At 31.1% G+C, this 115,343-nt stretch carries 102 protein-coding genes, 2 tRNA genes and 1 riboswitch; of the genes, 63 read left to right on the plus strand and 41 right to left on the minus strand.

Translation table 11 applies throughout. The annotated features are described in order from the left end of the window. Positions 1 to 70 precede the first annotated feature (70 nt). The 6 genes from V9L04_RS02785 (at position 71) to V9L04_RS02810 (ending at position 6,068) form a co-directional block, all read left to right on the plus strand. Positions 71 to 955 carry a hypothetical protein gene (locus V9L04_RS02785; protein WP_338792546.1) on the plus strand — a complete coding sequence of 295 codons (885 nt, stop codon included), beginning with the start codon at positions 71 to 73 and terminating at the stop codon, positions 953 to 955. Between the two features lie 67 nt (positions 956 to 1,022). Then, positions 1,023 to 1,826, plus strand: a complete 804-nt coding sequence (locus V9L04_RS02790) for a hypothetical protein (protein WP_338792547.1) — start codon at positions 1,023 to 1,025, stop codon at positions 1,824 to 1,826. Positions 1,827 to 1,841: 15 nt separating this feature from the next. Then, positions 1,842 to 2,801, plus strand: coding sequence for a hypothetical protein (locus tag V9L04_RS02795; RefSeq protein WP_338792548.1), 960 nt, complete (start codon positions 1,842 to 1,844; stop codon positions 2,799 to 2,801). Between the two features lie 7 nt (positions 2,802 to 2,808). Next, positions 2,809 to 3,687: a hypothetical protein gene (locus V9L04_RS02800; RefSeq protein WP_338792549.1), complete on the plus strand. Its 879-nt coding sequence runs from the start codon at positions 2,809 to 2,811 to the stop codon at positions 3,685 to 3,687. Positions 3,688 to 3,804: 117 nt separating this feature from the next. After that, entirely contained in the window at positions 3,805 to 4,893 is a 1,089-nt protein-coding gene (locus tag V9L04_RS02805) for an IS4 family transposase (protein ID WP_338792550.1), read from the plus strand. A 110-nt stretch (positions 4,894 to 5,003) separates the two neighbouring features. Further along, positions 5,004 to 6,068: a DUF5074 domain-containing protein gene (locus V9L04_RS02810; RefSeq protein ID WP_338792551.1), complete on the plus strand. Its 1,065-nt coding sequence runs from the start codon at positions 5,004 to 5,006 to the stop codon at positions 6,066 to 6,068. Between the two features lie 99 nt (positions 6,069 to 6,167). On the opposite strand, the gene V9L04_RS02815 is transcribed toward V9L04_RS02810, so the two are convergent. The 4 genes from V9L04_RS02815 to V9L04_RS02830 all read right to left on the minus strand — a co-directional run bounded on the left by V9L04_RS02815 (position 6,168) and on the right by V9L04_RS02830 (position 7,479). Beyond that, the gene (locus V9L04_RS02815) at positions 6,168 to 6,455 is read right to left on the minus strand and encodes a hypothetical protein (protein WP_338792553.1); all 288 of its coding nucleotides are present in this window, start codon (positions 6,453 to 6,455) and stop codon (positions 6,168 to 6,170) included. Positions 6,456 to 6,598: 143 nt separating this feature from the next. Beyond that, positions 6,599 to 6,934, minus strand: coding sequence for a hypothetical protein (locus V9L04_RS02820; protein WP_338792554.1), 336 nt, complete (start codon positions 6,932 to 6,934; stop codon positions 6,599 to 6,601). Between the two features lie 304 nt (positions 6,935 to 7,238). After that, a tRNA-Gln gene (locus tag V9L04_RS02825) sits at positions 7,239 to 7,310 on the minus strand. A 97-nt stretch (positions 7,311 to 7,407) separates the two neighbouring features. Continuing rightward, positions 7,408 to 7,479, minus strand: a tRNA-Gln gene (locus V9L04_RS02830). A gap of 291 nt (positions 7,480 to 7,770) precedes the next feature. Between V9L04_RS02830 and V9L04_RS02835 the strand changes: the two genes are divergently transcribed. The 5 genes from V9L04_RS02835 to V9L04_RS02855 all read left to right on the plus strand — a co-directional run bounded on the left by V9L04_RS02835 (position 7,771) and on the right by V9L04_RS02855 (position 16,121). After that, positions 7,771 to 8,208 (plus strand): hypothetical protein, encoded by a 438-nt coding sequence (locus tag V9L04_RS02835; protein ID WP_338792555.1) that lies wholly within the window; start codon positions 7,771 to 7,773, stop codon positions 8,206 to 8,208. A 53-nt stretch (positions 8,209 to 8,261) separates the two neighbouring features. Further along, on the plus strand, positions 8,262 to 9,257 hold the full coding sequence (gene hemB / locus V9L04_RS02840; RefSeq protein ID WP_338792556.1) for a porphobilinogen synthase: 996 nt from the start codon (positions 8,262 to 8,264) through the stop codon (positions 9,255 to 9,257). Positions 9,258 to 9,310: 53 nt separating this feature from the next. Then, positions 9,311 to 9,931, plus strand: coding sequence for a sigma-70 family RNA polymerase sigma factor (locus V9L04_RS02845; RefSeq protein ID WP_338792557.1), 621 nt, complete (start codon positions 9,311 to 9,313; stop codon positions 9,929 to 9,931). Positions 9,932 to 10,127: 196 nt separating this feature from the next. After that, positions 10,128 to 13,934: a SpoIIE family protein phosphatase gene (locus V9L04_RS02850; RefSeq protein ID WP_338792558.1), complete on the plus strand. Its 3,807-nt coding sequence runs from the start codon at positions 10,128 to 10,130 to the stop codon at positions 13,932 to 13,934. 222 nt (positions 13,935 to 14,156) lie between these two features. Further along, a complete protein-coding gene (locus V9L04_RS02855; RefSeq protein ID WP_338792559.1) occupies positions 14,157 to 16,121 on the plus strand; it encodes a PAS domain-containing protein in 1,965 nt (654 codons plus the stop codon). 73 nt (positions 16,122 to 16,194) lie between these two features. Here V9L04_RS02855 and V9L04_RS02860 read toward each other — a convergent pair whose 3' ends face one another. The 3 genes from V9L04_RS02860 to ftsZ all read right to left on the minus strand — a co-directional run bounded on the left by V9L04_RS02860 (position 16,195) and on the right by ftsZ (position 19,642). Next, on the minus strand, positions 16,195 to 16,905 hold the full coding sequence (locus V9L04_RS02860) for a response regulator transcription factor (protein ID WP_338792560.1): 711 nt from the start codon (positions 16,903 to 16,905) through the stop codon (positions 16,195 to 16,197). Between the two features lie 192 nt (positions 16,906 to 17,097). Further along, the gene (locus V9L04_RS02865; protein WP_338792561.1) at positions 17,098 to 17,898 is read right to left on the minus strand and encodes a hypothetical protein; all 801 of its coding nucleotides are present in this window, start codon (positions 17,896 to 17,898) and stop codon (positions 17,098 to 17,100) included. Positions 17,899 to 17,983: 85 nt separating this feature from the next. Then, entirely contained in the window at positions 17,984 to 19,642 is a 1,659-nt protein-coding gene (ftsZ, locus tag V9L04_RS02870) for a cell division protein FtsZ (protein ID WP_338792562.1), read from the minus strand. A 527-nt stretch (positions 19,643 to 20,169) separates the two neighbouring features. On the opposite strand from ftsZ, the gene V9L04_RS02875 reads away from it, so the two are divergent. Both V9L04_RS02875 and V9L04_RS02880 read left to right on the plus strand, forming a co-directional pair. Beyond that, positions 20,170 to 21,027, plus strand: a complete 858-nt coding sequence (locus V9L04_RS02875; protein WP_338792563.1) for a hypothetical protein — start codon at positions 20,170 to 20,172, stop codon at positions 21,025 to 21,027. Between the two features lie 90 nt (positions 21,028 to 21,117). Next, the gene (locus tag V9L04_RS02880) at positions 21,118 to 21,588 is read left to right on the plus strand and encodes a hypothetical protein (protein WP_338792564.1); all 471 of its coding nucleotides are present in this window, start codon (positions 21,118 to 21,120) and stop codon (positions 21,586 to 21,588) included. Positions 21,589 to 21,838: 250 nt separating this feature from the next. Here V9L04_RS02880 and V9L04_RS02885 read toward each other — a convergent pair whose 3' ends face one another. Further along, complete coding sequence (locus V9L04_RS02885) at positions 21,839 to 23,671, minus strand: DEAD/DEAH box helicase (protein WP_338792565.1); 1,833 nt, start codon at positions 23,669 to 23,671, stop codon at positions 21,839 to 21,841. Positions 23,672 to 24,564: 893 nt separating this feature from the next. Between V9L04_RS02885 and rlmD the strand changes: the two genes are divergently transcribed. Next, the gene (gene rlmD / locus V9L04_RS02890) at positions 24,565 to 25,980 is read left to right on the plus strand and encodes a 23S rRNA (uracil(1939)-C(5))-methyltransferase RlmD (protein WP_338792566.1); all 1,416 of its coding nucleotides are present in this window, start codon (positions 24,565 to 24,567) and stop codon (positions 25,978 to 25,980) included. A 194-nt stretch (positions 25,981 to 26,174) separates the two neighbouring features. Here rlmD and V9L04_RS02895 read toward each other — a convergent pair whose 3' ends face one another. Both V9L04_RS02895 and V9L04_RS02900 read right to left on the minus strand, forming a co-directional pair. Further along, a complete protein-coding gene (locus V9L04_RS02895) occupies positions 26,175 to 26,771 on the minus strand; it encodes a GNAT family protein (RefSeq protein WP_338792567.1) in 597 nt (198 codons plus the stop codon). Between the two features lie 39 nt (positions 26,772 to 26,810). Next, positions 26,811 to 27,878, minus strand: coding sequence for a hypothetical protein (locus tag V9L04_RS02900; protein WP_338792568.1), 1,068 nt, complete (start codon positions 27,876 to 27,878; stop codon positions 26,811 to 26,813). A gap of 84 nt (positions 27,879 to 27,962) precedes the next feature. Between V9L04_RS02900 and V9L04_RS02905 the strand changes: the two genes are divergently transcribed. Then, positions 27,963 to 28,649, plus strand: coding sequence for an ABC transporter ATP-binding protein (locus V9L04_RS02905; protein WP_338792569.1), 687 nt, complete (start codon positions 27,963 to 27,965; stop codon positions 28,647 to 28,649). A gap of 54 nt (positions 28,650 to 28,703) precedes the next feature. Here the strand turns inward: V9L04_RS02905 and V9L04_RS02910 are convergent, their stop codons facing one another. Continuing rightward, entirely contained in the window at positions 28,704 to 29,258 is a 555-nt protein-coding gene (locus V9L04_RS02910; RefSeq protein ID WP_338792570.1) for a DUF4199 domain-containing protein, read from the minus strand. A 173-nt stretch (positions 29,259 to 29,431) separates the two neighbouring features. Here V9L04_RS02910 and V9L04_RS02915 point away from each other — a divergent pair, with 173 nt between their 5' ends. The 8 genes from V9L04_RS02915 (at position 29,432) to V9L04_RS02950 (ending at position 35,981) form a co-directional block, all read left to right on the plus strand. Next, positions 29,432 to 30,415, plus strand: coding sequence for a 2-oxoglutarate and iron-dependent oxygenase domain-containing protein (locus V9L04_RS02915; RefSeq protein WP_338792571.1), 984 nt, complete (start codon positions 29,432 to 29,434; stop codon positions 30,413 to 30,415). A 163-nt stretch (positions 30,416 to 30,578) separates the two neighbouring features. Then, positions 30,579 to 31,550 (plus strand): hypothetical protein, encoded by a 972-nt coding sequence (locus V9L04_RS02920; protein WP_338792572.1) that lies wholly within the window; start codon positions 30,579 to 30,581, stop codon positions 31,548 to 31,550. Then, a complete protein-coding gene (locus V9L04_RS02925; protein ID WP_338792573.1) occupies positions 31,543 to 32,358 on the plus strand; it encodes a site-specific integrase in 816 nt (271 codons plus the stop codon). The genes V9L04_RS02920 and V9L04_RS02925 overlap by 8 nt, the downstream gene beginning before the upstream one ends. A gap of 17 nt (positions 32,359 to 32,375) precedes the next feature. Then, positions 32,376 to 32,774 carry a single-stranded DNA-binding protein gene (gene ssb, locus V9L04_RS02930; protein ID WP_338792574.1) on the plus strand — a complete coding sequence of 133 codons (399 nt, stop codon included), beginning with the start codon at positions 32,376 to 32,378 and terminating at the stop codon, positions 32,772 to 32,774. 61 nt (positions 32,775 to 32,835) lie between these two features. Next, complete coding sequence (locus tag V9L04_RS02935) at positions 32,836 to 33,159, plus strand: hypothetical protein (RefSeq protein WP_338792575.1); 324 nt, start codon at positions 32,836 to 32,838, stop codon at positions 33,157 to 33,159. Between the two features lie 145 nt (positions 33,160 to 33,304). Then, a complete protein-coding gene (locus V9L04_RS02940; protein WP_338792576.1) occupies positions 33,305 to 33,808 on the plus strand; it encodes a hypothetical protein in 504 nt (167 codons plus the stop codon). Positions 33,809 to 33,962: 154 nt separating this feature from the next. After that, on the plus strand, positions 33,963 to 34,772 hold the full coding sequence (locus V9L04_RS02945) for a tetratricopeptide repeat protein (protein ID WP_338792577.1): 810 nt from the start codon (positions 33,963 to 33,965) through the stop codon (positions 34,770 to 34,772). Positions 34,773 to 35,216: 444 nt separating this feature from the next. After that, complete coding sequence (locus V9L04_RS02950; RefSeq protein ID WP_338792578.1) at positions 35,217 to 35,981, plus strand: hypothetical protein; 765 nt, start codon at positions 35,217 to 35,219, stop codon at positions 35,979 to 35,981. A 105-nt stretch (positions 35,982 to 36,086) separates the two neighbouring features. Here the strand turns inward: V9L04_RS02950 and V9L04_RS02955 are convergent, their stop codons facing one another. Next, positions 36,087 to 36,230 (minus strand): hypothetical protein, encoded by a 144-nt coding sequence (locus V9L04_RS02955; RefSeq protein WP_338792579.1) that lies wholly within the window; start codon positions 36,228 to 36,230, stop codon positions 36,087 to 36,089. A gap of 65 nt (positions 36,231 to 36,295) precedes the next feature. Between V9L04_RS02955 and V9L04_RS02960 the strand changes: the two genes are divergently transcribed. The 8 genes from V9L04_RS02960 (at position 36,296) to V9L04_RS02995 (ending at position 44,599) form a co-directional block, all read left to right on the plus strand. Then, positions 36,296 to 37,129, plus strand: coding sequence for an AraC family transcriptional regulator (locus V9L04_RS02960; RefSeq protein WP_338792580.1), 834 nt, complete (start codon positions 36,296 to 36,298; stop codon positions 37,127 to 37,129). Positions 37,130 to 37,288: 159 nt separating this feature from the next. Next, complete coding sequence (locus V9L04_RS02965; RefSeq protein WP_338792581.1) at positions 37,289 to 38,356, plus strand: NAD-dependent epimerase/dehydratase family protein; 1,068 nt, start codon at positions 37,289 to 37,291, stop codon at positions 38,354 to 38,356. Positions 38,357 to 38,466: 110 nt separating this feature from the next. Beyond that, entirely contained in the window at positions 38,467 to 39,408 is a 942-nt protein-coding gene (locus tag V9L04_RS02970) for an alpha/beta hydrolase (RefSeq protein WP_338792582.1), read from the plus strand. A 558-nt stretch (positions 39,409 to 39,966) separates the two neighbouring features. Further along, entirely contained in the window at positions 39,967 to 40,770 is an 804-nt protein-coding gene (locus tag V9L04_RS02975; protein ID WP_338792583.1) for a hypothetical protein, read from the plus strand. A gap of 216 nt (positions 40,771 to 40,986) precedes the next feature. Beyond that, on the plus strand, positions 40,987 to 42,264 hold the full coding sequence (locus tag V9L04_RS02980) for a hypothetical protein (RefSeq protein ID WP_338791902.1): 1,278 nt from the start codon (positions 40,987 to 40,989) through the stop codon (positions 42,262 to 42,264). A gap of 320 nt (positions 42,265 to 42,584) precedes the next feature. Then, positions 42,585 to 43,052, plus strand: a complete 468-nt coding sequence (locus V9L04_RS02985; protein WP_338792584.1) for a RidA family protein — start codon at positions 42,585 to 42,587, stop codon at positions 43,050 to 43,052. A gap of 7 nt (positions 43,053 to 43,059) precedes the next feature. After that, positions 43,060 to 43,869 carry a PhzF family phenazine biosynthesis isomerase gene (locus V9L04_RS02990; protein ID WP_338792585.1) on the plus strand — a complete coding sequence of 270 codons (810 nt, stop codon included), beginning with the start codon at positions 43,060 to 43,062 and terminating at the stop codon, positions 43,867 to 43,869. A gap of 175 nt (positions 43,870 to 44,044) precedes the next feature. Continuing rightward, positions 44,045 to 44,599, plus strand: a complete 555-nt coding sequence (locus V9L04_RS02995) for an SMI1/KNR4 family protein (RefSeq protein ID WP_338792586.1) — start codon at positions 44,045 to 44,047, stop codon at positions 44,597 to 44,599. A 475-nt stretch (positions 44,600 to 45,074) separates the two neighbouring features. On the opposite strand, the gene V9L04_RS03000 is transcribed toward V9L04_RS02995, so the two are convergent. Continuing rightward, positions 45,075 to 45,713 (minus strand): TetR family transcriptional regulator C-terminal domain-containing protein, encoded by a 639-nt coding sequence (locus V9L04_RS03000; protein WP_338792587.1) that lies wholly within the window; start codon positions 45,711 to 45,713, stop codon positions 45,075 to 45,077. A gap of 100 nt (positions 45,714 to 45,813) precedes the next feature. Further along, positions 45,814 to 46,818, minus strand: a complete 1,005-nt coding sequence (locus V9L04_RS03005) for a hypothetical protein (protein ID WP_338792588.1) — start codon at positions 46,816 to 46,818, stop codon at positions 45,814 to 45,816. A gap of 475 nt (positions 46,819 to 47,293) precedes the next feature. Here V9L04_RS03005 and V9L04_RS03010 point away from each other — a divergent pair, with 475 nt between their 5' ends. Beyond that, positions 47,294 to 48,232, plus strand: coding sequence for an FkbM family methyltransferase (locus V9L04_RS03010; protein WP_338792589.1), 939 nt, complete (start codon positions 47,294 to 47,296; stop codon positions 48,230 to 48,232). Between the two features lie 8 nt (positions 48,233 to 48,240). Here V9L04_RS03010 and V9L04_RS03015 read toward each other — a convergent pair whose 3' ends face one another. Then, complete coding sequence (locus V9L04_RS03015; protein ID WP_338792590.1) at positions 48,241 to 49,407, minus strand: glycosyltransferase; 1,167 nt, start codon at positions 49,405 to 49,407, stop codon at positions 48,241 to 48,243. Between the two features lie 314 nt (positions 49,408 to 49,721). Here V9L04_RS03015 and V9L04_RS03020 point away from each other — a divergent pair, with 314 nt between their 5' ends. From V9L04_RS03020 to V9L04_RS03085, 14 genes are all read left to right on the plus strand, one after another. After that, a complete protein-coding gene (locus tag V9L04_RS03020; protein WP_338792591.1) occupies positions 49,722 to 50,078 on the plus strand; it encodes a hypothetical protein in 357 nt (118 codons plus the stop codon). A gap of 72 nt (positions 50,079 to 50,150) precedes the next feature. Beyond that, positions 50,151 to 51,080, plus strand: coding sequence for an ion transporter (locus tag V9L04_RS03025; protein ID WP_338792592.1), 930 nt, complete (start codon positions 50,151 to 50,153; stop codon positions 51,078 to 51,080). Positions 51,081 to 51,518: 438 nt separating this feature from the next. Then, on the plus strand, positions 51,519 to 52,355 hold the full coding sequence (locus V9L04_RS03030; protein ID WP_338792593.1) for a protein-glutamate O-methyltransferase CheR: 837 nt from the start codon (positions 51,519 to 51,521) through the stop codon (positions 52,353 to 52,355). 108 nt (positions 52,356 to 52,463) lie between these two features. After that, positions 52,464 to 53,063 (plus strand): chemotaxis protein CheB, encoded by a 600-nt coding sequence (locus V9L04_RS03035; RefSeq protein WP_338792594.1) that lies wholly within the window; start codon positions 52,464 to 52,466, stop codon positions 53,061 to 53,063. A 60-nt stretch (positions 53,064 to 53,123) separates the two neighbouring features. Next, positions 53,124 to 53,912, plus strand: coding sequence for a GAF domain-containing protein (locus V9L04_RS03040; protein ID WP_338792595.1), 789 nt, complete (start codon positions 53,124 to 53,126; stop codon positions 53,910 to 53,912). 68 nt (positions 53,913 to 53,980) lie between these two features. After that, positions 53,981 to 57,448: a PAS domain S-box protein gene (locus tag V9L04_RS03045; protein ID WP_338792596.1), complete on the plus strand. Its 3,468-nt coding sequence runs from the start codon at positions 53,981 to 53,983 to the stop codon at positions 57,446 to 57,448. 364 nt (positions 57,449 to 57,812) lie between these two features. Then, positions 57,813 to 58,394 carry a SiaB family protein kinase gene (locus V9L04_RS03050; protein WP_338792597.1) on the plus strand — a complete coding sequence of 194 codons (582 nt, stop codon included), beginning with the start codon at positions 57,813 to 57,815 and terminating at the stop codon, positions 58,392 to 58,394. Positions 58,395 to 58,509: 115 nt separating this feature from the next. Beyond that, positions 58,510 to 58,872 carry a DUF1987 domain-containing protein gene (locus V9L04_RS03055; RefSeq protein ID WP_014798847.1) on the plus strand — a complete coding sequence of 121 codons (363 nt, stop codon included), beginning with the start codon at positions 58,510 to 58,512 and terminating at the stop codon, positions 58,870 to 58,872. A 385-nt stretch (positions 58,873 to 59,257) separates the two neighbouring features. Continuing rightward, the gene (locus V9L04_RS03060; protein ID WP_338792598.1) at positions 59,258 to 62,566 is read left to right on the plus strand and encodes an ATP-binding cassette domain-containing protein; all 3,309 of its coding nucleotides are present in this window, start codon (positions 59,258 to 59,260) and stop codon (positions 62,564 to 62,566) included. A 167-nt stretch (positions 62,567 to 62,733) separates the two neighbouring features. Further along, on the plus strand, positions 62,734 to 63,717 hold the full coding sequence (locus V9L04_RS03065; RefSeq protein ID WP_338792599.1) for a hypothetical protein: 984 nt from the start codon (positions 62,734 to 62,736) through the stop codon (positions 63,715 to 63,717). Between the two features lie 413 nt (positions 63,718 to 64,130). Continuing rightward, positions 64,131 to 64,562 carry a hypothetical protein gene (locus V9L04_RS03070; RefSeq protein WP_338768239.1) on the plus strand — a complete coding sequence of 144 codons (432 nt, stop codon included), beginning with the start codon at positions 64,131 to 64,133 and terminating at the stop codon, positions 64,560 to 64,562. A 110-nt stretch (positions 64,563 to 64,672) separates the two neighbouring features. After that, positions 64,673 to 65,344: an alpha/beta hydrolase gene (locus tag V9L04_RS03075; RefSeq protein WP_338792600.1), complete on the plus strand. Its 672-nt coding sequence runs from the start codon at positions 64,673 to 64,675 to the stop codon at positions 65,342 to 65,344. 59 nt (positions 65,345 to 65,403) lie between these two features. Beyond that, positions 65,404 to 65,922 carry a YkvA family protein gene (locus V9L04_RS03080; RefSeq protein WP_338792601.1) on the plus strand — a complete coding sequence of 173 codons (519 nt, stop codon included), beginning with the start codon at positions 65,404 to 65,406 and terminating at the stop codon, positions 65,920 to 65,922. 493 nt (positions 65,923 to 66,415) lie between these two features. After that, positions 66,416 to 67,231 carry a leucine-rich repeat domain-containing protein gene (locus V9L04_RS03085; protein ID WP_338792602.1) on the plus strand — a complete coding sequence of 272 codons (816 nt, stop codon included), beginning with the start codon at positions 66,416 to 66,418 and terminating at the stop codon, positions 67,229 to 67,231. Between the two features lie 116 nt (positions 67,232 to 67,347). Here the strand turns inward: V9L04_RS03085 and V9L04_RS03090 are convergent, their stop codons facing one another. Next, entirely contained in the window at positions 67,348 to 67,608 is a 261-nt protein-coding gene (locus tag V9L04_RS03090) for a thiamine-binding protein (protein ID WP_338792603.1), read from the minus strand. Between the two features lie 52 nt (positions 67,609 to 67,660). Continuing rightward, positions 67,661 to 67,948, minus strand: a complete 288-nt coding sequence (locus V9L04_RS03095) for a hypothetical protein (RefSeq protein ID WP_338792604.1) — start codon at positions 67,946 to 67,948, stop codon at positions 67,661 to 67,663. Positions 67,949 to 68,654: 706 nt separating this feature from the next. Between V9L04_RS03095 and V9L04_RS03100 the strand changes: the two genes are divergently transcribed. Beyond that, positions 68,655 to 70,001, plus strand: coding sequence for a serine hydrolase (locus tag V9L04_RS03100; protein WP_338792605.1), 1,347 nt, complete (start codon positions 68,655 to 68,657; stop codon positions 69,999 to 70,001). A 98-nt stretch (positions 70,002 to 70,099) separates the two neighbouring features. Here V9L04_RS03100 and V9L04_RS03105 read toward each other — a convergent pair whose 3' ends face one another. The 8 genes from V9L04_RS03105 to V9L04_RS03140 all read right to left on the minus strand — a co-directional run bounded on the left by V9L04_RS03105 (position 70,100) and on the right by V9L04_RS03140 (position 77,172). Then, positions 70,100 to 70,561, minus strand: coding sequence for a PA2169 family four-helix-bundle protein (locus V9L04_RS03105; protein ID WP_338792606.1), 462 nt, complete (start codon positions 70,559 to 70,561; stop codon positions 70,100 to 70,102). Positions 70,562 to 70,784: 223 nt separating this feature from the next. Further along, a complete protein-coding gene (locus V9L04_RS03110) occupies positions 70,785 to 71,234 on the minus strand; it encodes a CHRD domain-containing protein (RefSeq protein ID WP_338792607.1) in 450 nt (149 codons plus the stop codon). A 524-nt stretch (positions 71,235 to 71,758) separates the two neighbouring features. Beyond that, positions 71,759 to 73,216, minus strand: coding sequence for a Fe-S cluster assembly protein SufB (gene sufB, locus V9L04_RS03115; RefSeq protein ID WP_338792608.1), 1,458 nt, complete (start codon positions 73,214 to 73,216; stop codon positions 71,759 to 71,761). A 525-nt stretch (positions 73,217 to 73,741) separates the two neighbouring features. Further along, positions 73,742 to 74,092 carry a DUF721 domain-containing protein gene (locus V9L04_RS03120; protein ID WP_338792609.1) on the minus strand — a complete coding sequence of 117 codons (351 nt, stop codon included), beginning with the start codon at positions 74,090 to 74,092 and terminating at the stop codon, positions 73,742 to 73,744. A gap of 114 nt (positions 74,093 to 74,206) precedes the next feature. Next, a complete protein-coding gene (locus tag V9L04_RS03125; protein WP_338792610.1) occupies positions 74,207 to 75,379 on the minus strand; it encodes a formimidoylglutamase in 1,173 nt (390 codons plus the stop codon). 91 nt (positions 75,380 to 75,470) lie between these two features. Further along, positions 75,471 to 76,379 (minus strand): pirin family protein, encoded by a 909-nt coding sequence (locus tag V9L04_RS03130; protein WP_338792611.1) that lies wholly within the window; start codon positions 76,377 to 76,379, stop codon positions 75,471 to 75,473. 7 nt (positions 76,380 to 76,386) lie between these two features. After that, positions 76,387 to 76,602: a (4Fe-4S)-binding protein gene (locus V9L04_RS03135; protein WP_338792612.1), complete on the minus strand. Its 216-nt coding sequence runs from the start codon at positions 76,600 to 76,602 to the stop codon at positions 76,387 to 76,389. A 102-nt stretch (positions 76,603 to 76,704) separates the two neighbouring features. Then, positions 76,705 to 77,172 (minus strand): CBS domain-containing protein, encoded by a 468-nt coding sequence (locus V9L04_RS03140; protein ID WP_338792613.1) that lies wholly within the window; start codon positions 77,170 to 77,172, stop codon positions 76,705 to 76,707. A 470-nt stretch (positions 77,173 to 77,642) separates the two neighbouring features. Between V9L04_RS03140 and V9L04_RS03145 the strand changes: the two genes are divergently transcribed. The 5 genes from V9L04_RS03145 (at position 77,643) to V9L04_RS03165 (ending at position 88,541) form a co-directional block, all read left to right on the plus strand. Continuing rightward, the gene (locus V9L04_RS03145) at positions 77,643 to 79,037 is read left to right on the plus strand and encodes an HlyD family efflux transporter periplasmic adaptor subunit (RefSeq protein WP_338792614.1); all 1,395 of its coding nucleotides are present in this window, start codon (positions 77,643 to 77,645) and stop codon (positions 79,035 to 79,037) included. 301 nt (positions 79,038 to 79,338) lie between these two features. Next, entirely contained in the window at positions 79,339 to 80,496 is a 1,158-nt protein-coding gene (locus tag V9L04_RS03150; RefSeq protein WP_338792615.1) for an acyl-CoA dehydrogenase family protein, read from the plus strand. 158 nt (positions 80,497 to 80,654) lie between these two features. Then, positions 80,655 to 81,503, plus strand: a complete 849-nt coding sequence (locus V9L04_RS03155; RefSeq protein ID WP_338792616.1) for a DUF5694 domain-containing protein — start codon at positions 80,655 to 80,657, stop codon at positions 81,501 to 81,503. Positions 81,504 to 81,969: 466 nt separating this feature from the next. Next, positions 81,970 to 82,128, plus strand: a riboswitch (SAM riboswitch). 434 nt (positions 82,129 to 82,562) lie between these two features. Then, positions 82,563 to 85,475 (plus strand): PA14 domain-containing protein, encoded by a 2,913-nt coding sequence (locus V9L04_RS03160; RefSeq protein ID WP_338792617.1) that lies wholly within the window; start codon positions 82,563 to 82,565, stop codon positions 85,473 to 85,475. A gap of 102 nt (positions 85,476 to 85,577) precedes the next feature. Then, positions 85,578 to 88,541, plus strand: coding sequence for a PA14 domain-containing protein (locus V9L04_RS03165; RefSeq protein WP_338792618.1), 2,964 nt, complete (start codon positions 85,578 to 85,580; stop codon positions 88,539 to 88,541). Between the two features lie 174 nt (positions 88,542 to 88,715). Here the strand turns inward: V9L04_RS03165 and V9L04_RS03170 are convergent, their stop codons facing one another. Beyond that, positions 88,716 to 89,624, minus strand: a complete 909-nt coding sequence (locus V9L04_RS03170) for an NAD(P)/FAD-dependent oxidoreductase (protein ID WP_338792619.1) — start codon at positions 89,622 to 89,624, stop codon at positions 88,716 to 88,718. Positions 89,625 to 89,867: 243 nt separating this feature from the next. Between V9L04_RS03170 and ruvA the strand changes: the two genes are divergently transcribed. The 4 genes from ruvA (at position 89,868) to V9L04_RS03190 (ending at position 95,300) form a co-directional block, all read left to right on the plus strand. Then, positions 89,868 to 90,452 carry a Holliday junction branch migration protein RuvA gene (gene ruvA / locus V9L04_RS03175; RefSeq protein WP_338792620.1) on the plus strand — a complete coding sequence of 195 codons (585 nt, stop codon included), beginning with the start codon at positions 89,868 to 89,870 and terminating at the stop codon, positions 90,450 to 90,452. A gap of 159 nt (positions 90,453 to 90,611) precedes the next feature. Then, positions 90,612 to 91,601 carry a LysM peptidoglycan-binding domain-containing protein gene (locus V9L04_RS03180; protein WP_338792621.1) on the plus strand — a complete coding sequence of 330 codons (990 nt, stop codon included), beginning with the start codon at positions 90,612 to 90,614 and terminating at the stop codon, positions 91,599 to 91,601. A gap of 139 nt (positions 91,602 to 91,740) precedes the next feature. After that, positions 91,741 to 93,081 carry a pitrilysin family protein gene (locus V9L04_RS03185; RefSeq protein ID WP_338792622.1) on the plus strand — a complete coding sequence of 447 codons (1,341 nt, stop codon included), beginning with the start codon at positions 91,741 to 91,743 and terminating at the stop codon, positions 93,079 to 93,081. 146 nt (positions 93,082 to 93,227) lie between these two features. Then, entirely contained in the window at positions 93,228 to 95,300 is a 2,073-nt protein-coding gene (locus V9L04_RS03190) for an insulinase family protein (protein ID WP_338792623.1), read from the plus strand. Positions 95,301 to 95,384: 84 nt separating this feature from the next. Here V9L04_RS03190 and V9L04_RS03195 read toward each other — a convergent pair whose 3' ends face one another. After that, entirely contained in the window at positions 95,385 to 96,491 is a 1,107-nt protein-coding gene (locus V9L04_RS03195) for a chorismate mutase (RefSeq protein ID WP_338792624.1), read from the minus strand. Between the two features lie 130 nt (positions 96,492 to 96,621). After that, complete coding sequence (locus V9L04_RS03200; protein WP_338792625.1) at positions 96,622 to 96,984, minus strand: hypothetical protein; 363 nt, start codon at positions 96,982 to 96,984, stop codon at positions 96,622 to 96,624. 141 nt (positions 96,985 to 97,125) lie between these two features. Between V9L04_RS03200 and V9L04_RS03205 the strand changes: the two genes are divergently transcribed. The 4 genes from V9L04_RS03205 (at position 97,126) to V9L04_RS03220 (ending at position 99,553) form a co-directional block, all read left to right on the plus strand. Next, a complete protein-coding gene (locus V9L04_RS03205) occupies positions 97,126 to 97,308 on the plus strand; it encodes a hypothetical protein (RefSeq protein WP_338792626.1) in 183 nt (60 codons plus the stop codon). 208 nt (positions 97,309 to 97,516) lie between these two features. Continuing rightward, on the plus strand, positions 97,517 to 98,326 hold the full coding sequence (locus tag V9L04_RS03210) for an SGNH/GDSL hydrolase family protein (protein WP_338792627.1): 810 nt from the start codon (positions 97,517 to 97,519) through the stop codon (positions 98,324 to 98,326). A gap of 23 nt (positions 98,327 to 98,349) precedes the next feature. Then, entirely contained in the window at positions 98,350 to 98,952 is a 603-nt protein-coding gene (locus tag V9L04_RS03215; RefSeq protein ID WP_338792628.1) for a hypothetical protein, read from the plus strand. Beyond that, positions 98,921 to 99,553 carry a hypothetical protein gene (locus V9L04_RS03220; protein WP_338792630.1) on the plus strand — a complete coding sequence of 211 codons (633 nt, stop codon included), beginning with the start codon at positions 98,921 to 98,923 and terminating at the stop codon, positions 99,551 to 99,553. Before V9L04_RS03215 ends, V9L04_RS03220 begins: the two co-directional genes overlap by 32 nt. 54 nt (positions 99,554 to 99,607) lie before the next feature. On the opposite strand, the gene V9L04_RS03225 is transcribed toward V9L04_RS03220, so the two are convergent. The 4 genes from V9L04_RS03225 to V9L04_RS03240 all read right to left on the minus strand — a co-directional run bounded on the left by V9L04_RS03225 (position 99,608) and on the right by V9L04_RS03240 (position 103,230). Beyond that, positions 99,608 to 100,189: a tRNA-(ms[2]io[6]A)-hydroxylase gene (locus V9L04_RS03225; protein ID WP_338792632.1), complete on the minus strand. Its 582-nt coding sequence runs from the start codon at positions 100,187 to 100,189 to the stop codon at positions 99,608 to 99,610. A gap of 98 nt (positions 100,190 to 100,287) precedes the next feature. Beyond that, positions 100,288 to 100,740 carry a hypothetical protein gene (locus tag V9L04_RS03230; protein WP_338792633.1) on the minus strand — a complete coding sequence of 151 codons (453 nt, stop codon included), beginning with the start codon at positions 100,738 to 100,740 and terminating at the stop codon, positions 100,288 to 100,290. A gap of 81 nt (positions 100,741 to 100,821) precedes the next feature. Beyond that, the gene (locus tag V9L04_RS03235; RefSeq protein ID WP_338792634.1) at positions 100,822 to 101,388 is read right to left on the minus strand and encodes a Crp/Fnr family transcriptional regulator; all 567 of its coding nucleotides are present in this window, start codon (positions 101,386 to 101,388) and stop codon (positions 100,822 to 100,824) included. Between the two features lie 12 nt (positions 101,389 to 101,400). Beyond that, the gene (locus V9L04_RS03240; protein ID WP_338792635.1) at positions 101,401 to 103,230 is read right to left on the minus strand and encodes a tetratricopeptide repeat protein; all 1,830 of its coding nucleotides are present in this window, start codon (positions 103,228 to 103,230) and stop codon (positions 101,401 to 101,403) included. A gap of 308 nt (positions 103,231 to 103,538) precedes the next feature. Here V9L04_RS03240 and V9L04_RS03245 point away from each other — a divergent pair, with 308 nt between their 5' ends. Further along, a complete protein-coding gene (locus tag V9L04_RS03245; RefSeq protein ID WP_338792636.1) occupies positions 103,539 to 104,084 on the plus strand; it encodes an acyl-CoA thioesterase in 546 nt (181 codons plus the stop codon). A 20-nt stretch (positions 104,085 to 104,104) separates the two neighbouring features. On the opposite strand, the gene V9L04_RS03250 is transcribed toward V9L04_RS03245, so the two are convergent. The 5 genes from V9L04_RS03250 to V9L04_RS03270 form a co-directional block, all read right to left on the minus strand. Beyond that, a complete protein-coding gene (locus V9L04_RS03250; RefSeq protein ID WP_338792637.1) occupies positions 104,105 to 104,623 on the minus strand; it encodes a hypothetical protein in 519 nt (172 codons plus the stop codon). A 264-nt stretch (positions 104,624 to 104,887) separates the two neighbouring features. After that, the gene (locus tag V9L04_RS03255) at positions 104,888 to 105,658 is read right to left on the minus strand and encodes a succinate dehydrogenase/fumarate reductase iron-sulfur subunit (RefSeq protein ID WP_338792638.1); all 771 of its coding nucleotides are present in this window, start codon (positions 105,656 to 105,658) and stop codon (positions 104,888 to 104,890) included. 86 nt (positions 105,659 to 105,744) lie between these two features. Then, on the minus strand, positions 105,745 to 107,679 hold the full coding sequence (locus tag V9L04_RS03260; protein WP_338792639.1) for a fumarate reductase/succinate dehydrogenase flavoprotein subunit: 1,935 nt from the start codon (positions 107,677 to 107,679) through the stop codon (positions 105,745 to 105,747). Between the two features lie 212 nt (positions 107,680 to 107,891). Then, entirely contained in the window at positions 107,892 to 108,725 is an 834-nt protein-coding gene (locus tag V9L04_RS03265; RefSeq protein ID WP_338792640.1) for a succinate dehydrogenase cytochrome b subunit, read from the minus strand. Between the two features lie 370 nt (positions 108,726 to 109,095). Continuing rightward, positions 109,096 to 109,680, minus strand: a complete 585-nt coding sequence (locus V9L04_RS03270; protein ID WP_338792641.1) for a GNAT family N-acetyltransferase — start codon at positions 109,678 to 109,680, stop codon at positions 109,096 to 109,098. A gap of 257 nt (positions 109,681 to 109,937) precedes the next feature. On the opposite strand from V9L04_RS03270, the gene V9L04_RS03275 reads away from it, so the two are divergent. Beyond that, positions 109,938 to 110,261 (plus strand): hypothetical protein, encoded by a 324-nt coding sequence (locus V9L04_RS03275; protein ID WP_338792642.1) that lies wholly within the window; start codon positions 109,938 to 109,940, stop codon positions 110,259 to 110,261. A 115-nt stretch (positions 110,262 to 110,376) separates the two neighbouring features. Here V9L04_RS03275 and V9L04_RS03280 read toward each other — a convergent pair whose 3' ends face one another. Then, on the minus strand, positions 110,377 to 110,946 hold the full coding sequence (locus tag V9L04_RS03280; RefSeq protein WP_338792643.1) for a hypothetical protein: 570 nt from the start codon (positions 110,944 to 110,946) through the stop codon (positions 110,377 to 110,379). A gap of 248 nt (positions 110,947 to 111,194) precedes the next feature. Between V9L04_RS03280 and V9L04_RS03285 the strand changes: the two genes are divergently transcribed. Next, positions 111,195 to 112,229 (plus strand): hypothetical protein, encoded by a 1,035-nt coding sequence (locus V9L04_RS03285; RefSeq protein WP_338792644.1) that lies wholly within the window; start codon positions 111,195 to 111,197, stop codon positions 112,227 to 112,229. Between the two features lie 139 nt (positions 112,230 to 112,368). Here V9L04_RS03285 and V9L04_RS03290 read toward each other — a convergent pair whose 3' ends face one another. The 3 genes from V9L04_RS03290 to V9L04_RS03300 form a co-directional block, all read right to left on the minus strand. Next, positions 112,369 to 113,079, minus strand: coding sequence for a hypothetical protein (locus V9L04_RS03290; protein ID WP_338792645.1), 711 nt, complete (start codon positions 113,077 to 113,079; stop codon positions 112,369 to 112,371). A gap of 1 nt (position 113,080) precedes the next feature. After that, the gene (locus V9L04_RS03295; RefSeq protein WP_338792646.1) at positions 113,081 to 114,853 is read right to left on the minus strand and encodes a sodium:solute symporter; all 1,773 of its coding nucleotides are present in this window, start codon (positions 114,851 to 114,853) and stop codon (positions 113,081 to 113,083) included. 168 nt (positions 114,854 to 115,021) lie between these two features. After that, entirely contained in the window at positions 115,022 to 115,183 is a 162-nt protein-coding gene (locus V9L04_RS03300) for a hypothetical protein (RefSeq protein WP_338792647.1), read from the minus strand. Between the last annotated feature and the right edge of the window lie 160 nt (positions 115,184 to 115,343).

Below are 115,343 nucleotides of genomic sequence, written 5' to 3' on the forward strand. Positions count from 1 at the left end.
AGCCTTCAAACCTATAAGGTTTTCAGAAACCTTATAGGTTTTTTTGATGATAATTATAAACTTTTAGTCTATGAAAAAACCAACTGTAAATAAATCTACCCTGCTTTTGGCTGTTTTAGCTGTGGCTTTTTGGTGTTTTTATTTTTGGCAAGAGAAGGAAAATCAAGAGTTTTTGATAAATACTCAAGGGTTTATATCCAATGCAACAAATGAAATTTTACAATTCAGACAAAAAGAAAATTACAAATTCATACGAAAAGCTACTTATAGTTTAAAAGATAAGAATCAAGATACTAGTGACTATAATAACAATATTCGCAATAAAATAGAAAAGAAATTATATAATTTCATTCCAAAATCTCTTCAAGATTATTTTAGTCTTGTGGGTAGCTTTGAAAAGCAATTTATTCTTCAAAAATACTATGACAAAGAATACGTTTTAGATGAGAAAAGACTAAATTCATTAAAAAACTACACAGATTCTGTACACAAGGTTTTAGGAGTTAAAAAATCAACTATTCATTCAATAAATTGGCAACAAAATGATACTAAAATATGGCTAGATTTGGTAAAGCAACGCCAACAAATTATTGATTTGACAGATTCTATTTTAAGAAAAAACAAAAAACAGTTTCCAAGCTCTTACGTCTCCAATAATTTTGAAGGTTATTCAATGCTTGTTCCAGACTATCAAAAAGAAATAATGTTAGTCAAATCATTTATATTTTTTACAGATACAAAATACGGTACAGAATACTACACTTCTAAGAAAAAGTATGAACCTAGAATAGATATTGATTCACTATTCTTAGACTCTGATTTCAATAACAAAACCTTTTATTCCTTTCAAAAACAAGGAGATACAGTTTTATATCCAGTTATAAATAAAGATAAATCACAGAAATCTTCTGTGTCAATAAAAGTAATTTCTAAAAAAACTGACTATGCAAACTAAAATCATAAATGGTAGTTTGTTGTTAATTCTACTCACCTCTTTCTACTTTATATTTCAAAATTACTCTTTGCGAAAAGAAATAGAACCTTTAAATGAAGAATATTGCAAGAAATATATTGCCAATCAACTCAAAATTTCAGAAAAACGCAATAACTATTTTAAAGAAAGTATAATCGGTTATGCAGATCTCAACTCTCAAAACCCTTTCTTAGAACCTGTAAATGGAGATTATGCAAAAACAGAGAAAAAACAGTATGAAGTAATCAAAATTCTTTCTGTAATTGATTCTATTTACAGGGGTGATACATTAGGAAAAAATTGGAAATCACATAAATATAAAATTGCAGATGCTTTTGAAAAAGCTAGAGAGAAATATACTTTTCTAAAGTGGGGTAAACAGGTTTCTTATACTACTTTTGATTCTCTCTTTAAAAAAGAAAAGCTAGATTATAATGAGTGGACAGAAATTATTTCCGTATCAAATAGATTTAAAGATAAAGTTAGAAGCAGTACATCAGGAGGAACTATCTATTTTGCATATTATGATATGATAGGCATTCCTTCAAAAAGTATTGTTCGTGTTGGAGATACAATTTCTGTTGATTGGGTAAATTTTTATTCAAATACTTCTCTAATTCCAGCCACTTATTCAAGAAAATCAAATTACGAGAGCTGCCTCACTCTTAGAAGTTATTATAAAATTGGCTTTGGAATTTTGGGAGGTAAAGACAATGAAACCATTCTCTTAGAAGAATATCAAATCCCATTCTCAGAAATAGAAAAGAACAAAAAATGGCGAAGTGTATTTTATTTTAGAAATGATAAATTAGAACAAGATTCTGTTGTTTTGGAAAGAGAATTGGAGTTTTAAGCAAAAAATAAAATTATGAAAAAACCAACTGTAAATAAATCTACCCTGCTTTTGGCTGTGGCTTGTTGGTGTTTTTATTTTTGGAAAAAAGATAGAGATATAGAAACTATTGCTTTTCATCAGAATATTATCAACGAAGCTCTCTATTACGAAACTGACCAAAAAAATAACCTTTTTTTAGAAGAAGTAAAAGACAGTTGGTATAATCACATAATGTATTTTGATGATAAAAAAAAGCCTAAAACAGAAGATTTTGAGGCTAAACTCTACAAATCTGCTCCAGATGTTTATGGACGTTATTTGTCTAGTTTAGAAAATGTTAGTAATGAGTTATTGTATTACAATAAATTTTATACAGATGAAAAATTAGATTTTACCACTATTTATCTAAACGAGTTTAAAGGTTTATTCAATTCTGATAAAAAAGAAGAACGAAAAAAAGATTTGGCACTAATAAGTGAAAGATTAAATTATGTACAGCGACAATCTCCTCTATTTGAAAAAGCAAATTTTCATAAAATAGATTGGAACGAAAGTAATGACCTTAATTTGTGGCTGGATATAATTAAACATAAAAAAGAAGTCATTGAACTTACTAATTCTATATTCAAAGAGAATAAAAAGAGCTTTCCTACTTCTTTTGAATCTAATCATTTTGAAGGTTATTCGACACTTATTCCAGATTATGAAAACCAAAAAATGATAGTAAAAGTATTTTATTTTCAATCTGACACGAAATATGGGACAGATTTTCAAAAGAGAAGAGAAAAATATGGTCATTCTACTCCTGATAATGCTTTTAGATTAGGAGATTCTACCTTTTACTCTATGCAAAGCCCTAGAACATATCATATTTTTGAAAAAGTAGGAGATACAACATTACAGTTTTATTTTTTAGATAAAGAAACAAGAGAATATTTTGCTCAATATTCACCACTTTATGATATTTCTTTTAAAGTAATTCCTAAAAAATAAAAAATTTATGAAAACTAAGATTATTAATTTACTGCTTTCTCTAACTATTATTATAGCTCTTTGCTTTATTGGAAAAGATTATTTTCTGTTGCAAAAACTTGAAAGTATTACAGAAGAACACAAGCCAAAACAGATTAGTTTTTTATTAGAAAGTTCTAAAAGAACAGATAGAAAATTAGATGCTTTACTTACAAAGGAAAATGGACTTAATACATTTGGTTCATTTATAAATACAAATTCTATTAGTTCAGACAGTTATATACACCCAAGAGATTTAGAAGTATTCAAAACTTACAAACTTATAAAACCAATAGATTCGATTATTTCAACCGACTTAATAGGAAGTAAATGGGAAGATAATAAAGCAAAATTTCAAGAAATTTTATTAACAATAGCTCAAAAAGATGATACACTACGAGTAGAAATAGACAAGTACAATAAACAAGAAATATATTATGCTAGTTCGTTTAATGAGTATCTATATCTTACTTACTTGGTTATAAATCTAAAAGAAAACTTACGTAGCAGAATGGGGCAGTTTTGCATGTGCTTCTATCCTAAACACGAGTTTAAAGGTATTCCTTCAAAAAAAATAGTTCAAGTTGGAGATACTGTTTTTGTGGATTGGGTAAATTATTATGGTGGACATACTTTTATAGACCAAACTTATCAAGTACAATCAAACTATGATAAATTTCACATCTTAGAAACAACTTATGACCCTTGTAAACAATGTGATGAAGCAGCAGAAACTATTTTATTAGAAGAATATCAAATCCCTTTCTCAGAAATAAAAAAGGATAAAAAATGGAGAAGTGTATTTTATTTTAGAAATGATAAATTAGAACAAGATTCAGTTGTTTTGGAAAGAGAATTGGAGTTTTGAAGTTGTGATGAGTTCTTCTTTCCTAATCTCAGTCCTCTGACAAAAGATTTTGAAACGAGATAAAAAAAAGCCATAATTGAGTTTCTTACAAAATTTTCTCACAAATTTTTCTCAATTATGGCAAAAGCAAAGTATGCTTCTAGTGGCAAAGTTACAAAATTAGTTACTGTTTTATCTTCTCATTTAACAGAGTTTCATTTTGCACGAGTTCAATTTATAGGTCTTTTTGTAATAGCTGTTATAAAAGTAGGCTTAGGAGGATTGATTCAAATTGCTACAGCTTTTGAACGGAATGTAGAGTGCAGCTCCTCTTTACGTCGTATTGAACGCTTTTTAAATCACTATAACCTTGATTTTAAGGCAATTACTCGTTTAATTGTTTCTTTACAAGGTATTGATAAGTGGAAGGATATTGTTTTATGTCTTGACCGTTCCAATTGGAAAGTGGGGAAAAAAAATATAAATATTTTGTTACTTTCAGCAGCTTATAAGAATGTTTCAGTGCCTCTTATTTGGTCTGTTTTTCCAAAAAAAGGAAACTCTTCTACTGAAGAACGCATCGAATTAATAGAACGTTTTTTATCTATTTTTCCTAACCTATCTATTTCTTCTATTGTAGCAGATAGAGAGTTTGTAGGTCAAAAATGGTTTACTTATTTATCAGGAAAAAACTTTGATTTTGTAATGCGACTAAAGTCTAATTTTAAAGCGACTAGAAAAGGTAAAACAAAGTCAATTGCAGCATGGTGTAGAGGACTGGCTATTTCAGAAACGTATCATTTAGAGGGTGTTTTTATAGTCAATGGTGTAGAAGTATATTTATCTGTAAGTAGAACACAAAAAGGATATATTTATCTGGCTTCACCTGTTTTTTTAGAAAACGCTTTTGAAATTTATAAACAACGTTGGGAAATAGAGACGCTGTTTAAAGCACTAAAAACACAAGGTTTTAAGCTAGAAAATACAAAATTGACAGAACCAGAGAAAATAGCTAAATTACTTGCTCTTTGTTCTATTGCATTTGTTTGGTGTTACAAAGTAGGGGAGTGGAAACATAAAAAAATGAAAATAAGAGTCTGTTCAAATGGATATAATGAATACTCTTTTTTCCGATATGGATTACTAGAAATCAAAAAAATACTCAATAATCCAATAAGTAAAGAAACTAAATTCAATCAGAAAATTAAAGTTTTGTCAATGGAGTGAGTTTCCTAATTTATATAGTTTCAAAAAACTATTTTTATTTTCTACGGCAAGTTTTTTGTTTTTGTAGATTTGTGTTTTATTTTTCTTAAACAAATCCAAATTCTATTCTAATGAAAAATTTATTTTACTTATTCTGTCTTTCTTGTTTTTTTATACTTTCATCATGTGAAATTGATGGACAATCGCCCATTGGTATAGATGAAGGCGAACCTTCAAGAGATTACCAAAACGGCTTTTTTGTAGTCAATGAAGGAAATTATGATTGGGGGAAAGCGACTCTTACTTTTATTCATCAAGACGGAATAGACAAGGGAAGAGTGGAAAATAATATTTTTGAAAGAGTAAATAATGAGCCTTTAGGAAATGTAGGACAATCAATGACTATTCATAATGGAAAAGGATATATTGTAGTCAATAATTCTCAAAAAGTAGAAGTCGTAAATCCCACAACTTTAGATAGAATAGCAACTATAAAAAATCTTCATTCGCCTCGTCATTTTATTGGAATAAATGATTCAAAAGCGTATGTAAGCACTATTTATAGAGATTTGATTTATGTCATTAATTTACAAACTAATGAAATAACAAAAGAAATTCGTACTACAGAATGGACAGAAAAGATGGCAAAACTAGGCGATTATATTTGGGTTACTTCTCACGATGCTGATAAAGTTTGGGTGATTGATTCAAGAAACGATGAAATTATTCATACCATTGCTACACCAGCAGGTTCGAAAAGTATAGTTGCTGATGAAGCACAAAATAGAATTTGGATTTTGGCAACAGGTTCGGATACGGAGCGAGCTAGATTGATTACTTCTTCACTTTCAGATGTACGTAGTAGCGAAAGTAGAGTATTTGAAGAAGAAGAAAAACCTCAGTTTTTGAATATCTATAATAATGATTTGTACTGGATTTCTGATACTAATTTGTATCAATTATCTAGTTTTCAGATAGACTCTCGTCTTCCTCAAACTGCTTTTATTGAAGGATTAGGAACAGTAAATACACTGATTTATAATGCTGTTGTTTCTCCTAAAAATGGACGTTTACTTTTTGCTGATGCTTTAGATTACCAACAAGAAGGCTATATTTTTGAATATGATTTGCAGAGCAAAAGAGAAGTAGAACGCTATAAAGTGGGTGTTATTCCGAATGATATTTGTTTTAAGTAGTTTCATTTAAAAAGTCAAATCTATAAAAAAACTCTTCATACGAATTTTATATAATTCTAAATGAAGAGTTTTTTGTGTTTTAAAATTTTCTGTGTTATTCTAGTTTTTTCTAATTTTTTCTTTTTCGCTTTCTGTGCTTTTGTTAGCTGCCATTTCTTCGTGCAGTTTGCCTTGTATGAGTTCTTGTAAGTTGAATGGTGCAGGTTGTCTTTCTATGCTTTTTTTGATGAGCGTATGAAGTTGTTTTTCATTTTCAAAGTATTCTCGGTGCCATGTTGAGGTAGCTATAAATTTCATAAATTCAGCTTCTTCTTTATGTGAAGTTTCACCGTCTAATATTAAGTATACTGTTTCTTTGAATACTGGAAGTTTATTTAGGTTGCTCATAATAAATGTGGGATAAATGGGTTTTAAAAAATACTAATTAGTGCCTTTTTGAGAGAAATTTTTAGAAATTATTTTTTCAATCGTTGGCAAATAAAAAACCTCAACAGCTAACTCTAAAAGTTTGCTCTCAAGGCTACGAAATATCATATATAAATTTTAAAATTTCTTGGAAACAGAAAATCATCAGAACTATCTGTAAGCTGAGCAGGAAATATATTTTCTACTGCATCACTTTGTCTGTCTGTCCCACTCTTTGGGCTATTTTGTTCTTGTAGTTGTTCTTTTCCTTGAAAATTGTAAAATTGAGTTTGAAGAGTCTCTATCGAAAACAATACAAATAAAGTAGTAAATACACAATTAAATAAAAATATGCCAATCTGAAAAGCAGAATTAATAGAAGCTGAATTTGTAAAGTTTACTCTACGATTCAACTCATTATTTAATCTAAAATTCAACTTGTATATTTTATAATCAATCATATTATTAATAATCTATATTTATATAAATCAATTTGTGAAGGTTTTGTTTAGAGAGTAGTGTTTTTGAAATGTTTTTTTGATAGTTTTGGCTAAGATAACTCTTTCAAATTCAACTACTCAACCTATCTTTTTCAAAAATAATTCCTTATTTCTCAAAAATAAAGAATACTTTTTTCAAAACCTTTACTTTAACCAATAACTTGCTAAAATTTGAGTTTAAATTGTAAAAATATTTTTTACAAAAAAAAACCTTCATTTCAAGTAAATGAAATAAAGGTTATTTTTGTTGTTAACAAAATAAAAGTTGCCCCGCAAGGACTCGAACCTCAACTAACGGCACCAAAAACCGCTGTTCTGCCAATTAAACTACAGGGCAAGCTAGAAACGAAAGCTCAAATTAACTGTGATACAAAAGTATCATAAACTAAATTCTAAAACAACTATTTTTTAAAAAAAATAGTAAAAAATAAAAGTTGCCCCGCAAGGACTCGAACCTCAACTAACGGCACCAAAAACCGCTGTTCTGCCAATTAAACTACAGGGCAAGCTGAAAACTTATAACTCTTCAAAACTAAGAAGAACAAAATAAATTAAATACTTTAACTCATCTCCGTTTCAAATCGGTTACAAAAGTACGATTTTTATTTTAATATCCAAATACAAAATCATTTTTTTTCAAAAAAAATAAATAAAAACCTTATCTTCTAAAAAACTATTGTCACTTTTTGAAATTTAGAGTAGTATTTGCTTACATATCTACTCAACACCTACCCAATTAAATTAGTTTGCTTACAAAAAATATATCCTCACTGATATATCAATACTAAACCATAAACATGAATACTCTACTAGAAAAGGAATATGGAAAATTAGAATATAACGCAGAAAATCATTTTATAAAACTCACTTTGATTGGCAACATTTCTGATGAAGATTACAAATATATTTGGAATTTGAGTTTAGAAGAAGCACAAAAAGTAAATTGTGGAAACGTTCTTATTGACCAACGAAAAATTGGTTTTGTAAAAATGATGTCAAGAGCTTGGCTTATTCTCAAATGGATGCCCAAATCTAAACAGACAGCAAAAGATATAGAACAAAAACTAGCTGTTTTACCTTCCACACATATTGCATATCGAACAGGATTAACTTATTTATTAGATTCTGTTAAAAAAGTTTTGGGAAATGGCTTTAAGTTTTTTGAAAATGAAGAGGACGCAATTTCATGGCTTTCTCTAGTTAAAAAAGAACAAGAAGTTGAAAATAACGTTTAGAATGAATTAAATTAGCTTTTTATTATTGATAATTCATTTTTAATCAAAAAAATATGTCTTTCGATTTTCAATCTATGCGTTCTCGTCCTCGTCGTAATCGTCAATCTGCTGCTTTGCGTGCCATGGTAGAAGAAACTTCTCTTTCTGTTGCTGATTTTATCTTTCCTATTTTTGTCATTGAGGGAACAAACAAAAAAGAACCTATTGCTTCCATGCCTAATATTTTTCGTTATTCTTTAGACACCCTCTTAGAAGAAATTGAAGAATGTTATAATTTAGGAATTCGTGCTTTTGCTCCTTTCCCAAGTCTGACAGATGAACATAAAGATTCTTTGGCAACTTCTAGTCATAACCCTGAAAATATTTATTTGAAAACTATAACAGCCATAAAAGAGAAATTTCCAGATGTTTTTGTGATGACTGATGTAGCAATGGATCCTTACAGTAGCGACGGACACGATGGAGTTTATAAAGATGGAAAAATAATAAATGATGAAACATTAGAGATATTGGGTAAAATGGCTGTTGCACAAGCTCGTGCAGGTGCTGATTATGTTGCTCCTTCAGATATGATGGATGGACGAGTAGGATATTTGAGACACGCTTTAGATAAAGAGGGTTTTCAAGATGTGGGAATAATTGCTTATACAGCTAAGTATGCAAGTGCTTTTTATGGTCCTTTCAGAGATGCTTTAGATTCTGCACCTCGTTTTGGAGATAAAAAAACATATCAAATGAATCCTGCTAATATCCGTGAAGCTCTTTTAGAAGCTAAATTAGACATTGAAGAAGGAGCTGATATGATTATGGTTAAGCCTGCACTTTCTTATCTTGATGTTATTAGTAGAGTAAATCAAAATTCACATGTTCCAATTGTAGCTTATAATGTAAGTGGCGAATATGCGATGATAAAAGCAGGAGCTGAAAAAGGTTGGATAGATGGAGAAAAAGTTATGCTTGAAGTTTTGTTAAGTATAAAAAGAGCAGGTGCAAAGGTTATTTTGTCTTATTTTGCGAAAGAAGTTGCCCAAATTTTGTCTAAAAAGTGATTTATGAAAATCTCAACGACGATGAAACCTCGTTGATGGTTGGTAAACAAATTATGAAAAGAACTAAAAAACAGCTTGTTTATTACGACGAACAAAAACAATTATTGACAGAGTTTTGTGAAGGAAATGAAAAAGCCTTTTCAAAACTCTATCAGTATTATTATGGCTTTGTAGAAAATTATGTTTGCAAAAACAAAGGCACAACAGAAGATGCTCAAGATATTTTTCAAGAAACATTGATTGTATTTTTAGAGAAACTCAAAAAGGAAGATTTTTACCTTACAGCTTCTCTAAAAACATATATTATTGCAATTAGTAAAAATTTATGGCTCAATGTTTTACGAAAAAACAAAAAAACGACTGTTTATTCTCTTGCTAATTCTGATGAAGACGAAAGTGAGTTTAATCAAAAAGCAATAGAGACTATTTTATCAAATAGTTTTGATATAGAATTAGAAAACGAAAAGCCAATGATAGATAAACTTGGAGATTATTTTTCTCGCTTGACTTCGCATTGTCAGAATTTACTTTCCACTATCATAGAAGAAGAAAAAAGTACAGAGGAAATTCAAAAAGAATTTGGTTATACTACTCGTCATAATCTTCGCAACCAAAAACACAAATGTGTCAATCAGCTAAAAAAAGTAAAGGCTTTAGCAGAATCTAAAACCTAATTTTCAAATAAAAATGCTTATACGCAATTCTGAAACAAAAAGTTTTGAATCAAAATCATTTTTTTTTAGAAAAATGGATTCTTTCGCTTAGTTTTTGTTATCTGATTGTTTTAAAACTTATCTTGCCAAACAATTCGGAATTTTCTGTTTATTGTTATTTCAATAATTATTTCATTCTAGTTGCATCTTTAGCACAATGAATTCTAAAAATTACTTTTCTTATCTTTCTGCTCAATTTTTCACATCTCTTCGTAATTCTTTTACGCTTTTTATGTGTGCGCTTTTAGTTGTAATATCTTTAGGTTTTTGTTCTAAAGTAGAAGCACAAGCCATTCCAACAGCCGAACATTATACTATTTATGATTATCATGCACATCCTCAGAACTGGTCTGTGGTGCAAGATGACATTGGTAGAATCTATGTTGCCAATACAAAAGGAGTTTTAGAATACGATGGAAATACGTGGAGACTAATAGAGTTACCTAATTTGGCAAGTGTAACAGCTCTCACAAAAGGAGAAGATGGGAAAGTTTATATAGGAGCAACATCAGAAATAGGTTATTTAGATTCAGATTCATTAGGAAATAAAATTTATATTTCTTTGCTAGATAAAATGAATGAGCAAGACAAAAAGTTTTCTACAATATGGAAAGCCTTTTCTACCTCAGATGGAATTGTATTTCAATCTTTTGAAAAAATATTTTGGTATAAAAATGGAAAATTCAAAACGATTGCTCCTAATTCAGCTTTTCATTTAGCTTTTCAGATTAAAGAAAAAGAGAATAAAGACAGCAAATTATTTGTCAGAGAATGGGGGAAAGGGTTACATCATCTTACCTCAAAAGGATTAGAATTTATTGCAGGAAGCGAAATTTTTGCAGATGAAAAAATTTATTCTATTCTATCCAAAAAGACAGACACCTATTTTATCGTAACTGAGCAAAAAGGAATTTATACCTACACCGAGAACATAGGATTTTCATCCTTTCCAACAAAATCAGACTCTTTATTCAAAAAAAGTCAAGTATATTGTGGAATTGCTCTAGCTGATGGAAATTATGCCATCGGAACACGTTTAGCAGGAATTTTAGTCTTTGATTCCAACTTTCAATTTCTTTATAAAATCTCTTCCAAAAATGGTCTAAAAGATGATAGAGTGGCTTATCTTTACGAAGATTCAAATAAACAAGTATGGGCTGCACTCAGTAATGGTATTTCTTATATTGATGTTGCTTCTTCTTTTCGTTATTTTGATAAAAATACAGACATCAACAGAAATATTTTGAGTATTTCGCCTCCTTATAATCAAAGTCTTTATATAGGAACAGTTCAAGGAATCTTTAAGTCAAATACTGATAAAGCAGAAACAATAAAAGAATTTACTCTTTTGCCTTATTCAGAGCGAGAAACATGGAAATTAGATGTCTATAAAAATATTCTTTTAGGGGCGCAAAACCCAGGTATTGCGTGGATAGAAAAAAGAGGTGTAGAAGAACTTTTGGCAGCAAGTAATCCATTTATTCAAGATTTTGCTTTAGTAAAAAATGACACTTCACATTTAATTGCAGCTTCTGTTGAAGGTCTTTTACTTTTAAGATGGCAAAACAATCATTGGGTTTTTGTCAATAAAATTGAAGGATTTACAGGTGCAGCCACCAAAATCATTCAAGATGATAAAAATGATTTTTGGGTAAGTGATTATAATAGAGGAGTTTTCAGACTTCAATTAGATGCAGATTTTTTAACTGTTACACATTCTGAATTTTTTGGAAAACTTAATGGGCTTCCTAAAAATCAGGGAAATCACGTTTTTGAGTTAGATGGAAAAGCTATATTTGGCACACTAGAGGGAATTTATGATTTTAATGAAAATACATTTGCCGCTCATCCTGTTTTTGAAAAGCTAATAGAAAAAAAGGCAATTACTATTTTTGAAAAAGATAAAAATGATAATTTATGGATAGTAACACAAAATGAACAAAATAAATTTAGTAGTTCACAAACATTGCTGGTTCAACTAAAGAAAACAGATTCTTCTTATCAACGTTATGATGCTCCTTTTTATAAAATAAAACAAATTGTTCAGGCTGTCCGTCCAATTGATGAAAATTTGGTTTTGATTGGTACAAATGAAGGTCTAATTTCTTACGACCCTCTTAATACTATCGCAGACAAACAACCTTTTTCTGCTTTTATTACACAGATAGAACATAGTGGTTCAAAGGATTCGCTACTTTTTGCAACTGATTTTATACTTAATCAAAAAAGTAATGAGCAGAATAATTTATCAGAAACGAAAAGTATAAATTTACCTTATGAACTTAATTCCCTTCGTTTTAGCTTTGGAAGCTCATTTTTTGAGCAGCGAAGTGAAGTGTATTATCAAACAAAATTAGAGCCTCTAGATAAAAACTGGTCTGCTTGGACTACCAAAACACAAGACAAATTTACTAACCTTTCAGAAGGAGATTATATATTTCATCTTAAAGCAAAAAACTTATATGGTGTAGAAAGTGAAGAGGTAACTTTCAAGTTTACTATCAAAACACCTTGGTTTAGACATCCTTTGTTTTATCTTTTTATTGTCCTTGTAATTGGATTTTTAGTTCAGTATGGAATAAAGATTTATACAAAACGACTAAAATCTGAAAAGAATTTATTAGAAAATACGGTTAGAGAACGCACAGAAGATATGCGTCAAGCCTATTTTAATACTCGTGTATTAAGTAAATTAGGTCAAGAAATTACTTCTACCCGTTCGATTGATGAAATTACAGATATGGTTTATCAGCATGTCAGCAAACTGATGGACGCTTCTGTTTTTGCTATCGGTATTCATAACGAAGAAGATGGAACATTAGAGTTTCCTGTAGCAATAGAAAATGGAGAAAAATTACCTTTTCATTTTGAAGATTTAGATGATACAGGACGTTTTGCTGTGTGGTGTTTCCTAAATGAACAAGACCTTTTCATAAATGATAGTGAAGTAGATTATGAATTGTATATGTCGCATCGCCCCAAAACAACTGTTGGAAGGGTTGCTCCTTCTCTTATTTATCTTCCTCTCAAAATAAAGAAAAAGGTAATTGGAGTAATTACAGTACAGAGCTTTGAAAAAAATGCGTATAATGATTATCATTTAAACCTACTTCGTAGCTTAGCTGTCTATACAGGAATTGCCATTGAAAATGCAAATTCATATCATCAAATCAACGAGCAAAAAGATATTATTCAAGATAAAAACAAACAACTTATTGCTAGTATCAATTATGCAAAACGTATTCAAAATGCAATTCTTCCACCTTTAGATGCAATTCAAGAAGAATTTGAAGACACTTTTGTTTTGTTTTCACCTCGTGATATTGTGAGTGGTGATTTTTACTATTTTAATAAAATAAATGGCAAATCTATAATTAGTGCCATCGATTGTACGGGTCATGGCGTACCAGGTGCATTTATGTCAATGATAGGTTATGAACTATTAAATGAAATTATTTTAGCAAAGCATATCACAAACCCAGGTAAAATATTAGACGCTCTACATGAAGGAATTTCGAAAGGACTTAGACAAGAACAGACCTTTACACAAGATGGCATGGATATGACACTCTGCACTTGGGATAAACAAACAAATATATTGGAAATTGCTGCTGCAAGAAATCAAATGTATTTGTTCAATTCGGAAGACAAAGAAAGAGTGTTTGAAATAGAAGCTGACAGACAATCTATAGGTGGAAAAATGGATGGAGATTTTGAATTCAAATCACAACAGATTCAGATTCAGAAACACGATACTGTCTATTTACTTACTGATGGTTTCCAAGACCAGTTTGGAGGACTGCAAGATAGAAAATATTTACGTCGTCGTTTGAGAGAATTTTTGCAAAACCATCAACATCTTTCTATGACTCAGCAGCGAAGAGCATTACAGCGAGAACTTACAGAATGGAAAGGAGACAGAGATCAAGTAGATGATATTTTGATTATTGGGATACGTTTTTAGATTGATTAGTTATTTTTTTCTTACGTTGTTTGCTTTTCTAATTAATTTACTGTACTTAGTAATACACAAAATTGTAAATTTGTCTAAGTATAGATACACAAATATTTTCCTGCACTATGTCGTTGGTGGGACACTAACAACGGCAGGTTATAGCCCTTGTCAGTGTCCACACCGACGAGCATTTATTCAGAGAAAAGGAAATTAGAACTCAATGGAATAATAATGAGTAAAGCAAATAAAATAATTGATTTATTAGATTTAAAAGAGCATATATTTATAAAAATAAATAGAGAATCAGTTATTCAAAACATATTTTCTGATGAAGGAAGAATATCTTCATTTTCCAAAACTGATTTTAAGAAATTTGAGGAGTTAGGAGGTACAAAATTAGTTGATTATTTCCCCTCTGAGTTAGAACCTTATATTAATGAGTTAGTTTTCAAGACTTTTCATTCTCATATTATTTCTTCGCTTACTTTCAACCAAATTTTACATACCGAGTTGCCTTTTTCTATTAAAATGCAGGCTATGCCTTTAGAAAATTTGCAGGTAGGTATTTGGATTTCTGTTTATAAAGAAGATTATATTTCTACAGATTTTTATGAGCGACTCCCTGTGATGTTACTTTATTTGAATGATGAGGATGAAGTAATTTGGGCAAATCAGCAATTTTATAGAAAATCTAAATTTGAAGCAGCACAATTAGTTACCGAACATGTAAGAGAGTTTTTGAAAATTAATCTCAAAATTTCTCAGCGAGATGCACTAAGAACTAAAGAAACCTCTACACGAACAGAATACAATCTTTTATGTGGAGATGGAAGTAAATTGATTGTGATTGTGTCAGCTATTAATCAATATGATGAAGAAGGAAAATTTCTATGTACTTCTGTTGTTTTGAGAGATGTTACCCAAATGAAACATACACAAATCGAACTAGAGTATCAAAAATTATCCATTGATGAATCAGCTATTGTAGCTGCTGCTGACGTAAAAGGAGATATTATTTATGCCAATGATAAGTTTTGTGAAATATCGAAATATTCAAGAGCAGAACTATTAGGACAAAATCACAGAATTTTAAAATCTGACCATCATTCGGATGAGTTTTTTATTAATATGTGGCAGACTATTTCTTCTGGTAAAGTTTGGCGTGGAGAAGTTTGTAACATAAATAAAGAAGGAAATAAATATTGGGTTTATACCACAATTATTCCCTTTTTGGATGAAAAAAATAAACCTTATCGTTACCAAGCCATACGCTTTGAGATTACAGAACGGAAAAAATTAGAAGCTGAAATAATAAATTATACACAAGGACTAGAAAAATTAGTAGAGGAAAGAACCCAAGAACTGAATCAAAAATCAGAGTTATTGAAGGAAGCCTATGAAGAAACTATTCAACAAAATGAAAAATTAGAAGCAAAGAATAGATATATTCAAAAAAGTATCAATTATGCAAAGCGTATTCAAGATTCTATTTTACCAAAAGAAGAATTATTACCTAATACATTAAAAGACTACTTTATTTTTTTTCGTCCAAAAGATGTTGTAAGTGGTGATTTTTATTGGTGGTATCATAATAAAAAAGAAAACTGTTGGGTCATCAGTGCAGTAGATTGTACTGGACATGGAGTTCCAGGGGCATTTATGTCTATGATTGGAAGTACACTATTAGATGAGATTGTCAAGACAAAGCATATTACAAATCCTGCTCATATTCTTAAAGAAATGCAGGAACAAATTGCCGATATTCTTCAACAAACCATAACTCATAATAGAGATGGAATGGATATGGCTATCGTAACATTAAATAAAGAGAAACAAAAAATTTATGTTGCTGGTGCAAAAAACCCTGTTTTTATAGTACAAAATGGAAACGAATATTGGGTAAAAGGAGATAGAATGAGTATTGGTGGAAAACAACTTTTCTCTGAAGAATTTACTACTCACGAATTCGATTGGATAAGAGGAACAAAAATTTACCTTTTCTCAGATGGATACCAAGACCAATTTGGAGGAGAGAAGGGAAGTAAATTTATGCGAAAAAATTTAAGAGAACTCCTTAGTCAGAATGCACATTTGTCTATGAGAGAACAAAAACAAATTTTAGCTGATACATTAGAAAAATGGCGAAGTGGATATAACCAAATAGATGATATTTTGGTAATGGGATTTCAGTTATAAACTAAAAAAAGACTTTTCAAATAAATGAAGAGTCTTTTTTTGATTTTATATTGTTTTCTCTGATAAGAATAAATTATGAAATAGAACTCTCATCAAGTTCTACTAATTTAAATCCTGTTCCGTGAACATTCAAAATTTTGAGATGAGCATCTGCACGAAGATATTTACGTAATTTTGTTACATAAACATCCATACTACGAGCATTGAAATAATTATCGTCGCCCCAAATTTCATTTAAGGCCTTTGAGCGTTCCAAAGTTTGGTTTTTGTTCTCACAAAGCATACGTAAAAGCTCAGTTTCTTTTGAAGTGAGTTTTGTTTCTTCTCCATTGTTTGTTTTGAGAAGTTGAGCATCATAATCAAAAAGAAGTTCACCAATATTGAATTTACGAAGTGCTGGAGAGCTATCTGCAACAATAGTACGACGCAAAATAGCCTGTACACGAAGAAGTAATTCTTCCATCGAAAATGGCTTTGTCATATAATCATCTGCTCCAATTTGAAGTCCTTCTATACGGTCTTCTTTCATTCCTTTTGCAGTCAAGAATACAATAGGTGTATGCTTATCTATTTTTCTAATTTCTTTAGCTGCCGTAAAGCCATCTATATTTGGCATCATTACGTCTAAGATACAGATGTCAAAAACGTTATCTTCTTTAAAAAATGCGTCTAATGCTTCTTTTCCATCTCTGGCAAGTGTAACACCAAATCCTTTGATTTCTAAATACTCGCTTAAAATTTGACCTAAATTATGGTCGTCTTCGGCTAACAATATATTGTGCATAAATGTAATTTTAGGGTTTTAATGATGTTGATTTAACATTTAAACGAGAGAAATGTTAAAATCGCTGCATTTTGAGTGTTAAAAATTCTTAGAACTCAGTAAAATGTTCTATAATGAATGTGAAGTTAGAAAAATAGTCCTCGTTTAAGAGCAGAGAAGATAGTTTTCAAACTTATTTTTAAAATCATTTTTCTAAAATCTAAATTCTGATTTTGTATTATTCAATTCTTCGATTTCCTTATCACCTTCAAACTTTTTGAGATAATTGCCATCTTCAGGTAAATCAAAAGGATTATAACCTAAAAAATAGAGTTTTTTTTGTGCTATTTTTTTTGCTATTTTATCTATTCTGTATGGAGTTCCTTCAATAAAATCATCTTCTTGAGTAGCTGCAAAAGCCATTAATTCTCTTTCATAACTCCGAACATATTTAACTACTGTAATATAATCTTCTTTTGTAATTTTTTCCATTGATTTGAGAGTAGGAAAAACTGTTTTTGTATATTCTTCTGAAAAGAAAAGTTCTTGATTTATATTCTGAAATTTAGCCTTTTTAAGGGCATTTTTACTTTGCTCTATAGTTTCAAATCCACCACTTATATCTGAAAAAATGGTCATTATTCCTTTTACTTCTGTTTGAGTGAATAAAAGAAAGTTATATTGAGTTTCTCCATTTTGTTGCCTAGAAGCAATCATAGAAATTATATTTTGATTTTCTTCACTTTTGAGTATTTTTTTTTCTATTATTTTTATTGAGTCTTTTATCCTGAATCTTACTGTATTTCTATCTTTAAATTTTTCAATATCTACTATTCCTTCAGAAATAAATAATTTCTCATCTATGCGAACTCTAGTATTCCCATTGGGTTTTTCTGGATACCATACTCCTAGAATATCTATATCTTTTTTACTTTTATTATTTTTAATACAAGTACAAGACGAGAAGTTTAAGAAGAGAATTATATAAAAGCATAAGCAAATAAAATTTTTCATAAAGTAAAATAATTGATAAATAAGGATTTTTTACATAAAAAAACGCCTTATTTTTTTCAAAAAAGGCGTTTTGTGTTTTTTAGAATTAATCCACATTATCGTGTAAAAAACGATTTCCTCCCAAAAGCTCATTATCTTCATCTACTTTATAACGAGAACTAGAAGATTCTGATGAATGAGGCATTTCTTTGAGTTTAATATTTCTACGAAGATAAGCAGGAACATCTCTACGTTCTTGTAATTCTTCATCACTCAAATCAGAAAGACTTTTGGTAGGAACAGAAACTGGACGTTGTTGTTCAACTCTTTTCTCTGCTACTTGATTTTGAGTAACTGTATTTTGAGAAGCATAATTTCCATTACTCTGATTTGAATCAGAAGATGAATTTGTATTTTGCTGATTCGTATTCTGCTGACTACTAGAGTTTTGAGAATGCTGATTCATATAACCATAAGCACTTACGGCAGGCGTATTTTGTGGTGCTTGATTAGTTATTTTTTTTTTTGAATCGTCTTCATTAAAATAATCATCTTCCAAACTAAAAATTATTTTATCATTCTTCTTAGGCTCTGTATAAACAGGTTTAGTTTCTTCAACAGGCTGCTTTTGAATTGGTGTTTCTACTCGGTTTTGTTGAACTGTTTCTTGTTTTTCCCTTTCTTCAAAAAAATCTTTTTTCTCGTAGTCTTTTACTTCGATTCTATTTTTAATTCTTTTGTTACTTGTAAGGTCATATACTTTACGTTCAGGTCTTTCTGGTGGCAAATCTTCTGAATGCTCAAAACCAGTAGCAATGATAGTAACGCTGATACTGTCTCCAAGGGTTTCGTCAGTTGCTTGACCAAAGATAATCTCTGCATCGTCGCCAGCTTGTTCTTGTACGTAATCAGTAACTTCTTCAAGTTCATCCATTTGGAATTCTTCTTCATTTCCAATAACAATAGAAAGCAAGATATATTTTGCCCCAAAAATATTGGTATTATTAAGAAGAGGAGAAGAAATAGCTCCTTCAGCTGCACGTCTTGCTCTGTTTTCCCCTTCAGCAGTAGATGAACCCATAACAGCAGCACCTGCACCCTGCATAACAGTACGAACATCTTCAAAATCGACGTTGATTGTACCTGAAACAGTAATAATTTCAGCAATAGATTTTGCTCCTTTCAAGAGAACATTATCAGCCTGACGGAATGCTTCACGCATAGAAGCCTTTCCATATACATCTCTCAAACGATCGTTTAAGATCACTAATACAGTATCACAATGTTCACGAAGTGCATTTACACCTTCTTGCGCTCTTACTCGCTTAGGTCTGCCTTCAAAGCTAAATGGAGCAGTTACAATTCCGACAGTCAAGACACCCAAACTTTGAGCAATTTCGGCAATTACTGGAGCTGCACCTGTACCTGTACCACCACCCATTCCAGCAGTAATAAAAAGCATTTTGGTATTATCTCCTAATATTGTTTTTATATCTTCTTTACTTTCAAGAGCAGCACTTCTACCACGTTCAGGATTTGCTCCTGCGCCTAGTCCTTGTGTAAGTGTTTTTCCTATCTGTACTTTGTTTGGAACAGGACTCAAATCAAGTGCTTGTATATCTGTATTACAGATATAAAAATCTACTCCTTTTATTCCATGCAAATACATATGTGCAACAGCGTTGCCACCACCACCACCAACACCAATTACTTTGATGATTGAAGGTTCTGTTCCGAAATTATAATTTGTAACGTCTGACATCATTGAATGATTATTTCAAGGTTTTTGGTCTTGTTTTATATTTTAATTTCTATCAAAATTAATTTAACTCTAAAAAATGTGTATTTACATTCTAATAATACAATACAGTATAGAAATTAATTTGAATAGATTATTTGTAATCTTAATTTATTTAGTATCAACTACCAAAAGTTTATTTTAGTTTGTTGTGATTCTTTTTTATGGCTCTTTGTTCTTTTGGATTTACTTTGTTTAACTCATTTTTATACTTTTGAGTTAATCATGTACAAAGAAACAAAAATTGTTTGATTAAGCTACGATAAGTTAAGCTAAATTATTTCAAATATGCAAAAAATAATTAAAAAATCTAAGATTTTGTGTATTTAATTTTAGAATACTACAATCTCATCCCTTTTCTATAAAAAAAATGACGTTTCTTAAGGTGTTTTTTTGCTCTCAAAATAGAAAATAGAACTGTCGTTAAATATACAAAATTGATTAGATTTAATTAGGTTTGCACTAAAAATATCACGATATAAATTAAATAAATTATGAAATCAACTGCTTTTAGGAACTTAGTTTTGGGGTTTTATGCTTGTGTGGGTTGTTTGTTATTTTATATTGTTGATTTTACAGTAAAACGACAAATCAAAAACTTAAATATAAATTTGATTAGTATAGATTTTTCTCAACACGAAATGCTATCATTTTTTACTCTACTTCCTTTTTTTGTAGGTGTTTTGATAAGCATTTTTTATAAAAGAGCAATAATAATAAATGCTTTTTATTTCATTATCTTATTTTCTATTTGTGTGGTTTTGAAAACAAACTGGCTTAGCACAGATTCTATTGTAACTCTCACTCTGTTTTTTACTATTTTTGTTTTCCTTATTTCTTTCAGTCAGCATTCCAGTTTTTCTGAACCTCGTTTATTGATACAGAATAATGACACTATTTTAGACAAATTTGAAGAAAACAATCAAGACAAAACAGAAGAAAAACCTTATTTTTTAAGAATACATAGAATCTTTTCATTTGCTTTTATAAGTATAGGAATAGGAATTATTACTCTTTCCACTCAAACAGGAGGTCATATTTCAGTTAGTGAAGGACTAGGACTTACTTTTTTGGGTTTTATACTACTTGGAGTTGCTGGTCTTTTATGGAAATTTCCTAGAGTAATGAGTTGGATTGTAGCTTTAGTTTGTTTGGGTTGTTTTATTTTTGGAGAAATACTTTTTTTTGAAGTAAATGTAGGCGATATGATACAAAATCAAAAAAAGGGAATGGAGTTAAGCCTGATAAAAATAATCTCTGTACCATTATTCGGCTTTAGTTTTCTATTTCTAGCTCTGATAGCAATTTCAAAAACAGCAAGAGAAGAATGGAAGATGAACTCTAAAAAATAAATAATGTGTATAACTCTATTTTATGAAAAAATTAGCATATAATTTGAGTAAAAAAACAAGGTGCTTTAATCTTTTAATTTTATTAAATTTATGTCAAAAAACGTTTTTTCTACGGCTGTATTTTTTATACTTTCTCTGTTTGTTTTTGGTGTTGCACAAGCACAAACTGATTACACTTGGGAAAGTTATGGTCTTTCTTTCACTGTTCCTGCTGGTTTTTCAGAAACTGCAAACACAGATGAAAAATTTGAAGGAAAATCTGATAACGCTCAAATTCATCTTTTTGGAATTTATCCAATTAATGATGCAAGTCTTACAGAAGACAACTTGAAAGAAGCTCTTATCGAAATGGCTGCTGCATCTGGAATGGATGTGGAAGATGCTGATGCGATTGAGTTCAATGGTTTTTCTGGTTTGTATGCAGAAGGTGAAATTGAAGGAGTGCCTACTTTTTTTGCTTGTATGTTAGATCCAAATGGCGAACTTAACTTTATTGTTACGATTGTTCATAATAATGCTGATGCAGCTCTCAATATTATGAAAAGTATTCAAGCTGAATAATTAGCCAAAGTCTATTCTATATTGAAAAAAACTTCAAATAAGTGATACAAAAAAATGTATCACTTATTTTTTTGCTTTACATTTAAAAAACAAAAAATCCATTTCCCTAAAAATAAATTTAGAAAAATGGATTTTTAAATATAGTATCTAAAGGAATAAGAATTAAATAAACTGCTACTTTTTATTTGTTAATTAATTAATAATTAGCAAGTTAAAACTGTAATTCGTAATTTTTAATTCGTAATTGTTACTAAGCTTTTTCAAACTCTACTTTTTTACCTTTGATTTTAGATTTGTTCATTACTCTGATGATGTTATCAACGTCAGATTGTGGTACTTCTACAAAAGATTCTTTTTCATTTACACGAATAGCACCGATTTTGTCACCACGCATTCCTGTTTCTCCTGCAATTGCTCCTAAGATATCGCCTTTACGTACATTTTCAGTTGCACCCAAGTCAATACGTAAACGAACCATATCAGCACGGTCGCCACGGTCTTTGTAAGAAGGACGGCTTCCTCTATCGTTACGGTCACGACTTCCACCTCTGTCATCACGACGAGAAGAATTGCGACTTCCTCTATCACGTCCACCACCTCTACGGTCGTTACGTCCACCTCTATCACGTCCACCTCTGTCATTTCTTCCACCACGTCCATCTCTTCTTCTGTCTCCACTGTCAAAAATATCAGCTTCTGAAAGACGGTCAGTAGGTTTATTTGAAATTTGAAGACTCAAAACAGCAGCAGCTACTTGTTTTGGAGTGATTCCTTCTATTTCTAGCATCTCAATAAGAGCAGTAAAGCCTTCTAATTCTTCAGCTTTTTTCTCATCATTGATAGTTGCTTTCAAGTTTTCCATAAAACGTAATTGCTTCTTAGCCAAAACTTCTTGTTGAGTAGGAATTGTTCCTTGAGAAATTTTAGACTTAGAATAACGCTCAATATCATTCAAACGATATACTTCTCTACGACCAGAAATAAATGTAATCGAAACACCTTTATTTCCTGCACGACCTGTACGACCAATACGGTGAACATAATACTCAGGGTCTAAAGGCACATCATAATTAATAACTGCCTCTACATTATCAACATCAATTCCACGAGCAGCTACATCTGTTGCTACCAAAATCTGAACACGACCATGACGAAATTTATTCATTACCAAGTTACGTTGGTGTTGAGCTAAATCTCCGTGTAATGCCTCTGCTGCATATCCTTTTTGAATAAGTGTTTCAGCTACTTCATCTGTTCTCTGTTTTGTGTTACAGAAAATAAGCATTGATTCCCAACCATTGTAAGCCAACAAACGAACTAAAACATCAGTTTTATAATTCGGATTAATTGGTAAGAATGATTGTTCGATATTATCACTTGTCAATTCTTTGCTAATTACCTTTACAATTTCTGGATTGTTTTGGTATTTTTTAGCAATTTGAAGAATTGGTTTTGGCATTGTAGCAGAAAACAAAACTGTTTGGTGTTCAGTTGTGATTTGCTCTAAAATCAATTCAATATCTTCTTTGAATCCCATATTAAGCATCTCATCAGCTTCATCCAAAATTATGTTTGTAATTTCTTCTAGCTTTAAAGTTCCTCTTTTGATATGGTCAATTGTACGACCTGGAGTTCCTACTACGATTTGAACACCTCTTTTAAGATTACGAATTTGTTTTTCAATAGATTCGCCTCCATAAATAGCTGTTACAAAAATATCTTTACGGTATTTTGCTAATTTTTCTAATTCTCCTGCTACCTGAACAGCAAGTTCACGAGTAGGACATAAAATAATTCCTTTTGGTAATCTTGAATTTCTATCAAATTCGCTGTTTTCATTTGCTTTGATGATTCTTTCAATAAGAGGAATACCAAATGCAGCTGTTTTACCTGTTCCTGTTTGTGCTTGTCCAATTACATCTCTTCCTTCCAATAAATGAGGAATTGCTTCTGCTTGAATAGGTGATGGAGATTCAAATCCCATAGATTCAACAGCACGTTTTACTTCGTCAGACAAATTCATGTCTGTAAATTTCAATGTTACTTCTGTTGATTCAACTGTTTTTTCTGTTGTCTTTTCCATATAGAAAATATAATAAATTATATGTATAAAATAATTTTTAGAAAGCAACTTAAAAAAACGATAAGCAGACGGTCAGAGTGTGTATCAATTTGGATAAACAAAGGCTATTTGCACAACTAATCTAATAAAAAATAAAAAGCATTGAATAAAAACTACATAGTATGTATGCAGAATTTTATTTCAAATTTATTATAGTCTATTTTTTAGTAAATTAAACAAATACGGTATTGTATCAAGTGTTGATAAGAGCAAAAAGACGAAACCTAGATGACTTTGAGGTTTGTGCTAAGTGAGAAGCTTTTGTGGGAGGCGTTGAACGGTTTATTTTGTGATTTGAAAATCAGCCTAATTATTTACTAATTAAATTAATTTTCGCAACGCAAGCTAACTCAACAAAGACTTCTTGTGTAGTGAACAGAAAAGAGGTACATAAACAAATTAGAATTAATTCTGATTTTTTGATATGTACTTTTAAATCAAAGTTTTCTATATTTCAATAGTTAAGTTTCAAACTTTAATAATTGTATTATAAATCTTATAATATTTTTTATTAATTAAAACTTAATTAAACGCAGTAGCTTAGGCTTTTTCCTATGGCTTTCTTTAACGAGTTGCAAAGGTAAGAATTATTTTTTTACCAACCTAATTTTTTGAGATTATTTCTAGTTATTATTTTGAGAATTTATTTTTTATTGGTGTCATAAGACTAACAAAGCTAAGAAGGAAGTAGGCTGAGTAAAATAAATTGTTTCTTGTCTTTTTGAATGAAAAACTTTAATACAGCTATTTTATTTTTCCTAACTTTGTACATTGAAATTAAAAACAATCAAAATAGCAAAAATATACTGTGAGCTTTGATGCAATACAAGTAAAATATTATCAGAATAGTAAATATGGGAAGAAGAAAAAATAAAAATCGAATTATAGAAAACGTTGTCATTCTTGATGCAGGAGCAGAAGGAAAATGTATTGCAAGACCAGAAGAAGCAGAAGGAAGAGTTGTTTTTGTTACAGGAGTAGTTCCTAAAGATGTGGTCGATTTACGAATCACAAAGCAACGAAAAAGTTATTGGGAAGGCACAGTTGTAAAATTTCATTCTTATTCTGATGAAAGAGTAGAACCTTTTTGTCAGCACTTTGGGATTTGTGGAGGTTGTAAATGGCAACATTTGAGCTATGAAAGACAGCTTTTTTATAAAGAAAAGCAAGTAAAAGATAATTTAGAACGTCTTGCAAAAATCGAATTACCAAAAATAACACCTATTCTAGCATCAGAAAACACTAGGTTTTATAGAAATAAATTAGAATTTACATTTTCTTCTCGTCGTTGGCTTACCAGCGAACAAATAGCAACAGGACAAGATTTTGATAATCGTGCTTTGGGTTTTCATATTCCAGGGCGTTATGACAAACTTGTAGATCTGAACGAATGTTATCTACAAGCCGAGCCTTCAAATTCTATTCGTTTGGCAGTCAATAAATATGCTAGAGAACATGATTTAGAATTTTATAATGTAATGGCTTTTGAAGGTCTGTTGAGAAATTTGATGATTCGAAATTCTCAGACAACATCAGATTTGATGGTTATGTTACAGGTTACAGCATTTAATGAAGAGGTAGAAAAGTTAATGCAATTTATAAAGACCTCTTTTCCTGAGATTACATCTTTACAATATGTTGTAAACACAAAGAGGAATGATACTTTCCAAGATTTGGATATTGTTTGTTTTGCTGGAAAAGATTATATTACTGAAACGATGGAAGGATTAGAATTCAGAATTCAAGCTAAATCATTCTATCAAACTAACTCTATTCAAGCGTATAATTTATACAAAATTACTAGAGATTTTGCACAGCTTACAGGCGATGAAGTCGTTTATGACCTTTATACAGGAACAGGAACAATAGCAAACTTTGTAGCCAAACAAGCCAAACAAGTAATTGGAGTAGAATATATCGAACCAGCCATTGAAGATGCAAAAATCAATTCTAAATTAAATGGAATTGATAATACACTTTTTTATGCAGGCGACATGAAAGATGTTTTGAATGAAGAGTTTTTGAATAAACACGCTCGTCCAGATGTAATTTTGACCGACCCACCACGAGCAGGAATGCACCCAGATGTAATCAATATGCTTTTGAGAATTGGAGCAAAACGCATTGTTTATGTGAGTTGTAATCCAGCTACACAAGCACGAGATTTGCAGCTTTTGGATGAAAAATATGCTGTAAAAGCCATTCAACCTGTTGATATGTTTCCACAGACACATCATGTGGAAAATGTGGTTTTGTTGGAATTGAAGTAAATAAGTCCTTGAACAGAATTAAATATAAGTAATAAATGATTAGCGAGTGATTTATATGATTACTATGATAATTACAGGATAATACAAAATCATATAAATCATTTACCAATAAGTTACTGTATTTTTAGTTATATTTAATTCTACTCATTTACTTATAATAACAGCATGTCTAGTTAGAGTTTAGATTCTAATTGTTACCTTTTCCTACTCATCTCAAAGTCCAATAGTTTTTTCACACCTTGCCATTCAATATTGATAATCGAAAAAACAACTGTATCTCTCAACGTTCCATTTGAAGCAATTTGATGATTTCTCAAAATGCCATCTTGTTTTGCGCCTAGTCTTGCTATTGCTTTTCTTGATGCTTGGTTGTGCCAACTTGTGCGAAACTCCACAGCAATACATTCTAATTTTTCAAAAGCATATTGCAACAATAAATATTTGCATTCGGTATTTATTCCTGTTCTTTGATAGCTTTTTGAGTACCACGTATAACCAATTTCTACTCTTTTATTAGATTCTACAACATTACAAAAACGAGTAGAGCCAATTATTTTCCCTGTTTTTTTGTCAATAATAGCAAAAGGCAAAGCTCTATTTGCTTCTTGTTCTGAAAAAGCAAAATCTAAATAAATATCCATTTTTTCTTGAGAAGGAACAGAAGTAAACCACAAGTTCCATAACTCTCCATCAGATGTAGCCTCTAAAAGTTCTTTTTTATGAGAACGTGAAAGAGGAATTAGTTGCACTAAATTTCCTTCTAAAGTAACAGGAGAAAGCCATTTTTTCATTTTAGTAATTTTGTATGATTGATGATTTACAGGAACAAATTAGTCTATTTCTATTTCTTGCAAATATAATTCAGATAGAGAATCTTGTTTTATTTCAGCATCTAGTTGATTGAAAATTTCATTGTAAATTGAGTTAGGATATTTAGTTAATGCTATCCAAATGTATTTTTTATGATACTCACTTGCACTATTTGTAGCTTTTGTAAGCGTTTTTTTCAATAAATAAATAGATTCTTGATTTTGATATTGAACAATCGCTTTATACAAAACTCTGTATGTAGTATAACTAAAATCTGTTCTTTTTTTTATTTCTTCATCATGATAAGATTCTAAAAGAGGAAAAAATTCAGTATCTGGAAAATGTATTACACAACGAATACCAAAATACCTTGTTTGTTCATTATTGATAAGACTTTTTATAAGTTCTTTGTCTTGGTCTTGTTTATATTTTGATAAAGCTAAAACAGCAATAGGATTTCTTTCTACTATAGCAATTTCTCTTATTCTTTCATAATCTGTTTCATTAGGTTCTATTTGAATAAGCAATTCGTTTTTATAGCTCATTTGGTATTTTTTGTCATATAAAGCAATTTTCTTTAGAGAATCTACTTCATTTTCTTTAATTCGCTTACTAGCAATAGAATTTTCTACAAAAAAATTTCCTATTCTATCTCTATAAATTATGCAACCCTCCTGCATAGTAACCAAATTAGTATCATAATAATGTTTTTTTAGGATAGGATAAACATCAAGCTCTTTTCTCTCTAACAAGCATAAAAAAGTATAACCTTTAACACTTGAGTTTGGATAATCCATAAGCAAAATTAATTCTTCACTACTTGCTTGTTTTTTCAACTCTTCAAAATTTTTCCATTGTTCCGAAGGTATTGCACTATATGAAATATGAGAGCTTGTAATTATATTATATGCTGTCATTTTTTGTACAATCAATCTAGTAGATTCTGATAATTTATTATCAATTAGATTTTTTATTTCTAATTCCCAAACTGATAAAGGTCTTTTTATTTCGTGAGGTAAAGGAGGTGGCGAAGATGATTTACAGCTAAAAATCAAAAAGAAAAAAAAGAAGTATATTATTTTGTTCATGAATTAAAGAGTATTTTTGTGAGCAGCTAATTTACAATTAAAAAACATAAATTAGAACTATCACATTACAAGATAAAAACAAAAATGCTCGCTCTCCAAACCCAAAATCTCAATAAAATATTCAATAAAGGAAAAAGCAATGAATTTGTCGCTTTGTCTGATATTTCTTTGTCTATAAAAAAAGGAAGTTGTACGCTTTTGAAAGGCTCATCAGGTTCTGGAAAAACTACTCTGATTAGTATTTTGGCTGGACTTACAAAACCGACTTCGGGGAGTTATATTTGTTTGGAAGAAAATGTTTCGCACTGGTCAGAGAAATTTTTGACACAGTTTAGAAGAGAACATATAGGAATCGTATTCCAACATTTCAATCTTATTCAAGGACTTAGCGTTGAGCAAAATATTATCCTTCCTCTGCTTCCTTTAAATTATTCTTCCAAAAAAATGGAAACAATGAGTAAAGAAGCTGCTACTTTAGCTCAAATTTCGCATAAATTAAATCAAAAAATAGATATTCTTTCAGGTGGCGAACTCCAACGCACAGCAATTGCAAGGGCATTAATACGAAAACCTGCCATTCTTTTTGCTGACGAACCAACTTCCCATTTAGACAGAAAAAATGCCATAGAAGTTTTTGAGGTTTTTGAAAAACTAAAAGCAAACGGACAAACAATAATTCTAACCACTCATGACGAATGGCTAAAAAATCATCCAATTATTGATAATGTAATACAGTTAAATGATGGAAAACTCTTAAATGGTGAATTGTAAATTATAAGTGATAAATGAATACATAATTCTTTAAATAGTACCATTCACAATTAATCATTTACCATTCACAATTTCATTCTCTGGTTTTCTCTTCATCATAAAAAGACCAGCTACCATTACAATTACAAAACCAATAGTTCCCATTTTGAAGAATTTATCTATTGCCATTACAGCAGGTGTAATTCGCTCATTCTTTTTTGAGGCTTCTAAAAGCAACCCACTTAATTCTTCTGATTCTTCCATGTGCGCTTTTGCTCCTTCTTTTAGAGCTATATTATAAGCATCTACTTCAATTTGATGTTTTTCTAAAGCCTCAGGAATAGTACGAAGAAAACCATATAAAAGTCCACAATACAAAACAATAGCTACAAAATTAGCCAAAAGACCAAAACTAATTGCTCGCCAGCCTTCTAAATAGCCTTTCATAATTTCTCTTCTGTAACGAAACATCCCCCACACTAGAAGTCCAAAGTAAATCGGCATAAACATAAACTCAGCTTCTCTAAATGGATTTTTGCCAAGCAAATGAAGAGTAACATTAAGTAAAAGCACGCCAACAGCCATTGTTGCAGCCGTTAAAAAAGCATATTTCCAAAAAGGATTTTTCATTTTTTATATAAATACGGATGATAGATTCTGATAGAAGTTGCAAAAATACGCATCCTTTAGTTGGTTTCCTTATTTATTGAAATGTTTTTTATATTTTTTCAATTTTGAAAATGCACAAAGATTTCATTATTTTACTAAAAATTTCCTTTTAAATCAATAAATAAAAAAATACTATGAGCGATATTTTATATGATGAAGTTCCGTCGGTAGATTTGGCAGACTTTAGAGCAGGTGGAGAGCGCAAAGCAAAATTTGTACAAGAACTTGGCAAAGCGTGGGAAAATATTGGTTTTGTAGCTGTCAAAAATCACGGTTTGGCAGATGACGATAGAGATAAATTGTACAGTTCGGTACAAGATTTTTTCCAGTTAGAAGAAGATACCAAACGCAAATACGAAAACTTGGCTCTTGCAGGTCAGCGTGGTTATATCAGCAAAGGAAGAGAAACGGCTAAGGGTTTCAAAACGCCTGACTTGAAAGAATTTTATCACGTCGGACAAATTTTTGAGGAAAAAGACAAAGCTACTGATTCGGCTTTGATGGAATATCCTGATAATATTTTTCCAAATGAAACTCCTGAGTTTGAAAAATATACAACTCACGCCTATCAAACTTTAGAAAATTCGGGTAAAGAACTTTTACAAGCTGCTGCTTTGTATTTGGGTTTAGAAGAACATTATTTTGATAATAAAATTCATAATGGAAATAGTATTTTGAGAGCAATCCATTATTTTCCAATTCCGAATCCAGAAGAATTAGCTCCTGATGCTGTTCGTGCTGCTGCTCATGGCGACATCAATTTGATTACGCTGCTGATGGGTGCAAGTGCTGACGGTTTGCAGGTTTTGCGTCGTGATGACAAATGGATTCCGATTACTGCGCTTCCTGAGCAAGTAGTTGTAAATGTTGGCGATATGCTTTCTCGTTTGACAAACAACAAACTAAAATCTACGATTCACAGAGTAGTTAATCCTCCAAAAGACAAAATGAATACTTCTCGTTATTCGATTCCGTTTTTTATGCACCCACGTTCGGAAATGGATTTGAGTTGTTTGGATAACTGTGTTGATGCACAAAACCCAAAACAGTTTGAAGACATCACAGCAGGAGAGTTTTTGAATGAGCGTTTGATAGAATTAGGTTTGAAAAAAGCGTAATTTTTTGCATTGTGAATGATGAATGGTAAATGAAATGCAACTACATAAAATTTCATTTGCCATTTATTACAAACTCTGTCATAAACGAAACCTTTGTAAAAATAATTGAACGCAGTCGCATTTATTAATAAGTTAGCAACTATTACAAAACACTTCTCTATTGATGACAAAACTTTCCCTTACTATTATTCTGATATGTTATCTTTTATTTTCTACTAAAAGTACTGCTCAAGAAAACTACCTGAACTATCATTTGAAGGTTATCGAATGCGAACAGCTAATTGTTGAAGGAGAATACACTTCTGCAATTAGTCTATTTGATTCACTATTTAAAAAGTTTGATTTTTTATTTTTAAGAGATATCAAAGTTGCTACTGAACTCAGTGTATTTGAAAAAGATTATAAATCAGCATTGAAGTTCACTAGCCTTGGGATAAAGGCTGGTTGGACACTGGAAAGCATCAACAAAAATGACAACTTACAATCTTTAAAAGAACAAGGAGAATGGGTTCAAATCATATCAGCTTATGATTCCCTTCATAAAATATACTTATCGAAACTGAACTTTCAGATAAAAGAACAAGTACATGAAATGATTAAAAAAGATCAGAAAAAAGCATTTGGAGCATTACTTAGAATTGGGCAAAAATCTAAAAGAAGGTATTCTGAAAAAAAATTTGCACCTCATAGCGAACATCAGATAGGAAAACTGGAGCAAATCATAAATAAATATGGTTTTCCAAGTGAACAACTTATAGGGAATAACGTATGGTCGTCAGTGATTTTAAGTCATCATAATTCAATCTCTGTGAATTACAATTCTAAAGATACTATATATACTCAATTAAAGCCAAAATTGTTGAATGCTTTGACAAAAGGTGAAATATCACCATATGAATTAGCTCAAATAGAAGACTGGCGAATAGCAGCTTTAAACAATCATGAATTAACATCTTATGGATTTCTTGGAACTATTCCAGATAAAATTATTCTTGAATCTGTAAATAACAATAGAGCTAAGATAGGACTTAGAAGCATTGATCTAAGAAACAACTTAATAGATGTTGAAAATGAAACAGGAATCAATCTATATCTACCCAAAGGATGGCAGAAAGGAAAAATAAAAATTGAATGAGTTGAGGTACAGCCCGAATACACTCAAAACCTATACTTCTCTTTTTGAGGAATTTATCAATTTTCATAATAAAAAAGACATCACAACAGTGGGGCAGGTGGAAACTATAGAATTTATACGTTATTTGGTTTCGGAGCGAAAAGTATCTATTTCCTATCAAAACCAAGCTATCAATGCCATTAAATTTTACTATGAGCGTGTTTTGGGTGGAAAAAGAATAACTATTTATTTAGACCGACCACAAAAAGAACGTACATTACCAACCATTTTGAGTAAGGAAGAAGTACAATTAATTATCAGCAAAATTACAAACCTGAAACATAAAACAATGATTATGCTCACTTATTCGGCTGGTTTGAGAGTAAGTGAAGTTATCAATCTCAAAATACAAGATATTGATTCGCAAAGAAAGCAAATACGAGTAGCACAAAGCAAAGGAAAAAAAGACCGTTATACACTTCTTTCTGAAAAAATATTAATTTTATTAAGACAATATTACATTAAGTATAAACCTATTGAATGGCTTTTTGAAGGGCAAAGTTCAGACGGAAAAATTGTGCCTTATTTTGTACGAAGTTTGCAAATGATTTTGAAAAAAGCGACCAAAAAAGCTAATATAAATAAAAAGGTAACAATGCACACCTTGCGACATTCTTTTGCTACTCATTTATTAGAAAATGGTACGGATTTGCGTTACATTCAAGTCTTATTAGGACATCAAAGCAGCAAAACAACAGAGATTTATACCCATGTAACTACAAAAGGTTTTGATAAAATAAAAAATCCATTAGATGATTTGGATATATAAAATATATTTTGCTTTTTTTGAAAAAAACACTCCTTTACAATCAAAATACAATGCAAGGATTAAATAAAGTAACTTTAATTGGAAATTTAGGTAAAGACCCAGAAGTTCAAACGCTTGAAGGAGGAATTACTTTAGTTAAAGTTTCATTGGCGACGAGTGAATCCTACAAAGATAGTGAAGGAGTCAAACAAACTCAAACCGAATGGCACAATATTATTGTTTGGCGTTCATTGGCAGAGATTGCAGGAAAGTATTTGAAAAAAGGAAGTTCGATTTATTTGGAGGGAAAAATCAAAACACGTAGTTATGAGGATAAGGACGGAAACAAGAAATATGTTACTGAAATCATCGCTGATAACTTCATTATGTTGGGAAAACCGAGTTCAGATAGAGCGAATATAAACGAAACTATTTAAAATAATTGAACGCAGTTGCGTTTATAAACAAGTTAGTGGCAATTAGAGATAGAAAATGACTATGGGTAAAGCACATTTAGAATTATTAAAATCAAAACTTGAAACCTCAAAATGGATAGTTTTATCTGAGTACAATCTTGATGTCTATTCGGACTACTGGACAATTTGCCGACCTAATGGAGATTTTCAGTTAAAGCTTAACTTTACGATAGGAGGAAATGGTAAATTTGGAGATCAAATAGGAAATGAAACTCTATGTAATGCACTAGGTTGTTCAATAGAAAACTATCCTCATATTGATATCTACTTCGGAAAATACACAAAACAATTTCAAGTGGATATTACTGAGTTTATAAGACAACTCAATCTGTTAGACAAGCAATAAAAATGCCACTAACATTGGCTTAGCAAAAATGGGCTTAACGTTTTGACACAGACATTCGAACATAAAAATAAACTTTTCAAGGTTTAACGAGGGAAGGAGCTTAGAAATCCCACTTTCGCCAAGCCATACCGTTGCCTGCAATGCTATGACTAACTATAATAAAATAGAGCAAACTGACAACATTGATATTTTACTGACATTAAATTCACACGGTTGGAGTTCTTGTTTTCTATTTATAAGAAACAAGACTTTTGAATTTACTATAACTCACGTTTTTAGTGAACCATATTTAGACTTAATCCAAGCGTTATCAAATTTAATTAATGGACAAAAAGATATAACTTTTTATTGGTATGGTGAACCAGGTGGATGTAGATTTGAAATTAACAAAATTATGACACAACAGGACAAGGTCATAGTTTCAATTAATGAATTCGGAGAATCATTTTACGAAGAACCAAAAAAATACGATTTAATGGTTACTTTTGAGATAAAAGTAAAACAGTTAATTTCTATTTTTTATTTTCAATTACAAAAAACACATTTTTTATTGCAAGACAAGCAGTTTTCAGAAAACAGACAGAAAGATTTTCCATTTCAAGAATTTCATAAATTTGAGAAAACTGTAAAACAATTTTTGAACTTATAGAAACGAAGAAGCACTGCAGGCAACATTGGCTTAGCAAAAATGGGCGTAACGTTTTGACACAGACTTTTGAACAATAAATAAACTTTTTAAGGTTTAGCGAGGAACGAGCTAAGAAGTCCCATATTCGCCAAGCCACACCGTTACCAGCAATAAGATGAAAAATTTACTAACCATATCATTTATACTGATTTCATTTTCAGTTTTCGGACAAAAGAAGATGATGAAAAAAGCTGAATTGGCTTTTGCTCACTATGAGAAAGGAGAAAAATATGAAGCTCTTCTAATTTTCAAAGAATTAGTAAAAGATTATCCAAAATCTGAACAATATGGACGAAACCTTTATAACATACCTACTATTTATCAAGAGATAGACTCTACAAAAATGGCTATAGAATGGTTTATGAAAGTCCTTGATGATAAAAACCTTGATGATTCAGAAAAAGACCATTCTCGTGGAATTTTTGAAACTAATACCAATTTTAAACATTACGCAGCAATGAATATTGGTGTGATTCATTACAACAACAACAACTATTCTGACGCATTGAATTTTTACAAACTAGCTGACAAAAAATATCCATACTATAACACATCAGGAACTGATTTGAAGTTGAATAAAATCAAATTAGCCTCTAATATTTCTGATTGCTACGACAAATTGAACCAAACAGATAGTGCAATTGTTGTATTACTTCCTCACGCATTAACTGAATCACCAAAAGCAAGTAATTATGCAAGTCAGAAAATAATAAACCTAGTAAAGAAATATGAACGGGAAAACTCTTTTTTTAAAGAGTTAGATAAATCAATTAACAATTTGCAAATCATAGATAAAGGAATTCGTTTAAGTATTTATGAGATTGATGTGAAAGTCTATCCCTACTTTGATGAAAAACTGACAAAAGAATATTTGAAAAATACTTTATTCTATAAAGAAATAAATAAAGTTGGTAACGATGGCTAAAAAGTCATAGCCTACGAAATGAAAATGTTTTCTAGCTGAAACACGAAAAAGAATAAAAATAATTCATTGCAACAAGCACTTTTTAAAAACTTGTCATTTTTCAGAAAAATAAAAACAAATTTAGTATTCAGAGAATTATGTTTTGTCTAAAAGCTTTTTAAGAACTGTACTTTTTTACTAGAACTTTGCATATTTACACATAAAAACGTACTTGTGCAGACAAACGTAGCGTTATAACTAAAAAATTAAAGCTGGTAACATTGGCTTGGCAAAAATGGGCATAACGTTTTGACACAGACATTTGAACATAAAATAAACTTTTGTAGGTTTAGCGAGGGACGAGCTTAGAAGTCCCATATTCGCTAAGCCATACCGTTATAAGCAATGCTAAGAAGATATACATCCATATTAACATTAATATTAACTTTTTCATCACTATCAAATTTGATTGGGCAAGACAAACTCAATGACAATATAATCAGTGATGCTCTTATAAAAAAGTTTAAAATTAAACAAATAACAGAAGATTGGTTTACCGACTCATTAAAAGCATTACCAACAAACACGAATATTGAAAAGTATAATGAAATTGGACAAAAGACACAAGAAGTTAATATAAATTACACTTATCACAAATTCATTAATGACTATAAATACAAACTGAAGAAAGGTTTAATTATCAAAGTACAACATTACTATGACTGGAATCCTTACAGAACGAAACGAAAAGGAGATACTATTGTAAAAAAGACTGTTTCTAAATATAGCATAAGTTCTAAGATGAAACTAAAAATAAAAGCAAGTCGGTTCGAAAACTTTCAAGTAAAAGAAACTTTTGATAATTATGGTAGAATAACTGAAAAAATAGATACTGTTAAGTGTGGATACAATATTACCAACTACACTTATAATAGAAATAACAAACTTGTTGAAAGAAAATATTACTCAACTCATCATTCTGAAAGTCCTAGTTTATATGCTGTTGATAGTTTGCACTATAACTTAGACGGACAACTTATAAAAGAAGCAAGTTACTATGATATTAAAATGACCGAAGACAAGTGGGTGTGTGACAGAGAAGTTATTAGGATTTACAGTTACAATCAATACGGTCTAATAATGAAAAAAAACACTTGGAAAATATACAATTCACTCAACAAGAAAGAGTTAAAACCAACAATTTATAGATATGAATACGATTTTTACTAACCAGAAAAGGACTGCTTATAACATTGGCTTAGCAAAAATGGGCTTAACGTTTTGACACAGACATTTGAACATAAAATAAATTTAAAGGTTTAGCAAGGGAAGGAGCTAAGAAGTCTCACTTTCGCCAAGCCACACCGTTGTACGCAAGCTAAAAATCCAACGCACAAAGCAAAGAGTGCTATCACACACATTGCTTTTTCCCAACGCTGAACGAACTAAATTGAGAGCAAAAATCAACTGTTTTAACATTTTCAGACAAGTTAATAAAAATAAATACCGCTACATTTGTAAAGTCAAATTTAAACTTTAAGAAAATGAAACCGACTACAGCAGACATAAAACAAATAAGTTGTGAAAATTTACACATTGCTGCAATGATTGAATCGCAACTTTGCACTGAGAGAGATATGTACTTCCCAGCAAACTACTTGGTAATGGTTGAGCAAGGTGTTTACACCATTATAACAGAGTACAAAACCTATGTTGTGAACGAGGGAGAATTTGCCTTAATTAGAAAATATACACAGGGCAAAATACTTAAAACACATAATGAGAACCAAAAATCATTTAAGGATATTGTATTTGTGCTTCAAGATGATTTTATAAAGGAAATCATCAGAGATTTTGAACTACCAGAAAATATTTTGCCTTGTACTGAACAAATTGTCAAGTACAAGAACAACTACATTTTAGAAGGCTTAAAACAATCGTTAAGCGTGTATTTATCAGGAGTTGAACAAATAGACCAAACCCTAATCAGTTTAAAAACCAAAGAAGCTCTCATTGGAATTTTGAAAGATAACGGAAACTTGATTCATATTTTTAATGAATTTTCAGAACCACAAAAAGCCGATTTGTTCCAGTTTATGGAACATAACTTTATGTACAATTTACCTTTAGAAACTTTTGCGAAAAATACAGGAAGAAGCCTTTCAACATTTAACCGAGATTTCAGAGATGTATTTCAACTTTCGCCAAGTAAATGGCTTAAGAAAAAACGCTTGGAATTGGCAAAACAACTAATGACAATTTATAACAGAAAAGCATCTGAGATTTATCTTGAAGTAGGTTTTGAAGACTTGGCCCATTTTAGTCGCTCGTTCAAAAATGAATTTGGAATAAATCCGTCAGAAATAGCAAGTGCATAACAGATTATTCGTAATCAATATTTAGAAGCAACCTATTTCGGTTGCTTTTTTTATTTGTTGGAATTTTTAGACAAGCAATTAGAAATTTAAAAGCAACTAAAGTGAAATAAATATACCTAATTTTGACCTATCAAATTGAAACAATAAAATATTAAAATTATGACAACAATAGACAGAGCAAAACCAGTTTTCGTATCAGGTGCCAATGGTTATGTAGCCAGTTGGTTGGTAAAAAAACTTTTGGAAGAAGGACTAACTGTTCACGCAGCTGTACGCAATCCTGAAAACGATAAAAAAGTTGGACATTTAAAAGACATCGCCAAAAACACCAAAGGAGAACTGAAACTATTCAAAGCCGATTTGCTGACTCCAAATTCGTATGTGGAAGCAATGAAAGGTTGCGAATTGGTGTATCATACAGCATCGCCATTTACTACCAATGTAAAAGACCCACAAAAAGAATTGATTGAACCTGCCGTAAAAGGAACTGAAAATGTTTTAACTACTGCATCACAAACACCATCTGTAAAACGTGTAGTCGATACCAGTAGTTGTGCCGCAATTTACACAGATGCCATTGATACCGTAAATGCACCCAAAGGTATTTTGACCGAAGAAGTATGGAATAAAACCGCCTCATTAGATTATCAACCGTATTCGTATTCCAAAACATTGGCAGAGAAAAAGGCTTGGGAAATTGCAGATGCCCAAAACCAATGGGATTTAGTGACCATTAATATGTCTATGGTTATGGGACCTCCATTAAACCCAAAAGCAACTACTTCCGAAAGTTTTAATATGCTAAAACAAATGGGAGATGGTTCTCTAAAATCAGGTGCTCCAAAAGTAGGTATGGGTGTTGTTGATGTACGAGATGTGGCTGAAGCTCATTACCGAGCAGGATTTACTCCCGAGGCAAGTGGAAGATATATCACACTTGGTCACAACACTAATTTATTTGAAATGACCCAACAACTACGACCTAAATTTGGGCAACAATATCCTATCTCTAAAAGTGCTGCACCCAAATGGTTATTAATGTTTGTGGGACCAATGGTTAATAAAAACCTTACCAAAAAGTTCATCCGCAATAACGTGAATGTACCATTTAATGCCGACAACTCCAAAATCAAAAAAGACTTGGGTATGACTTTCATCCCTCTCCAAAAAACAATGGAAGATTCATTTCAAGTATTGGTAGATAATGGAATTTTCAAAACTAAATAATCATATTAACAACAAAAAATATCGTACAAATGAAAACAATCACTAAATTTTTAATAATTGCAATACTTTTCGCAACATGACAAACATTTGCACAAAAACAATCGAAAGAAATGAATACATCAGAATTTAAAACAGGTAAAAACAAAGTAACCTTTATGAGTGATGGGAGTAAAGTTTCTGCTTTACTTTTCTTACCACAAAACTTTGACTCTACAAAAAAATACACAACAGTAATAACAACACCTCCAGCTACAGGTGTTAAAGAGCAAGTAGTTGGTTTATATGCCGAAGAATTGAGCAAAAAAGGATATGTAGCATTGGCTTATGACCCAAGAGGTTGGGGAGAAAGTGAAGGTATTCCATTCTATTTAAATCCTTGGAATATGGCGGATGATACTAAAAATGGAGTAAGCTATTTATTAACCCTTCCATTTGTTGACAAAGACTATGTTCACAACCTTGGGATTTGTATGGGTTCAGGATTTGCAGGTTTTGCGACCGCAACTGATGCAAGAATAAAGTCTTTAGCAGTTGTAAGTCCTTATGTAGATGCAAGAGAAAGTTACCAAAAAGCGTTGGGTGGTTCATCTGCTGCTGTTCGTAAATATATGTTATCTCAAGGTGGTAAGGCAAGACAACACTATTACGAAACAGGAGAAGTTGTAACTATCCCTGTTGTACCCGCAAATGAACAACAAGCAGATGAAACCAAAGCACCACCAGTTGCTCGTGGAATGATGGAATATTATAATCCTGATAGTCCAGGTGGTGGATATTGCGACAATTGGAACAATAAACTAAATGCAATGTCAATTGAAGGAATGGCAAGTTTTCAAGTATTTAACTATTGCGATTTGTATGAGGATATTCCTGCTTTAGTCATTTATGGAGACAAAGCCATTACCAAAGATGGTGCTCAAAAAATGTACGATATGCTCAACGGCTCAAAAGAACTGATGATAGTAGAAGGAGCAGGACATTTTGATTTGTATTGGAAACCTGAATTTGTAAGTCAAGCAGTAAATAGAATTGATGAATTTTTGAGTAAATAATAAAGGCTATTCGTTAAAAAGTCACAGCACATTGCAATCCTCGTTCCTGCGGTTGCAAAGAGCTGTTTGGTAACGTTGACAGACCAAACGGAAAATAAAGCCTGCGTACAACAAGGTGTATAAGCAATAGCGGTTTGAGTGAAAACTCGAACCGTTTTTGCATTTATTTAAGTATATTACTTACTGAAAAGTGGCAGCTATTAATCCACTTTCGCCAAGCCACACCGTTAGTAGTAATCATAGGAAACTAAAGAGCAAAGATAGTTCACACAAAAAGACTCGTTTTCAAAAAAAGTAACAGTTCAGACCAAAAGAGAACAACTATTTTATTCAAAGAACTGTATTTTTGCCTAAAGGCTCTCTAACAACAAAATATTTTGTATCAGAACTAAATTTGTGAACAAGAAAAATTGGCTTAACATTTTGATACAGACTTTTGAGCATAAAGAACACTTTTAGAGGTTTAGTGAAGGATGAACTAAGAAACCTCATTTTCATTAAGTGGTCATTGCAAAAGAGGAGTGTATAATACATTAATAAATAAATTTAAAAGACATCATGAAAACAAAAATTATTGTTTTTTTCACTATTTTAATATTAATTTCATGTAATGACAATAGTTTTAGTAATAAAAAAGACACCGACAAAGAAGAGTGGTCTAAAGTTATAATAGAAACAAAAACTATAAATAGTATTACTTATTACTTTTCATCTGACGTGAGTATTAAAAGAAGAAATTTAGCAATCGAAGAATGTCAAAAATCCATAGAAGAAAATTTAAAATTAATTGGTGAAAATGAATTCAACAATAAAATGGATATTGAATTTTTAAAATCAAAGAAAGAAATGTTAAAATATGGTGGAATTGCTGCTCAAGGTTTGGCTTATCCCAACAGAGATGTGTTTTTTACTTTATTAAAAGACACAGGTTCGCCAATAAAACATGAAATGATGCATATGATAACAATGTATAAATGGGGAACGCCCTCCACTTCATTAACTTGGATGAATGAAGGATTAGCAACATATTCAGATATAACATGTTTTAAATACTCATTAGAAGAAATTTATAAGTACTTTATTCAAAGTAATAAACTTATTAATTTGGATAATTTGTCAGAAGATTTTTATGGAAATCCTGATATAATTGCATACACCCAAAGTGCTTTTATTTGTAAATTTTTAATTGATAATTATGGTATCTCAAAATTTAAAGAACTTTGGAAAAGCGAATATGGAAAACTAAACGAAATATATGGTTTCGACTCACAAACCTTAGAACAAATTTTGAAAGAATATATAAATAAAAAATACCCAACAAATATTAATTTTGATTGGGAAGCATTTAATAAGGGCTGTTAAAAAGCAACGAACCCTAACAATGGTTTTAAAAAATTTGGGTTTTATTTTTTAATTTAAATTGTAGAGTTTAAAATTGCCGTATTTTGCTGAATATCAACTCTGTACGGCAATTATATTTTGCAAAAGTCCTATATTTGTTTTTACCACAAAATAAATAATTAGATTTTGTAAAATACACTACAATGATAAAAAAAAATAGCCACAAAAATAGTTTCTTTGACAAAAAAATATTTTGAACAGGAATTTTCAGCTACTTCTACTCTTTTTCAGAACTCTTTTTCAGAATTAGATATTTCTAATGTAGATGAATCTGATACATTACTTTTTGAAAAAATGCAAACTGTATTTTTTCTAGGTCAGTTACTAGGTTTGCCTACCTTGAAAAGTATTTTAGTCAAATTTGGTATCACAAGTAGTCAAGTATCCATCAATTACAAAAAGTTGTATAAAAAACTGACAATCAACAAAATACGTGTACTTTATGAATATGTATTTAAAACTCAAGTGGTTCATTTATTGAAAGAAATGGCTTCAAAAGATAGTAGTATTTGGTCAAAAAAAAGAGTTACGGCAGTTTTAGATGACAGTATTTTTCGTCAATGGCTCTCTGAGTTAGGTAGAGAAAATGATTATTTTGGAAGTTTCTTTAGTGGACAGTATCGTGCTACTACTCTAGGCTTTAAAGTGGTTTGTTTCGGATTATATATTGAAGATGTTTTTTATCCTTTATTTTTTGATTTTGTTAGAAAAAAAGGAAAAGCTGATAAAAAAGAACCTATTCAAATAGCTAAAAAATTAGTGAATCGTTGGGGAAAGTTACAAGAAAAATTAGCTAAAGAAAATAGTGTATTACCTTCTATTCATTTTAGTTGTGATAGTGGCTATAGTGATGTTTCATTGAGTGAAGAATGTACCAACCAATCAACAAGTTTGATTTATATTAGTGTACCTAAAAAAAATCATATTATTATAGTAAATAATAAAAAAACAAACTCAAAAGAATATATAGATCGTGTTTTTTTAGAAAAAGAAAAAAAACATCAAGAAGCGCAAAGACATCTCAAGGAAGAAGAAAAAACACCTTTTACTTTACGTCTAAAAGCGTTCTATCAATGCCAAAAAAGAGAAGTTGTTTTATTATTTTTTAGGTTAAATGGCTCAAAAAAAGTAAGTGTTATATATACCCCAAATTTGACCGTTTTTGCAAAAACATTACGAAGACATTGGTTCAATAGAACCTATATAGAACAGTTTTTCAAAACACTCAAACATGTATTAAAAATTAGTGAACCTAGAACAAAAAATAAAGAAGAATTTGAAAATAAACTTTTAAAATTTGCATTTTTGGCGATTGAAGTTCAAAAAATAGTCCGATTTATTAGAAGAAAATGTAAACAATTTAAACAAAAAGGATTTATTTCTTTACAAAGGATACTCTGCTCTAACAAAGAAATACTAGACCTTTTGCAAAAGCAAATCAATATAAAAACTTGATAATCAAAATAGTAAACTAAAATCAAACTCTACAATTTAAATAACAAGTCTTTTTTGCCAACAAATAGAAATAGTTAACAGAAAAAAAATTGTACTTTTGCTTTAGAACAAACGTTTTAAACCAGAAAAATGACTACTATTAACATTGGCTTAGCAAAAATGGGCGTAACGTTTTGACACAGACTTTTGAACATAAAATAAACTTTTAGAGGTTTAGAGAGGGACGAGCTAAGAAGTCCCATATTCCCTAAGCCATACCGTTAGCAGTTATTAAAAAAAATCACGACAAGAATTTACATTAAGAACAGAAACAAAATAAAATGAATAAGAGTCCAGAACAAAATTTAAAAGACCTTTCAATTACTTTAAACGAAGTTTCACAACCTATCGCAAGCTATGTAAACTGCGTACGAACGGGAAATTTATTATTTCTGTCTGGTAAAGGTCCAATTAAAGAAGACAAAACCTATGTGACAGGAAAAGTTGGCAAAGACTTGACTATTGAACAAGGAAATGAAGCTGCCCGTTTAGTAGCAATCGACCATATTGCAGTATTAAAAGACGAATTGGGAGATTTGAGCAAGGTAAAACGAATTGTCAAGGCTTTTGGAATGGTTCATTGTACAAGCGATTTTATTGACCAAGCAAAAGTGATAAATGGATATAGCGATTTAATGTTTTCAGTTTTTGGCGAAAAAGGACGGCACGCAAGAAGTGCAGTAAGTATGCACGCATTGCCTCTAAATTTTGCAGTAGAAGTTGAAGTAATCGTAGAAATTGAAGATTAGTAATTAAATGACCATAAAAACATATATCATTGATGCGTTTACAACCGAGCTTTTCAAGGGAAATCAAGCTGCTGTTTGCCTACTTGAAAATGAACTTGATGAAACGACAATGCTCAATGTCGCAAAGGAATTTGGCTTTTCTGAAACAGCTTTCATTATAAAGCAAAATACAGGTTCATTTTCCATTCGCTATTTTTCGCCTGTAAAAGAAATCCCATTATGCGGACACGCAACTTTGGCTTCTTCTAAAGCAATTTTTACAGAATTTAAAGAACTTACCCAAATCATTTTCCAAACCCATTTTGGAGACACATTGGAAATAAACCAAAACAATGGTAGAATTGAAATGAAATTTCCTTTACACCAAACGGAAAAGACTGAATATGACGATGCAATAAGAAAAGCACTAGGAATAAATGAAGTTCTCAATTCCAGATACAATTCATTTCATAATATGCTGATGTTGGAATTGGAAAGTAGCGAAGAACTTGAAAACCTAAAACCTGACTTTTCTGTATTAAGAAAAATCGAAACAACTATCAGCGGAGTACTTGTAACTGCAAAATCCATACGTGACAATTTTGACTTTGAATACCGCTATTTCTTCCCTTGGTCTGGAGCAGATGAAGACCCAGTTACAGGTGGAGTTCAGAGCTTTTTAGCAAAATATTGGTCAGACAAGATTAATAAGAATAAAATGAACGCTTTTCAATGTTCAAAACGGACAGGAAGTATGGAAGTGGAACTAATGAAAAATTCAGTAATAATTAGAAGTAATGCAGTAATATTTACAACAGGAACTATGAACCTGACTTAATGAAAAGAATAAAAACAACCGCTAACAATGTATGCTATGAAAAATAGGCGAAACAACTGTAAAGACAAGGCTTTTGGCTCGTTTCAAACTTTGTGCTTAACCGAAAGTTTCGTGCTTAAAAATCGCCTACTTTTCATATACTAAACGTTAGCTGATATTTTAGAAAGATCCACTTATGAAAGAACAAACGATAAAAAATATAATTGATACCTACTTAACTAAATGGATAAACATTGGACTAAATCAAAAGCTAAGACCAATTGAAGTCGAAATGTCAGACCCAAACCAAGATAAAAAAGAAGAGTATCGTATTTGGCATCCAATTGAAAGTAAAGTTACAGATATGGAAATCAAAGAAATTGAAGATAGAATTGGACACAACTTTCCAAATGATTATAAAACATTTTTAAAACATAAACATTTTTATGAACTTCAAATTTCCGAAGCTTCATTTTGTGAACATCCAATTAATACTTGGAGAAAAAGTCTTACAGAAATGATTTTCAATGGTTATCTTACTGAGTTTCTCATTGATGAAGGTTATATTCCATTCATAAATTGGAGTGATTGGGGTTTACTTTGTTTCGACACGAACAGAAATAAAGACGATAAAAACTATCCAGTTGTATTATGGGATCACGAAAGAGCAGATCAATTTGAGGACAAGTACAAAGACTTTTATGATTTGTTGACTCAACTTGACAAAGAAGAAAGAAAAAACATCAGCTAACATCAGCTTAGCAAAAATGGGCTTAACATTTTGACACAAACATTTGAACATAAAAATAAACTTTCAGAGATTTATGAAAGGATGAGCTAAGAAAGTCCTATATTCACCAAGCCAAATCGTTCTAAATCCTAAAATAAATCAAAAATGAAAATATTTCTTAAAATTGGAATCCTAATTTTAATAGCTGTTTCTTGCAAACAAAAAGAAACAGAAAAAAGAGTTGATTCAGAAAGTGAAATAAATTATTATACCTACCCTTTTTACTATGCAGATATATTCAAATTTTAAATATCTGAAAATCAAGTGTTTATATATTTAATTTTCTGCATAGCAACTATGAAAACTATAGATTATGTCAAAAGAAGGAATAAAGAAAAGGAATTTGATTTTACTCAAATTCCTTTAGTCTTTTATAAAAATCAAATTCGTAATTCGTAATTCGTAATTCGTAATTCGTAATTCGTAATTCTTTCACTTATTTACGCTGAAATAAAAATTTCACAAAATCAAAAGCTGAGTCTGCAATATTTCTACCAATCAAATCCATTGCAAAATTGACTGTTTTTTCTACGGCTGCATCTGTTCGTTCAAAGTTTTTGCTATCATCTTTTACCCAAAAACGAATCAGAAATTCAGTTTCTGCCCAAAGAAGGGAATCATATTTTTTAGCTATAAACATACGTTGTTCTACCTCTCCTGTATCCATTCCTTCCTCTAAAAGAACATTTATATATTCATAAAAACCATTTTTGAAGTCTGCCAAAATTTTTCTTCTAAACCCTCCATTTCTTGCGCTAAGTTCATTAGTTACAAAACTGCGATTTTCTTTCAACACTTCTACCAACGTAAAATAAAAGGCAAGTAACTTTTCACGCACCATATATTCTGCATAAACGGATTCAGAACGCAAACGCTGAACAGTTTCTGTGAGATATTCTCCCCAAATTTCTTGTTCTATATTATTGAAGCTAGAATAATTATCATAAAAATATTTTTCGTCTTCTCCTAGCTCTGCCATTAAGTTATAAGGTGTTGCAGGAGCTTTTCCATGTTGTCTGATATATTGAATAAATGCATTTTTGATTTGCTGTTTTGCTGTGGTGGTATTTTCCATTTATAATAAACTATTTTTTTGGTTTAATTTTAAATCTAATGTAATCTAAACGAACATTGTCATAGAATGGTTTTGATATTTTTTTGTTCTTTTTATTCAATTAAACAAATCTCCTTCTCATCAAATCTTTAAGGCTTTGATATAACCTACCTCTTGTGTACCACTTAGAAACATGAGGAATTAAAGTTGTTTCTTTTGATGGATTATTTGTGTCTTGTGTTTTAATATTTACTGGAAATATTTCTTTTTTAATTGGATTTAAAAACCAACTGACATAGTTAACAAGTTTGTTTACAGGAAATTCAGATTTAGGCATTACATTTCCATATATTTGGATGTATATAGCATCCTCTTCTCTTGTTATGGGTGTTTCAATATAATAAATGATTCTCTTTCCTTCCTCATTAAATCTAGAAAGTCCATATCTGCTTTTCTTCTCTTCTTGTTTTTCGTTAATTTTTTCTAAAGGCAATTCTTTTTCTTCCTCAAAATTAATTAAAATAGATTGATGAATACTAGCAGAAATTTCAAACTCCTTTGCTTCAAGACCTTCATACTCTGCTACTAAAATAATACTATCTTGATTTTGAAGAGTATCTTGAGGAATCAGAAATGAAAAAATTCCATTTTCTAAAGAAGTTGTTTTATGTTTTGTGCCTTTTATAGAAATGATAGCTTCTGATAAAACCTCATTTCCATTGACCACTTTTCCATTGATAGCAAAAGGAGGAGCTATATTTTCTAATGAATCCGTTTCAATCTTTTGATTGTATTCTACTTGTGTTGTGTCATTTTGTGATTTGGCAGTCGTAGAAGTTAGAAAAAAAGCAACTGAAGCTGCTGCCAATTCTTTAAAGAAAAATCTTCTTCTTGGAGTTTCTGTTTTTTCTTTTTGAGGTTGTAATGTTCGGTTTACTTGTGTTGTAGAGAATAAACCACATGTTTTTTGACTTCCTATTTTTTTGAAATAATCAACAATCTCAGCATCTGTCATAGACGAAAAATCAATAACTACTTTCTGACAAGAACCACAAAAAAGCCCTCTTTCTGCTGGACTCATAGTATTCAAGTCTTCATGACACGGTTTTGGTATCTGTATTTTCATTTTACTTTCAGTTTTTTTGAATACACTTTAATCTTAAAACAAACGAAGAGCAAGGGATAAATGCTGCAAAAAATAATACAGACTCATTCCTCTTTATTTTTTGATGCTCAAAACATAATTTATCCATAAAATAATCTAAGATAAGAGAAAATTACTCACAAAGTTGCTCATTATTTAAATTTACGGCATATTTTGGGGGATGGTCGTTGTCGTCAAGATGATTTTGTTTCTGACTATCTTTGCAGCAGGTGGTTCTAGAGAATCTATGAGATAAGAAAAATTATATCTAGTTATATATCAAAAAAAGCAACAATTTCTTGTTGCTTTTCTTGTGTTTAACATTTTTTTTCCTGTTTTAATTGGAATATTGTTAAAGCTATTTATCTTTACAAAATAATTTTTCGTGTCTAAAAAAATAAAAGAAATGACCTCAAAAGAGTTTTTAATGAAAGTAATAAGAAAATTTCCATCAAGTATGAAATTTTCTGAAAATAAAATCAAACAAATGATTTTAAAGGAGAAGTCTTTGAAAAAACTTAATTCATTTTATTCTGACTTAGATAATAACGAAAAAGAAGTATTTCACACTTCTTATGCCAAAATGTTTAGAGATAATTCTACTAGTTTATTTGAATCTTTAGATACTACTTGGTCAGTAAAGTTTGCAAATGCTACTGTAAAAGTACCTCTACAATCAAAGTCAATGTGGTTAGATTGGGACACAGCTGTTTCTATTGTTGGTCATGATATTGAAGTAAAAGAATTTTATAAAAAACTTATATTATCAGAGTACAAACCCAAACTTGTTTTTGATGTAGGTGCTAATTATGGAACCCACTCTATATTGTTTTTGGCAAACGGAATTCCTACTATTACATTTGAACCTAATCCAGCTTGTTATGATAGCTTCGACAAAATGGCAACTATCAATAATTTAAATTATAATTTAGAAAAAGTAGCTGTAGGAGATAAAGAAAGTAGAGAAACGCTTATTTTTCCAGAAAAAGACACTTGGCTAGGAAGTATTACAAAAGAATATGCCTCTACGATTAATACTTTCGAAAAAGTAAAAAGTATTGAGATAGATGTAATTACGCTAGATAATTATACTAAATCAAAAAATAGTATACCTGATTTTATAAAGATAGATACAGAAGGTTTCGAAATAAATGTAATTGAAGGTGCAAAAAATCTATTACAAAATAATCCTATTATCATTACTTTTGAGTGTATAAAGGAAGAAGAAAAAAAACAATTGTTTGACCAATTTGATAATATCAATTATCAAATTCATCAACTACAAAACATATCTAAAAAACCTTTAAGTAAAAATGATTTTATTCAATCAACGTATGTAAACTTTTTGGCAATTAACTCTGAACATCCAGCTTTGGAATCAAGCTTATTTGAATAATTAATTTTTCAGAATTTCCAAGCCTGCCCATTTTCACCATACAAACTTTCATAAACACGATGAGCAATTTGAAAACCTCTATATTTTTCTGCAACTCCTCTTATCTTTTGATGTAAGTCTGTTTCTTCTTTATGAATCAATAGTTCATTTATTTCTTCTGCAATTCGTAAGTATTCTTTTTCAGTAAATTCATTCATAATAGAACCAATTTTATATTTTTCTATTGTCTGCGAATCATCTGAAATATTTGGTGTAATAACAACAGGAAGCCCCATAGACCAGTATTCACCTGTTTTTATGGGTGTTCCATAGCGTTTTGAAGCAGCAGGCTTAAATGGCGTAACTCCAAAATCTCCTAAACCAATATAAGCTGGGATATGCTCATGAAAAACAAATTGTGTAGTAACGATATTTCTATCCAAACCACTCACTTTGCAATACAAATTTATTTCCTCTTCTTTGTGAGAAGTAAGGATTAATACTCTAAATTTATCTCCCCAATAATTATGACAGACTTTCCAAAAATCAAAGATTTCTTTTTCTAAGTATGAGCTTCCAAACTTTCCTGCATAGACACTTACTATTTTATCTTTCAATCCTAGCTCTTCCAAAAGTTTTGGGTCTTTTCTTTTATTAAAATCAAATAAATTCAAATCTACACAAGCAGGTTTTGACTCCAAACAACGCTTGGAAACATCCACTCCATATCTAGTTGCAGCATAGTTTTGCATTTCATTGACACAAGGAATAAAAGCAGAAGCATGTTTTGCTTCCATTTTCTCTAAGTTCCAAAGAATTTGAAAAGCACGACTATTTTTTGTCCAAGTATTACTTTCTAGCATCGTTTCTGCGTGAGGTTCAAAGCTATCAATAATTAGTTTTTTTCCTGTTATTTTGGATAAAATAAACCCACCTGCTCCTGCTGTTACACAAAAAGGATGTATAAATCGTATATTTTTTGCATATATTGTTTTTACTAAGGTACTAATTATTCTTATCCAGTTGAGCATAGCACGAGTTCCGAAAGGATAATACGGAAAATCTAACAAATGAATATCAAATTCGTTTTGAAGATGTTGTTTTACGTCATTTTTTTGCTCCTCACTCATTTTGAAATGAGGTTGTTCTAATGTCATTAAATATATTTTACTATCTTTTGGTAAATATTTTTTCATAATTTTGACGTAAGGCAACGTATAAGTTTGCATTAGTGCATCTCTAAATGAAAAAAATGTCGGTATAAGAATATGAGCAGGCTTCAAGATAATTATAAATGATTAATGGTGAATTGTTAATGGTAAACTTACACAAAAACAAAATGCTTTAATTATTCTAAATTTTTCACAATTAAATGATAAATTCGTTATTCATTCTAACTTCAAAAATCTAAAATCTATTTTTTTATATGAAATTCCTCACAAAATTAAGCGTATTATTTACATTTTCCCTATTTGCTTTTTTATTAATGGCTTGCCAGACTGAAGATATTATGAAAAAAGTTGTTGGTGTTACTTGGATTCGTTCTTTCGAAGACGATAAAGATGGCACACAAGCCTACCGACCAGAAACCTATGAATTTCCTCCTGCTCGTGGGCGTGAAGGATGGAGATTTGAAGAAGATGGAACACTTACAAAACAAGCCATTGCACCAACAGATGGCTATATATCTCAACGAGGAAAATGGAACTTTTATACTCAAAAAGGCAAACCTATTTTAGATATTATCTTAGAAATTGTTCAAGAAGACATAGACAAAAAACAAGATGAAAAAGTACAAAAATTGAAGTATGAAGTTATTTCAGCTTCTGATTCTATTTTTTTTGTAAGACCAATGGACGAAAACTAAACTTATTGTATTTGCAAAATGCAGGAATAGTCTAAATTATTTCTGCATTTTACTCATTTTAGAAACTAATTTATGAATTACTCTACTTTCAGAATACGAATTTACACTATTATAGAACGTGGTGAAAAACACGATAAAAAAAGTGTTTATTTTGACTATTTCATAATTATACTAGTTCTTTTAAGTGTCATTTCTACTATTTGGGAGTCCCATTCGACAAAAATTGGAGGAAAAGATTATAAAGTCTTTTTTGATTTTTTCGAATTTTTTTCTATTGCTATTTTTACGATAGAATATTTACTTCGCCTTTGGACTGCACCTCTCAAATATCCTCACCTCTCTACTTGGAAAGCCTATCTAAAATATATTTTTTCTTTTATTGCGCTCATAGATTTACTAGCCATTCTGCCGTTTTATTTACCCTTTTTGGGAGTAGAAGACCTACGTCTTTTGAGAATGATGCGATTACTTCGACTCTTACGTGTCTTTAAACTCAACCGTTATTCTCGTGCCTTAAACCTCGTTTCAGATGTCTTAAAAGAAAAAGGGGAAGAACTTGTAACAACTGTGTTTTTTGCATTGATTTTACTTTTAGTCTCTTCAACATTGATGTATTATGTAGAACATGAAACCAACCCTGAAGGGTTTCCTAATATTATTGCTACGCTTTGGTGGGCTGTTGTTACGCTCACTACGGTAGGTTATGGCGATGTTGTCCCTGTAACGATGCTAGGGAAAATACTAAATGGAGCAACTGCTCTTATCGGAATTGGCGTGGTTGCACTTCCCACCAGTATTTTGAGTGCTGGTTTTTTAGAAAAAGTAGAAGAACGCAAAAAAGCTGAAAAAGAAGCTAAAAAACAAATCGAAAAACAGCTTTTACAAGAACTAAAAGAACGAAATGGAGAAATAGAAAAAGAAGAATCAGAAAACTCTACTACTCATTCTACAACTCTTTGTTATTGTCCTCACTGTGGAGGGAAATTGCCTGAAATAAATTGAAAATATTCAATGGATTTTTGATATAAGTTTCACAATGAATAAAGAAGAATACAAAACAGTAAGTCAAGAAGATAAACTAAAATATTGGTCAGACACACTTACAAAAAATCAAAACACTTGAACCAAATATAGAAGAGCTACTAAAAGAAGTTATTGCAAGATACTGGAAAAATTATTGGAACGAACAAAAAATATGGAAAGCATCAGAAACCTAAATTCTCTACTTTATCTTATCTCACTATTAAAGATTCTATCCTCTCAAAAAACTCATTCATCTAACTTAATTTACATATTATCAATAATTTACTTAGATAATTGATAAAAAATGCTAACTTAGACTTGTAAAGTTTAAAAGAAGCATGTACTTTGCCTAATAAACCTTAAAACTAGCATTAACTAGTTTTTCAAGAAATGAGATAATAACTTAAAACTTCCCTTATGTCTGCAAATATGGGCGAAATAGAAATAGCCGAACTACGCAAACTGACGACTTTCATCAAAGATAAATTTGATTATAACTTTAAAGATTATGCTATGTCGTCTTTTCGAAGACGTATTAAGCGTATGCTTGACTTGTATAAACTTCAAACTGTCGACGAACTAATTCATATTTTAAATACAAAAGAAGGATTTTTTGAGGAGTTTGTTTCTGAATTGACTGTAAATGTTACTGAAATGTTTCGTGACCCTACTTTTTGGCGTGTCTTACGTGAGCATATCATTCCTAACATTATGCTCAATCATAACAAAATAAGCATTTGGCATGCAGGCTGCTCGTCAGGAGAAGAAATTGTTTCTATGTCTATTGTTTTAGATGAGATGGGAATTTTGGATAAGGCTAAAATTGTAGCGACAGATATTGACCGTTCTATTATTGCAAAAGCAAAAGAAGGGCGTTATCCTCTAAAACACATGGAGGTAAACCGTAAGAATTATTTGCGTTATCAAGGTAAATATTCTTTAGAAAAATATTATACAGAAGTCGGTTCAGAAGCTGTAATTAATAAGTCTCTTTTAGAAAATGTATCGTATCGCAAACACGATTTGGTACAAGGAAGTGTTTTTTCAAAGTTTGATTTAGTTTTGTGTAGAAATGTAATGATTTATTTTAATCAAACTCTACAAAATCAGGTGTTACACCGTTTGCATGAGAGTTTATTCAAATATGGATATTTGGTAATTGGCTCAAAGGAATCTTTAATTTGGTGTGATATTGCACATAAATTCATTGTTGTCAATAATGAAGAGAAAATTTATAAGAAAATTAAAGATTAATCTATTTCTTTATTTTCAATAATCTGATTTCTAAATTATACATTTCATTTTGTATAAAAATATTTAACTATTCTTTTTTAAGCTACTAGCAAGCTAATTTTGAGCTAAATGGTAAAAGAAACACATATTACAAATAAGTACAAGGCAATCGTAATTGGAGGTTCAGCAGGAAGTTTTCAGCCTATGGTTCAGATTCTTTCTTCTATTCCTCGTGAGTTTCCATTGCCTATATTTCTGTGTTTGCATCGGCTCAAACATGTACGTCATGGTTTTGTAGAAGCTCTTTCTATAAAAAGTCAGAAAGAAATCATTGAACCCATGGACAAAGAAAGTATTAAAAAAGGACTTGTTTATTTAGCTCCAGCTAACTATCACATGGCAGTAGAATTAGGAAATTCTGTATCTCTAAACACAGAAGATTTAATAAACAACTCTCGTCCTGCAATAGATATTACTTTTGAGTCGGCTGCTTATGTCTATCGTGACAAACTTATAGGTATTTTACTTTCAGGAGCAAATAAAGATGGTGCAGCAGGAATGCAAAAAATAAAATATAGAAAAGGTCTTACTATTATTCAAGATATTGAAGAAAGTATGATTAATGCAATGCCATTGGCTGCAAAAAATATCGTAGATATTGATTATGAATTAAAGGTAGATGAAATTATAAGTTTTTTATTGAAACTAAATAAAATCTATCAACAATAAACACAAAAAATGTAGCATGCTCTTTAAGAGTGTAAAAGGAATTAAAATTTTTAAGAATAAATGAAAAAATTCTTTCAAAATAGCATTTGGTTTGGTTTGGCTGTAGGAATATATGCCATTGGTATTTTTGTATCTGGATTTTTATTACTTAGATTAAGTGAGACAATTTCAGGGGCAGGAATTTCAGATGAAAACAGTAACTTTTTGATGATTTTTATCCTTTCAGAACTGTTATTAGGACTTATTCTAATGGTTGCTTTTTATGTACAATGGCAACGCAAGCAAGCACAAGGAGATATTATATATGTAGATAGATATGTAAATGAAGACACACAAGAATCAGAAATAACCACAAAAACTTCAGATTGGAATAACGAAAGAATCATTTTATCAAATATTCTCAAAAATCCTAATAAATCACAGTCTGCAAATGATATTCTTAAACATATTTGTAATGAATTAGAAGCTGTTTCAGGAGCATTTTATATAGCTCATATAGAAACAGACTCAAGAAAAATTGAACTCGTAGCTGCTTATGCCTTTGCTTTGCCTGATAGTCACACATTATTTTATGAATTTGGAGAAGGAATTGCTGGACAAGTAGCTAAAATAGCACAAAAAACATATATTAAAAATATTCCAAAAGGGTATCTAAATGTACTTTCCGGTTTAGGAGAAAGCCAACCTTCTGTTCTTTTGGCTGTTCCAATTCAACAAGACAATACAAAAAAAGACATAAAAGAAAATCCTGTAAAAGGAGTAATTGAACTCGCTTCATTCAAGGATTTTACCAACTCAGAGAAAGAATACATAGATAAAGTGGCTGATTTAGTTGCCAAACATTTATAAAATTTAAAATTATTGTTTACTTTTAAGAATAAATCTAACCTGTTAATTATTCTTTTTAATTAATTTCTATGCGCAATCGATTCAGCATTCGTAACAAAATCACGACACTACTCTTGGCAGTGGTGCTTATGGCTGCATTGGTACTTAGTTTAGTTTCATACAATAGGGGTAAAGAAGCTGTCGAACAGCGTTATTGGCAAAACCTTAAAGTAATCAATACACTTAAGAGCAAAGAAATCCAAGGTGTTTTTTCACAAATTAGTTCTCATGTTGGTTTACTTCAAGAATATTCGGCTGTCTTACAATCACTTCGTAGTGTAAATACAATTAATGAAAATAAATACACAGACACACTACAAAGTAAACTTAGAAATCAATTAGATGACTCTTTGCTTCCGTTTCAAAAGACGTATAATTACCCAAATTTAGTTTTGGTAAATAAAGATGGGCGAATAATTTATAAAACCAATCCAGCAGCTGATTATCTCATTTTTGGTAGAATATATGACCGTTATCAAGTTCTCTTAACTCATGCCAATGATGGTATTTATTTTAATGAACCAAGAATAGCAAAAGAGCTTTCAGGTACTCCTAGCAGAATGGAAGCTATTGCACCTATTTATGACCCTAAACAAAATTATTTAATTATCGGATATATCATCGCAGAACTTGATATGGACGTAGTTTATGATGTAGTGGCAGACACAACAGGATTAGGACAAACAGGAGAAATTGTTTTAGCAAGGCAAAAAAGTGCTACTACACTTACCTTTTTGAATGACTTGAAGGAACAGAGAGCCAATACACCCAAAATTATAGGAGATGGGAAAGCTGAAGGCTTAGAAAGAGCTTTAAAAGAAAAAACAACAGGATACGGATTTTCAATAGATTATAAAGGAACTGAAACTCTTGCAGCATGGAATTATATCGAACCTGTTGGTTGGGGAATAGTAACTCAAGTAGACAAAAGTGCTGTTGAAAGTGATCTGAATGGACTTGTTATCGCATTTATATTGACAGGAGCAGTTATTATTATTGTAGCTGGTGGTCTTGCTTTTGGTTTTTCTACTGTCCTTACTCGTCCTATTGAAAGGCTACAAGTAGTATTAGGAATCGTAGCAAAAGGAGAATTACCAAAAGAAATTAAGAGAGAAACCAATGATGAGATTGGTCAGATGACAGAAGCTGTCAATAATTTGGTTCAAGCTCTAAAACGAACGGCAGACTTTGCCTATCAAATTGGAAAAGGAAACTATAAAGCCTCTTTTCGTCCAATGGGAAACAATGATACCTTTGGTAATGCCTTGATTACAATGCGAGATAGCATTCAAGAAGCTGATAGTAAAGACAAACAAAGAAACTGGATTGTATCAGGTGTTGCAGAAGTAGGACAAATTTTGCGTGAATATCAAACTATTGAACTTCTTTCAGAAAAAATTATAGCTTTTATCACAGAAAAAATAAATGCTGTTCAGGGTAGCTTTTATGTTGTAGAAGAAGATGAAATTACACAAGAAAATACAATTGAAGTAAGTGCAACCTATGCCTATCACAAAAGAAAATACCTTAAAAAATCATTTCGTTTTGCAGAAGGACTAGTTGGGCAAGCAGCCATTGAGCAAGATATTATCCTTCGTACAGAAATTCCTGATAACTATATGACCATTAGTTCAGGACTTTTAGGAGAACAAAAGCCTAAAGCACTACTTATTGTCCCTCTAATTACTGATGAGAAAGTATATGGAGTGATGGAATTTGCAGGTCTTTCTCGTTTTACGGATACAGAAGTAAATTTTGTTCGTGAGATTAGTATCATCATTGCAAGAACAATTTTTAATATAAAAGTAAACGATCGTACTATTTCTCTTCTTCAGGAATCTCAACAAATGAGTGAAGAACTTCAATTACAACAGGAAGTTTTGCGTCAAAATGCTGAAGAAATGGAATCGACACAAGAAGAACTCCGTAAATCCAATGCACGACTAGAAGAGCAAATTTTGGAAGTAAATCGTACTCAAAAACGTATGCAGGTACTATTAGAAAATGCCTCAGAGGTAATTACGATTTATGAAAAAAATGGAAAAGTACGTTATATAAGTCCTTCAATAGAATCTATTTTAGGTTATGAGCAGTCTGAACTTATAGGAACAAATGATGTAGATAATGTTCAAGAAGGTAGTAAGGATGCTTTTAGACAACTTTTTGAAAACCTTTTGGAACATCCAGACGAAAATATTACCATTCAATACGAATATCGTAAGAAAAATGGTGATGCTGTTTGGCTAGAAGCCACAGGAACAAACCGTTTGAGCGACCCAGCTATCAGAGGAATCGTTATAAACTCTAGAGACATTACAGAGCGAAGACGTGCCGAACAAGAATCCCGTATGCGTGGACAAATGCAAGCACTATCTGAAAACTCACCTGACCTTATCATGCGTATTAATCCAGAAGGAAAGATTTTTTACATCAATCCAACTATTAAGAACCTTACAGGTTTAGAACCTTCTACACTGACAAATAAAATGATGAGAGGTTCGGAATTACCTATTGCCATTGTTAAAAGAATAGAAGAAATTACAGAAAAAGTAAATCGAACAGGAAACAAAGTTCTTAGAGAATTAGAAATTGATTCGGTTGCAGGTGAGCGTGTCATGCAAACAACAGCCATTCCAGAATATAATGATCAAGCCTATTTAGAATCTATTTTGGTCGTTTCTCATGATATTACCGAACGCAAACGAACTGAGTTTGAGGTAAGAGAAACCAACCGTAAAATATCAGAAAGCATCAATTATGCAAGACGTATTCAAGGTGCTATCTTGCCTGAAAGTCGTCATTTGCAAAGTATTTTTCCAGATTCATTTATCTTTTACAAGCCTAGAGATATTGTAAGTGGAGATTTTCCTTGGTATGTACAAAAAGGTGATGATGTATATATTGCAGCTGTTGATTGTACAGGACATGGAGTACCAGGAGCTTTGATTTCACTTATTGGTTATTTTATTCTAAATGAAATCTTGAGTTCTAGTCAAACGGTTCTATCTCCAGCTCAAATATTAGACAGACTTAATAAAGGAGTAGCTCAAACATTAAGACAAGATACTGAAGGAAATACAAAAGATGGTATGGATATCGCTCTTTGTCGTATTAATAGAAAGCAAAACAAAGTAGAATTTGCTGGAGCGCATCGTCCTTTGTATATTTTACCAAAAGAAGGGAAATTAATACAGATAAAAGGTGATAGAAAGCCAATTGGTGGAGGTGCTATTTATAGCAAGTCTGATGATTTTAATAATCATAGTCAAAAAATTTCAAAAGGAGATTCAATTTATATTTTCTCTGATGGTCTGCCTGATCAATTTGGAGGAGATGAGGATAAAAAGTTTTCATCTAAGCAAATTAGAGATATTTTGGTAGAAAACAGAACACAAAATATGGAAGAAATGCACCTTACCTTCGAAACTCATTTTGAGAAGTGGATGGGTAATAGCAAACAAATCGATGATATTTTGATGATAGGTATTAAGTTTTAATAAACTTACCTTGAAGTTCATTTATATTTTTAACAAAATCAACGTCTTTTTTTAATTTATTTTAAATCAGCCTTTGTTCTTCTAATAATTTATTATAACTTAAAGGCATGTTTAAACCAAAAAGGAGGAAAGTTTAAAATACATAGTGTATAAATAATGTTGATTTTCGCTGAAAAGCCCTTTTATTTGGACAAAACCTTTGCTTAGAACATTGTTTTCTATGTACATTTGTTAAACTGACTTATTAGCAGGTTTGTCAATGCAGATATTTTGACTCAACTATTTTACTTAATTGTTTTAAATATAGACTCTAAATTTTTTAAAGATATTCTCAAGACATTTTCAAGATATTAAGCCACTAATTATGAAATATATTTATGACTTACATAAAGTTATGCTCAAACAAAGCTTGCTTTTGGTATATGAAGGCGAGTTTAGTCAAGAAATAACCAAGGCTGTTTTGGCAATGGCAGAACGTAATATGGACTCCTTTGGCGAACAGCGTAAAGTCAAGACAAAGGTTTTTAATGTCATGGTAGAAGACCTGCAAAATATCTTTAAGCATTCTCAAAGTTATCAAGAAGAAATTTATGGAAAGAATAATGCTATTTTTTCTTTAGCCAAAACAGACGACCATTATTTTGTTCTCTCTGGAAATCCTCTATTTACAAGTGAAGTAGCAGCTCTAAAAAATCGTCTTGAAGAGATTAATTTATTAGATGCAGCTGGTCTGAAAGAAGAATACAAACGTATTATCAAAAGTAAAAAAGGAGTTGGGAAAGAAGGACTTTCTGATAAAGGAGGTGCAGGACTTGGATTCATTGACATGGCTCGTAAATCAGGTAATAAAATTCGTTTTGATTTTGAAAAAATTAACGACGAACTTTCATTTTTCTCTCTTCGCATGACTATTAATCGTAATCCTGATGCAGAAGGAGATGATTAAAACAAAATAGATATTTAAAAATTGTCAATAGGGTTTGACTTTTTCAAGATTCAATATATTATTTCAACTTACAACTCATTTTAGAATTTTATACTAAAAATACTCTATAAAGAATATGGACGTAATCAACTTAGAACCAACAGAAGACACTCCAAAAGTAATCTTAGACAAAGACCGTCAGGTATTCGAAATATCTGGTCGTTCTCTTCCAGAAGATGCTGCCGAATTTTATCAACCTATCTTAGATTGGTTAGATGAATACGAAAATCAAGTAAATCCAGATACAAAATTTATGTTTAAGTTGGAATACTTCAATACAGCATCATCAAAACTTATCTTAGATATTCTTTCTAAATTGGAAGAAATTGAAGGTGCATCTGTAATATGGTATTTTCATGAAGACGATGAAGATATGGAAGAAGCAGGAGAAGAGTTTTCTGATCTTGTAGACATTCCTTTTGACTTCAAAACCTATTAAATCAAAATAGCTTTTTATAAAGCTATCTTAACTATGCGTTTTTATATAAAAATAATTATTTCAAATAAATTATTATTTTTATATGAAGTTAATTTACACAAATTGTATAATCTAAATTACCTTATTATCAGTAATTTAATTATTAATTGTCAATTAGTTTTTATAGGGTAATTTCGCTTAGTCTTCTCTATTCGAAGTTTGCCCTTTTATGCCTTTTAAGTAAAACTGTTTTACTACTAAATGTATAGGTATTAGATAAGGAATCTAAAAAAGCACTAATTTTGAAATTACAAATCACTAATAATCACTATTTAAATTCGTAATTTTTAATTTGTAATTAGCTTCGCTGTTTTAACAAATCGTAATTGTTTCTAAAGAATAGAATATGAGTGAAGAAATACTAAAAGCCCTAACCCAATTATTTGCAGTTGTTTCTAAACAAGACGGTGGTGTATCTGAAGCTGAGCGTAATTTTGTTATTCGATTCTTCGAACAAGAATTAGATAGAAAAAGGCTTAGTGAATATGTAGCACTCTATGATCAGTATGCAGAATCGGGAGTAGATGGAGAAGAAGGTAAAGGTGCAGAAGCAACAGCAGAAAATCCTGAGGACATAGTAATAATTAGAGAAGGAAAGACACCTGAAGAAATAGAGCAACAAGAAAAAGATAAAGCTAGAGCAATAAAGAGAGCAGCAAGAAAAGCAAAAAAAGCAGCAGAAGGAGGAAATAGTGGAAATATTCAGTTGAAAGATAGTATGCGTACTTTAAGAGTATGTAGAGATATCAATAAAACACTTGCTCAAAAGCAAAAAGTTATTGTTACTTTTAAAATTTTGGAGATGCTTGCCGTCGACAGAAATTTTAGTAGCCATAGATTAGAAATTATACAAACTGCTTCTGAAATATTTAGAATTCCAAAAGAAGAATATGAACTAATGGAAAATTTTGTCATATCGACAGATTCTCCTCAAATGTTTGATTCTCCAGATCTTTTGGTTTTTGATGAAGAAGCTCCACCAGTAGAAAGTAGAAAGAAATTTATTGATTCAGGTCTTTTAGATGGAGAAATTGTATTTATTCGTCTTAAAAGTGTTGAATTATATTTTACAAAATACAACGGAAATGACGAGATTTTCTTAAATGGTCAGCTTGTCAAAAAAGGAACAATTGTTCTCTTCTCAAATGGTAGTGTTTTCAAAACACCAAAAGGTGCGCCTCTCTATTATAGTGATTTAGTTACTCGTTATAATGATACAGCACAACAAAATCCAATTTCATTCAATGCTATTAATTTAGATTTTCGTTTTCCAGATGGAACTATCGGACTTCGCAATGTAAATATTGCAGAAGGTCCAGGAAAACTTCTTAGTATAATGGGAGCCAGTGGAGCAGGAAAAACCACACTTCTCAATGTTTTGGCTGGTTTAGAAAGTCCATACAAAGGCGAAGTACGTATAAATGGTTTCAACCTTCATACAGAATCTGATATGGTAGAGGGCGTAATTGGTTACGTTTCTCAAGATGATTTATTGATAGAAGAACTTAGTGTTTATCAAAACTTGTATTATAATGCCAAACTTTGTTTCAAAAATCTTAGTGAAGAAGAGCTTGATGCTCGTGTCATGGAGGTTTTGGCAAGTTTAGGATTAGATAGAATAAAAGATATTACGGTTGGTAGTGTTCTTAATAAAATGATTAGTGGAGGTCAGCGTAAACGTTTGAATATTGCTCTTGAGCTGATTCGTGAACCTGCTGTTATGTTTGTGGATGAACCGACATCTGGACTTTCTTCAAGAGATTCAGAAAATGTAATTGACCTTTTAAAAGAGCTTTCTCTTAAAGGAAAACTAATTTTTGTAGTTATTCATCAGCCTTCATCAGACATTTATAAGATGTTTGATAAAATGATTTTGCTGGATACAGGTGGTTATCCTATCTATTATGGAAATCCTGTTGAAGCAATTGCCTATTTCAAACGTGCAACTAATCAAGTAGGAAGTGATAATGGACAATGTCAGACTTGTGGAACAGTTACACCAGAACTTCTCTTCAATATTATTGAAGCACGAGTAGTTAATGAATATGGAGAATATACAGGAGTAAGAAAAATTGCACCTGCTGAATGGAATGACCTTTATAAACAAACACATTCGATTACGCCAGTAGAAACAGTTAATGAGCCACCACCAAATTCATTAAGTATTCCATCAAAGATAAAACAAGCTGCTATTTTTACTACTAGAGATTTTCTCTCTAAGATTAGTAATACGCAGTATATGATGATTAATCTGTTGGAAGCTCCTTTACTTGCTCTCTTACTTTCGGTAATTGTGCGCTTCAAAAATGCAAAAGATGCCGAAGAGTATGTATTTAGATACAATGACAACGTTCCTGCTTATATGTTAATTGCCATTATTGTTGCTCTTTTTATGGGATTGACAGTCAGTGCTGAGGAAATTATTCGGGATAGAAAAATTCAAAGGCGAGAATCCTTTTTGAATCTAAGTAGAATGAGTTACTTGACTTCAAAGGTTGGTATTTTATTTACCCTTTCAGCTATTCAAACACTTACTTTTGCACTCATTGGTAATACTATTTTAGAAATTCAGGGCATGTATTGGCAGTATTGGCTAGTTTTATTTACTATTTCTTGCTTTGCCAATGCTTTAGGACTTAATATTTCAGCTTCTTTTAATTCGGCTGTTACAGTTTATATTTTGATTCCACTGCTTTTGATTCCTCAAATGATTCTGAGTGGCGCAATATTTAGGTTCGACCAGCTTAATAATTCTATTGTAGAAAAGGGTCGTATTCCACTTGTTGCAGACTTTATGGCTTCTCGTTGGGCATACGAGGCTTTAGCTGTCGAACAGTTTAAAGATAATCCTTTTGAAAGGCAGATTTTTGATGTCGAATTTGAGATTAGTCAGTATCAACACAAGGCTAATTTTTGGATTCCTAAAATGCAAGAAATTCTAGACCGTTCGGCAAATTATGCAGAAAGTGCTCAAAATGAAAATGCTGATTCTGTTATGGTATTGCTTCAAAATGATATTGCACTCCTCAAACACGAATGGGAAAGTGAAAAGGTAAATGAAATACTTGACCGTTTGAAAATTCAGTCAGAAGATTTAGAACTCTCTTCCGAAGAGCAAAAGCTATTGAATATTGATTTAGAAAAAACTCTTCAAATTATAGAATTTGATAGGGCAATGGCTGATAAACTAAAAGCTGTTTTAGAAATGATACGTTCGAAAGTATTGACTCCTAAATTTGTGATGGCTGGAGAGCGAAAAGACAGTATCATAAATGCTATGGAACAAGATCCTTCTAACAAGCTTTCAGTAGTCGAACTCAAAAATAAATACACCAATGAATATTTGGAATCACAAGTAAAAAATGAAATGATTAAGGATAAATATGTAGAAGGAAATGGATTCTTGGTACAACAAACAGACCCTATTTTTGCTGTTCGTAATCCAAATAACCTTTCTGGACCTTTAGATTATCGTACTCATTTCTTTGCCCCTGAGAAACAATTCTTGGGTAATTATTTTGATACTATGTGGTTCAATGTATTTGTAATGTGGGCAATGACAATTTTCTTACTTGTTACTCTTTATTTTGAGTTACTCAAAAAATTAATTGATGTACTTGGAAGTATTAACTTTAAGAGGAAAAAGAAAAAATAACTCAAAACAACTTTTAAAACAATTTTGATTTATTACTTGATTTTTCTAATAGATTTACTAATTTAGTTTATTATTTAATTAATTATTTCCGTTTTAGAGCTAAATCTATTTAGTTTATCGAAATTCATATTATTAAAATTATTTCAATTACGTCAATATTCTCTTATATGAAACATTTAGTTTATTCTATTCATACCAGTTCTATAATTAAGAAAAAAATGCTTTCTATGAAAAAATTACAACTTATCGCTTTTGTGCTTGCTTTTGGTCTTTTCACACTTACTTCTTGTGGAGGTGACAAACCAAAAGAAGAAACAACAGGAACAACAGAAGCTAATGCAGGAACTACTGACACAGGAACTGATGAAGATATTTTAGCTCCAGGGGTTATGAATGATATTATTCAATCCATTCCATCACCTTTAGAGGTTTCTATTCTAATAAAAGATTTGGGAACAGATTATCATAAAGATAATTTGAGCAATCCTGATTTGGTAGATAACTATACCAATAACTATAAAAAAGCTCTTAATTTAGGAGTTTATAGTACAGATTTGGGTTATGCAAATATTTATGAAAAGAATCAAGATGCCTTAAATTATCTTAATTCTGTCAAAAAACTAGCTGATGGGCTTAATATTGGGCAATTTTTCGATTACACAACTATTAAAAAACTGACTCAATCAAACAAAGATTTAGATTCTCTTTTACAACTTACAACTCAGAATTTTGAAAAAATCAATACTGAACTTCGTAAGCAAAAACGTGAGTATTTGAGTATTCTTATTCTTACAGGTGGTTGGTTAGAAGCTAATTATATAACTTCTTTAGTTTTTAAAGAAAGTGGTAACGAAGACCTTAAAGAAAAAATAGGAGAACAAAAACTTGTTTTGAATCGCATTCTTTTAGTCTTAAATGTTTATAAAAACAAACCTAATTTTAGTGGATTTATAGCTGATTTAGAAGAACTCAAAAAAGTATATGAAAATGTAGAAATTGTAGAAAAAGATGGACAGCCAAAAATGGAAGTAGTAAATGGTGAAATTGTAATCACAGATACGAAAGAAACAGTTGTCAATATATCTGAATCTGATGTACAATCTATCAATAGTTTGGTAGCTTCTATCCGTAATAAAATTATTAGTAATTAATTTTATCCTAAATTTTTGATATAAAAATATAATCAAAAAGTCCCCTTATTATATCAAATAAGCTGATTTTAATAAGAAATCAACATAAAATTTAAGATTGGACGGTTTTTTGATTATATCACATTAAAGAAGCGTTTGTATAATAAAAATGACAATCAATAAATAGTTATTGATCGTTTGAAGATAAATTAAAGTTTATCTTTACCTTTAGAAATCTTCTAAAATGTAACAAAACCTTTGGTATAATTTAAGTATAATTTTAGGTTGGGAGAAACGTTTCTTTATTTTTATCTATCTTTTTTACTTTTGGAAAAGTATTTGCAACATCACTCATTATTAACCTAATTGTTACATTAATTATACTATTTCCTAATTCCTAATTGAACAAGTTTTTGTCCAAATAAGCAAAACGTATGAAACATTTATTAATTCTTTTCTGTGCTTTTTTCTTTGTCGCATTTGCAGCTACTGACGCTCAAGCACAATGTAATACTGACCTTTATAACAACCTTGCGCTCAAAAAGCTCGCTCCAGGTTATACTTTCGTAAAGAGCTACCGTATTGACGGTAAAGGTGGAAGCCGTAAAAAAATCGAATATACTTGTGTATTTAGTAAAGGTACAGATTATATGATTCGTATGGCTGGTAAAGATGGAGGTCCAAATGGTCTTATTGCTACTCTTTATGACTCTCGTCGTTCACAGCTAGCAACTAGTTACCTTAACAACAAGTATTATGATGGTCTTGTTTTCAAATGTGCTTCAACAGGTATTTATTATTTGAGTTTTACCTTTAAAGATTCAAATAGTTATTGTGGAGCTGCAGTGTTAGGTTTCCGTCGTTAAAACTCACTAATTATATAGAAAAAAGTCTACTAATTATATTAGTCAACTAAAGCTTTACAGAGCAAAAGAATACATCTTTTGCTCTTTTTTATGTTTTACAAATTATAATCATGACAAAAAAAACAATCTCTTTTTCACATCAAGCTAGATATCTGACTTTTGGAAGTTTATCTAATAAGACAGAGTACATTTGGATAGTCTTTCATGGATACGGACAATTAGCTGAATATTTTATAAAAAAATTTGAAGGCTTAAATTCTAAATATAATCCTGAACAGCATTATATTATTGCACCTCAAGGACTTTCAACAGCTTATTTAGAGAGTTTTACAGGAAGAGTAGGCGCAAACTGGATGACCAAACATGATAGAGAATTAGACATAGAAAATAACTTGCATTACTTAGAGAGTTTAATGAATAGCGAATTGAATGATATTGCTAGTATTGATACAACAGAGAAAAAAATAATTGTTTTAGGATTTTCACAAGGAGCTGCTACAGCAAGTCGTTGGATTGCTCATACCAAATTTGAAATTTCTGAGTTTTTAGTATGGGGAGGAATGATAGCTCACGATATAGGTTCTATTTTTTATAAAAAGATGAAAGATAAAATAACTCTTTTTTATGGAGATAAAGACGAGTTTATAAGTGAAGAAGGATTGAAAACAAGCCTTATGAAATTAGAAAATTTAGGTATTACTCCAAATTTAGTTCCTTATAAGGGTACTCATAAAATATATACAGATGTTTTAAAAAATTTTATTGAAAACTCTTTAAGGTAGTTTTGAGTTATTTAGATATATACCTTTATTTATATATTTTTTAATCTAAACTATAATATATGTCAAATACACCAAAAGAAAGTCCTACTAACTTTACAGAAGAAGATTTTATACAACAAAAAAATCCAATAGTTACTCCTAATTCTCAGATTGAAGCAGAAGAACAAGTTGAAAAATCTAAATTCTATAAAGTAGCTACTAAAAAAGCAATTAAAGTAATTGCAAGTAGAAACAAAATGTTTGCCCTAATAAATAAAGCTTATACTCATTTTAATAATAAAGAAAATGAGCGACCTATGAGTCAAGAAGTAAAAGATAAGTTCAAAACACTTTTACGTTTAATTCGTGCGCTTTATAAAAAAGAATACAAAGATTTTCCTTGGGGTTCTTTAGTAAAAGCAACAGCAACCATTATTTATTTGGTTTCTCCATTAGATTTAGTTCCCGATTTTATTCCTTTTATTGGAATGATGGACGACTTTGCACTTATTTCTTGGACAATTGGTTCTTTGAGTGACGATATTAAAAACTTTGAAGACTGGGAAGAAGCACAACAAATTGCTCGTCTGACAACATAAAAATATTACGAAGAAATTGAATTTATTTTTACATAAAAAAATTATATAGACTTTGCTAAACTAGATTGGCAAAGTCTTTTTCATTTATAATCAAACCACTTGAGATTTAGAACAACTTAAATAAGTAAGCAGAATTATCACTTCCTTATGTATAGCAAAATATATTCTCAGTGTTTCTTTATGAACCTTGCATTGAAAAACTAAATATATTTTACTTTATCTATGACCTAATCAATTTTGTTTAATATCATAAACTCTTGAACACATTTCTTTCCAAAAAATCTTTTTGCATAATAATTGCAGACTAAGAATATAGTTGGTAGATAACTTTTTGGTTATTTATATGCTATTTTTAAATATATGAACTTTAGCATTGTCTTTGATTAAGGTTAATTAATCAATTTTCAATCGTACTATTTATATTCAAACTTATTTTGGTTGTATGTAACAACTTTATTCATTCTCTTTTAAGAATCTCAAAATGAAATTATTTATGAAAAAATTGCTTTCTCTATTTCGTATAAGCATTTTTTGTGGTGTATGTTTTCTGATGACTACACAAGCTAATGCACAACTCTCAACAAGTTGGTGGAACTCTTTAGATAAAAACTGGAAAAATGTTTTTATGACTAAATTCGGTATTAGTGCTTCTCCTTCAACTGCCGAACTAAGTAAAATTTATGCTGCCGAAAAACTTGATTGTAAAGATAGTGGATTAAGCACATTAGAACCTTTAGCAGACCTTAAGAATCTAAAAATTCTTTGGTGTGATGGAAATTCAGGAATTTCTTCTTTAGATCCATTGAGAAATATTGTAGGACTTAAAGAGTTGGACTGTTCAAGCACAGGAATAAGTGATTTAGAACCTTTACGTTCGATGACAGGACTGAGCCGTTTAGATTGTTATGAAACTCGTATTTCTAATCTTGCTCCTCTTAGTGGAATGCGTAAACTTAGAGTATTAGATTTTTCAAATACACCTGTTAGCAATATTTTTCCATTGAAATACATCAAATCTTTAGAAGTGCTTTATATGGCTCGTACAAAAGTAGCTAGTCTTGCTCCACTAAAAGACCTTACTAATTTAGGAGAACTTACTTTTTCAGAAACAAAAGTTTCAAGTCTTGCTCCTCTTTCTAATCTTTTAAAACTTAGAGAAATAGTTTTTGCAAAAACAGAAGTTTCAGATCTTTCTCCTCTTAGCAGAGCAAGTACGCTTTCAATTGTTTATTGTGAAGATACAAAAGTGACAGAAGCTGCTGCAAATGCTTTACAGAAAAAACAGCCTGACTGTACTGTATTTTTCTAAAAAATATTTGATTCTTATTAGTAGAAAATTAAAAAGTCTTTATTCAACAAAGAATAAAGACTTTTTTAAATAGAAAGATATAGTATTTGCTCTTTAATTTTAGAAGACGGTATTACTTATCCTTTATATTCGTATTCACTTAAATCTGTTCCTAAAAACTTTATTACAACAGATGCTTTTTGAGTTTCAAAACAAGATTGAATTGCCTTTTCTAGAGTTGGCATAACTTCACTTAGCTCTCCAAAAACTTGTGTACTGATGCCATTTACTTTTATTTTTAGAGCTGAGTTTTCAGAAATTTTTCTAATAAAGCTCTTTACAGTTGGTTTATAATTTTCTGTAAGTGGATAAACACTTATTTCGACGGAAACTATCATATTTTTTTTAAAAATTAGTTGAAGATAAATAGAATTTTACACAAAAATAAGACTATCTCTTCTTTATTTTATCAATTTTATCTCTTACATTTTTAGGAACTCGTTTTTTAGGAGAATTCATTTCTAAAAGTCCTCCCAAAAGCTCTGGGTCAATGCTTGTAACAATGGTTTCTAATGTTTCCATGCGCATTTCTAGTTCATGATTACGTTGTTTTAACTCTTCTACTTCCTCTTTTTCTTTATTAGTAATTGATTTAGTATTGAAAAAAGCAACTTTTGTAAGCACTCCAATAAGAAAAACTGAACAAGCAAAGGCAAATATCATCATTAAAGCAGCCATAAAATAGTGATTAGTGTAGTGAAATAATTGATATATAAATATGTTTTGTTTTTTAGACTCAATAACTGAAACAGATAGTGTCAATAATAAGTTTACATAAAAAAAAGTCCGATAACTTATCGGACTCTTTTCAACTTACAACTTAACCCTATTGATATGAAAACATTGAAACTATGAAAAAAGGTAAATAAGCATTTTTTTAAAACTATATATTCTCATATTATTTCCACGTTTTCAAAACTTTGAATTTCTGTTTTCCAAAGAATCCCTAAAACTATCTTTGAAAAAAATTCTTTTGACAATATAATGATAAAAAGCAAATCAAAAAAATATAACTCATTGATTATTAACTAATTAGCATCTTATTGTATTAATAGAACGGAAAACATCTTGGTTTGGTTTCTTAAAAAGGACTAATTATCTACAAATTCTGAATTTATTTTTAATTTTTAGTAAAAAATCAATAATCTTTTTAATTTTCAAACCCCTTTTAACTAATTTTAAACTTATAGAGTCCATTGGTCTTACCAATATAGTATTTCATCTCGTTTTATAAAGTGTTGATAACATATAACGTTACTAAAGCAGTTTATAATAAAATACTTTTATACCCTTTATAATGCAATAATTACTAGTTAAAAATTTATTAGAAAAATCGTATCCAAATAAAAAATTATTTCCTATTTCGCTTAATTTTTTAAAACTTATGCAATCTATTTTTACACATATTTTTATAGTACCTATTTTATTAACTCTTTTTCTATTTAGTCCCATTGACTTTATACAAGCACAAAATTTATATTTTCCTCCCCTTGTAGAAACTGAAGATAATAACTGGGAAACAACAGCAAGCTCAGATTTAGAGTGGTGCGATGAGCGCATCGATAGCTTATACACATTTTTAGAAGAAAAAAACACAAAAGGTTTTATTGTCTTGAAGGATGGCAAAATTGTTTTAGAAAAGTATTTTGGAACATTTTCACAAGATAGTGTGTGGTATTGGGCATCGGCAGGCAAATCAATGGTAGCCACTCTTGTTGGGATTGCACAGCGTTCTAGTCTTTTGGATATTAACAAAAAAACATCAACCTATTTGGGTGAAGGTTGGACAAGTTTGACAAAAGAACAAGAAGACAAAATTACCATTCGTCATCAAATGACGATGACAACAGGACTTAATCCTCCAACTGATGCAGGAACAAATACCTGTTACTCTCCTGACTGTTTTACTTACAGATCAGAACCTGATACCTATTGGTACTATTATTCTGCTCCTTATCGTCTTTTGCAAGATGTTTTAGATAGCGCAACAGGAAAACCAATAAATCAGTATTTTGCCGAACGAGTAACTCGTAAAACAGGAATTACAGGAGCTTTTCTGAACTATATTTTGTTTTCTAAACCTCGTAGTATGGCTCGTTTTGGTCTTTTAATTCTCAATAAAGGTAAATGGGAAAATAACCCTGTTTTGAATGATGCCATGTATTTTGAACAAATGACAAATACTTCTCAACTTCTTAATCCTGCTTATGGATATTTATGGTGGCTCAATGGAAAAGATACTTATAAACTTCCTTCTTCTGATAGAATTTTTGAAGGCTCTATTATTCCAAATGCACCTTCTGATATGATTGCAGCCTTAGGAGCAAACGATCAAAAAATTTATGTTGTACCAAGTCAGGGTTTAGTTGTGGTACGAGTTGGAAATAGTGCAGAATCTGATCAGCTCAACGCTATTTCTTCTTTTGATAATCAGCTTTGGGGGAGAATATCTAATTTATCTTGTGATAGTCCCGTTTTAACGAATGAGGAAGAAGGAAAAGAAAACATGAAAATTTATCCAAATCCAAGTAATGAAAACTATTTCCTTAAGATTCCAAATGGTAGATATGAGGTTGCTATTCGTGATGCTTTAGGTAAAATAATTTATAAAGCAGAGGTTACTCATTCTTTTCGAATTGCTGCAAGTAAGTGGAAAAAAGGAATGTATTTTGTCGAAATCACACCTATTGGCACAAAAACCACTACTTATTTGAAAATTGTTAGAGAATAAAATCAAATTAAGTAGTGAGAAGATATATAACAAAAAGCCAATTACTCGCTAAGAATAATTGGCTTTCTTGTTTAAAAATGTTTGATAATGCTTACAAACTATGCAGTAGCAAAACGTTTTTTCAATTCTTCTAAATGCTCTAGTGAAGAGCGAATTTGCTGCAAATGCTTATGAATAACTGTTTTTGCATCCATTGGCATTTCGTCCATCTTCAAGATTTTTTCATAATCTGCGATGGCAGCTTCTTCTCCTCGCTCACATTCATTAATTACAGCTGCTACATCATGAGTAGTTACCATTGCTTTTAAGTTTATCCAAATACGGTGTAATGTACCTGTAACACTTGAGCCTTTTTCTGGAGTTCCTCCTAGTTTTGCTATTTCAGCTTTTAGTTCATGTCCAAATTCGTAACGCTGTTGTACTGATTTTGTAAAGAAATCTTTAAGTTCGTGATTTTCTACGTCTGTAACAGCTTCTTTATAGCCTTTTTCAGCATCATAATTTTTTTCGATAAGTTCATTTAACCCATCAACAGCTTTTTTATTTGATTCTTGACTCATAGTATTTATAGTTTAAAAAATTAGAGATTAAAAAATTGTATTTCTACTTATAGTAACTTTTGATAAAGCAAATTGTTATAGTGATTTCAAATTTTGCACTAAAAAAAGCAATCCTATTTTAGAATTTTCTATTAAAAATAAAAAACTTTAAAATAAAATTGCTCTCAAAGTAATTTGCTTTGAATGAATACTCAATTAATTATATTGGTATTCAGGAGATGTTTTATTCGTTTGAGCCGATGTTAGTATTAGCGATAATTACATCTAAACTATCTGCACTAAGATGTACATTTACATAACCATCATAGTTAATCAATTGATCATAACTTTGAGTTACTGTACTTACACTTTTAGAATTAACAACTTCAGTAAGGGCAAATGCTACTGGACCATTAGTTGTTTTTTCTCCATCATGAATATGTGCAGGATGAACTCCACCAGCAGGTGCATTTACAAGATCAATAGTTACAGTTGTTTTTGAAGCATCCACTTCATCAAAAGTAACTGTTCCAGTTACGTTAGTTAAACCAGTAGTATCTGCACTTGCAAGTGTATAAACTTTACTTCTTAGAGCAGGAGCTTCGTCCTCATCATCATCGCCACAACTAGCAGCCATAAATGTGAATAAAATAAGAGCCATGCTCCACATTGCAGTTTTCCAATAATTTTTCATAATAGGGTTTGTTTTAGTTTTAAATAAAATTAATTGATTGAATTAATCAGCTGTCATAACAAGCTACTTCCTTAGATTGTTTTAATAATTCCTAAACTATTTGTTAATAATTTATAAACAATAGATTAGTTAATTATCTTAATATAATAACAAAATGAATTATTTTAAGATATATTCATTTCATTGAAATCATTTTCTACCTATTTATTAATATAATTATTCCAAGATGCAAGGTTTTCTTATAAAAATTATTTAATACAGCTTCTAATTAATTATCTAATAAAAATAACTGTCAGACACTTTCATAAGTGTCAGTACAGTTTGTGGTTGTTGGTGTCGCTGTCGCTAAAACACCAACAACGGCATTTTTCTTTTTGTCCTGTTCCAAGATGTAACTAACCTTATTAAGTAAATAGTTTTGACTATTTTATCTCATATTATTTATCTTGATAAATTGAAAAAGTCTATTCCAAACATTTTTTTGTTTGAAATAGACTTTTTTCTAAATCTTATTTTATTAAAAATTATCCTACACTTCCTTCTAAAGAAAGAGCAAGTAATTTCTGTGCTTCTACAGCAAATTCCATTGGTAATTTATTTAAAACTTCTTTACAGTAGCCGTTTACAATAAGTGCAACAGCTTTTTCAGAATCAATTCCTCTTTGGTTACAATAGAAAATCTGATCTTCTCCGATTTTTGAAGTTGTAGCTTCATGTTCTATTTGTGCGCTACTATTTTCAGCATTAATATAAGGAAAAGTATGCGCTCCACATTGGTCACCAATCAAAAGTGAGTCACACTGAGAGAAATTACGTGCATTGGTTGCTCGTTTCATAATATCTACCGAACCACGATACGAATTTTGGCTATGTCCTGCCGAAATACCTTTTGAAACAATACGACTTCTTGTATTTTTGCCGATGTGAATCATTTTTGTACCTGTATCTGCTTGTTGATAATTTTTAGTAACAGCAACAGAATAAAATTCTCCCATTGAGTTATCACCTTTCAAGATACAAGATGGATATTTCCATGTAATTGCCGAACCAGTTTCTACCTGTGTCCAAGAAATTTTTGAATCATCGCCAAAACAAATTCCTCGTTTGGTTACAAAGTTATAAATTCCTCCTTTTCCATTTTTGTCTCCTGGATACCAGTTTTGAACCGTTGAGTATTTTACTTCTGATTTCTTGTGTGCAAAAATCTCTACTACTGCAGCATGAAGTTGGTTTTCATCTCTTTGAGGAGCAGTACAACCTTCCAAATAACTGACATAAGAGCCTTCTTCTGCAACAATTAAAGTTCTTTCAAACTGTCCTGTATTTGCTTCATTTATTCTAAAATAGGTTGATAATTCCATTGGCGAACGAACACCTTTAGGAATATAACAAAATGAACCATCACTAAAAACAGCCGAATTGAGAGCAGAGAAATAATTATCACTCACAGGAACAACTGAACCTAAGTATTTTTTGATAAGTTCTGGGTGTTCTTGCACAGCTTCACTAAACGAACAGAAAATAATTCCTAATTCTGCTAGTTTAGATTTGAAAGTAGTAGCTACTGAAACACTATCCATAACTACATCAACAGCAATTCCTGAAAGACGTTTTTGTTCTGTCAAAGAAATTCCTAATTTATCAAAGGTTGCTAAAAGTTCTGGATCTATTTCGTCAAGACTGTTTACTTGTGCTTTCTTTTTAGGAGCAGCATAATAAATAATTTCTTGAAAATCTATTTCAGGAATATTTAAGTTTGCCCATTTGGGAGTTGGCATGGTTTGCCATTTTCTGAAAGCCTCCAAACGCCATTCTAAAAGCCATTCAGGTTCATTTTTCTTTTCAGAAATGAATCGAACGGTGTCTTCTGTTAGTCCTTTGATTGCTTTATCTGATTCTATATTTGAAACAAATCCGTATTTGTATTCCGAATTTGTGATGTCTTCTAAAAGTTCTTGCTCGGTTTGTTTTGCTTCTGCCATAATTTTTTTGAAGTAAGTAGCAGTTTCGATAATGCTAATTATATAATTCTAGACTCTAATGAGTTTTAAAAAACCTTAGGGTTTTATAAAACGTCTTGTTTGTAATTAGTCTAAATAATTTTATACTGCAAAAATATAACAAAAAATTGAGATAAAGGTTTTATAAACTTTATTTTTTCTAAAAATCTTTTCTTCTGAGGTTTTTTATTCGTTTTTTGTCTTTTACTAGAGGTACAAAACATGTAAAACAGGATTAAAATCCTGTTCAATTTATAATTCTGCCATTGTTGGTGTCCCTGCCATAGCGATAAGAGCATTAAGAAATTTAGCACTCTGTTTGGAGTTTCATATTGGTAGATAAAAACAGAAAAATTAAAATTCATTTACTCCGTAGGAGAAATCCTACCAATATGTAGTTCCTACAGAACAGGAAGACAAATAAATTTTAACATTACGGCTATTATCCCCACCGACGATATTAAAAATGCAAATAAACTTATTTTACAGTGTACTAAACAGTATAAATCAGAGTAGCACTACATCTTCTATCATTCTTTTTCCAAAATGAGAATTGACACGATAAATAATAGACGTTTTTTGCATCAATAATTCATATCTCAAAGTAGGTTGAGAAACACGAATAAATATTTTTTTATTTCTAATTTCTACTTTTTCAGTTTGCTGTGCTACAAACTCGCCCACAATTTTTGCCCAATCTACTTTTAATCTGTTACTTTCATATTTCACATTCCACTTCTGAGCATCTAAAAATGCTTTCAATGCATCTCCTATTGGTTTTGGATCTGGTGTTCTTCTTGAAGGAAGTTTATTATAGTCTTTATCATACATAATATTGATAAGTAAAGTAAGGAACATTTTTTTATTGAGATGACAAATTTCTATTTAATTAAGAAGAATTGTATCTCAAAAATAACCAAAAATAAAGTGATCAACAACTACTATTTTCAAGTTGTTTAGATATTCAAAAACTTAAAACAAACGATTGTACATTTTAATCCAACGTTCTGGCATTTCGCCTCTATTTGCTTGTTGATAATCATTATAACTACAGGGAATAATGGAAGGACGATGATACGGATTTTCTTCATTATTTTCTTCAAAATGAGGCGCAGGAACTTCTAGCCACCACTTATCAGTCAGCTTACTTTTGTAAAAAACCATCATAAAATCAGTTTTTCCTCCCATCGGAACAAGATATTTTATATAAAAAGGACTTCCGAAATCATATTCAGCTTGACGATTATAAAATCCTTCTACAAAATACCAAATCATTGTCGAAATAATACTTGCTGTATGTCCATACACATCCAAATCAGGATTATATTCGTAAAAACCTATCGAAGTCATTTGAACATTATTTCCTGCATACCAACAAATTCGTGTTGCTTCTTCTGCTGAAAGTCCGAAAGGTTGGGCTAATTTGTTTCCTGCTGCATCTGCTGCACGAATGGCACTCAAATCAAAACTTAGTAAATCTGCTGTTCTGACAAGTGGTTCTACTTCTTCAGGTTTGTCTCTAATTTTTCCAACTCCGACAATATCAAAATTTAGTTTTTGATATAATTTTATAAAATCTAATGGAATCAAATATTCTTGACTTGCCAAATGTGTAATATTGAATAAATAATTGGGCTGTAATTTTAAGATTTTATCCATAAAACTATCTGCCAAAGAACTACTATTTGTATCCAAATCAATCTTAGCATCAACACACAACAGCGAAAGCATTTTATCTAATGGCTTGTAGGCTTCATATTGTGCCAAAGTCAAATCATGACTTCCTCCAATGATAATTGGCAAAACATTTTTTTGTAAAAGTCTATAACAAACTTCAGCCAAACGTTCCTTTGTTTGAGTTTCATCTTCTGTCAATCTCAAATTTCCTAAATCTACAATACTATATTTATGCGCTCGTCCTTTTTGTAAACGATATAATTTTTGACGAACAGCATCAGCAGCATTAAGCATAGATTTATTTTCTGAACCCGTTGCATCATCTACTCCAATAATAGCAATTTCGGCATCTTGCCACGAAAAATTAGCCGAAAAATTACCTGTCAGAATTTCAAACCATGTATTTTTATGATTTTGTCCATCAAAATTGGATAACGAAGGTTTGTTAAAGAATAACTCTAAATTCATTTTCTGTATTATTTCAAATCTTGTTTTATATATCTAACTCAAAAATCTATTAAAGATTATATTTTTCCTTCTTCTTTACAAATACAGAATTTTATTTTTCTTCAATCAAAACTCCCATTTTTCCCATTTGATAATCTCTCATAGCTTCCATAATCTGTGTTTGGGTATTCATTACAAAAGGTCCATGTTGTGTTATTTTTTCATTTATTGGTGTGCCACACAAAACTAAAAATTCTGCTTTTGCATCAATATCCATTTCTATATTTTCATTCTCTAACTCAAAAGCAATCAATTCTTTTTCCTCTACTTTTCCATATCCTTTTATTCTCATTTCTCCACTCACAACATAAATCATAGCATTCATTTGCTTTGGAATAGATATAATTTGAGAACCTTTATTTTCTGCTTTGCTCCAAAGGATAAGTAATTCGCTTTCTGTTTTTATTTTGCCTTTCAGAGTTTTCAGTTTATTCTCTTCTATAATTTCATAATTTCCTGCAATAATTTTGTTTTGAATAGTTTTATCTAGTGACCAAAAGAAAGGAATTTCATTTTCAGGAATATATTGATAGCTAGGAGGTTGCATTTTTCTGTTTGCAGGAGAATTTATCCAAAGCTGAATAATTTCTTGTTTACCATTTCTTTCTGCTAATTCTTTTGAAGGGCGTTCACTGTGTACAATTCCTGCACCTGCGTGCATCCATTGAACTTCGCCTTTTTTAGCAATTTGATTATTACCACGACTGTCTCTGTGATGAACTTCGCCTTCAATAATAAATGTTACTGGACTAAAGCCTCTATGTGGGTGAGGATCAATACCTTGATGGATAGCTGGCGCATCATCACGATACTCAAAACTGGCATGATGTAATAATAAAAAAGGATCTATTTGATTGATTCTTTGAGTAGGTAGGGCTTGTTTTAAAATAATCCCTCCCATATTTATATCTACGGCAGGGATTACATATTTTACTTCTTTAATTGCTTTGGTTGTTGACATTTTAAATTTATTGATTGAGTTTATAGGTCAAAGCTCCAGACGGACATTTACTAATTTGAGCTTGTAATTCTGCTGTTGTAGCATTTTCTATAGTTATCCAAGGTTTTTCTTTTGGTTTATAAACATTGGGTAATGCTTTTACACATTCGGCAGCGTGTGTGCATTTATGAGCTTGCCAAATTATCGTCAGTTCTCCATTTGAATATTCTTTTTTATTACTCATACTACATTATTTGGGATATAAAGTTTAAAAATTGTAGCTCAAAAAACCTATTTCCAAAAAAATAAAAATAGGTTGTTTTATAAATCCATGAGTGTATTTATTTTACCACGTTGTGGATTCTATAATATCAGCAGCTCTCAAAATATCTCTACGGCTAACCTGTCCTATTACTTTTCCTTGCTTATTAAGAACTGGAAAACGACGAATAGGTGTATTCAAAAACGCTTGTGCAATATCCAAAACATCTTGATCTTCTGAAACTGTCTGTACGTTTCGTGTCATAAAGTCAGCTACTTTTCCCATACTTATAGGCTGATTATGATAGGCTGAACCAATCATAACACGCAGACAATCCTTTTCAGAGATAATTCCTACTAGCTCTTGATTTTCATTGAGTACAGGTGCACCTGAAATTTTCTTTTCTAAAAAAATATTAATTACTTCTGAAACAGGTTGCTCTGGACTAAAAGTAATTAAGTTAGTTGCCATATAACGAGTTACTGAAGGATAAGCCTTAATAGATGCTAGTTTATCTTTGTCGCTTGCTGTATTTTTTGGTGTAAAATTCATAAGTCTGATTTGATGTTTAAGTTTGTGAAAAATAAAAAATTATTGTGAAGTTAATTTGGTTATATATTTTTGTAGTGTCTTTTCTTAGTTGATTAATTCTAATTAATTAACTCTATACTTAGATTATTAATGAGTAGAGAAAAACAGCTTTTAACTTTTTCTATACCAATTTAACTTAAAAAAGTGATAATTCAAAATTTAATTTGGTTTAAATACCCAAACACACTCTTGAATTTTGATATACACCTGTTTTACAAACTTTTATTTGAATTATTTTTTATAAAACACTATCGCTCTATTTGTAGTTTATACAATTACTTTAAATCATTTTTTAGAAAAATTAGGATAAAATAAACCTATTTTTCATAATTGAATGCAACAAATTAAAAGCAAAGTTATTATCTTTGATAGTAATACTTTTATCTACATCAACAGATTCAGATTTATATAAAAACTGCACTTTAAAAACTATGTTAGGAATTTCAAAAAACACAATGCCAGAAGGCGATAGATTATTTGAAGATTTTTATGTCTTCGAACTTCTCCAAACACCTCGTTATGGAAAAATAGTTGCTTATTGGTCGTTAGGAATTTTTATGGCAGGTATAGCATTTTTGTTTCTTCCTTGGCAGCAAAACATTGCAGGTTTTGGGCAGCTTACAGCACTTCGTCCAGAAGACCGACCTCAAAAAGTATATCCTGTTGTAGGTGGACGAATAGAAGCATGGCATATTCAAGAAGGGCAGTTTGTTAATGCAGGAGATACCATAGCTAGAATTTCAGAAGTAAAAGATTATTATTTTGATCCCAATCTAACAGACAGAATGGCAAGTCAGATAGATGCACAAGGAGACGCAATCGGTTCTTTGGGAGATAAAGCAAGAGCATTAGACCAACAGATTGCAGCTGATCAAGCAGCTATGGAATTGGAAGTAAATCAGGCAAGAAACAAAGTAGAACAACTCAAATACAAAATTACGATAGATAGTGCTGATTTGGTAGCTATCGAAACACAATATCAAAATGCTATAAATCAGTATCAGCGTGAACAAGAATTATTTCAAAAAGGACTTACTTCCAAAACTGATTTAGAAAACAAAGAATTAAAAGCAAAAGAAGCAACAGCAAAACTCAATTCAGCACAAAATAAATTGGCTACCACACGTAATGAATATCTCAATACTGTTTTAGAGGTTTCATCAAAAAGAGCTTCTTATATGAGTAAAATTGCAAAAGCTATTTCAGATAAAAGTTCTACTCTTGCTTATGTAAATGAAAATGAACAAAAACTAACCAAACTTCAAAACGAACTTACGAATGTAGAGGTCAGAAAGGCTAATTATATTATTCGTGCTCCTCAGTCTGGCTATGTAGTTAAGTCTTTACTTACAGGAATTGGAGAAATTGTAAAAGAAGGACAAGCTCTTGTTACAATTATGCCTGAAAACCCACAACTTGCAGTAGAACTGTATGTTTCTGCAAATGATGTTCCTTTGCTTCAACGTGGAACACATGTCCGTTTGCAATTTGATGGTTGGCCTTCGCTGGTTTTTTCGGGTTGGGAATCAGCTACAGTAGGTACTTTTGGTGGAAAAATAGCAGTCATTGATTATATCAACACAAAAAATAAATATCGTGTTTTGGTTGTACCTGATACACAAGCTGAAGAAGATTGGCCTGCTGCTTTGCGTGTAGGAAGTGGTGTTTATGGTTGGGCAATGCTCAATGAAGTACCAATTTGGTATGAGTTATGGCGACAACTCAATGCTTTTCCTCCTCTGCCTGTGGAGGGAAGTGATTATGGAAGTAAGGAAGATAAAGATAAAGTCGAACAGATGGAATATGATTCTAAATTAAAAAGGTAAAAATTAAAGGTTATCATGGTTATTGTTGTATAACAGTCTTCCAGACTGTTGAATTTGATAAAATACTGTTTTTGATGTTCAGACTGGAAGCCTGAACTACCTTAATACAAACTGTGATAAGGTTTATTATAAGCAAAAAAAATCAGTTGCTTAAAACAAAAAACCACATTCTTTTGTACAAGCAACAAATATTTGATAATAGAACTACATAATTTCGAATTTCACTATCAAAAAATTCGCAAAAAAATTGTAACTTGAGCCTTAAAAGAATCAATAAAAAACAACCATAAATAATAAATATATGTCAGTAGCGACACCTACACAAACAAATACAAATGAAACGCTTCAAATGATTGCCAAAATGGTACAAGATTTTGGAGAGCGTGCTATCACTCCAAACCGTAATAAATGGGACGACGACCAACATTTTCCTGTTGATGTAATGAAGGAATTAGGAAATTTGGGTTTAATGGGCGTTTTAGTTCCAGAAGAGTATGGAGGAAGTGGTTTTGGTTATCAAGAGTATGTAACTGCAATTTCAGAACTTGCCGTTATCGACCCTTCAATTGGTCTTTCAATGGCTGCTCACAATTCACTTTGTACAGGTCATATTTTACAGTTTGGAAACGAAGAACAAAAAAAGCGTTGGTTGCCAAAATTAGCAACAGCAGAATGGATTGGTGCATGGGGCTTGACAGAAGCCAACACAGGTTCGGATGCAGGAAATATGCGTACAACTGCTGTTCAAGATGGCGATTATTGGGTAATTAATGGAACAAAAAACTTTATTACTCATGGTAAAAGTGGCGATATTGCTGTTGTAATTGTTCGCACTGGAGAAATAGGCGATTCTCACGGAATGACTGCTTTTGTTATCGAAAAAACAACAGAAGGTTTTTCAGGTGGACGTAAAGAAGACAAATTAGGAATGCGTCTTTCTGAAACGGCTGAACTCGTTTTTGATAATTGTAGAGTTCATAAAGATAATATTTTGGGAAAAGTAGGCGAAGGATTTGTTCAGTCTTTAAAAGTATTAGATGGTGGACGTATTTCGATTGCTGCCCTTAGTTTGGGAATTGCAAAAGGTGCTTTACGTCATTCGATTGTTTATTCAAAAGAACGTGAGCAGTTCAATCAACCGATTGCAAACTTCCAAGCGATTGCGTTTAAATTAGCAGAAATGGCTACTGATGTAGAAACTGCCGAACTTTTGACAAGACAAGCTGCTGATCTTAAAAATAAAGGAAAAAGTGTAAATAAAGAATCTGCAATGGCAAAATATGTAGCTTCTGAAGTGTGTGTAAAAGTAGCTTCTGAGGCTGTACAAATTTTTGGTGGATACGGATATACAAAAGATTTTCCAGTAGAAAAATATTACAGAGATTCTAAATTGTGTACGATTGGAGAAGGAACTTCTGAAATTCAGAAACTTGTTATTTCTAGAGCAATTTTGAAATAATTTTCAATTATATGCAAAAGCTGAAATCCATTCAAGAAAGATATTTTTTGAATGGATTTTTTTATTTAAAAAAAGTAATGCAACCTTCTTTCAATTTTTAACTCTATTATGGTGTATTTTATAAATTTTATTTCTATACTTCAGTACTTTACTACACTATGAAAAATACTTTTTTTGCCCTCTCCATTTGTCTGCTATTTTTTTCATTTTCTTCGATTGCTCAAAATACTACTCAAGAAAAACCAATAGAAGTGCTTCTTTTCGGAACATTTCATTTTAATAATCCAGGTGCTGATGTTGCCAAAACCAAAAGTTTTGATATTGAAAGCGAGAAAAGCCAAAAAGAGTTAGAAGAAATTTCTGAAAAAATCAAAGCCTATAATCCTTCAAAAATCTTTGTAGAATGGGAATACAACGAACAGGAACAACTAGATTCCTTGTATACTCTATATTTGGCAGGAACGTATTTTGATAATCCGAAACTCTCTAAATTTTATAAACAAAACGAAATTTTTCAACTTGCTTTTCGTGCAGCCAAAAAATTAGGACATAAAAAAGTATATGCAATGGATTACACAAATACAGATTTTCCTTTTGATAGTTTGATGCAAGTAGCGAAAGAAAATAATCAAACAGAGTTGCAAGAGGAAATTATGCAGGTAATTCAAGAATTTTCGACTGGTTTTGATGCTCAAATTGATGCTCAAAAATCGCTTAAAGAAATTCTCTATTACAATAATAGTCCTGCTTTACGTCAAAAGGACTTATCTCTTTATACTCAAATAATTACTAAAGTTGGAAATAAAGATAATTTTGTAGGAGCATATTTGGCTTCTGAATGGTACAGAAGAAATTTATATATGCTTTCTATTATGCAAAAACAAATTACAAAAGAAGATGAAAAAGTTATGATTTTGTTAGGCTCAAGTCATGTAGCACTTATCAATGAAATTATTTCAGCGCATTCAAATTTAAAAGGAATTGAATTGCAAGAAGTTTTAGACTAAAAATAGAATTCTATTCCTAAATTAGAATCTGTGTAATATTTCAAATATCGTGAAAACAAAAAAAAGTATCTTCTAAATATCTAATAATACAAGCAAGTTGATTTTTGGATTGTATATAAAAAAAACTGTCCAACTCTATTCTACTTTTGCCCAAAAACACACAAAATCCTAATAATCAGTCTTTTTATTAACTCTTTAAAGTAAAGAAAATTTTTTGTAAATATTAAATTTTGTTAATTTTTAAAAACAATAGTGATAAGATTTTATAAAACGCTATATTTGAAATATTAATTAATAACACTAATTATTATAATTAATTAATAAAACATCCTTATAGTGCAATAATGGTTTTGATTAAACTATCAAATACCAAAGGAAAAATACTTTTTCATAAACTCATATTTGCATTACATTTCAATTACACATAGTTAAATCTGATTTAATTTTGATTTACTAAAGTGTATGAGATTTATAAAGAAGTACAGAGAGAACAGGCTCAATGATGTACTGGCAACCTGCCATTATTTTAGTATAAATTAATACTATAAGCAAGGTGCTAATTCCTGCCTAAATCAAATTTTTTCTTTTTGAATTTTATTCAAAAAGAATTTAGGACATATAAATTCATAACCATCATGTTCATACAGACTCTACCAAGCTTAACATTTGAGCAAACAGCCAACTCAACATCATCTCATTTACAGGCAACTTTTATTACGTTACTTTCTGCTGATTATTCTTTTGTACAAACCATTTCTAAGGTTATGTGCTGGTGTTGTTGCTGTTAATTTTACTCACTAGGTTCTATTATTTCCATTATTTTTTATTTTTCCTAAAAGAAGAATAGGTGTTTTGTATTCCTACAAAAATAAAAAGTCCTAATTAATATTTTTATAATACAAAATTTAGTTTATAAATAATTGTGCCTACATCTTTTATAATCAATAAAAAAATATTATTTCCATAACTAAATGAAATGTAAAGAAAAAATCATGTTATATAATTCATTTTTTTCACCCGTATTCTTATAAGAATACTTTAAGCTCCTATACAAATATTATGAACACAAACATTCAAAATTCAAAACCTACAACGGTAAAACTTAGCTACTATAAAATAGTATCGCTAGGTATATGGCTAATGACTACTCTATTTTATACAAATAGTCATGCTCAAACTTTAATCTTTAAAAGTGGCTTTGAGGGTACAACACGGCTTGAACCTAGAACGCCTAATCATGAGAAAATAAAAGGTTCTAATAATTCTTCCAATCCTAGTGATTGGGAAAATGACCTTGTTAATAATCCCTATTTTGGATATGGCGAAATTGTTTATGAACAAGGTGACACTACTCAAAGAAATGCACGAATTGTTAAAGACCCCCAAAATACTAATAATAAAGCAATGCGCTTTAGGATTACTGATCAACATATCACAGTAACAAATTCATATACCAATAAAATTGAACACAAAGCTCGCATACAGTATAATTTACAAAATCAAAATGCAGCACCTGTGGGTGGTTTTATTAAAGAGTATTATCAAAAATGTCGTATTTATTTCTCACCCGACCTTGCAATACTAGAAGCTGAAGATGAAGATTTTGGGTGGTTTATTTTGCAAGAATTTTGGAATGACCCTTCATACGATGTACCAAGAGGACAAGCACGAAAATCAACCCGAGTTGATTTTGAAATAACAAGGATAAATCATGTAGCAGGATCAAAATTAAGATTTGGTGCTAAGTTTAGAGATCCTATAAATGTTTACCCAGCTACATGGGAATATATAAATCCTAATTTTGAAGTTCCACTTGGAAAATGGATGACTCAAGAAATTTATATTAAAGAGGGGGATAACAATACAGGAAGAATTTATATGGCTATTACAGTAGATGGACAAAAAACGGTTATTGTTGATAAAATTACACGTACAGTAGCCAATGCTACGAGCAGTTATACACCAGATGGGCAGACAGCATGGAATCCTATGAAAATATACATGGAAGGTAAAGTGGCTAAGTTATTTAAAGACCAAGGCAAAATCCTAGATGTATATTGGGATGATCTTGAAATATGGTTTAATAGAACTCCAGAGAGTAATGTAGGAGGTACAACTATAGCTGCCCCCTCACAATTTACAGCTACAAATGTTCAAGCAACACAAGCTACCTTTAATTGGACAGATAATTCCAACAATGAAACTGAATTTTTACTTGAACGTAGAGAATTACCTAATGGACAATATGAAGTAGCAAAAATCGAAGCTATTGATGTTACAACAACGCTTGATGCAGCCTTAACACCATCTACTTCATATAGATATAGATTATCAGCTAAAAATGCAACCATTCAATCCGAATATACTTATACAGATGTTACTACACCAGCAGCCCCTGTAAATTCACCTTCAGGTCTTACAGCTACAAATGTGCAGTCCAAACAAGTTACTTTAAACTGGACAGACAATTCAAATAATGAAACTGAATTTGTGCTAGAAAAAAGAAATGTAACAGCAGGCGAAAGTTATTCTCTTCTCCAAACTTTGCCTACTGATGCAGTTACTTTTACAGATACGAACTTGTTACCAAACACGTCGTACAATTATAGAATAATTGCTAAAAATGCAACGATGCAATCTGATTTCATTTATCTGAATGTAGTTACTCCTTTTGCACCTGTAAATACGCCTTCGGGATTTACAGCTACAAACGTTCAATCTACACAAGCTACTTTAACTTGGAATGATAATTCAAATAATGAAACCGAGTTTGTCATTGAAAGAAGGTCAGTTACAGATGGAGGAAATTATGCGTTAGTACAAAGTGTGGGTACAGATGTTACTTCTTTTACCGACCCAACACTTCTACCTTCTAAAGATTATAAGTACCGATTATCAGCAAAAAATAGTACAACTCAATCAACATTTATTTATTTAGATGTTAAGACACCAGCAGTAATTATTACAATAAATGCACCTTCAGGGGCTACAGTAACCAATATTCAGACTAATCAAGCTACTTTAACTTGGAATGACAATTCAAATAATGAAGCTGAATTTATTATTGATAGAAGATCAGTTACTGATGGAGGTAATTATGAATTTCTTCAAAGTGTTGGTGTAGATATTACTTCTTTTACCGACCCAACACTTTCTCCTAATAAAGAATATCGTTACAGAATTTCTGCTAAAAACGGTAATGTAGTTTCAGATTTTTCTTACCCTAATAGCTTTACCACTCCTGAAGAAGCAGGAACAGGACTTCAAGCCACTTATTATGATAATATGGATTTTACAGGCACATCAATTAGCAGAACAGATGCTACTGTAAATTTCAATTGGGGCAATAGTTCGCCTTCATCAAGTATAGGAGCTAACACTTTTTCGGCTCGTTGGACAGGACAAATTAAACCTGCTTATACTGGAACATATACTTTTTATACTACTACTGATGATGGGGTTCGTCTTTGGGTAAATGATGCATTATTAATCAACAAATGGAATAACCAAAGTGCTACAGAATACACAGGCACAATTACCTTAAATGCAGGACAAAAATATAGCATAAAACTAGAGTATTTTGAGAATACAGGAGATGCAACTGCTAAATTAAGTTGGTCAAGTGCAATTCAACCAAAGCAAATTATACCTCAAACAGCTTTATATCCTGCTTTCTCCCCTATTGCAAAAGTAGCTACTAGAAACGTAACTAAAAATAGTGAAACTACTATTACTGCTTATCCGAATCCTGCAAAAGACATTCTTTATGTTCGTGTAGATAAGATAGAGCAAAATGAGGTAACAATAGAATTGCTTTCTTCTCTATCACAAACGGTAAAGAAAACCAACTATTCTACTATAAAAGGTAATAATACCTTTGAAATGAATATTCAAGGCTTAGCTTCAGGAGTTTATTTTCTAAAAATCTATAATGGAAAAGAAGTAATTGTAAAGAAAATTATTATTGAATAATAAAAATAGAATAACTATTACCAATAGAGCTATCTTTTTTGATAGCTCTATTATGTCAAAAAAAAAACATTAATTTTTTTTAATTATTTTAATAAAACTAAAATGCAAAAAATAATTGTAATACTAAAAACAACACTATTATTTTTATTCGTGCTTGCTGCCAATTTTTTACAGGCACAAAATGATATTGTAACCTATGCAGGTGGTACTGGAAAAGAAACATTCTATGATATAACACAAATTACTGATGGAACATTCTTGGTTTGTGGCTATGCTGATAATCTAAATTGGATTGCTAATGGAGTTCCTAAAATTCAATTGACTTATAATGGAACAATTCCAAATTCATTAGGAACAAATCGGTATGGCTTTATTTTACATTTATCATCTGACTTACAAACTGTACTGCAAGTCCTACATTTTCCACAAGGAGCTGTTGAAGATATTCGGTTTATGAAAACCAATTCTCAACCTTATAAACCAACAGGGGGTTTGTACATTAGTTGCAATACTTCTGATACGGACTCTAAAGAGGGAGGATATATTATTGCTAAACTTGATAATAACTTTGTTAATGGTGTACCTTCTTCACTTTCGTGGTTCAAATCAGTTTGGGCAAAATCAGTTCCTAAAGAAAATCATCCATGGGATGTTACTAATGATGGAAGAGTATTTTACATATCAGGTCAAGCCTATGGATATGACTGGAGTGCAGTATATTGTCTAGATCAAAATGGACAACCAACAGTAGTCAATAATTGGAGAACCCACTGGCTAAAAGATGGAAAAGAATGGAAAGGAACTCCTGCTTCAGCAAATCCACTTGGTGGAATTAAATCGGTTGCTTATAGTGGAATTGTTCTAAAAATGTGGGGAAGATGCGACTTGCGATCATGGACTTTGGCAGATTACAATGCTGTCATTGCTGATGAAAATGGAGGAACAAAAAAAGGCAAGTGGCCTTTAGATGTTTTATTTAATTCTCCTTGTGACCCAGCTTCCCCAACAAATGCTAGTCCAGGATATACAGGCTATTCAGCATCTCCAACTCCTGTATATGGAGGACAATCTATTTGTATTGACAAAAGAAACAATAACCTATATATAGGAATGAATTTCAAAAGTGTACTTCCTGGTGGGCAACCTGATTTTGAGCCTGCTGTAATTGCAATGGATGAGTCTGGCATGTTAATGTGGTGGAGTCGTTTGTACCATGAAATAACTCCTTCTGGTAATACCGTTAATTCTTCTCCAGACCAATATGTTGATGCATTGGCAATAGATTATACAAATGATAGACTTGTAGTAGGTGCAAGAACTCATGGGAATAATGTTGAGAATTTTTGGGAAGGAAATACCATTAACAGTAATGCAACAGCATCTGGATTTCAAAATAATTTTACAGGAGGCAATGGCAATATTCATATCTCTTGGTTAGGAAAATTTCAGTTGAACAATGGTACACTTACCAACTCAACTTACATGGCAGAATTAGCTGAAGGCACAGGTTCTTTAGGAACTCCTCATCCTGACCCAAATTTAGACGGTTGGTCAAATCCAAATTCTGGGTGGCCAAATGTAAACACTACAAGAATGGCAAAAAACAGTTTAAAGGTGTCAAGCAATGGAGACGTGTGTGTACTAGGAGTAGGACGTAGAACAATAACTACTGCAAATGCGTATCAGAAAATGCTAAAACCCTCACAAGGTAAAAGTGCATGGAATAATTTTGTAAGAGTTTATGATTCCCAATTTAGTGTTCCTAAATATTCCTCATTGGTGGTAGGAGAATGGAATCCAACTACAGAAGCAGGAGGAGGTAATACTGATTTGTATGGTGTTTACAAAACAAGTGATGGAGTAATTTGTGTAGGTAGGCAAACAGCAGCTTCTAATGGGAATGGAACTCCAAATGGAAATCCTATTCCAGTAACAAATGTAACACCTTGGGGAAATTCAACTCCACAAAACGAAAGTGCAATTCTAGTGTATTATAAAGCAGCAAACCTTTACAATCCAAATGATTTGATTCAAGGAGGAACAGTAGCAACAATTTTAGCACCTTCAAGTTTTATAGCCCCAAGTGTTCAGACAAGACAAGTTGCATTAAAATGGAATGACAATTCGAATAATGAAACTGAATTTATCCTTGAAAGAAGATCAGTCACAGATGGAGAAAGCTATAGATTAGTAAGCAGTATTGAAAGAGATTCTACTTCTTTTACAGACCTAACAGTATTACCTTCTAAAGATTATAAATACCGATTATCAGCAAAAAATAGTACAGCACAATCAGAATTTATTTATTTAGATGTTACTACGCTAGATGAACCTGTTAGTACAGATGGAACAGGACTTCAAGCTACCTATTATAACAATATAGACTTTACAGGAACATCAATTAATAGAATTGATGCTACTGTAAACTTTAACTGGGGCAATAGTTCGCCTTCATCAAGTATTCAGAATGATACTTATTCAGTACGTTGGACAGGACAAATAAAACCTGCTTATTCTGAAACTTATACTTTTTATACCAATACAGATGATGGAGTACGCCTTTGGGTAAATGAGGTCTTATTAATTGATAAATGGGTAAACCAAGGGGCTACAGAACACACAGGTACAATTACCCTAAATGGAGGACAGAGCTACACTATAAAACTAGAGTATTTTGAGAATACAGGTAATGCAGTAGCTCAATTAAGCTGGTCTAGTGCAAGCCAGACAAAAGAAATTGTACCTCAAACAGTTTTATATCCTTCTACCTTACCTAGTGCCAAATTATCTACTAGAGACGTAACTAATAGTAACGAAACTACTATTACGGCTTATCCAAATCCTGCAAAAGACATTCTTTATGTTCGTGTAGATAATATAGAGCAAAATGAAGTAACAATAGAATTGCTTTCCTCTTTATCCCAAACTATAAAGAAAATTAACTATTCTACTATAAAAGGCTGTGATACCTTTGAAATGAATATCAAAGGAGTGGCATCAGGTGTTTATTTTCTGAAAATTTATAATGGAAAAGAAGTAATTGTAAAGAAAATTATTATCGAATAATAAGTATAAAATAACTATTAAAAGAAGAGGTATCTAAAAAGGTAGAAATTCTCTATTATAACAATAGTTCTACTAAAGTAGAACTGCAAGAAGTTTTAGACTAAAAAAAAAATTCTATCCTACTTTATCCTAAAATCCATTCAAGAAATATATTTCTTGAATGGATTTTTTTATCTAAAAATTCTCATCTATCAATTCTCTATTTATAGCAGCTCCTGCTATTGTGCCAGAAGCTACTGCAAACGATACTGCTCTAAACATAGTTGTAGCATCTCCTATCGCAAAAATATCTTTTATAGATGTTTTTTTGAATAAATCGACTTCTATAAATCCATTCTCATCAAACTTGCAACCCATTTCTTTTGGAATATCAGAATGCTGCACAAAATCTACACGAGCAAAAATAGCAGAAATTGCGTGTTTTGTCTTGTTTTTGAAAACAATATTTTGAATTTGTCCTTCTTGATGTTCAAATTCCGAAATTTCAGTTTCTATTATTTTGATATTTTTAGAGTGTAGTTTTTGAGTCTGTTCTTCAGTCAAAGTAGATTTTCCATTTGTGAATAAAGTTAGATTTTCACTCCAATTATAGATAAGTTTAGCCATTTCAAAAGCTATATCTCCATTTGCCAAAACTCCAAGATTTTCATGTTTTACTTCATAACCATGACAGTAAGGACAATGTAAAACTGATATTCCCCAGCACTGAGCAAAGCCTGTAATAGAAGGCATTATATCTTTTATTCCAGTTGCAAAAAGAATTTTTTTTCCAAAAAATGAATTTCCATTTTCTACAAAAACTTCGTATTTATCTTTTTGAGAAGAACAAGAAATTGCTTTTCCTTCAAGAAAACTAACCGTAGGATAATTTAAAACTTGTTCTTTTGCTTTCTCTGAAATTTCTTTGGGTGTATTTCCATCTTGAGTAATAAAATTATGAGAATGAGGAGTTTGTTTATTACAAGGTTTTCCACTATCTATAATTAATACTTTTCTTAAAGAACGTCCTAAAGCCATAGCAGCTGAAAGTCCTGCATAACTTCCACCAATAATAATTACATCAAAATTTGATTTATTTTTCATAAAATAAGCTTTGAAAATTTATATAATTTTATTTATGCAACACTATTGCATTTGCAAATATACAGTTTATCTTCTTAAATGCAACAAAGTTGCATTTAAATCGCTTGTTTTTTGAAAATTCTATTTTATTCTATTAAAAAATCACTTTTTTACTTATCTTTGATTAGAAAATTAGAAATAGAAAATCATACTAGCATTTTTATTTATCGAAAATTTAACTTTCATCACTTACCATTTTATTAAATGTTTGCCTATCTCAACGGAAAAATTACAAAAAGAGAACCTTCACTAGCCGTTTTGGATATTAATGGGGTGGGTTATGAAGTCAAAATTTCACTTCAAACCTATTCTATTATTCAAGAAGGACAACCTTTCAAACTTTTCACTTATTTGAGCGTAACACAAGATTCTCAAGAGCTTTTTGGGTTTGCTACTGAAAGTGAGAAAAAAATGTTTTTGCAGCTTATTAGTGTTTCTGGAGTAGGACGAAATACTGCTTTAGTGATGCTTTCAGCAATGAACGTTTCTGAACTTGCCAATGCAATTATTAATAATCAAACATCTGTTATTCAGAAAATAAAAGGAATTGGAAAGAAAACTTCCGAACGTTTGGTTTTAGACTTGAAAGACAAGTTAGCAAAAGAAGGTTTCCAATTGGAAGATGAAAATGGAATGAGCAGCGCATTAAAAGAACAAGCATCCAATGCTCTTACCAGTCTAGGTTTATCAAAATTAGTGGCTGATAGAACCATAAATGCCATTTTGAAAAAATACGGCACAGATCTTTCTTTAGAAGAGTTGATTACATATAGTTTGCAAGAAGGCTAAAACAGTTACCAGTTAATAAATTTAGAAATTAGATTTATGAAGTTAGAAGTACTACAATCAAACCTAATTAAAAAAGGAAATTTTTCATTCTCTGTTTTCTCTGTGAATTCTGTGTTTTAAAATTATATTCCTATTTTCTCATTCTCCAATCTCTACCACGTGAAATTCTTTATTCTATTTATAATTTTCTTCATTATTCATTTTTCCTCATCTTCTTTGTATGCTTTCTCTTCTTTTACATCAAAAAAAGATTCTATTGGTTTAGAACGAAGGGGAAATAATTTATATATTAAACATAGAGTTACAATTGGTGAAGATATTTATAAAATTGCTAGAAAATATGGTATAAATAAAGAAACACTCATCACGCTCAATCCTGTTGCTCGTTATCCATTGAAAATAGGTCAAATTATTTACATTCCACATGCTCAAACGACGTATAGAATTTCTCAACTCAAAGGATATAAAGTTCGTGCAAACGAAACACTTTTTTCGATTGCTTCAAAGTTTCAAACTGATGTAAAAACGCTTAAAGAACTCAATGAGCTTTATTCTACTCAAATTCAAACAGGACAAGAATTACTTATTCCTTATCCAAGCACTCATCAGGACTTATATCTCATTCCTTCAAATGCGTATAGTGTAGCCAAAGATCCTAATAAAAAAGAAGAGCTAAAACATATATATCATACAGTAGCAAATGGAGAAACTCTTTATTCTATTTCCCAAAAGTATAAAGTCAGTGTAGAAGATTTAAAAAAAATAAATGATAATCCTTCTGGACAAATAAAAGCAGGACAAAAAATTATTGTAGGCAAAGGAGAAAAAATCGAAGAAGTTTTGATTGTTGCAAGTGCAAACACTATGACTAGCCAAGCAAAAAAAGGAAAACCTCATTCTGAATCAGGTGTTTGTAATGTAACTTTAAAAAGTGATAGACTTGTCGGAATGCACCGAACAGCTCCTAAAGGAACTCTCATAAAAGTATATAATGAAAGTGCTGGAAGAACTGTAACCGTCAAAATTATTGGTAAAATTCAGAATATTGATAGAAACAAAAATGTCGTTATTATTATTAGTCATGAAGCTGGGAGAAAGTTAGGAACAATGAGTAAAGAGTTTCCTGTTTGGTTAAAATGGGAAGAATAAATATATCTTAACTTTTCCTCAAAAAAGACTTCTATAAAATTTATGTAATTTTGGGCAGTAGAAACAACTCAATGAGTAGTTTTTACTGCTTTTTTGTATCTTCCTAATTTTCTTATGCCTCATAAGCACATATATTTAAATGAAAAAATCCTTATTATCTAGTTTAGTCTTACTTATACTTTTTTTTGGAAGTTTTATTCCAAGCAATACAAAAGACACTAAAGACGGTTCTAAAATTGAGTTTACAGAATTTACGCTTAAAAATGGTTTACACATCATTTTACATGAAGACCATTCTGTTCCTCTCGTAGCTGTTACTGTTTTATATCATGTAGGTTCAAAGAATGAAGAACCAAACCGAACAGGTTTTGCACACTTTTTCGAACATCTTTTGTTTGAAGGCTCAAAAAATATCAAGCGTGGAGAATTTGATGATTATATCGAAAACTCAGGTGGAATGAATAATGCAAATACCACTTACGACCGAACTTTTTATTATGAAGTAATGCCTTCTAATCAATTAGAATTGGCTCTTTGGTTAGAATCTGAACGCATGCTTCATGCAAGAGTAGACAGCACAGGCATCGAAACACAAAGACAAGTAGTAAAAGAAGAGCGTCGTCAGCGTATTGATAATCGTCCGTATGGTTCTATTTTAGAAGAAACATTGAAACGAGTTTATACCAAACATCCTTACAAATCTTCTGTAATTGGTTCGATGGAACATTTAGATGCAGCTGAAGAAATTGATTATAAAAGTTTTTATGAAAAATATTATGTTCCAAATAATGCTGTAGTGAGTATTGCTGGCGATATTGATGCAAAGACAGCAAAGGAATTAGTAGAAAAATATTTTGAAGGAATTCCGAAAGGTAAAAAAGTTGAACAACCTAAAATTGTTGAGCCTCCTCAAATGGCTGAAGTTCGTGATACTGTATATGATAATATTCAACTTCCTGCTGTTGTTCAAGCCTTTAAAGTTCCTGCTCGTGGACAAAGTGATTACTATGCTACCAAAATGCTATTTACATTACTTTCTGATGGACAAAGTTCAAGGCTTTCAAAGTCTGTAAAAGATGAACAACAGAAAGCTCTTTTTGTAGGAGCTTTTCCTTTAGATTTAGAGCAAAATCCTAGTGTTGCTCTTGCCTTCGGAATTGCTTCTATGGGAGTAAATCCTTTAGAGTTGGAAGAAGCCATGAACAACGAATATGAAAAGGTAAAAGAAGAGTTGATTGAAGAAAGAGAATTTCAAAAGCTCAAAAATCAATTTGAAGCTAATTTTTACACTCAAAATAGCACCATTGCAGGAATTGCTGAAACGTTAGCTGATAACCATGTCTATGGTGGAAGTGCAAATCTTATCAATACTGAAATTGAAAATTATATGAAGGTAACAAGAGAAGAAATACAAGAAGCAGCTAAAAAATATCTTGTCCCTGAAAATAGAGTTACTCTTCATTATTTACCTAAGAAATAAATTTAGAAGACAAACTTATGAAGAAATCTATAAAAGTAATGTGAATTTTTTAAAAACATAAATTTATTGATTTTACATTCTTCAGTGTTAAAAAAAATCTAACTAGCCGTTGTTAGTGTCCCAACCAACGACATAAATATAAAAAAATGAAAAATAAATTTATTTTAAGTATTGCCGTTTTAATGGCATTCTTATTTACTCAATGTACACCTGTTCCTTCTAGCTCTACTGGAAAATTAGATCGAAGCAAAGCTCCCAAAGCTGGAGAAGCTCACAAAGTAGAAATTGCTAAATCTCAGTCCTTTACCTTAGAAAACGGCTTACAAGTTTTTGTAGTTGAAAACCATAAACTTCCACAAGTTTCTTATTCTTTAGTTGTCAATTATAATCCAATTATGGAAGGAAAGCGTGTCGGAATGCTCAATATGTTTGGTTCTATGCTTCGTCGTGGAACAGAAAAACGCACAAAAGAAAAATTAGATGAAGAAATTGATTTTATGGGCGCAAATCTGATTACCTATTCAAGAGGTATTTATGCTTCTTCTTTAAAACGTCATTCAGATAACTTGCTTTCTATTTTTTCAGATGTTCTTTACAACCCTTCTTTTTCGAATGAAGAATTAGCAAAAGTTCGCACCGAATCTTTATCTAGCTTACAATCTTTACCTTCTAGTCCAGAGCAAATTGCAAATAATGTAGTCTCTAAGGTAAATTATGGTAATAATCATCCTTATGGAGAAGTAGAAACAGAAACTACTTTAAATGCTGTCAAAAATGAGGATTTAAAAGATTTCCATCAGACTTATTTCCGTCCAAATGTTTCTTATTTGGCTATTGTAGGAGATATTACTGTAGAAGAAGCTAAAGCTCAAGTAGAAAAATATTTTGCTCAATGGGAGAAAAAAGAAGTTCCTACTACCAAATACAATTCGCCAAAAGCTGCTGAAAAACCACAAGTGGCAATTTCAAATCGTGCTGGAGCAGTTCAGACAGTTATTAATGTTACTTATCCTGTTTATTATCCATTGAGTAGTAATGATTATGTTGCTGCTAGATTAATGAACGGAATTTTGGGAAATAGTGGTTTTGGAGCAAGACTTATTCAAAATCTTCGTGAAGATAAGGCATATACGTATGGAGCATATTCTTCATTGAGTCCTGATGAGCTTTCATCTTCTTTTACTATGTCGGCAAGTGTCAGAAATGATGTTACAGATAGCGCAGTGGTTCAATTTTTATATGAATTGAAGCGTATAAAAGATGAACCTGTTTCTAAGGCTGAATTAGAAAGAGTAAAAGCAAGTTTGATTGGTTCGTTTGTTCGCTCATTAGAAAATCCTCAAACAGTGGCAAATTTTGCGATTGATATTGCTAGATATAATTTACCTTCTGATTTTTATAGCAACTATATTCAGAAAATAAATGCTGTAACAGTAGAAGATATTCAAAATGCAGCCAAAAAATATATCAAACCTGAAAACATAACAATTGTAGCAGTAGGTGACCAAAGTATTTTGATAGAAAAATTAGCTCCCTTTGGAAATATTCAAATTTATGATGCTTTTGGAGAAATGGCAGCTCAAGCAGACCAACGCATTCTGATTGGAATGACAGCTGATAAAGTAATCCAAAATTACTTAACTAAAATTGGAGGTAAAAAATGGAATGAAGTTACTTCAATGAAAAAAGAACAAGTAATGAATGTTTCAGGAATGCAAATAGAGCAAAAATTATTCATTCAAAACCAGCAAAAACTAGCTTTAGAAGTTCCTAAAAGTGGAATAAAACAAGTCTATGATGGCAAAAAAGCCTATGTAGTAACACAAGGACAAAAACAAGAATTAACGGCTACCCAAACTAATAGCATCAAAGAACAAACCTTCATCAATCCTTATGTTCAGTATGATAAAGCAAATGGTTATTCTATTGAATTGGTAGGAGCGCAAGTAGTAGAAGATAAATCTGTCTTTGAAGTTAAAGTTACTCACAAAGATTATGGAGAACGTTTACAATATTTTGACCCTAAAACAGGACTTTTAATTAAAGAGGTAACTGCAGGAGGAGAAATAATGATAAAAGATTATCGTAAAGTAGGAAATACTGGTCTTTTAGTAGCTTATAAAACAGAAGTTAATTCTCCACAAGGAGCATATACAGTTGATGTACAAAAGGTAGAATTCAACTCTACTATTGATGCTAAAGTATTTATGGTAGAATAACATTCTATACATTGAAACATAAAAAATGTGTCATTGATTAATAAAATTATATCAATGACGCATTTTTTATATAATTAGATTTTCTTAGAAATCTTCTTTTCGTTCTGTTTGGATACGTATTGATTCGTCATGAATAAGTTTGAAAACAGCTGAAACAAAATCAGGATTTATTTCCATTGTTTCTGCCCATTCAGGACGGCTTTCAAACACTTTTTGCCAACGATCTAATTGGAAAATAGGTAAATTATTCTCTCTTTTATAATCTCCAATTTGTTTAACTAATTCCAAACGAGCGACAAAGTTTTCAACAACTTCTCTATCAATTTTATCAATTTGATTACGCAAATCTTGTAATTTATCTGATAAGCCTGCTTTTTCAAGTGTTTCTAAATTTCCTGTACGGATAACTAGTTTATCCAAAATTTCGGCAAGTCGTTGAGGCGTAACTTGTTGAGAAGCATCGCTCCAAGCCTCATCAGGACTACGGTGTGTTTCTATCATCAAACCTTCATAATTCAAATCCATTGCCTTTTGAGAAAGTGGGTAAATCAGTTCTCGTTTTCCTCCTATATGGCTAGGGTCGCAAAGAAGTGGTAAAGTAGGTAATTTACTTTTAATTTCGATAGCTAATTGCCACATCGGCTCATTACGATATTTTGTATTTCCATAACTTGAAAAACCACGATGCAAAGCTGCCATTTTGTTTATTCCTGCTTGATGAATGCGCTCAATCCCACCCATCCAAAGTGCAACATCTGGATTAATTGGGTTCTTTACGATAACAGGAACATCAACTCCTTTCAAAGAATCAGCAATTTCTTGCATTGTAAATGGATTTACAACGCTTCTTGCACCAATCCATAAAATATCTACTTCATGTTTTAGAGCTTCTTCTACATGTTCGGGTTTGGCAACTTCAGTAGTGATAAGTTTTCCAGTGGCTTTTTTGACATCTAAAAGCCATTCTAAACCAATTTTTCCGACTCCTTCAAAGTTATTTGGGCGTGTACGAGGCTTCCAAATTCCTGCTCTCAAGACTTGAACTTTGTCATTTTTAGCTATTTCTTGACAAGTTTCCATTAATTGTTCAGGCGTTTCGGCACTACAAGGTCCAGCAATAAACAAGGGATGATCTGCAGTATTCCAATTAGGATTATTTGGAAACCACGATGATAAAGGGGCAAATTCCATAAATATATAAATAAAGTTGTCTGATTAAATACAAACAACAACGTAATTATTCTAAAATAAAGTTCAAAGGTAGTCAAAATGATTTTTCGAACAAAGATGAATAAGGAGAATAATTTTGTGTTAAAAAAAATTATTTTACAGGTTTATGTTCGGCTATTTTTTGCTGTAAAGCGTATAAATATTGCTGCACTTGTTGCGATTGTTCCGTACTGTTCTTGAAACGTTTTTTTATAAATGTGTCATTGTTTAATTGCTCGGCTTGCAGTGTTTCTATATGTTCGAAGGGAGAAAACTCTTCTCTTTCAGCGTCCAATTTTTGTTTTTGTGCTTTTTTGAATTGCTCTTTAAGCTGTTGATAAACAAGTGGTTCTACTTTTGATTCTATTTCTTTCCAAAGGGAAGCCGAAATTTGAACAAAGATAAGTTCTCCATTTTTATCAATTATTTTAGTGAGATGAGCTGTTTGAAAAGCCTCATTTTCAGAATCTTTCATTATTTAATTAAAATTAGCTACTACATAAATTAACATAATTTAAAATTTGACAAATAGGGCAATTTCTTGTTTTACTCGTCATTATATCAACTAAATTATATTCCTTCTTACTTTTTATTATTTTCAAAATCTGTTTCAATCATGCCAATAAAAATAAAGTATCTTCAGCTCATTACCAAACAATTAAGTGGACAAATTACTGAAAAAGAATCTCAAATGCTACAAAAATGGCTTTCTAAAAGTCCTTTAAATCAAGTTCTTTTTGCAGATCAAGAAAATGTTTGGCAGTCTTTTCACAATAAAAATATGAATATTTCTGCTTAGAAAGTATTTTTGTTGGTGCTTGCTACATTAAAACATCAATAAATAGAGTTACAGCAGTATTTCTATAAAAAAATATAGCTTTTTGATAAGAGAATTGATAAATTTGAACTTTCTAAGAGAATTTAGAAAACATTCAGTTTATTGATTCTCTTTTTGTTTCTTTTGAACAGACTGGGAAGTCTGTTATACTTAAATTGCTTTCATCAAATTGTCTGATTTTCTTTCCCCTTCTCCTCAAAAAAAGTCTTCTACATCTAATCTATACAATTTATTTTCTGTGTGGTTGGTTGTTTTGTGTGTCATTTTGGGTTTGTATGCGATGGATAGCTATGAGAAACCTATAGATTTTGATTTGTCTATTAAAAAACCAAATTCAAAACAGTTATTTACGCCTCCCTCAACTGATTTTTTATATAAACAATTAGCCAAACAAACATTTTTTATTGTCGACTCTTTAGAGTTAGCTCGCAAAAATAGCATTGACACATCAGCACAGCGTATTTTATTGACTGGCGACTCTATGTCAGAAGGATTATATTTAGCTTTTCGAAGTTATGCAGAATATAATAATCATTATTTGAAAGGTAGAATTTGGTACAGTTCGCTCACCATTCAATGGAGTAAAACCGATAGCTTGAAGAGTTTGATAGAAATTTACAAGCCTACAATTGTGATTTTTACGCTAGGAGCAAACGAACTTTTCAGAACTGATATTTACGAACGAGAAAAAGATATTCAAGATATTATTGCACAAGCTGGCGATACGCCTTTTATTTGGGTAGGTCCTCCAAACTGGAAAGACGATACAGGAATTAATGAAATTATTGAGCGAAATATGCCTTCAAATACTTTTTTCTTATCTAAAGATTTAGAGTTTGATAGAGAAAGAGATGGCGCACACCCAACACGAGAATCATCAAGATATTGGGCTGATACGATTGCTACTTGGATTATGAATAAATCTCGTCATAAAATTTTATTAGAAAAACCTGTTTCAGAAGGTTCGGATAATAAATAATGTATTTCAAAGTTATTATTGAAATGAAACAAATCATTCCTTTTTTACTGCTGTTAGTTTGTCTTTCTTGTACAGAAAAGAAAGAGCAAATTGTAACCATAAATATTCCTTCTGATGAAGTTCATTCAGCTTGTACTTTGGGAGATTCTTTATTGGCTTTAGTTCGAAGAGTGAAAAATGAAGCTGATACTTCAAGCAATAATTTTACAAGTGATTTGTATTTATTTGATTCAAAAGGAAAATTATTGAATAAAACAGAAACGCCAAATTGCAAAAGTGTAGTTTATGATGATGGAAAAATTTATGCAAGTAGTTATTCTGCTTTGTATATTTATGATACAAATTTTGAGTTAGTTGAAACTATTGAGTTTCCTAAGAAGACGAATAATATTGTTTGTAAGGCTTACGAATATCAAAAAGTAGATTCTATGTACATCATCATAATTGCAACAGGAGTTGAAGGAGAAGATACAGTAAGATTGAATGGTAGTGAAGGTTATAGATTAATGAAACACAAAGACAGATTACATGAAGGATTATTATTTACAAGAGATTTAGATTATATAGGTTTTCATATTTATAAAAAAATACTGTATGTCCAAAATAAAAAATATCAATTACAGTAGCTTATTTATCCTATTTTTAGTTTTTGTATTGTTTTCTTGTAATAATGAAAAATGTACACATCTTAAAATAAGCAAGCGTTATAATTTAGTTTCAGGAGTTTTGTTAGGAGATACTCTACTAACCACTGTATCTGCTTTAGATACTGTAGTCGGTCATTCCTACGAACCTGAAATTGTAGCCTTCAATTTAAAAGGAGATAGTATTTTGAAAGTAATAGTTCCTTTTAGTAATGCAGGAATATCAAAACAAAATAATAGAATCATTTCACATAGTTATTTATATCCAAGTGAAATAAAAGTTTATGACAATAATCTGAACTTAATTGGTAAAACGTCATACCCTATATATGGTACTCTATCATTATATAAAGACAAAATTAATAGAGAAGGCTACTCTGTTCTAGGAGTAGTTTTACAAGGGAAAAACTATCTTGATTTTTTTGAGTTTGAAAAAGACCAAAAACTTGTATATAATGCTGCAAGAAAATCTAGTTACAAAGAATACAACCAAACTTCCTTTCAAGGTTTTGCAGGAGATTCTCATGTTTATAATGATACGCTATATGTAGAAGATAAGTGTTTTTGTATTGAAGGAAAGTGATTTGAGTATAACAATCATTCAAAACTGATAATTTATCGCTAATCATTAAAAAAATTAGTGCATTCTATCCCCACGAAGTTCTAAACTTTCCATAATTTCAGATTCGTAATTCAAAAATTCTTGCCAGCGTTTATCTACTATTTCTTTTGGTAAATATTCCTTTGCCAAAGAAATAAAAACAGTATAATGACGGGCTTCTGAAACCATTAGTTCACGATAAAATTTCTTTAATTCTTCGTCTTCTATCGTATTTGAAAGCATTTTGAAACGCTCACAACTACGTGCTTCTATCAGCGCATTTACCAAAAGATTATCCAAAAGACGCATTTCTTCGCTTCCTCCTTTTACCATAAAATTGCGTAATTTGAGTGCATATTCATCTTTTCGTTTTCCTCCAAAAGTTAGGTTTCTTTTGCGAAGTTGCTCCAAAACCATTTCAAAATGCGACCACTCTTCGGCTACAATAGGCGAAAGCGTATCGACAAGATTTGGATAATGATTGTAGGTTACAATCAAAGAAATACAAGAAGAAGCTGCTTTTTGTTCGCAATAAGCGTGGTCTGTTAAGATGTCTTCGATACTTTCTTGGGCTAATTCTGTCCAGCGTGGGTCGGTTGGGAGTTGAAGATGAAGCATTTTTTGAATGATGAATTATTAATGATGAATTGTGAATTATATTCTTGTAAAATTGTCAAAGCACTTTCAAATGTCAGACAATTAAAAATAGTAGATAGTTAAAACCTTATAGAACTCAGATATACCCAAACAATAAATAATAACTGTAACGGAACTCTGAACCATAAATAAGATAGTCCATAGCCATCAAAAGTAGCTTTTTGTAAATCAACTTGTTTGATAGCTGCATAAATATTTGCAGGAAGCAAAATTACAAAAAAGACAATAAGAATCCACGCTGAATATATTTTCCAATTAGGAACTAACAATCCAATGCCTAAAATAATTTCTACTACTCCTGTAAAATAGATTAATTCTGTTTTAAATGGAATTATAGGTGGCAGCATCATTGTCATTCCTTTTGTAAAAGCAAAATGTCCGATGGCAGTAAAGCACAACATGGCACACATGGCTATTCGTGCAGCCAAAACAACATCATATTTTTGATTAAGAAATCGTATAACAAAAATTGAAAGCACAAAAACGACAAGTAAAATTACTAATGGTTTCATAGATATAGTATTTAGATTATGATAAATGTTTAAGTTTTGACAAATATCACTATCTAAAATAGCTAAGACAATGAACCTAAGTTAAGAAATACGTTTGCGAATTCGACTGAGTGCCTGTGGCGTAATTCCGATATAAGAAGCAATATATTTTAAAGGAATAAATTGCAATAAATGAGGTTGTTCTGTAAACAGATTTAGATAACGCTGTTCTGCACTTTGATTCAGTAAGGATAATTCTCGTTTAGATTTTTTCAAAAACAACTCTTCACTCGCTAGTCTTCCAATTTTGTTTCCAATCTGAGTTTGCTGATAAATTTGTTGTAAATCTTGATAAGTCAAACTCCAAAGAATTGTATCTGATAGTGTTTCTAATTCATAACTAGAAACTTCTTGAGTTATAAAAGAATCATAAGCACTCACAAAGTTAGATTGGAATGCAAATCCAAATGTAAAATCTTCTGTTTCTTTTGGAATATAAAAACGGATAATTCCAGCTTCTATAAAAGAAAGATAATTTTCTATTTGTCCTACTTTGAGTAAATTAGTTTTTTTTGAAAACTCTCTTTTTATTAATTTCGAAGAAAATATTTCCCAATCTTTTTCAGAAATATCTACCTGTTTTTGAAAATATGTTTTTATCTCAATCATTTTTATTCTTTCCTAATTTATAATTTCGCCTCTCAATCTTCTGATGCGTTTTCTAGATTCTACTACATAAACACTTCCTGCATAATCTACAAGTTGTTTTTTGTAATATTCTTCTGCTTTTTCTTGGTCTTTTAGGTTTTCTTCATAAATTTTTCCTAAAAGAAAATTTGCATCATCGCCAAAAATATCTGTTGGATTGATTTTTAAGACTGTTTTTAGTTTTTCGACTGCTTCTTCAAAACGCCCCATTTTTTGTAAAATAGTTGCTTCTTTCCAGTAAATCTCATCTGTTAAAGAATGTCCGTCAAAGTGAGAGCGCATTTTTTTGTAAGCTAATAAAGCATCTTCATATTGCTGTTGAAAAATAAGCAAATCAATAGCTGCATATTCTCTCATTGCTGTTTCAGAAGAATCCAAACCTGTATTGTCTTGAATCAAAATAGACAAATCCATGGCATCGTTGGCAATTTCTCTTGAGGTAGCCAATTTTAAAATATCCAAATGTGCTTTTGCTAATTTAAAGTCTCCATTAAAGTAGGAAAGTTTAGCATTTTTGAGTTTGGCAGAGTAACCTAAAGGCGTTTCTTTTTCTGTTTTTTCTACCTGTGAATACAATAAAGTTGCTTCCCAAGGTTCATTTTTCAAAACATAAATATCTCCCAAATCCAATTTTACTTGACTTAAAAGCTGATGAGGAACACCTCTAATTTCTGTGATTTTGTTGAGCGTATTTATAGCAACATCTTTTTGATTGAGGTAAAAAGCCTGTAAAAGAGCCATGTTACGAGCCGATTTTGCTGTACTTGGATTCCAGCCTATTTCTACAAGTGTTTGTTCGTAATCATTAACCAACGATTTTATTTGTTCTTTATCGATAGGAAATTGATGTTTAATATATTCTTCCTTAGATTCCATCAAAAAATGTTTAGCTTGCGAATAAATCAATCTTCCTTTATAATTTTCTGTCAAGTGTCCAAAAATGGTCATCGCACTTTTCCATTCTTCATTATTGTAGGCAAGCATTCCGATTTCCATAATCTTTACGCCTTCTGATTTATTTCTTCTATCCAATGCCTTTGCTTGTGTAAAAGCCATCATGAAATTCTTTCTTTGAAGAAAATACCAAACGAGCATTTCACTAAAAACTTCATTGCTTGGGTATTTTTGTACAGCTTCATACAACATCGGTTCTACCATATCCCACTCTTCATCTTCCGACAAACGAGATTGTAACAGATGTTGAACATAAGGTGCATCATTCGGCTGTTTTTCTAGTAAAATTAAGAATTGTTCTACCATTTTTTTAGGTTTTCCCATCGCTAAATAGAGGAGTCCTAAATCCATATCATAATTTTCTTGCGTATTTTTTTGTGCTTGCAAATACAGTTTTTCGGCATATTGATAAAAACCTTCATGTGCCAAAACACGAGCAGCCACACGAGCCAGATGAGAATTTGATTTTATGGAGTTTATATACTCGTCGAAGTGTTTATCTGCTTTTTTATCTTCTCTTTTCTGTAAAAGAAGTTTAGCATAGTCAATATTCATTTTTGGATCTAAAGGTCTGTCTTTCAAACATCTTTCAATATATTTTTCTGCATCTTTTAGCTGTTCCAAACGTAACATCGCATCCAAATAATTAGTGTAAATATAAGAAGCTGACGGATTTTTCTTCGCTATTTTTTCGTAATACTGAATCGCTTTTTCGTATTCTCCTTGTTCATAATATTCATCTGCCAATGCCAAATCTTGTGTATTTTGAGCAAAAACATTTAGAGAGAAAGAGGAAAAAGTAATTAATAATACAGATAGAAATAGTTTGATAGAATTATATTTTTTCATAGATAGAATTTTTCATTATTTCATAGACTAAAGTCTATAGTACATTTTCGCACACTAAAGTGTACGCTACATAGGCTACATTTTATAAATTTACACAAAAACACGACTTATTTTTTAAATAAATGATTCGTTATTTAAGAATTTATTTTTTTTAACGCCTTATAACAACTATTGTTGCTTACTTTTGTAGTCACTATACTTTATTAAACACAGAGTTCACAGAAAACACAGAGAAAATACATTTTCAAATTACTTTTTATTTTGTATTGACTTCTAAAATCTAAATTCATATTTCTAAATTTATTCTTATGCCCCCTAAGTCAAAAAAAGCGAGTGAATCGTATGTTACAATGACCGAAATGGTTTTACCAAATGACACCAATCCACTAAATAATTTAATGGGTGGAAGACTTATGCATTTGATGGATATTGCAGCAGCTATTTCAGCACAAAAACATTGTAATCGTGTTGTTGTTACAGCTTCTGTTGATAATGTTTCGTTTGAGGCTTCTGTTCCTTTGGGTGGTGTGGTTACATTAGAATCTCATGTCAGTCGTGCCTTTAATTCTTCCATGGAAGTTTATGTAGAAGCGTATGGAGAAAATATTTTGGAAGGTTCTGGACGAAAATTAGCTTACAAAGCTTTCTTAACTTTTGTAGCTGTCGATCAAATGGGGAATCCTATCAATGTTCCTGAGCTAGAACCCGAAACAGAGAAAGAAATTATGCTTTTTGATGGTGCTTTGCGTCGTCGCCAACTTCGTTTAGTTTTGGCAGGAAGAATGAAACCAGAAGATGCAACAGAATTAAAATCACTTTTCTTTAAGATAAATCCTGAGGGAGAAAGTTTGTAAATTATTAATTGCTGAATGATTTATTTTTGACTCTCTTTTTCTTCTTGTGCATTTTTATAAAGAGTAGCTACTGCTAAACCTCCAAATAATATCCAAGCTGCTGAAAAAACTCTGATACCTTTTGTATTATGTAAATGATACTCTTCTTCGGTTATGTTTTTTATAAACTTTCCATACCGAGTTCTTAATTGATAGGTATTGTTTTGAAAAACTGCTCTTATACCTTCTTTACTATCATATGAATCATCTGGGTTATAAATAGCAAGGAAAAAAATTAATACCACATACATTACCAAACCTATTGCTATCTTGGAGAAATAAGAAGGTAATTTTTCAAAAACAGAAAATATATCTGGTTTCTTTTTTGTCTTTTTTGATTCAATGATCAAAGCACATCCAAAAAGTGCAATACAAATCACTTGACAAATTCCCATAAGAGAAAAACCAAAAAAAGATGTATCTATTAAGATTAAGGAAGTAATATGAATGATAATAACTATTACCAAATATAGAACAGAGAAATAGTAAATAGATTTCATTTGTTAATTTGAATTGTAAGAATATTTGGTTGTGTAGTAAAATTGTGTTTTATATCAAAAATTCAATTTGATAAATCAAATTACTACGTTTAAACGACGTAGAGACTTGATTTATCAAGCCAAAAAATACCAAACGCAATTTTTTACTACAACACCGAGTAGTTTATACTACGAAAAAATCCCAATACAGTTGCTCTGTATTGGGATTTATCTTCTAATGATGTTAGCTTGCCGTTGTTGGTGTCTCCACCAACGACAGATTTACTATTTCACAAAATCAGAAGTAACTTTTGCTGTTAGATATTCTCTATTCAAACGAGCAATATGTTCTTGACCGATAAGTTTAGGACACTCTGCCGAACATGCGCCAGTGTTGGTACAAGAACCAAAACCTTCTTCATCCATTTGAGCCACCATATTTTCAGCACGTTTTTGAGCTTCTGCTTTTCCTTGTGGAAGAAGTGCAAGCTGTGAAACTTTAGCCGAAACAAAAAGCATTGCAGAGGCATTTTTACACGCTGCTACACAAGCACCACAACCAATACAAGCTGCTGCTTCGAATGCTTCATCTGCAATTTCTTTTGGAATAGGCATTTCATTAGCATCACGAGCATTTCCTGTATTTACAGAAATGTATCCTCCTGCTTGAATGATTCTATCAAAAGCACTTCTATTTACTGTCAAATCCTTAATAACTGGAAAAGCTGCTGCTCTCCAAGGCTCAATAGTAATGGTCGTATTGTTTGGAAAAGAACGCATATGCAACTGACACGTAGTAACACCTCTTACATTTCCGTGAGGATGTCCATTGATGTACATAGCACAAGAACCACAAATTCCTTCACGACAATCGTGATCAAAACTTACTGGGTCTTCGCCTTTTCGCACAAGCGTTTCATTGAGCATATCCATCATTTCTAAAAATGACATGTCTGTCGAAACGCCGTCTAATTTATAGTTTTTAAACTCGCCTTTCGACTTTGGATTGGCTTGTCTCCAAACTTTTATTTTATATGAATTATGTTGTTCTGCCATAATTTTATGTATTTCTATTTAATTGAAAGTTGTTACTTGTTTTCAACCGTCAACGAGACTTTGCCGTCGTTGAGGATTAAAAACTATTATTTATAACTACGTTGAGTAAGTTTGACATTTTCAAAGACTAATTCTTCCTTATGAAGAACTGGATCACCAGTCATAAATTCGCCTTTGCTATCTCTAGGAAATTCCCAAGCTGCCACATACGAATAATTTTCATCATCACGTTTTGCTTCGCCATTAATTTCGTATTCTTCTCTAAAGTGTCCACCACAAGACTCATTTCTATCAAGGGCATCAATAATCATTAGTTCGCCAAGTTCTAGGAAATCAGCAATACGTAGTGCTTTTTCAAGTTCTGCATTGAGTTGATTTTCAGTTCCTACTACTTTAACATCATTCCAAAACTCTTCACGTAGTTTTTGAACTTCTGTACGAGCTAATTTCAAGCCATCTGCATTTCTTGACATTCCACAATGATCCCACATAATGCGACCTAATTTTTTATGAATTTCGTCAGGCGTTTGCGTTCCGTTGATACTCATTACCTTTTTGATTCTTGCTTCTACTTCTTGTTTTGCTTGTCCGAATGCTTCGTGTGAAGTATCTTCAATTTGGTAAGGCTGTGTAGCCAAGAAATCTCCAACTGTATAAGGTGCAACAAAATATCCATCTGCCAAACCTTGCATCAATGCACTTGCTCCCAAACGGTTTGCGCCGTGATCAGAGAAATTCGCTTCTCCAAGTGCATACAATCCATCAACATTTGTCATAAGATTATAATCTACCCAAAGACCACCCATTGTATAGTGAGGTGCTGGATAAATTTTCATTGGAACTTTATATGGGTCTTCGTTTGTGATTTGCTTGTACATATCAAACAAATTACCATATTTATCTGCTACTCTGCTTTGTCCATCTCTTTTAATTGCATCTCTAAAGTCAAGATAAACAGCTTTTCCTGTTGCTCCCACTCCCAAACCTTCATCACACACATATTTTGCATTTCTTGAAGCCACATCACGAGGCACAAGATTACCAAATGTAGGATATTTTTCTTCTAAATAATAGAAACGGTCTTTTTCTGCAATTTCAGAAGGCTTTTTATTTTTGTCTTCTGGATTGCGAGGTACCCAAACACGTCCATCATTACGAAGTGATTCAGACATCAACGTAAGTTTTGATTGGTGGTCTCCCGAAACAGGAATACAAGTTGGGTGAATTTGTGTATAACAAGGATTCGCAAAGTAAGCTCCTTTTTTGTGTGCTCTCCAAGCAGCCGTTGCATTACACGCCATTGCATTTGTAGAAAGAAAAAATACATTTGAATAACCACCTGTACAAAGCAATACTGCATGTCCTGCATGTGATTCGATTTCTCCAGTTACTAAATTACGAGTAATAATTCCTCTAGCTTTTCCATCAATTTTTACGATATCAAGCATTTCTGTACGAGTGTGCATTTCTACTTTTCCTGTCGCTACTTGACGACTAAGAGCAGAATAAGCACCCAAAAGAAGCTGCTGACCTGTTTGTCCTTTTGCATAAAAAGTACGTGAAACCAAAGCTCCGCCAAAAGAACGGTTATCTAACATTCCACCATATTCACGAGCAAAAGGAACACCTTGAGCAACGCATTGGTCGATAATATTTACACTTACTTGTGCCAAACGGTGTACGTTGGCTTCTCTTGAACGATAATCGCCACCTTTTACAGTATCATAAAACAGACGATAAACACTATCGCCATCATTTTGATAATTTTTAGCTGCATTAATTCCTCCTTGTGCTGCAATAGAGTGCGCTCTTCTTGGACTATCATGGAAAGTAAATGCTTTTACATTGTAGCCAAGTTCTGCTAAAGAAGCTGCTGCTGCTGCGCCTGCAAGACCTGTTCCGACAACAATAACTGTATATTTACGTTTGTTGGCAGGATTTACGAGGCGAATATTAAATTTATGTTTGTCCCATTTTTCGCCGATTGAGCCTTCAGGGATTTTTGAATTGAGTTCTGACATAATTATTTTGTTTGTATTTTATGAGCAATACATTTTCTGTTATGAGTTTGTTCAAATAGAATTGAAACTTCTGAAATAACTCTTTAACGTTATGATACTGAATAATTTGTTTGTTCAAAAAGTTTTGAAACGCACCTTAATTTAGAATTTTTCTAAGTAAAAAACTAATTAATTTGTCGTTGGTGAGGACACCAACAACGGCAAGTTAAAAATTATTCTGCATCTGCTGTTGATTCTAATTGTTCCCAAGAACGAATTCTGTCCATGTTTGACCAATCAGCTACTTTCCATTCTACACCTGCTTCAATAGACCTTTCTTTTACGTGTTGGGCAGCCGTTTCAAAATCATTTGCTATTCCAAAACGAGCCATCATATATAAAGGCATAGATGAAAAACCTACAATAAAAGCAATAGCTAAAGCTTTGCTCAAAAATGAAACTAAAGAAGTATATTTTACATGATTGAGACCAAGTGTTTGAAAACCACTTTGGAAACCATGCCATAAGTGAAACCCAACAGCAAGCATAGCAATAATATAAAAAATTGAATACCACCAAACCATAAAAGAACTTGCTACAATGGCATACAGATTTTTATAAATTTCACCATCAATTTGCATTACAGGTAGCATGTTTCCGAAATGATAACGAAACCAAAAATTACCCATGTGAACAATAAGAAAAACAAAAACTACTGTTCCTAAAATACCCATATTACGAGAAGCCCAAGATTTTTCTGCACTTCCATCAATAGCATATCCTGTCGGACGAGCTTTTTTGTTTTGTAAAGTCAAAATAAGAGCAAGAAGAGCATGGAACAAGATAGAACCATATAGCAAATAGGAAGTAACTTTAATAAGAGGAAATGTCGTCATAAAAACGGCATAAATATTAAAACTTTCGGCTGCTCCTTTAATATCTGGATACAATAATTGAAAATTTCCGACCATGTGAACAATCAGAAATGTTACTAAGAATAACCCTGTTAGCGACATCAAAACTTTTTTGCCTACGCTGCTTGTCAGGGTGCGTATAATCCAATTCATAGGAAGTTGGTTAAGTTGATTAAAAAATAATTAATAAGAGTTTGAAATTTACTATTTTAAAATAACAATAAAAGAGTATCGAATAAATCTTTCGTTACTGATTTTGTTTGTTTTTCTATTTGAGTAAACCTCATTTATAAACATGCTATAAATATACTGTTTAAAAGGCTATTTACATAGTTTTTGAGCAAATGAATAAAACGTATCCAAAGGTACGCTGCAAAAAATAGCATTGCAATATGTAATAGTAATTTTTGCTTATTTTGAATATTTCTAAATAAAGTCTTTATAAAATTAGCAGAATTGAAATTTTATCAAAAAAAAACACCTATCATTTTCAAGTACTCTTGAATCTAATAGATGTTTGAAATTATTTTTTGTAAACACTTTCTTGATATTCTTTTCTTGTTAGGCGATATTGAATTATATCTAAATATGTATCTCCCTTTTTAAAATGCTCTTTTATTTCAGCTTCTTTTATCATTTTATTTTTTATCATTACTTTGCCAGATGCAGGGTTGGTTAGAAAATGATTTGCTATAATTTTATTGAGTTCTACTGTTTCAAAACCAAATTCTAGTATTTTTTCTACTGCTTCACTCATAAAACCTTTGCTCCAAAAAGGCTCTGCTATCCAATAACCTAGTTCTGCTCGGTTGTGCTTTTTGTCTATTAGAAGACCAATTCCTCCCATAAATTCTAAGTTTTTATCATCTTTAAGGCGAATAGCAAATTTGTATGCTTCTCCTGTTTTGAGGTCTTGATTTGCACTATTTATCCAAAAAATGGCATCCTGTTCAAAATAAGGAAAAGGAATATTGATTACATTCTCTGATATTTTTGGATTTGCTGCATACTCAATAATTTTTGGAATGTCTTTGTAAGAAAGAGAATTTAGTAGTAACCTTTCTGATTCTAGTTGTAGACTTTCTATGTTTTGTTTTTTAGTATCCATAACACAAAAATTTTTAATTGATAATTTATTTCAATGTATTACCTTTTTTGGATTGGAAAAAGTTCAAATTTCTTTCTAATCAAATATTCAATTTGAATTAAGTATTTTTTTAATTTTTGAAATATATTTGCAAAAATGAGAGTTTACTACTAGTTTACTTTATATTAAAATTAACACAAAATTTTCAAACAAGATTAAATAATTTTACGTTCTGAAAATCCAACGAATAACCATAAATTCTAATTAATCCAAAACCTATGAACAAAGCACGTGTCATTACCGATTTCGAAAAATTAAATTCTGATTTACAGGGACAGATTAAACTTGTCTACCCAGAAGGATATAGCCAACATTTAATTACATTTCAAAATAAAGATAATAAAACTGTAAGTGCTTTACGCTTCGAAACAGATGAGAAAATTTACTTAGTTAGAATGTCAGTAGCTACGGCTCTTCAGCTTATTGAAGACGATGACGATTTTGATGATGAAGGATATTTGAAAGAAAATGTCAAAAGTCAATACGAAGACGAACATGCTGATGTAGATTACCTTTCTGAAAATGAAAATTATGATGAATAGTTGATACTACCTAATTACAAAAAGAGGCTGTCCGAAAAGTACGGATAGCCTCTTTTTAAATTTGATTATTATCAGTTAATGTATTAGACAAAAATACAAATTCTATTAATTTCTACTATTTTAGTGTATATAGAAGAGCAAGTCCTAGTACATTACGAGAGCTTTCTCCAGGCTCTGCATCTTTAGTGCTTAAAAGGTAAGAAAAACGAACTCCTACACCTCTATAAGATAAGCCAGCATTTACTACAGGACCACTCGTAGTAGCTGAATTTCCTCCATAATTAAGGTCATTATTTGCTAGTTTACTAAATCCATATCCAGCACCTACAAAACCACCAAAATCATTTTCGTTATCTGGATTAGAACTATTTCCCAAATTAAGCTCTAATAGTAAAGGAAGGTCAAATACAAATGAACTTTGTCCTTCTGCTCCTGTACGAGAGTTATAAGTAGCATTACTAGAATAACCTAAACCCACATGTGTTCCTACAGAGAGTGTTGCTATTTCTGATAACGAAAGAAAGTTTAATCTAGGTGAGAGTACAACAGCATATCCTGCAGAACCTCCTCCTGAATATGCTCCTACTCCACCTTTAAAAGAAAACGAAATATCATTTTGAGCTTTTGCAGAAAAACCAAAGAACACAAAAGTAAGTAAAGACAAAGAAAGTAATAAATTTCTCATTGTAATAAAATGTAAGTTTAATGATTTAAAAAAATAAAGTGCAAAGGTATGAAATTAATTTACTTTCACAAATAATTGTTAATAAAAATTTAGCTTAACTATAAAATAGGTGGCTATCTGTTTTATTTTTTATGAAAATGTTAAAAAAACAATAATAATCTCTTGCATATAAAGTTATTCCTTTCTAAATTTGCATTCCTAATTAATAGGAATTTATTTTAAATTAAATGTAATATTTACTCAAAATTATGCATAAGAACAAATTGCTCGTATTTACTACTACTATTATTCTTTTTTTATTTTGTGGAATGTCTTCTTCTTTTGCTCAGTTTGGAGCTAAAAATAGTCCTGAAGATATAGCCGAACTCAAAAAACGTCCTTTGTTAGTAGGGATTGCTAAAGAAGATCCCAAACTGATAGCGAGATACAAAAAGAAAAAAGATAAATCTAAACTAGAAGATTATAAAAAAGATATTAGAGAATACAACGAAAACATTAAGGCTGCTGTTGACAAATTTTGGACTTTCAATAAGAAAGTAGAATACAAATCGCATCAAGAAATTGAAACATTACGTAAAGCAAAGAAACTAAGTAGATATGCTATTCTAGAACATGATGTTGTAAGCCAATATATTGATCAGTTTAGCACTTTCCGTACTAAAATAGGCGAAAAGTCAGTTTTGGGAATTATGCTTGGTAAAGGTAAAAAAAGCAAGTATGTTACTTCTGTTATTATGCCTAACATTATAGCTTCTAAAGAAGATTTTGCATACGGTATTTTATATATACAAAACTCTCTTGAAAACTTTGAAGAAGGAAAAAAAGGTAAAGAGATACGTCAAGAAATAAAAGATAATAGTGAGCAATTGAGCAAACTTACTCTCTTGATAGATAAAGAACAGTTAAGCAAAAAAACTAATGAGGCAAAAATAAGATCAGTCTATCCTTATAAATTTGAAATCGTATCAAGAGAACGTATTAATGAAGCTATATGGAATAGAGAAGAAGGAGTTTGTTATGTACAAGTTATTCCTCTTATGGCAGCAGCAGCAGGAGGACGAACTACAGGCATGACTATCTCAAAAATGTTATTTGGGCAACAAGCTATGTTAGCTTCTACAGGAGAAATGTTAGCTTACTCTTATCCAAAAGTAGGACTTATTGTTTCTAAATCTAGACAAGAAATAGATGCAAAGACAATAACAGATTTGTTTAAGATGTCAGCTAAGGCTATTGAGGAAAAAATAGAAAATGGTGAAAAAGTGGAAGTTGAAACAAACTAAAAATAACTATTTATTTATTTAGAAACTATTTTAAATGGATTTGAAGTATATGCTTCAAATCCATTTTTGTTTTGTCTCAATTTAGAGTGAAATAATTTTCTTTTTATGAAAAATCCGAAATTTAAACAAATAAAGTATTCTAAATCTTTATCTTAAATGATTTTTTCACTCTTATTTCTTCGTAATCATCTTCTACTTTCTTTAGAGAATTATATTCTAAGTAAAAAGTCTTTTTTTCTATTCTAGGTTTTTCAATAGAGATAGTAGGAGACCTCACATGCAAAGGTCTAGGCTTTAGCAGTATCGTTTGTTCTTTATTGGTTTCCAAATTTAGAATAAAAACACTATCTAAATCAGTTGCATAAACTAAATAGTCATCTTTAGTCATTAAAATTTCATATTTTTCAATCACTACACCTTTTGTATTTTTTGGTAAAATGATAGAAGAATAAGCAAGAGGAGCAGGATTTCCACCACTAGAAGTATAAAGAATATTTTGAAGAACAACTGTATTTTTCGTTTCGTGGATATATTTAGGAACAAAATCCCAAGTTCCTGTACGCTCATCAAAATCACAATGGAACAAACTATCCAAACTTCTCTTATAGGAACTATCTGACCAAGTAATTCTGAAACCTTCATTTTCGTATGAATATTTTATACTTGTTCCCATAGCTGTAACTGTATCTTTTTGAAAACACTCTTTTGCCATTTCCTTTTTAGTAAGAATAGAATCTGTTTTGATAGAATCTAACTCTATAATTTCCTTATTGTCATTATCAACCTTTTTTTGAGGATATTGACAAGAAAAAATAACTAGAATGAGTATAATTACTGTTGTATATTTCATTTTATTCTGAATCTAAAATTTGATTGTTTTTCTCTTCTATATCATTTTTCAAAAATAATTGAAACAAAATCCCCATAACTATTACCATCACACAACCAATTAGATTATACCAAAGGAAACCAATTTCAAAAGTTTCTTTAAAGAAGAAATAATGAATAAGAATTAAAGATTCACTTACAACAGCAGCATAAAAAACAGCATTTGATTTTACTTTTTTGATATAAAAAGCGACCAAAAATATTCCCAAAATTGTTCCATAAAAAAGTGAACCTAAAATATTTACAGCCTGTATCAGATTATCTAATTGTGTGGCAAGCATAGCAAAAAATATCGCATAAACTCCCCAAAACATAGTAAATCCTTTTGAAGCCTTGACATAATGTTCTTCGTCTTTATCTTTTACAAGAGAGCGTTTATAAATATCAATAACTGTTGTTGAGCCAAGTGCATTGAGTTCAGAAGAAGCCGACGACATAGCAGCCGAAAGCATTACAGAAACCAAAAGACCGATTAAGCCAATAGGCAAATAATCTAAAACAAAATTGATAAAAGCATAATCCAAATCATTATTACTTAATCTTTTAGCTTCTAATTTATTTCCTTTATCAATATTATTGATAATTGCTGTTGCTTGATTTCTCAATGTATCATTTTGTGCATTGTAGGTTCTGATACGACTTGCATACATCGTATCTAATTCTACATTTTTAGATTCTGCTTCTTTTTTAGCTTCCAAAAACTCAAAAATCACCTCTTTTTTATCTTCAAAATTCTGAGTATATAGCGTTTCAATGTTCTTTAAAGAATCAGCTTTTGTTGGGTTTTCTTCAATGAAAGTTATTTTTTTATTGGTATTAAAGAAAATAGGTGGTTGATAAAATTGATAGAAAGCAAAAAGAAAAATTCCTACCAAAAGAATCAAAAACTGCATCGGAATTTTTACCATGCCATTCATAAGTAGCCCTACACGAGTTTGTGCAATAGATTTTCCTGTCAGATAACGCTGAACTTGCGATTGGTCAGTTCCAAAATACGACAACGCCAAAAACAAACCTCCAATAATTCCAGACCAAACATTATAACGGTTATTCAAATCAAAATCCAAATTAATCACTTCCAATCTTCCCACAGCACCAGCAACACTAAGCGCATCTGTAACCGAAACTTCTTTTGGTAAGAGTGACACCAAAATATAACCTGCTGCCACCATTCCAATCAGAATAACCAACATTTGCTGTTTTTGGGTCTGACTAACAGCTTTTGTTCCTCCAAAAACGGTATAAGCAATCACAACAAGACCAATAATGACAATTAAATAATAAATATTCCAACCCAAAACTGTCGACAAAATAATAGCAGGTGCATAAATAGAAAGTCCTGCTGCAAGTCCACGCTGAGTCAGAAAAAGAGCAGCACCGAGCGAACGAGTTTTTAAGTCAAAACGGTTTTCAAGATACTCGTAAGCTGTATAAACATTGAGTTTGTGATAAATCGGAACAGCAGTAATTGATAAAATAACCATAGCGATAGGCAAACCAAAATAAAATTGCACAAAACCCATTCCGTTGCCAAATGCCTGTCCAGGGGTAGAGAGAAACGTAATAGCACTCGCTTGTGTCGCCATAATAGAAAGACCGATTGTAAACCAGTTCATATCTCTATCAGAAAGCAAATAGCCTTGTAAATTTTTACTTTGTTTGCGAGTTTTCCATACGCCATAAGCGATAATCAAAACTTGTGTAGCAATCAGCACAGCCCAGTCTAAAGGATTCATAAAATCAGTTATCAGTTATCAGTTAAATACTTTAGTTTGTATTTTTCTGTTTTGTGTTTAATCTGTATTATTAAAATGTATTTGTATTTTCTCTCTTTCCTCTATAAACTCTGTGGTTAAAAAAGAAATTTGTATTCTCTGTATTTGTATTCCTCTGTGTTCAAAAAATCAAGCTCTAAAGTATTCTCCAAACAAATAAAAAAGGACAATCAAAACTACTAGTTCGCCTAAGACGACGCTATAAAACATTTTCCATGTTCCAAAGATAGGAGGTTTTTCAAACTCATTTTGTTCGTTTTGCTCGTTTTCATTTTTTGTAAATTCTTTCATAATTTTTGTAATTTGAAGTATCACAGGTTATTAATCCTAAAACTAATCAAAACTCTTTATTCAATGCCAACTTTTATGCGAACCTTTAGCATTTTTTGTGTATTTGAAAAACAGTGTTTACGAAATTTCATAAAAAATAGTATCTTGTAGAGTTCATTTA

The organism is Bernardetia sp. MNP-M8 (genome assembly GCF_037126285.1).
Classification (GTDB): Bacteria; Bacteroidota; Bacteroidia; order Cytophagales; family Bernardetiaceae; genus Bernardetia.

Bases quoted from the DNA above. Each gene is read 5' to 3' on its own strand.
- V9L04_RS02785 (WP_338792546.1), top strand. From the start codon at position 71: ATGAAAAAACCAACTGTAAATAAATCTACCCTGCTTTTGGCTGTTTTA.
- V9L04_RS02795 (WP_338792548.1), top strand. From the start codon at position 1,842: ATGAAAAAACCAACTGTAAATAAATCTACCCTGCTTTTGGCTGTGGCT.
- V9L04_RS02800 (WP_338792549.1), top strand. From the start codon at position 2,809: ATGAAAACTAAGATTATTAATTTACTGCTTTCTCTAACTATTATTATA.
- V9L04_RS02805 (WP_338792550.1), top strand. From the start codon at position 3,805: ATGGCAAAAGCAAAGTATGCTTCTAGTGGCAAAGTTACAAAATTAGTT.
- V9L04_RS02810 (WP_338792551.1), top strand. From the start codon at position 5,004: ATGAAAAATTTATTTTACTTATTCTGTCTTTCTTGTTTTTTTATACTT.
- V9L04_RS02815 (WP_338792553.1), bottom strand. From the start codon at position 6,455: ATGAGCAACCTAAATAAACTTCCAGTATTCAAAGAAACAGTATACTTA.
- V9L04_RS02820 (WP_338792554.1), bottom strand. From the start codon at position 6,934: ATGATTGATTATAAAATATACAAGTTGAATTTTAGATTAAATAATGAG.
- V9L04_RS02835 (WP_338792555.1), top strand. From the start codon at position 7,771: ATGAATACTCTACTAGAAAAGGAATATGGAAAATTAGAATATAACGCA.
- hemB (WP_338792556.1), top strand. From the start codon at position 8,262: ATGTCTTTCGATTTTCAATCTATGCGTTCTCGTCCTCGTCGTAATCGT.
- V9L04_RS02845 (WP_338792557.1), top strand. From the start codon at position 9,311: ATGAAAAGAACTAAAAAACAGCTTGTTTATTACGACGAACAAAAACAA.
- V9L04_RS02850 (WP_338792558.1), top strand. From the start codon at position 10,128: ATGAATTCTAAAAATTACTTTTCTTATCTTTCTGCTCAATTTTTCACA.
- V9L04_RS02855 (WP_338792559.1), top strand. From the start codon at position 14,157: ATGAGTAAAGCAAATAAAATAATTGATTTATTAGATTTAAAAGAGCAT.
- V9L04_RS02860 (WP_338792560.1), bottom strand. From the start codon at position 16,905: ATGCACAATATATTGTTAGCCGAAGACGACCATAATTTAGGTCAAATT.
- V9L04_RS02865 (WP_338792561.1), bottom strand. From the start codon at position 17,898: ATGAAAAATTTTATTTGCTTATGCTTTTATATAATTCTCTTCTTAAAC.
- ftsZ (WP_338792562.1), bottom strand. From the start codon at position 19,642: ATGATGTCAGACGTTACAAATTATAATTTCGGAACAGAACCTTCAATC.
- V9L04_RS02875 (WP_338792563.1), top strand. From the start codon at position 20,170: ATGAAATCAACTGCTTTTAGGAACTTAGTTTTGGGGTTTTATGCTTGT.
- V9L04_RS02880 (WP_338792564.1), top strand. From the start codon at position 21,118: ATGTCAAAAAACGTTTTTTCTACGGCTGTATTTTTTATACTTTCTCTG.
- V9L04_RS02885 (WP_338792565.1), bottom strand. From the start codon at position 23,671: ATGGAAAAGACAACAGAAAAAACAGTTGAATCAACAGAAGTAACATTG.
- rlmD (WP_338792566.1), top strand. From the start codon at position 24,565: ATGGGAAGAAGAAAAAATAAAAATCGAATTATAGAAAACGTTGTCATT.
- V9L04_RS02895 (WP_338792567.1), bottom strand. From the start codon at position 26,771: ATGAAAAAATGGCTTTCTCCTGTTACTTTAGAAGGAAATTTAGTGCAA.
- V9L04_RS02900 (WP_338792568.1), bottom strand. From the start codon at position 27,878: ATGAACAAAATAATATACTTCTTTTTTTTCTTTTTGATTTTTAGCTGT.
- V9L04_RS02905 (WP_338792569.1), top strand. From the start codon at position 27,963: ATGCTCGCTCTCCAAACCCAAAATCTCAATAAAATATTCAATAAAGGA.
- V9L04_RS02910 (WP_338792570.1), bottom strand. From the start codon at position 29,258: ATGAAAAATCCTTTTTGGAAATATGCTTTTTTAACGGCTGCAACAATG.
- V9L04_RS02915 (WP_338792571.1), top strand. From the start codon at position 29,432: ATGAGCGATATTTTATATGATGAAGTTCCGTCGGTAGATTTGGCAGAC.
- V9L04_RS02920 (WP_338792572.1), top strand. From the start codon at position 30,579: ATGACAAAACTTTCCCTTACTATTATTCTGATATGTTATCTTTTATTT.
- V9L04_RS02935 (WP_338792575.1), top strand. From the start codon at position 32,836: ATGGGTAAAGCACATTTAGAATTATTAAAATCAAAACTTGAAACCTCA.
- V9L04_RS02940 (WP_338792576.1), top strand. From the start codon at position 33,305: ATGACTAACTATAATAAAATAGAGCAAACTGACAACATTGATATTTTA.
- V9L04_RS02945 (WP_338792577.1), top strand. From the start codon at position 33,963: ATGAAAAATTTACTAACCATATCATTTATACTGATTTCATTTTCAGTT.
- V9L04_RS02955 (WP_338792579.1), bottom strand. From the start codon at position 36,230: ATGTTAAAACAGTTGATTTTTGCTCTCAATTTAGTTCGTTCAGCGTTG.
- V9L04_RS02960 (WP_338792580.1), top strand. From the start codon at position 36,296: ATGAAACCGACTACAGCAGACATAAAACAAATAAGTTGTGAAAATTTA.
- V9L04_RS02965 (WP_338792581.1), top strand. From the start codon at position 37,289: ATGACAACAATAGACAGAGCAAAACCAGTTTTCGTATCAGGTGCCAAT.
- V9L04_RS02970 (WP_338792582.1), top strand. From the start codon at position 38,467: ATGAATACATCAGAATTTAAAACAGGTAAAAACAAAGTAACCTTTATG.
- V9L04_RS02975 (WP_338792583.1), top strand. From the start codon at position 39,967: ATGAAAACAAAAATTATTGTTTTTTTCACTATTTTAATATTAATTTCA.
- V9L04_RS02985 (WP_338792584.1), top strand. From the start codon at position 42,585: ATGAATAAGAGTCCAGAACAAAATTTAAAAGACCTTTCAATTACTTTA.
- V9L04_RS02990 (WP_338792585.1), top strand. From the start codon at position 43,060: ATGACCATAAAAACATATATCATTGATGCGTTTACAACCGAGCTTTTC.
- V9L04_RS02995 (WP_338792586.1), top strand. From the start codon at position 44,045: ATGAAAGAACAAACGATAAAAAATATAATTGATACCTACTTAACTAAA.
- V9L04_RS03000 (WP_338792587.1), bottom strand. From the start codon at position 45,713: ATGGAAAATACCACCACAGCAAAACAGCAAATCAAAAATGCATTTATT.
- V9L04_RS03005 (WP_338792588.1), bottom strand. From the start codon at position 46,818: ATGAAAATACAGATACCAAAACCGTGTCATGAAGACTTGAATACTATG.
- V9L04_RS03010 (WP_338792589.1), top strand. From the start codon at position 47,294: ATGAAATTTTCTGAAAATAAAATCAAACAAATGATTTTAAAGGAGAAG.
- V9L04_RS03015 (WP_338792590.1), bottom strand. From the start codon at position 49,407: ATGAAAAAATATTTACCAAAAGATAGTAAAATATATTTAATGACATTA.
- V9L04_RS03020 (WP_338792591.1), top strand. From the start codon at position 49,722: ATGAAAAAAGTTGTTGGTGTTACTTGGATTCGTTCTTTCGAAGACGAT.
- V9L04_RS03025 (WP_338792592.1), top strand. From the start codon at position 50,151: ATGAATTACTCTACTTTCAGAATACGAATTTACACTATTATAGAACGT.
- V9L04_RS03030 (WP_338792593.1), top strand. From the start codon at position 51,519: ATGTCTGCAAATATGGGCGAAATAGAAATAGCCGAACTACGCAAACTG.
- V9L04_RS03035 (WP_338792594.1), top strand. From the start codon at position 52,464: ATGGTAAAAGAAACACATATTACAAATAAGTACAAGGCAATCGTAATT.
- V9L04_RS03040 (WP_338792595.1), top strand. From the start codon at position 53,124: ATGAAAAAATTCTTTCAAAATAGCATTTGGTTTGGTTTGGCTGTAGGA.
- V9L04_RS03045 (WP_338792596.1), top strand. From the start codon at position 53,981: ATGCGCAATCGATTCAGCATTCGTAACAAAATCACGACACTACTCTTG.
- V9L04_RS03050 (WP_338792597.1), top strand. From the start codon at position 57,813: ATGAAATATATTTATGACTTACATAAAGTTATGCTCAAACAAAGCTTG.
- V9L04_RS03055 (WP_014798847.1), top strand. From the start codon at position 58,510: ATGGACGTAATCAACTTAGAACCAACAGAAGACACTCCAAAAGTAATC.
- V9L04_RS03060 (WP_338792598.1), top strand. From the start codon at position 59,258: ATGAGTGAAGAAATACTAAAAGCCCTAACCCAATTATTTGCAGTTGTT.
- V9L04_RS03065 (WP_338792599.1), top strand. From the start codon at position 62,734: ATGAAACATTTAGTTTATTCTATTCATACCAGTTCTATAATTAAGAAA.
- V9L04_RS03070 (WP_338768239.1), top strand. From the start codon at position 64,131: ATGAAACATTTATTAATTCTTTTCTGTGCTTTTTTCTTTGTCGCATTT.
- V9L04_RS03075 (WP_338792600.1), top strand. From the start codon at position 64,673: ATGACAAAAAAAACAATCTCTTTTTCACATCAAGCTAGATATCTGACT.
- V9L04_RS03080 (WP_338792601.1), top strand. From the start codon at position 65,404: ATGTCAAATACACCAAAAGAAAGTCCTACTAACTTTACAGAAGAAGAT.
- V9L04_RS03085 (WP_338792602.1), top strand. From the start codon at position 66,416: ATGAAAAAATTGCTTTCTCTATTTCGTATAAGCATTTTTTGTGGTGTA.
- V9L04_RS03090 (WP_338792603.1), bottom strand. From the start codon at position 67,608: ATGATAGTTTCCGTCGAAATAAGTGTTTATCCACTTACAGAAAATTAT.
- V9L04_RS03095 (WP_338792604.1), bottom strand. From the start codon at position 67,948: ATGGCTGCTTTAATGATGATATTTGCCTTTGCTTGTTCAGTTTTTCTT.
- V9L04_RS03100 (WP_338792605.1), top strand. From the start codon at position 68,655: ATGCAATCTATTTTTACACATATTTTTATAGTACCTATTTTATTAACT.
- V9L04_RS03105 (WP_338792606.1), bottom strand. From the start codon at position 70,561: ATGAGTCAAGAATCAAATAAAAAAGCTGTTGATGGGTTAAATGAACTT.
- V9L04_RS03110 (WP_338792607.1), bottom strand. From the start codon at position 71,234: ATGAAAAATTATTGGAAAACTGCAATGTGGAGCATGGCTCTTATTTTA.
- sufB (WP_338792608.1), bottom strand. From the start codon at position 73,216: ATGGCAGAAGCAAAACAAACCGAGCAAGAACTTTTAGAAGACATCACA.
- V9L04_RS03120 (WP_338792609.1), bottom strand. From the start codon at position 74,092: ATGTTCCTTACTTTACTTATCAATATTATGTATGATAAAGACTATAAT.
- V9L04_RS03125 (WP_338792610.1), bottom strand. From the start codon at position 75,379: ATGAATTTAGAGTTATTCTTTAACAAACCTTCGTTATCCAATTTTGAT.
- V9L04_RS03130 (WP_338792611.1), bottom strand. From the start codon at position 76,379: ATGTCAACAACCAAAGCAATTAAAGAAGTAAAATATGTAATCCCTGCC.
- V9L04_RS03135 (WP_338792612.1), bottom strand. From the start codon at position 76,602: ATGAGTAATAAAAAAGAATATTCAAATGGAGAACTGACGATAATTTGG.
- V9L04_RS03140 (WP_338792613.1), bottom strand. From the start codon at position 77,172: ATGAATTTTACACCAAAAAATACAGCAAGCGACAAAGATAAACTAGCA.
- V9L04_RS03145 (WP_338792614.1), top strand. From the start codon at position 77,643: ATGTTAGGAATTTCAAAAAACACAATGCCAGAAGGCGATAGATTATTT.
- V9L04_RS03150 (WP_338792615.1), top strand. From the start codon at position 79,339: ATGTCAGTAGCGACACCTACACAAACAAATACAAATGAAACGCTTCAA.
- V9L04_RS03155 (WP_338792616.1), top strand. From the start codon at position 80,655: ATGAAAAATACTTTTTTTGCCCTCTCCATTTGTCTGCTATTTTTTTCA.
- V9L04_RS03160 (WP_338792617.1), top strand. From the start codon at position 82,563: ATGAACACAAACATTCAAAATTCAAAACCTACAACGGTAAAACTTAGC.
- V9L04_RS03165 (WP_338792618.1), top strand. From the start codon at position 85,578: ATGCAAAAAATAATTGTAATACTAAAAACAACACTATTATTTTTATTC.
- V9L04_RS03170 (WP_338792619.1), bottom strand. From the start codon at position 89,624: ATGAAAAATAAATCAAATTTTGATGTAATTATTATTGGTGGAAGTTAT.
- ruvA (WP_338792620.1), top strand. From the start codon at position 89,868: ATGTTTGCCTATCTCAACGGAAAAATTACAAAAAGAGAACCTTCACTA.
- V9L04_RS03185 (WP_338792622.1), top strand. From the start codon at position 91,741: ATGAAAAAATCCTTATTATCTAGTTTAGTCTTACTTATACTTTTTTTT.
- V9L04_RS03190 (WP_338792623.1), top strand. From the start codon at position 93,228: ATGAAAAATAAATTTATTTTAAGTATTGCCGTTTTAATGGCATTCTTA.
- V9L04_RS03195 (WP_338792624.1), bottom strand. From the start codon at position 96,491: ATGGAATTTGCCCCTTTATCATCGTGGTTTCCAAATAATCCTAATTGG.
- V9L04_RS03200 (WP_338792625.1), bottom strand. From the start codon at position 96,984: ATGAAAGATTCTGAAAATGAGGCTTTTCAAACAGCTCATCTCACTAAA.
- V9L04_RS03205 (WP_338792626.1), top strand. From the start codon at position 97,126: ATGCCAATAAAAATAAAGTATCTTCAGCTCATTACCAAACAATTAAGT.
- V9L04_RS03215 (WP_338792628.1), top strand. From the start codon at position 98,350: ATGAAACAAATCATTCCTTTTTTACTGCTGTTAGTTTGTCTTTCTTGT.
- V9L04_RS03220 (WP_338792630.1), top strand. From the start codon at position 98,921: ATGTCCAAAATAAAAAATATCAATTACAGTAGCTTATTTATCCTATTT.
- V9L04_RS03225 (WP_338792632.1), bottom strand. From the start codon at position 100,189: ATGCTTCATCTTCAACTCCCAACCGACCCACGCTGGACAGAATTAGCC.
- V9L04_RS03230 (WP_338792633.1), bottom strand. From the start codon at position 100,740: ATGAAACCATTAGTAATTTTACTTGTCGTTTTTGTGCTTTCAATTTTT.
- V9L04_RS03235 (WP_338792634.1), bottom strand. From the start codon at position 101,388: ATGATTGAGATAAAAACATATTTTCAAAAACAGGTAGATATTTCTGAA.
- V9L04_RS03240 (WP_338792635.1), bottom strand. From the start codon at position 103,230: ATGAAAAAATATAATTCTATCAAACTATTTCTATCTGTATTATTAATT.
- V9L04_RS03245 (WP_338792636.1), top strand. From the start codon at position 103,539: ATGCCCCCTAAGTCAAAAAAAGCGAGTGAATCGTATGTTACAATGACC.
- V9L04_RS03250 (WP_338792637.1), bottom strand. From the start codon at position 104,623: ATGAAATCTATTTACTATTTCTCTGTTCTATATTTGGTAATAGTTATT.
- V9L04_RS03255 (WP_338792638.1), bottom strand. From the start codon at position 105,658: ATGGCAGAACAACATAATTCATATAAAATAAAAGTTTGGAGACAAGCC.
- V9L04_RS03260 (WP_338792639.1), bottom strand. From the start codon at position 107,679: ATGTCAGAACTCAATTCAAAAATCCCTGAAGGCTCAATCGGCGAAAAA.
- V9L04_RS03265 (WP_338792640.1), bottom strand. From the start codon at position 108,725: ATGAATTGGATTATACGCACCCTGACAAGCAGCGTAGGCAAAAAAGTT.
- V9L04_RS03270 (WP_338792641.1), bottom strand. From the start codon at position 109,680: ATGGATACTAAAAAACAAAACATAGAAAGTCTACAACTAGAATCAGAA.
- V9L04_RS03275 (WP_338792642.1), top strand. From the start codon at position 109,938: ATGAACAAAGCACGTGTCATTACCGATTTCGAAAAATTAAATTCTGAT.
- V9L04_RS03280 (WP_338792643.1), bottom strand. From the start codon at position 110,946: ATGAGAAATTTATTACTTTCTTTGTCTTTACTTACTTTTGTGTTCTTT.
- V9L04_RS03285 (WP_338792644.1), top strand. From the start codon at position 111,195: ATGCATAAGAACAAATTGCTCGTATTTACTACTACTATTATTCTTTTT.
- V9L04_RS03290 (WP_338792645.1), bottom strand. From the start codon at position 113,079: ATGAAATATACAACAGTAATTATACTCATTCTAGTTATTTTTTCTTGT.
- V9L04_RS03295 (WP_338792646.1), bottom strand. From the start codon at position 114,853: ATGAATCCTTTAGACTGGGCTGTGCTGATTGCTACACAAGTTTTGATT.
- V9L04_RS03300 (WP_338792647.1), bottom strand. From the start codon at position 115,183: ATGAAAGAATTTACAAAAAATGAAAACGAGCAAAACGAACAAAATGAG.